Annotated in this window: 68 protein-coding genes (1 of these 68 cut by a window edge); 27 read left to right on the top strand and 41 right to left on the bottom strand. The window is 57.9% G+C overall.

What is annotated here, in order from left to right; all coding sequences use genetic code 11:
- The 3 genes in view from ACIQT8_RS23815 to ACIQT8_RS23825 are tightly spaced (at most 8 nt apart) and all read left to right on the top strand, a layout consistent with a single transcriptional unit that may run on beyond the window.
- Positions 1–559 carry the 3' portion of a hydroxyacid dehydrogenase gene (locus tag ACIQT8_RS23815; protein ID WP_400970591.1) on the top strand. Its footprint begins 476 nt before the window's first position, so the window shows 559 of its 1035 coding nt (coding positions 477–1035); its start codon lies off the left edge, out of view; its stop codon occupies positions 557–559.
- Positions 556–1341, top strand: coding sequence for a sugar phosphate isomerase/epimerase family protein (locus ACIQT8_RS23820; protein ID WP_400970594.1), 786 nt, complete (start codon positions 556–558; stop codon positions 1339–1341). The genes ACIQT8_RS23815 and ACIQT8_RS23820 overlap by 4 nt, the downstream gene beginning before the upstream one ends.
- Positions 1342–1349: 8 nt before the next feature.
- Complete coding sequence (locus ACIQT8_RS23825; protein WP_400970597.1) at positions 1350–2597, top strand: glucarate dehydratase family protein; 1248 nt, start codon at positions 1350–1352, stop codon at positions 2595–2597.
- A gap of 26 nt (positions 2598–2623) precedes the next feature.
- On the opposite strand, the gene ACIQT8_RS23830 is transcribed toward ACIQT8_RS23825, so the two are convergent.
- Positions 2624–4459 (bottom strand): ABC transporter ATP-binding protein, encoded by a 1836-nt coding sequence (locus tag ACIQT8_RS23830; RefSeq protein ID WP_400970600.1) that lies wholly within the window; start codon positions 4457–4459, stop codon positions 2624–2626.
- Positions 4460–4493: 34 nt separating this feature from the next.
- On the bottom strand, positions 4494–5690 hold the full coding sequence (locus ACIQT8_RS23835) for an aminotransferase class V-fold PLP-dependent enzyme (protein ID WP_400970603.1): 1197 nt from the start codon (positions 5688–5690) through the stop codon (positions 4494–4496).
- A 105-nt stretch (positions 5691–5795) separates the two neighbouring features.
- On the opposite strand from ACIQT8_RS23835, the gene ACIQT8_RS23840 reads away from it, so the two are divergent.
- Positions 5796–6638, top strand: coding sequence for an IclR family transcriptional regulator (locus ACIQT8_RS23840; protein WP_400970606.1), 843 nt, complete (start codon positions 5796–5798; stop codon positions 6636–6638).
- 9 nt (positions 6639–6647) lie between these two features.
- Here the strand turns inward: ACIQT8_RS23840 and ACIQT8_RS23845 are convergent, their stop codons facing one another.
- The 8 genes from ACIQT8_RS23845 to ACIQT8_RS23880 form a co-directional block, all read right to left on the bottom strand.
- Positions 6648–7145, bottom strand: coding sequence for a RidA family protein (locus ACIQT8_RS23845; RefSeq protein WP_400970609.1), 498 nt, complete (start codon positions 7143–7145; stop codon positions 6648–6650).
- Between the two features lie 33 nt (positions 7146–7178).
- Entirely contained in the window at positions 7179–8387 is a 1209-nt protein-coding gene (locus ACIQT8_RS23850; protein ID WP_138791427.1) for an amidohydrolase/deacetylase family metallohydrolase, read from the bottom strand.
- Entirely contained in the window at positions 8388–9257 is an 870-nt protein-coding gene (locus ACIQT8_RS23855) for an ABC transporter permease (RefSeq protein ID WP_400970613.1), read from the bottom strand.
- On the bottom strand, positions 9257–10198 hold the full coding sequence (locus ACIQT8_RS23860) for an ABC transporter permease (RefSeq protein WP_400970616.1): 942 nt from the start codon (positions 10196–10198) through the stop codon (positions 9257–9259). Before ACIQT8_RS23860 ends, ACIQT8_RS23855 begins: the two co-directional genes overlap by 1 nt.
- A 77-nt stretch (positions 10199–10275) precedes the next feature.
- On the bottom strand, positions 10276–11802 hold the full coding sequence (locus tag ACIQT8_RS23865) for an ABC transporter substrate-binding protein (protein WP_400970619.1): 1527 nt from the start codon (positions 11800–11802) through the stop codon (positions 10276–10278).
- A gap of 246 nt (positions 11803–12048) precedes the next feature.
- Positions 12049–12771, bottom strand: a complete 723-nt coding sequence (gene fhuF, locus ACIQT8_RS23870; protein ID WP_400970622.1) for a siderophore-iron reductase FhuF — start codon at positions 12769–12771, stop codon at positions 12049–12051.
- Between the two features lie 16 nt (positions 12772–12787).
- Positions 12788–13663 carry an ABC transporter substrate-binding protein gene (locus ACIQT8_RS23875; RefSeq protein ID WP_400970625.1) on the bottom strand — a complete coding sequence of 292 codons (876 nt, stop codon included), beginning with the start codon at positions 13661–13663 and terminating at the stop codon, positions 12788–12790.
- A complete protein-coding gene (locus tag ACIQT8_RS23880) occupies positions 13657–15891 on the bottom strand; it encodes a TonB-dependent siderophore receptor (RefSeq protein WP_400970628.1) in 2235 nt (744 codons plus the stop codon). Before ACIQT8_RS23880 ends, ACIQT8_RS23875 begins: the two co-directional genes overlap by 7 nt.
- 243 nt (positions 15892–16134) lie before the next feature.
- Between ACIQT8_RS23880 and ACIQT8_RS23885 the strand changes: the two genes are divergently transcribed.
- The 3 genes from ACIQT8_RS23885 to ACIQT8_RS23895 are packed head-to-tail and all read left to right on the top strand — an operon-like array spanning position 16135 to position 19693.
- Positions 16135–16881 (top strand): helix-turn-helix domain-containing protein, encoded by a 747-nt coding sequence (locus ACIQT8_RS23885; protein WP_138791431.1) that lies wholly within the window; start codon positions 16135–16137, stop codon positions 16879–16881.
- On the top strand, positions 16878–17708 hold the full coding sequence (locus ACIQT8_RS23890) for an ABC transporter ATP-binding protein (RefSeq protein ID WP_400970631.1): 831 nt from the start codon (positions 16878–16880) through the stop codon (positions 17706–17708). Before ACIQT8_RS23885 ends, ACIQT8_RS23890 begins: the two co-directional genes overlap by 4 nt.
- Positions 17705–19693: an iron ABC transporter permease gene (locus tag ACIQT8_RS23895; protein ID WP_400970634.1), complete on the top strand. Its 1989-nt coding sequence runs from the start codon at positions 17705–17707 to the stop codon at positions 19691–19693. Before ACIQT8_RS23890 ends, ACIQT8_RS23895 begins: the two co-directional genes overlap by 4 nt.
- A gap of 36 nt (positions 19694–19729) precedes the next feature.
- On the opposite strand, the gene ACIQT8_RS23900 is transcribed toward ACIQT8_RS23895, so the two are convergent.
- From ACIQT8_RS23900 to psrA, 10 genes are all read right to left on the bottom strand, one after another.
- Positions 19730–20221 (bottom strand): RrF2 family transcriptional regulator, encoded by a 492-nt coding sequence (locus tag ACIQT8_RS23900; protein ID WP_400970636.1) that lies wholly within the window; start codon positions 20219–20221, stop codon positions 19730–19732.
- Positions 20222–20298: 77 nt separating this feature from the next.
- On the bottom strand, positions 20299–21609 hold the full coding sequence (locus tag ACIQT8_RS23905; RefSeq protein WP_400970639.1) for an HlyD family type I secretion periplasmic adaptor subunit: 1311 nt from the start codon (positions 21607–21609) through the stop codon (positions 20299–20301).
- The gene (locus ACIQT8_RS23910) at positions 21596–23392 is read right to left on the bottom strand and encodes a type I secretion system permease/ATPase (RefSeq protein WP_400970764.1); all 1797 of its coding nucleotides are present in this window, start codon (positions 23390–23392) and stop codon (positions 21596–21598) included. The genes ACIQT8_RS23905 and ACIQT8_RS23910 overlap by 14 nt, the downstream gene beginning before the upstream one ends.
- Before the next feature lie 48 nt (positions 23393–23440).
- Complete coding sequence (locus tag ACIQT8_RS23915; RefSeq protein ID WP_400970642.1) at positions 23441–24220, bottom strand: hypothetical protein; 780 nt, start codon at positions 24218–24220, stop codon at positions 23441–23443.
- Positions 24221–24310: 90 nt separating this feature from the next.
- Positions 24311–27121 carry a TonB-dependent hemoglobin/transferrin/lactoferrin family receptor gene (locus ACIQT8_RS23920; RefSeq protein WP_400970644.1) on the bottom strand — a complete coding sequence of 937 codons (2811 nt, stop codon included), beginning with the start codon at positions 27119–27121 and terminating at the stop codon, positions 24311–24313.
- A 241-nt stretch (positions 27122–27362) separates the two neighbouring features.
- A complete protein-coding gene (locus ACIQT8_RS23925) occupies positions 27363–28358 on the bottom strand; it encodes a FecR family protein (protein WP_400970647.1) in 996 nt (331 codons plus the stop codon).
- An 82-nt stretch (positions 28359–28440) separates the two neighbouring features.
- Positions 28441–28950 (bottom strand): RNA polymerase sigma factor, encoded by a 510-nt coding sequence (locus ACIQT8_RS23930; protein ID WP_138791441.1) that lies wholly within the window; start codon positions 28948–28950, stop codon positions 28441–28443.
- 202 nt (positions 28951–29152) lie between these two features.
- Complete coding sequence (phnX, locus tag ACIQT8_RS23935) at positions 29153–29962, bottom strand: phosphonoacetaldehyde hydrolase (RefSeq protein ID WP_400970651.1); 810 nt, start codon at positions 29960–29962, stop codon at positions 29153–29155.
- Positions 29963–29972: 10 nt separating this feature from the next.
- Positions 29973–31097: a TIGR03364 family FAD-dependent oxidoreductase gene (locus tag ACIQT8_RS23940; protein WP_400970653.1), complete on the bottom strand. Its 1125-nt coding sequence runs from the start codon at positions 31095–31097 to the stop codon at positions 29973–29975.
- 98 nt (positions 31098–31195) lie between these two features.
- Positions 31196–32302 (bottom strand): iron-containing alcohol dehydrogenase PsrA, encoded by a 1107-nt coding sequence (gene psrA / locus ACIQT8_RS23945; protein WP_400970656.1) that lies wholly within the window; start codon positions 32300–32302, stop codon positions 31196–31198.
- A gap of 139 nt (positions 32303–32441) precedes the next feature.
- Between psrA and ACIQT8_RS23950 the strand changes: the two genes are divergently transcribed.
- From ACIQT8_RS23950 to ACIQT8_RS23970, 5 genes are all read left to right on the top strand, one after another.
- A complete protein-coding gene (locus ACIQT8_RS23950; RefSeq protein ID WP_400970658.1) occupies positions 32442–33302 on the top strand; it encodes a LysR substrate-binding domain-containing protein in 861 nt (286 codons plus the stop codon).
- A gap of 300 nt (positions 33303–33602) precedes the next feature.
- Complete coding sequence (phnC, locus tag ACIQT8_RS23955; RefSeq protein ID WP_400970661.1) at positions 33603–34445, top strand: phosphonate ABC transporter ATP-binding protein; 843 nt, start codon at positions 33603–33605, stop codon at positions 34443–34445.
- 26 nt (positions 34446–34471) lie between these two features.
- The gene (gene phnD, locus ACIQT8_RS23960) at positions 34472–35464 is read left to right on the top strand and encodes a phosphonate ABC transporter substrate-binding protein (protein ID WP_400970664.1); all 993 of its coding nucleotides are present in this window, start codon (positions 34472–34474) and stop codon (positions 35462–35464) included.
- Positions 35465–35525: 61 nt separating this feature from the next.
- Complete coding sequence (gene phnE / locus ACIQT8_RS23965; protein ID WP_400970667.1) at positions 35526–36338, top strand: phosphonate ABC transporter, permease protein PhnE; 813 nt, start codon at positions 35526–35528, stop codon at positions 36336–36338.
- A 234-nt stretch (positions 36339–36572) separates the two neighbouring features.
- Positions 36573–37970 carry a family 16 glycosylhydrolase gene (locus ACIQT8_RS23970; RefSeq protein WP_400970670.1) on the top strand — a complete coding sequence of 466 codons (1398 nt, stop codon included), beginning with the start codon at positions 36573–36575 and terminating at the stop codon, positions 37968–37970.
- A 45-nt stretch (positions 37971–38015) separates the two neighbouring features.
- On the opposite strand, the gene ACIQT8_RS23975 is transcribed toward ACIQT8_RS23970, so the two are convergent.
- Positions 38016–39320 carry an HlyD family type I secretion periplasmic adaptor subunit gene (locus ACIQT8_RS23975; protein ID WP_400970673.1) on the bottom strand — a complete coding sequence of 435 codons (1305 nt, stop codon included), beginning with the start codon at positions 39318–39320 and terminating at the stop codon, positions 38016–38018.
- A complete protein-coding gene (locus ACIQT8_RS23980; protein WP_400970676.1) occupies positions 39317–41059 on the bottom strand; it encodes a type I secretion system permease/ATPase in 1743 nt (580 codons plus the stop codon). Before ACIQT8_RS23980 ends, ACIQT8_RS23975 begins: the two co-directional genes overlap by 4 nt.
- A gap of 454 nt (positions 41060–41513) precedes the next feature.
- Between ACIQT8_RS23980 and ACIQT8_RS23985 the strand changes: the two genes are divergently transcribed.
- Both ACIQT8_RS23985 and ACIQT8_RS23990 read left to right on the top strand, forming a co-directional pair.
- The gene (locus ACIQT8_RS23985; RefSeq protein ID WP_400970679.1) at positions 41514–41972 is read left to right on the top strand and encodes a DUF4126 family protein; all 459 of its coding nucleotides are present in this window, start codon (positions 41514–41516) and stop codon (positions 41970–41972) included.
- The gene (locus tag ACIQT8_RS23990; RefSeq protein WP_400970682.1) at positions 41969–43333 is read left to right on the top strand and encodes an FAD-containing oxidoreductase; all 1365 of its coding nucleotides are present in this window, start codon (positions 41969–41971) and stop codon (positions 43331–43333) included. Before ACIQT8_RS23985 ends, ACIQT8_RS23990 begins: the two co-directional genes overlap by 4 nt.
- Positions 43334–43462: 129 nt before the next feature.
- Here ACIQT8_RS23990 and ACIQT8_RS23995 read toward each other — a convergent pair whose 3' ends face one another.
- On the bottom strand, positions 43463–43660 hold the full coding sequence (locus ACIQT8_RS23995; protein WP_138791453.1) for a hypothetical protein: 198 nt from the start codon (positions 43658–43660) through the stop codon (positions 43463–43465).
- A 246-nt stretch (positions 43661–43906) separates the two neighbouring features.
- On the opposite strand from ACIQT8_RS23995, the gene ACIQT8_RS24000 reads away from it, so the two are divergent.
- From ACIQT8_RS24000 to ACIQT8_RS24015, 4 genes are all read left to right on the top strand, one after another.
- Positions 43907–44746 (top strand): MetQ/NlpA family ABC transporter substrate-binding protein, encoded by an 840-nt coding sequence (locus ACIQT8_RS24000; RefSeq protein WP_400970685.1) that lies wholly within the window; start codon positions 43907–43909, stop codon positions 44744–44746.
- Positions 44747–44784: 38 nt separating this feature from the next.
- Positions 44785–45834: a biotin/lipoate A/B protein ligase family protein gene (locus tag ACIQT8_RS24005; protein WP_400970688.1), complete on the top strand. Its 1050-nt coding sequence runs from the start codon at positions 44785–44787 to the stop codon at positions 45832–45834.
- A 26-nt stretch (positions 45835–45860) separates the two neighbouring features.
- Positions 45861–46391, top strand: coding sequence for a hypothetical protein (locus ACIQT8_RS24010; protein ID WP_400970691.1), 531 nt, complete (start codon positions 45861–45863; stop codon positions 46389–46391).
- A gap of 324 nt (positions 46392–46715) precedes the next feature.
- Positions 46716–49505, top strand: a complete 2790-nt coding sequence (locus ACIQT8_RS24015) for a bifunctional aconitate hydratase 2/2-methylisocitrate dehydratase (RefSeq protein WP_138791457.1) — start codon at positions 46716–46718, stop codon at positions 49503–49505.
- Between the two features lie 102 nt (positions 49506–49607).
- Here the strand turns inward: ACIQT8_RS24015 and ACIQT8_RS24020 are convergent, their stop codons facing one another.
- The 5 genes from ACIQT8_RS24020 to ACIQT8_RS24040 all read right to left on the bottom strand — a co-directional run bounded on the left by ACIQT8_RS24020 (position 49608) and on the right by ACIQT8_RS24040 (position 55932).
- Complete coding sequence (locus ACIQT8_RS24020; protein WP_400970694.1) at positions 49608–51149, bottom strand: AMP-binding protein; 1542 nt, start codon at positions 51147–51149, stop codon at positions 49608–49610.
- 14 nt (positions 51150–51163) lie between these two features.
- The gene (locus tag ACIQT8_RS24025; protein WP_400970697.1) at positions 51164–52933 is read right to left on the bottom strand and encodes an ABC transporter permease subunit; all 1770 of its coding nucleotides are present in this window, start codon (positions 52931–52933) and stop codon (positions 51164–51166) included.
- Complete coding sequence (locus ACIQT8_RS24030) at positions 52930–54009, bottom strand: ABC transporter ATP-binding protein (protein WP_400970700.1); 1080 nt, start codon at positions 54007–54009, stop codon at positions 52930–52932. Before ACIQT8_RS24030 ends, ACIQT8_RS24025 begins: the two co-directional genes overlap by 4 nt.
- 11 nt (positions 54010–54020) lie before the next feature.
- A complete protein-coding gene (locus ACIQT8_RS24035) occupies positions 54021–55097 on the bottom strand; it encodes an ABC transporter substrate-binding protein (RefSeq protein WP_400970703.1) in 1077 nt (358 codons plus the stop codon).
- A 61-nt stretch (positions 55098–55158) separates the two neighbouring features.
- Positions 55159–55932, bottom strand: a complete 774-nt coding sequence (locus tag ACIQT8_RS24040) for an enoyl-CoA hydratase/isomerase family protein (RefSeq protein WP_400970706.1) — start codon at positions 55930–55932, stop codon at positions 55159–55161.
- A 149-nt stretch (positions 55933–56081) separates the two neighbouring features.
- Between ACIQT8_RS24040 and ACIQT8_RS24045 the strand changes: the two genes are divergently transcribed.
- Positions 56082–56906 carry an IclR family transcriptional regulator gene (locus tag ACIQT8_RS24045; protein ID WP_400970709.1) on the top strand — a complete coding sequence of 275 codons (825 nt, stop codon included), beginning with the start codon at positions 56082–56084 and terminating at the stop codon, positions 56904–56906.
- 72 nt (positions 56907–56978) lie between these two features.
- Here ACIQT8_RS24045 and speB read toward each other — a convergent pair whose 3' ends face one another.
- A complete protein-coding gene (gene speB / locus ACIQT8_RS24050) occupies positions 56979–58037 on the bottom strand; it encodes an agmatinase (protein WP_400970767.1) in 1059 nt (352 codons plus the stop codon).
- Between the two features lie 196 nt (positions 58038–58233).
- On the opposite strand from speB, the gene ACIQT8_RS24055 reads away from it, so the two are divergent.
- A complete protein-coding gene (locus ACIQT8_RS24055) occupies positions 58234–59202 on the top strand; it encodes a LysR substrate-binding domain-containing protein (RefSeq protein WP_400970712.1) in 969 nt (322 codons plus the stop codon).
- Between the two features lie 49 nt (positions 59203–59251).
- Here the strand turns inward: ACIQT8_RS24055 and ACIQT8_RS24060 are convergent, their stop codons facing one another.
- Positions 59252–61294 carry a TonB-dependent receptor domain-containing protein gene (locus ACIQT8_RS24060; protein ID WP_400970770.1) on the bottom strand — a complete coding sequence of 681 codons (2043 nt, stop codon included), beginning with the start codon at positions 61292–61294 and terminating at the stop codon, positions 59252–59254.
- Between the two features lie 214 nt (positions 61295–61508).
- On the opposite strand from ACIQT8_RS24060, the gene ACIQT8_RS24065 reads away from it, so the two are divergent.
- Positions 61509–62978: a glycosyl transferase family protein gene (locus ACIQT8_RS24065; protein WP_400970715.1), complete on the top strand. Its 1470-nt coding sequence runs from the start codon at positions 61509–61511 to the stop codon at positions 62976–62978.
- Between the two features lie 12 nt (positions 62979–62990).
- Here ACIQT8_RS24065 and ACIQT8_RS24070 read toward each other — a convergent pair whose 3' ends face one another.
- The 5 genes from ACIQT8_RS24070 to repA all read right to left on the bottom strand — a co-directional run bounded on the left by ACIQT8_RS24070 (position 62991) and on the right by repA (position 68587).
- The gene (locus ACIQT8_RS24070) at positions 62991–64196 is read right to left on the bottom strand and encodes a low temperature requirement protein A (RefSeq protein ID WP_400970718.1); all 1206 of its coding nucleotides are present in this window, start codon (positions 64194–64196) and stop codon (positions 62991–62993) included.
- A gap of 151 nt (positions 64197–64347) precedes the next feature.
- Positions 64348–64530 carry a hypothetical protein gene (locus ACIQT8_RS24075; protein ID WP_400970720.1) on the bottom strand — a complete coding sequence of 61 codons (183 nt, stop codon included), beginning with the start codon at positions 64528–64530 and terminating at the stop codon, positions 64348–64350.
- A 366-nt stretch (positions 64531–64896) separates the two neighbouring features.
- Positions 64897–66174 carry a plasmid replication protein RepC gene (gene repC / locus ACIQT8_RS24080; RefSeq protein WP_400970773.1) on the bottom strand — a complete coding sequence of 426 codons (1278 nt, stop codon included), beginning with the start codon at positions 66172–66174 and terminating at the stop codon, positions 64897–64899.
- A gap of 188 nt (positions 66175–66362) precedes the next feature.
- A complete protein-coding gene (gene repB / locus ACIQT8_RS24085) occupies positions 66363–67376 on the bottom strand; it encodes a plasmid partitioning protein RepB (protein WP_138791470.1) in 1014 nt (337 codons plus the stop codon).
- Entirely contained in the window at positions 67373–68587 is a 1215-nt protein-coding gene (gene repA / locus ACIQT8_RS24090; RefSeq protein ID WP_262527430.1) for a plasmid partitioning protein RepA, read from the bottom strand. Before repA ends, repB begins: the two co-directional genes overlap by 4 nt.
- 421 nt (positions 68588–69008) lie before the next feature.
- Here repA and ACIQT8_RS24095 point away from each other — a divergent pair, with 421 nt between their 5' ends.
- The 4 genes from ACIQT8_RS24095 to ACIQT8_RS24110 all read left to right on the top strand — a co-directional run bounded on the left by ACIQT8_RS24095 (position 69009) and on the right by ACIQT8_RS24110 (position 73793).
- Positions 69009–70382 (top strand): FAD/NAD(P)-binding protein, encoded by a 1374-nt coding sequence (locus tag ACIQT8_RS24095; RefSeq protein WP_400970725.1) that lies wholly within the window; start codon positions 69009–69011, stop codon positions 70380–70382.
- A 354-nt stretch (positions 70383–70736) separates the two neighbouring features.
- Entirely contained in the window at positions 70737–71132 is a 396-nt protein-coding gene (locus ACIQT8_RS24100; protein WP_400970728.1) for a RidA family protein, read from the top strand.
- Between the two features lie 26 nt (positions 71133–71158).
- Positions 71159–72244 carry a D-TA family PLP-dependent enzyme gene (locus ACIQT8_RS24105; RefSeq protein WP_400970731.1) on the top strand — a complete coding sequence of 362 codons (1086 nt, stop codon included), beginning with the start codon at positions 71159–71161 and terminating at the stop codon, positions 72242–72244.
- 70 nt (positions 72245–72314) lie between these two features.
- Positions 72315–73793 (top strand): M81 family metallopeptidase, encoded by a 1479-nt coding sequence (locus tag ACIQT8_RS24110; protein WP_400970734.1) that lies wholly within the window; start codon positions 72315–72317, stop codon positions 73791–73793.
- 19 nt (positions 73794–73812) lie between these two features.
- On the opposite strand, the gene ACIQT8_RS24115 is transcribed toward ACIQT8_RS24110, so the two are convergent.
- From ACIQT8_RS24115 to hutI, 6 genes are all read right to left on the bottom strand, one after another.
- Complete coding sequence (locus ACIQT8_RS24115; protein WP_400970736.1) at positions 73813–74385, bottom strand: HutD family protein; 573 nt, start codon at positions 74383–74385, stop codon at positions 73813–73815.
- A 27-nt stretch (positions 74386–74412) separates the two neighbouring features.
- The gene (locus ACIQT8_RS24120; RefSeq protein ID WP_400970776.1) at positions 74413–75429 is read right to left on the bottom strand and encodes an alpha/beta fold hydrolase; all 1017 of its coding nucleotides are present in this window, start codon (positions 75427–75429) and stop codon (positions 74413–74415) included.
- Positions 75430–75559: 130 nt separating this feature from the next.
- Entirely contained in the window at positions 75560–77233 is a 1674-nt protein-coding gene (hutU, locus tag ACIQT8_RS24125) for a urocanate hydratase (RefSeq protein WP_400970739.1), read from the bottom strand.
- Positions 77230–78045, bottom strand: a complete 816-nt coding sequence (gene hutG, locus ACIQT8_RS24130) for an N-formylglutamate deformylase (RefSeq protein WP_400970742.1) — start codon at positions 78043–78045, stop codon at positions 77230–77232. Before hutG ends, hutU begins: the two co-directional genes overlap by 4 nt.
- A gap of 1 nt (position 78046) precedes the next feature.
- Positions 78047–79582: a histidine ammonia-lyase gene (gene hutH, locus ACIQT8_RS24135; RefSeq protein WP_400970745.1), complete on the bottom strand. Its 1536-nt coding sequence runs from the start codon at positions 79580–79582 to the stop codon at positions 78047–78049.
- Positions 79579–80838, bottom strand: a complete 1260-nt coding sequence (gene hutI / locus ACIQT8_RS24140) for an imidazolonepropionase (RefSeq protein WP_400970749.1) — start codon at positions 80836–80838, stop codon at positions 79579–79581. Before hutI ends, hutH begins: the two co-directional genes overlap by 4 nt.
- 119 nt (positions 80839–80957) lie before the next feature.
- Here hutI and ACIQT8_RS24145 point away from each other — a divergent pair, with 119 nt between their 5' ends.
- Positions 80958–82304, top strand: coding sequence for a formimidoylglutamate deiminase (locus tag ACIQT8_RS24145; RefSeq protein WP_400970752.1), 1347 nt, complete (start codon positions 80958–80960; stop codon positions 82302–82304).
- 49 nt (positions 82305–82353) lie between these two features.
- Positions 82354–83097 carry a histidine utilization repressor gene (gene hutC / locus ACIQT8_RS24150; RefSeq protein WP_400970755.1) on the top strand — a complete coding sequence of 248 codons (744 nt, stop codon included), beginning with the start codon at positions 82354–82356 and terminating at the stop codon, positions 83095–83097.
- The last annotated feature ends 264 nt before the right edge of the window (positions 83098–83361 follow it).

Here is an 83361-nt window from a genome sequence, read left to right on the forward strand (position 1 = left end):
CCTCGGCACTTATGATCGCAGGATCGGCATTGTCGGCGCATCCCGCATCGGGCGGCTGGTGATCGAAATGCTTGGCCGGGGCAATTTCGAGATCGGCGTTTACGACCCCTATCTCTCCGAGGCAGACGCCTCGGCCCTGGGTGCAACGAAAATGGACCTGCATGCGCTTCTCGCCTGGTCCGACGTGGTTTCGCTGCATGCACCGATCCTGCCGGAAACCCGCCACATGATTGGCGCCCGCGAGCTTGCATTGATGGCCGACCATGCGGTCTTCATCAACACTGCGCGCGGCTGGCTCGTCGACCACGATGCATTGCTGTTGGAAGCAAAATCCGGACGGCTGCGCATCCTGATCGACACGCCGGAACCGGAGCCCCTGCCGACCGACAGTCTCTTCTACGATCTGCCCAATGTCGTTCTCACCCCACATATTGCCGGGGCACTGGGCAATGAATTGCGGGCGCTGTCCGATCTCGCCATCACGGAAATCGAGCGTTTCATCGCTGGCCTTCCACCTCTGCACCCCGTTTTCAAGCAGGATATGGAGCGCATGGCATGAAGACGTTCGACTACAGCTTTTCGACACTCGGCTGTTCCGAACTCAATCTGCACGAGGTCACTGACCTCGCCCGACACCATGGCATCGCATGTGTGGAATTGCGGACGCTGGCTGGTACGGTTGATCTGATCGCGGCACTGGAGGCTGAGTTTGGCAGCCCTGATCGGTTTGCCACTTTCCTGACCGGACGCAATCTCAGGGTGGCTGCACTCAACACATCGGTCCGATTGTTCGAAAACGGAGACCTCTCCGCCGTCGAACCATTCATCCCTTGGGCCGAGGCAGCGGGGATCGCTCATCTTCGTGTTTTCGATGGCGGCGGGCAGTTAAGCGCTCAAGACATGTCGCACGCTGAAAAGCTGCTGAGTGATTGGCAGGCAATGCGACAGTCGCGCCAACTCAGTGTCGATCTGATGATCGAGACCCACGATGCACTGGCCGATTCCAGACAGCTCTTCGCTTTTGTCGAGCGCGTGCCGACAGCGCGGATCTTGTGGGATACCCATCATACCTGGGCCAAGGGCTCCGATCTCGCAACCGTCTGGCAAAACATTGCCAAAAGCGTTGTCCATCTGCACGTCAAGGACAGCAGGCTGGATGATGCAGGAAGCCGACGCTATGTGCTGCCCGGCCACGGCAACTTTCCCATGGCGGACCTGATTTCACTGCTTCGATCAAGTGATCGACAGATACCCCTCAGTCTCGAATGGGAGCGCCATTGGCATCCCGAACTGCCACCTCTTGACGACGCGCTGACGGCAGCGCGTAGCTGGTGGCGATAGGAGTTTTTATGCGGATCGCTGAAATCCATCTCACCCCGGTTGCCATCCCTGACAAGCCTCTGCTGAACTGCAAAGGCGTCCACCAACCCCACGCCCTGAGGACTGTTATCGAGGTCGTCTGTGACGATGGCACCGTGGGTCTTGGGGAGAGCTACGGAAGCATCAAGGCACTGGACGGCCTGCGACGTGCGGCGCCTGCCATGGTCGGCCTCGACCCGTTTCACCTTCACGAATTGAAATCGCGGGTGATTGCCGCTTTGCCCGGAGGCGGTGGCATCAATGCGAAGTCAGCCGTGGCAGATCACAAGCTAACAGACGTCGTCGCATCCGCCTTCGAAGTGCCCTGCCTCGATATTCAGGGCAAGTTGCTCGGGCGGCCTGTCTCCGACCTCTTGGGCGGCACTGTTCGGACCAGCGTTCCCTTCAGCGCCTACCTGTTCTTCAAGTACGCGGCCCATATCGGCGAAGAGCCTGATGAATGGGGAGAGGTCCTGACCCCTGACCAGATGGTCGGCGAAGCGCAGAAGATGGTCGAAACATACGGTTTCCAATCACTGAAGCTGAAGGGTGGCGTGCTGCATCCCGATCTCGAAATCGAGACGATGCGGAAATTGCGAAAGGCTTTTCCCGATCACCCGTTGCGGATCGACCCAAATGGCGGCTGGACGGTTGAAACCGCCATTCACATCGCCCGCGAACTCGAGAGCGTTCTGGAATACCTTGAAGACCCTGTCATCGGCATGGACCAGATGGCAAAGGTGGCGGCGGCCACATCGCTTCCGCTTGCCACCAACATGATCGTTCTGGAGTTCGATCAGATCGCCGAGGCCTTCCGCAAAAACGCCGTGCAGATCGTCCTGTCAGATCATCATTACTGGGGTGGATTGCGCGCCTCGACCCATCTCGGCAAGATTTGCGAAACATTGGGGCTCGGAGTTTCGATGCATTCGAACTCGCATCTCGGTATCACGCTTGCCGCCATGACGCATGTGGCCGCCGCCACACCAAACCTCAGTTATGACTGCGATACACATTATCCCTGGACCGGCGTCGACGTGATCGAAGGAACACCATTCACGTTCCGGAACGGCCGTCTGCAGGTGCCGACCGAGCCTGGGCTTGGTGTCGCCCTCGACCGGAGCAAGCTCGCCAAACTCGCCGCTCTGTATGAGCAGACGGCGATGAAAGAGCGTGACGACACGGCCTACATGAAGAAGTTTGACCCGACCTATGAGCGCAAGGTGCCGCGCTGGTGACTGAACGTCAAAGACGCGGGACCTTCTCAGACCGCTACAAGATGTCCCGGAGACACCTCGCGATAGTCCAGCGGCTTGACGACATAATCGACGGAGCGAACCGGGCTTTTAATTTCGTCGTTTGCGGCGGACCGCTTTTCGCTCCGACGATCAGGGTCCGGCACCGGAACCGCAGCCATCAGTTTTTTGGTGTAGGCATGCTGCGGGTTTTCAAACACCGCAGCCCGCGGACCAATCTCGACGATCTCTCCAAGATACATCACGGCAACCCGGTGACTGACGCGTTCGACGACGGCCATGTCGTGCGAAATGGAAAGGAAGGCAAGGTTCAGGTGCTGCTGCAGGTCTAGCATCAGGTTGATGACCTGCGCCTTGATCGACACGTCGAGCGCCGACACGCTCTCATCCGCAACAATCACTTTCGGCTCCAGCGCCAAAGCCCGCGCGATGCAGATGCGCTGGCGTTGGCCACCGGAAAATTCATGCGGGAAACGCGACGCCATATCAGGCGTAAGGCCGACCTTTTCCAGGAGATCCGCAACACGGTCTTTCGCCTGTTTGGCGTTGCCCATCTTATGCTCGAGATAGGGCTCGGCAATGGCATCACCAACGCGGATGCGCGGATTGAGGCTGGCGAAGGGGTCCTGAAAAATCATCTGGATCGATTTGCGCATTTCGCGCAGACCCGATTTGTCCAGCGCCAGCACATCCTTGCCATCGGCAACGACCGAACCGCTCTGCGCATCGATGAGACGCATGATGGCCCGGCCCGTCGTTGATTTGCCGCAGCCCGACTCGCCAACCAATGATAGCGTTTCACCAGCATGGAGGTCGAACGAAACATTCTCGACGGCATGGACGCGGCCGGTCAGCTTGCCGAAAAGACCAGAGTGGATATCGAAACGTTTGGTGAGGTTCTTGACCTCCAGTACCGGGCGCAAGCTGGAGGCGACGGTATCGGCCGTCTCCACCGGCAGCTTCGATACACCGGTTGCGGTGTTGACCACTGGAAACCGCAGTGGGCGTTCGTAACCCTTCATCGATCCGAGAACCGGGACAGCAGACAGCAGGGCACGCGTGTAAGGATGCTGCCCACGGTGAAAGATGTCGGCCGTGGCGCCTGTTTCCACCTGTTCGCCGCGATACATGACGACGGTACGATCCGCGATCTCCGCGACCACACCCATATCATGGGTGATGAACAGCACCGACGTTCCCTCTTCTTCCTGTAACGTCTTGATGAGATCGAGGATCTGACCCTGGATCGTCACATCGAGAGCCGTCGTCGGTTCGTCGGCAATCAGCAGCTTCGGACGTGACGCAAGTGCCATTGCGATCATCACACGTTGACGCATGCCGCCGGAGAAGCGGTGTGGGTATTCGTCAAAACGCGACGCGGCAGAAGGGATGCGCACCTTTTCCAGCAACCGGATGGTTTCGGCCCGCGCCTCGGCCTTCGACATCGGTTTGTGGCAAAGCAGCGCCTCGGAAATCTGGTCGCCGATCGTGAAGAGCGGATTGAGCGATGTCATCGGCTCCTGAAAGATCATCGCGACATCATTGCCGCGAACGTTGCGCATCTTCTCTTCGGGAAGAGCAAGCAGATCCCGACCACCAAGCAGGATCTTGCCTTCGATACGGCTCGAATCCGCCTGGAGGAGACGCATGATCGAGAGAGAGGTCACGCTCTTGCCCGAACCGCTCTCGCCGACAATGGCGACCGTTTCGCCGGGGGCGACATCAAAGGAAACATCTCGGACGACAGGCTTCCACACGCCATCCACCAAGAACGAAGTCGTCAGGTTGCGAACGGAAAGAACGGGATCTGTCGCTGCGCTGGTTTGTGCCTGGATACCTGCCATGCTTGCTTCCTCTGTCTGTGTTTCGCTCTGATGATCAATCCGGCCAGCGAAGCGCGCCGTCGAAGCGGTGCTTGCTGCGGTTTTCGATCGGCGTCGCGATGATTTCGTTCGAGGCACGCGCCTTTTCGAGTTCTTCCGTCAGACGCCTTGCAACGATCGTTTCCTGACCAGGATGCAGATTGCATGGGTCGAGATAGAAATAGTGGTGCTCGACTTCATGGTCGCGAACGATGATCGGCGGAGTGCCACGCGCCAGCGCATCGGAAAGATCCCAGGCGGTGATATGCGCTTCCTCCGCCTTGATGATGACGCGCATGCGGTCAAGAGGATTGTTGGTGGGATCGGGTTCGATCAGCGCGGTGACACCTGGTCGACCGTCGAGTGTCTGTTTCCACAGGTTGAGGTAACTGGTTTCCCTTTCGCGAATGCCAGCATGATCCCGCTTTTCCCAGGCCTCCAGTGCCGCCATGACACCAAAGATGCTTTCCTTGCCGACCTTCATGCCGCGGCCGATGCCCATGTTCTGAAGGAAGGCATGTCGCACCAGTTCCTTGCGTCCGGCAACGATGCCCGACGTCGGGCCGCCCAGAAACTTGTGACCGGAATAAAGAGCAATATCCGCACCCTGCTCGAGGAATATTTCGAGATCGTATTCCGAAGCTCCATCGACGATCACGGGAACACCCTTGGCATGGGCGATTTCCACGAATTCCTTGAGGTTCAGCAAACCGTAATCGACAACATGATGCGAAACGACATAAACCGCTGCGGCCGTCTTTTCGGTGATCGCATGCTCCATGTGGAAACGGTGGGTCGAGGTAGCCTGTCCGACCAGCACCGGTTTGCCGCCGGCAAGGCGGATGGCCTGATCGACTGGCGCACCGTAGCTTACGACATGCCCCATCTGCACGAGAACTTCGTTTTTCTCGGGAGCGCGATCCGGCAGTTGCTCGATGGCCAGAAGGTTGTTGCCGGTAATGGCGCCCGCAACGGCGAGCGAAATGCCCGCAGAGCAGGAAGCGGTGACAAATCCTGCCTCGCCGCCCGTCAGCCGCGCGATAACGGCGCTCGCCTTGCGCTGCAGATCGTTGATTTCAACGAACTGCGGCAGGATCGACGACATCGCGGCAATTGCTTCCGGAACCACGATCGACGCGCCGAGGCTTGTCATGGTGCCGGACACATTGATCACCGGGCGAAGTCCAACTGAGGTGCGGATATCATCAGACATTGTGGTCTCCAATTTCGAATGCTTCAGACCAAGGGGCCTTGTGATTTCCCTTACTGAAGCGTATGCCATAGTTATGTAATAAGCTCGCATCTGCATACGAGGAGCGTGGAATTGGACGGCAAGACATCATCGACGGTTCACCCCATGACCAGCGCTTCCGGTGACGAAACGACAGGCGACAAGACCGCGCGCCGCTCCCGCGTGAGTGGGATTGATCGTGCTTTGCAGGTCATTGATTACCTTTACGAAACCGGCGCACCGGCTGGCGTTTACGCCATAGCCAAGGCCGTCAAGGCGCCGCTTTCGACCGTTTATGTGATCGTCGACGATCTCGTCGAAAAGACGATGTTGTCGCGCAACGCGGATGGTTCCGTGTGGCTCGGACCAAGGCTTTACCATTACGGTCTTGCTTATGCGCGGTCGCTTGATTTCATGAGTGTTGCCACGCATGAAATGCACGATCTTTGCCGCGAAGCCGACGAAACGGTCCAGCTTTGTGGCCGCGACGGCGACTACATGCTGGTGCTGGCGATGGCGGACGGCCCGAGCCATTTTCAGGTCGCATCGCGGGTCGGAACCCGAGTTCCTCTGAACTGGACTGCTTCCGGCCGCCTGCTGGCGGGGCACCTGCCGGAACAGGAGCGCGTCGAGCTGTTCAGGCGCTGCGCCAAGACCTCGCCGACGGGACGGGCGGAGATGGACCCGGAAGTCCTGTCTCAGTCTGCAGGCGCGGCCTTCCAGTCGCGTCTTTCGATCCAGGCGGGAGAGTCGGACTATGCCGTTGCATGCATTGCTTCGCCGATCTGTGATCGCGACGGCCAGTGCGTTGCCACCATCTCCATCGTCCTTCCCGAACAGAAGGCCTTTTCTGACGAAAACCACTACACGGCGCATGTGCGCGCGTCGGCGGAACGTATCGAAAAGACCATGGGCTGGCGCAACCACTGACATTCTCCTCTAGTCGCGCAGCGCGACGATTGCTTCGATCTCGACGGTGATATTTCCCGGCAAAGACCCGAAGCCCACAGCCGAGCGGGCATGCTGGCCAACCTCTTCACCGAACACGTCGTTGAAGAGATCGGAGCAGCCATTGATGACGTTGGGATGGTCGAGGAATCCCGGGACGGCATTGACCATGCCGAGCAATTTTACGACGCGCTTGACGCGGGATAGATCGCCCAGCGCATCATGCATTACCGCAAGCAGGTTGATACCGGTCAGTCGGGCATGCCTGTAGGCATCCTCGACACCGACTTCGGCGCCGACTTTGCCGACATGCAGGAAGCCGTCAGTCTCCCGCGGCCCTTGGCCGGAGAGGTAGAGCATGTTGCCTTCGATCACATGCGTGACGAAGTTGGCGATCGGCGGCGGCGGTGGCGGCAGGGTGATGCCGAGTGCGGCCAAACGCTCGTAAGGCGAGGCTGCAATTTTGGTTTTTACTGGAGAGGTGCTCACGTAAGCTCCCATTTGCGATTTTTGTTTCGCGTATCAACGATAGGAATAACCGTGGCTGTGACGAACCAGCCTGCGGGCGCGCGGGATGTAACGGCTGGCCGTGATCGCTTCGCTGCCGATGACCGAATAACGCGGTTCGAACAGCTTGCTCAGCACGGAGACATCACCGTTTGAATCCGTCGCCTCAATGTCGGAATCAATGAGATCAAAGACCGTGAAATCGGCCCGCTGACCGACAGCAAGACGATTTTCCATCGAAAGCTTGATCACGGATGCCGGGGCATGGGTGACCGCTTCCACGACCTTGTCGAAGGGCATGCCGACGGACAATAGCTTCGACATTGTCGTTGCCAGATCCCAGACCGGAAAGTTCATCGAATGGCCGTGCAGGTCGGTCGAAATCGAGAACGGCAGCAGGCCACGATTGATCGCAGCTTCCGCAACCTTGAACGAGAACGATGCGCCTCCGTGACCAATATCGAGGCGAATACCCTCACTGGCGCAGCGTTCGGCCAGATTGAACAAGTCCTCATCTTCCATGATGCTGGAGCCCGCCTTGCCGTTGAAGCAATGGGTGACGACGTCACCGGGTCCAAGGATTTCGAGCACTTCATCATAGAGTGCCGGCGGCTCGCCGACATGCACCATCATCGGGATCTTCAGGATCTTGGAGATCTTTTTGCCGAGCTTGACCGGGGTAACACCCCAGGAGCCGGTGATCACATGGCTCGCGCGAACCTTCAGCCCAACGATATGCTCGCTGTTTTCGGCGTAGCATTCGAGAATCCGATCAAGATCGATATCTCTTATGTCGCGCAGTTCAGCAACGCGATTGCAGGCCACGAGACCAATCGAACCGAGATTGAGGAACGCCTTGATGCGCTCTCTGGATGGTTCGATGATATACTCACGAAAGCCGTGGAAATTCGCTTCTCCCGCCGATCCCGCATCAACCAGCGTGGTCACGCCGCGCTCGGCACCGCATTCTGAGGGACGGATAGAGATATCGGTGCCGCCGTGCCAGATATGAACGTGCAGATCGACCCAGCCCGGAGAAATCCAGGCGCCCTTGCCGTCAACACGGGTGATGTCGTCGGTCACGGCAAGCTGAGGACCGATCTTGGCGATCTTGCCTTCACCATCGACGAGGATATCGACGACACCAGAGGGAGTGTCGGCGCCGAAGGCCATCGGCTTCACATTGGTGAGGAGAAGCGGCTTGGCCGTTTTTTCACCGGTCATTTACGGGTCCTTTCGAAGTTTTGGATCGAGCATATCGCGCAGGCCGTCACCGACCATCTGAAGCGAAAGCACGGAGAGAATGATGGCGACGCCGGGGAACAGCGTCATCCAGTCTGCCTGGCCGATATATTGGCGGCCTGCGGCAATCATGGTGCCCCAAGTGGGAATTTCGGGGCTGACACCGAGCCCAAGGAAGGAGAGCCCGGCTTCTGCCAGCATCGCGCTGGCAAAAAGGAAGGTTGCCTGCACCATGATCGGCGACAGCAGGTTGCGCAGCACATGACGCGTCATGATGTGGAAGGTGGAAATACCCAGGGCCTGTGCTGCCTCGACATAGGGCAGTTCACGAATGACGAGAGTCGAAGCACGGACGATACGGGCAAGACGCGGCGCATAGACAATCGAGAGCGCAATGATGACAGTCGTCAATGACGGACCGAGTGCTGCAACAAGGGCAATCGCCAGAAGAATATCCGGAAACGCCATCATGGCATCGATGAGACGCGCGATCGGCGTATCGAGCTTCTTGAAGAATCCGGCCAGCAGGCCGAGCGTCACCCCGATGACCGCCGAGAGCGCCACAACGGCGGCACCGACTAGGAGCGAGAGCCGACCGGCAAAGATCGTGCGGGACAGCACGTCGCGGCCGAACTCATCCGTACCAAAGAAATAGAGTTCACTCGGCGGCTTCAGCCGGTTCACGATCGAAAGTTTGGACGGGGAATAGGGCGCTATCCATGGCGCGAAAATCGCCAGCAGCACGAAGATCGTCAGAACGACAACGCCGAAAGCAACGGTCTTGCGCTTCAGGAAGCGGCGGATGAACTTGCGGCCCTCGCTTTCGGCCGGCTTGATCGCAATATCGCTCATCAGTAGCGCACCCTCGGATCGACCAACAGATAGAGCATGTCGATCGCAAAATTGATCAGGACGTAGAGCGCGGCGATCACCAGCAGCGCGCCCTGGATGACAGGGTAGTCACGACGCAGCACCGCCGAGACGACAAGATTGCCGACACCCGGCAGACCAAACACGGTCTCGGTAACGACAGCGCCAGAAATCAGCACGGCTGCTGTCAGACCGAGGACCGTCAGGATCGGGATCAGGGCGTTCTTCAGGGCGTGTTTGAGGATCACCTTGCGCTCGATCAGACCTTTGGCACGTGCAGTGCGGATGTAATCGTCACCCAGCACATCGAGCATCGAGGCGCGCGTAAAGCGCAGGATCAACGCGGAAGAGACGATACCAAGCGCGAAGGCAGGCAAGGTCAGATGATACATACGGTCAAGGAAACTGGAGCCCGGACCGCCATAACCCGAGACCGGGAACAGACCGAAACGGACAGCGAAAACCTGCATCAGAATGAGGCCCAGCCAGAAACTGGGAATGCTGGCTGCCAACATCGCAAGTGTGGTCGCCGCCTGGTCAACAAAAGACCCGCGACGATAGGCGGCATAAATTCCGATCGGCAGAGCGATCACGCCGGCGATGAGAAGCGAGAACACTGTGAGGAAGAAGGTGGGCTCGGCCCGATCAAGCAGTGCCGATGTAACCGGCATGTTCAGAAAGATCGATTGACCGAGATCGCCCCTCAACAATTGGCCAATATAATAGAGATATTGAACGCCAAGAGACCTGTCTAGGCCAAGGCTGGCGCGCAGATCGGCAATATCCTGTGATGTCGCATCGGGTCCGAGCATCACTGCTGCCGGATCACCCGGCGTCACGCGCACGATGACGAAGACGATCGTGACAACAAGGAACATCACGACGATCATGCCAGCAAGGCGCTGGAGAATGTAGCGTATCATGGGGTCTGTCCCTATGCCCGGAGGCACAATGCAAGAAGGATACCGGCGCCATCGCACCGGTATCGCATGGCGAGGCGTTACTTCTTGATGGATGCGTTCCAGAAGTAGGGCCATGGAGCCGGATCAACGCCTTCGAGCTTGCCGGATTTTGCGGCCACGGCATTGAAATCGCCGATCTTCATGTAGGGCAGTTCGTCATACATGGCCTTCTGGACATCGGCCCAGAGCGCAATGCGCTTCTGCGGGTCGACTTCCGAGGTGAAGGCATCAACCGTTGCCTTGCGGGCCGGGGTATCCCACCAGCCGGGCGAACTCGGCGACAGCGAACCGATCAGCGCCGGCTCAGGCAGGAACGGGCTGTGGGTGATATAGATGTCCCAAAGCTTGGGATCGGCACGGCGCTGCGTCAGCGTTGCCCAGTCGACAACCTGCAGATCGACGGCAAAGCCTGCGATCTTCAGATATTCGGCCGCCACCTGTGCCATCTTGTAATGGAACTCATATTGACGGCTTGTCAGGATGCGGATCGGCTCGCCAGCATAGCCAGCCTTCTTGGCGCTTTCGGCAGCACCTTCAGGATCAGCCACATTGTAGTTGCCTTCAACACCGGCATCGGTGTTCCACGCATAGGGCTTCGGATAGATATCACCGTCCAGCGCGTAGAAATCCGTGCTGCCGAAGGCAGCGGCCAGCATGTCTTCCATGCTGAGCGACTGGCGGATCGCCTTGCGGATCTCGACATTGTGGGCGACGCCTTCCTTGGTGTTGAACACGAAGACCGGATAACCGAAAGGCTTCAGAATGACCGGCTGCGATGCGCTCGATCCCTTGAGCTTGTCGAAGGATTCAACCGGAATGGAATCGACATAGTCGTATTGACCGGAAACGGCAGCTTCAACACGGGTATTGGCATCAGGCACCGGAACGAAACGGATTTCGTCGAGATACTGATGGCGGGCACCGCCATAACCGTCACTTTCGCCATCGCGCGGCTTGTAGCCATCAAAGCGCGTTAGCTGGATGTACTGGTCGGCCTTGCGTTCCTTCAGCATGTAAGGACCAGTGCCGATGAATTCCTTCATCGGCTCATCCTGCTTGTCAGACGGGATGATGATCGCGGCCGAGTTGTTGAAGGCAAAAAGCGACGTCAGCGGTGCATAAGGCTGTTTCAGCACGATCTTGACGGTTGCCGGATCGGTGGCCGTGATCGTTTCGATGAAACCGGCCACCTGCTTGCCGCGTGATGCGATCTTTGTCCAACGGGTGATCGAGGCAACAACGTCTTCCGAGGTCATGTCGCTGTTGTCGTGGAATTTGATGCCTATGCGTAGTTTGATCGTATAGGTCTTACCGTCGGCACTCACCTCGGGCAGGCTTTCCGCCAGAAGCGGCGTGACGTTCCATTTGCCGTCAAACGTATAAAGCGTTTCGAAAATATGCTGGGTAACAATGCCAACCAGATCGGCGGTGGAAGACATCGGATCGAGGGTCGGAGGTTCGCCGATGGTTGCGACGTTGATCACCCCACCCTTTTCCTGAGCCATCAGTGCGGTCGGCAGGCCAGCTAGGGCAGTACCGACAAGAAGTGCTAAAAGAGTCTTCATCTCATGCTCCCGTTATTATTTGTTCCATTATTATGTTATATAAGTCTTTATAATAGAATATCGGACGAGTTGACGCTGTCAACCGGGAAAGTGAGTTCGTCTGTAGGGGACCGTATGGGCAGCGGAAATCTTGGCTGCGGCCGTGCGAAAACAGCCCGTCTTTTCGAGAGGAGGCGAGGGATTCAATGAAAACCCATTGACGAGCGAGACCCGAAAAGCTTGTATTTCAAGGGTCGAACGGCCGAACTATTGGCCTCTTGGGCATGGACACGTCGCACAGTAATCGAGCGTTTCCAGCAGGTATCGAATGCAGCACACACGCCGCAGGCGTTTCGGCTCACCATTTTTGACGGGATAGACGATCGGCCGGAAAAGAGGATTGCGGGTCCCATCAGCAAGGGTCGGCAGGTCAAGAAAGTCGAACGCATGCGTCAAGCCAGGTGTCGGCGACTGCAGTTGGGCCTTGCACCCACGTACCGTTCCTTCAAACAGGTTGCCCGCATTGCTCCAGAGTACGTTGCGAGAGAGGCCAGAAACCTCGACAATCGCCTCAACGACCGGTGCCAGATTGTCCCTGACGAGAAAATCAAAGCGCTCTTCCGGCGAAGTCGCACGATGGAGCCTGCCAAATGACGATAGGCGTAAGCCGATAATGTCACCGTTGTCGGTCACATCGAGACCAATCCTTTCAGGCGCGAGCGACACGCACCAGTCGGCCATGATCGTGGCAGCAATCATCGGCCTGGCAACGAAGAAAAAATACCGCTTCGACCATTCGCCGGCGACAGCGATCCGGGAAGCATTCGTGCCGAAGCGACGACCGTAGTTGGAAAGTATCGCGTCGAGCCGATGCGGTTCCAGACACTCCCCAAGGGACAGGTCCTCACGCCTCTTCCGCTGAAAAAACGAGCGAGCGCCGGTTAGTTCAGCTTGCTCGAAAAGAAGGTTTAGAATGTCCGTCCGCCGCATGGGCTCTCTAGTACCTTCAGCCGAACTGGCTGGCAATTTCAACGACCAGCTTCTGCAAGGAAGCGGTCGAACCGAACGGCCAGACCTGCGTGCCAGTGACCCGGACATTGTGTTGCACGACAATGGGAAGGACCGGCCACAATGGGGCTGAACGCAGATCCTCCGGTATCGCCTCAGCGAGAATGACCAGCGTAGTCTGCCCCTCGAGTGAGGCTAGTCCCTCTAGATCGATTGTGGTGAAGCCGAAAGGCTGAGGGACGATATCAAAACCGGGAACAAATCCGATCCTCTGCATCAGCATGACGGCGGCGGAATTTGGCGCAAAGATGCGCAAACGGGGAACGCCGGGAAGCGGTTGAGCCAAGACCAGTTTTTGTCCCCCAATCTTGGCAGCGTACCGGGTTCTCAGGTCTTCAATGTCCTCGTCAAACCGTGCCAGTAAGGCAGCGGCTTCCTCCGCCCGGCCCAATGCCGCACCCGCCTGAATGACGCTGCGGTAGACGGCCGCGAGCATATCTCCATCATCCTGATCGTCGAGGAGATGTGTCGGTGCGATATCACCAAGCGCCGATGCCAGCGATGCGTGGCGAAAACGGGAAGACAGGATAAGGTCGGGCTGCAGCTTGCGAATGGCCTCAAGGCTCGGTTGCTGCCGGCGTCCGAGATCGGCAACGGCGCCGAGCTTGTCAGTATCGACGTTCACCCAGGTTCGGTAACCGGACGGCTCTGCGCAGCCGACCGGTGAAATACCAAGCGAAAGTGCAATTTCTGTCGACGTCCATTCCAGCGTAACGACGCGCGGCGGTGCGGCTGCCGAAGCCAATCGCGGCATGGCGGCCAGAGCCGCCAAGCCTGTCAGTAACGATCTTCTCCCGATCGTGGCTGCTACCATTTCACACTCACCGTGCCGACCACCGTCAATCCCTGACCGTAGTAGCACTGCGTGGTGGTGTTGCAACCGGCAACATAGGTCTTGTCGCCAAGGTTATAGCCGTTGAGCTGGAACGCGTAACGATCGTGTTCATAACGGGCGAAGGCATCCACCAGTGTATAACCCGGAACGAAAAACGAGTTTGCCGTGTCGCCAGCGGTCTTACCGACATGGCGTGCACCGACACCGAGTGTCAGCTTTCCATCCCATGCGTCCGGCATCCGTACGTCATAGCTAACAAACAGCGACTGCTGCTGCTTTGGAACCGTGTACGGCATTTTGCCGACCTGCGATGCGGTTTCGCTTCGTGTGACCTCTGGGTCCTGCCAGCTTGCGGCAGCGGTCAGATTGACACGATCCCAAAGCGTGGCGTTGGCTTCGACTTCGATGCCGCGCACCCGCACTTCATCGGTCTGGTAGTAGATGCCGGCAACGCGGTTCACGACGTTTTGCTGTGTCGCTTCAAACCCGGACAGCGTCAGGCTGAAGTCTTCACCGGGCGGCGCATATTTGACGCCAATTTCCTTCAGCTCGCCGGTCGTTGGTTTCAGTGGCGTCGCAGCCAGAGTGAGGACCGGAGCAAAAGAGGTCGAATAAAGCGCATAAGGCGTGATGCCATTGTCAAACACGTAAGCAGCACCAACCCTGCCGGTGAAGGAACTGTTGTTGCGCCTATACTGCGTGGTCGCTCCGCTGGCGATGACCGTGCTGTCGGAATCCGTATCGACGAAATCCTGACGCCCACCGGCAGTCAGACGGAAACCACCGATCTCGATCTGATCTTGAAGGTAGATGCCCGCCTGCCGTTGCGTCTGATCAAGATGCGTCGTCAGCGTCGCCGGGATCACACCGATGTTGTAAACCGGATTGAAGAGGTCGAGCGTCGGGCCGTTCCGCGAGCCCGTGTCGTTGACAAGGTTCTGCCACTGCAGATCAACACCGCCAAGCAACGTATGGCTGACAGGACCCGTATCAAACTTGTATTCGAGATTGGTATCGAGTGCTGCAGCGTTCAGCGTCGGCTGGGCATTATAGACCAGACGGGAAAGCGTGCGCTGGTTGGCAGACAGTCCGTTTCCGAACAGGTTCTGGTAGTTCACGTCGAGATACGAATACCGGAAGTTCTGTCTAAGAACCAGATCGCCGCTGAACGCGTGCTCGAGACGATATCCGACATAGGCCGTTTCCTTGTCGTAGATCGCAAGCGACGGATCGCCATCAGAGAAACTGCGCGGGATGGTCAAACCCAGACTGTTCGAATAGACGCTGCCGGCGGCCGGAATGAGCGACGGCACCTGGCCTGCATCATCCTTCATGTAGGCGCCGTAGACCGTCAGGCTGGTATCCTCGTCCGGCGACCACTTGATCGTGGGGCTGATGGCGACACGATCGTTCTTGCCGAAGTCGTTCATGGCATCGCTGTCACGCAGCACACCTTGCAGACGGTAGCTCAGACCGGATTCGGTGCCGATCGGGCCGGTCGCATCGAAACCGATCTCTTTCTGATTGAAGCTGCCGAAGCGTGTGTAGAGCTCTCCACCCGCCGTATCCTGCGGGTCTTTGCTGATCATGTTGACAACGCCGCCAACGTTCGTCTGGCCGAACAGCGCCGAACTCGGACCACGTAGAACCTCGACGCGGTTCAGGAAATATGGCTCGACACGAAAGCCCGCGTAACCGCCCGTCTGGTTGGCAATCTGCGGAACCCTCAACCCATCGAGATAGAGATCGGCAGCAAATCCGCGAACCGTAAAATAATCGGAGCGCGGGTCGTTGCCATACCGCTGGCCATTGACGTTCGAGCTATAGAGCAGGCTGTCAGCGACGGTCTGTACGGCGCGATCGGTCATGGCGCCGCGCGTGATGACAGAGATGGATTGTGGTGTTTCCGCGACCGGCGTCGATGTCTTGGTTGCCGAGGCAGAGTCCTTTGCCACGTAACCACGTTGTTCAATGCGGGCACCCTTGGCCGTGGCTTTTCCCTGTACGACGATAGGATCAAGCTGCGTGGAACCGTTAGCATCCTGCGCAAAAGCTGTAACGGCCTGAACGGACATCACGCCCAGTGCAACACCCGAGGACAGAAGCAGAAGCCGAGCGAGACGAGCAGATGGCTTACGAGTTGCAAGGCCGGTGTGTTGCATTGTACGAACCTGTGATGTGAGTGCTGCCGAGACGGGCAAAGACATCGGCGTTACCCGCCGCCTCACTTGATCCCGCCGCTTTCGGCCGCTTAAGTAGACTTTTTTTATCACCATTGTCAGGTCAAAATGGATCGAAATCGGGCCACAAATTGACCCATTTGATCCTTATCGCTTATTCTGCGCCAATCAGGCCATCTTTTCCTTTTGAAAAATTCAAAGCCTGCGTCTATTGCTCGCGCGCAGTGCCGAACATTGTCGTCATGGTATCCCGTCGCACTTGGAGACGAAATGAAACAGCCGCAAAAGGCCGTCGACCTTCAAAACGTGCCGCGCCCCGTGGCTGCCATGGCGCGTGTTTACGAAAAGAGCGTCGATTTCGGCTGGCACAGTCACCGCCGGGGCCAATTGCTGCAAATTGTCGACGGCTTCATGACCGCCCGTACGCCCGACACTTCGTTCATCATCCCGAGCGGCTATGGCCTGCTCATCACGCCGGATATTCCTCATGCGGTGCGATCGCATGGACGTGTCTCCATGCAGTCCCTTTACATCGAACCGGAGCCCGGCCTGACTTTGCGCTGGGAACCGACGCGCGTCATCTCCACTTCCGTTCTTCTGTCTGCAACGGTCGGCGCGTTTCTCGAACAACCGACGCTTTACGATGAAAATGGTCGCGGCGGACATCTGGCCGCTCTGATCCTCGAAGAGATTGCCAACGCGCAGGAGGGCCCTTTTGCGCTGCCAATGCCAAGCGACAAGCGGCTGCAGCGACTGTGCCGTGACCTCTCGGAAACACCGGCAATCGACCTCGACATCGACCATTGGGCCGACAATCTGGGCATGAGCCGCCGAACCATGACCAGAAAATTTCGTGTTGAAACCGGCATGAGTTTCGCAGAATGGCGACGCCGATTGCGCATGGCCCATGTCATGCGCAAGCAGGCCGAGGGTGTACGTCTTGATGAAGCAGCGGCCGATGTCGGTTATCGCAGCCTGTCTTCGCTGCGAAAAGCCATGCGCGAGGTTGCCGTTTGACGACCTCCGCTGTTCCCGCCCTGGAGGCGCATGGCTTGAGTGTCGCCTATGATCGGGCCTATGCCGTGCGCGATGTCGACATGCAGGCGCAACCCGGCCGCATTACCGTCATTTGCGGTGCGAACGGGTCGGGAAAAAGCACGCTTCTCAAATGTCTCGCCGGACTGGAAGAACCGACGGCCGGCAGGATCACCCTCCTCGGCCGCCCGCTTTTGGAACTGAGACGCCGCGATGTCGCCCGGCAAGTGGCCGTGATGGGACAGGCCCCAGAAATCCCGGTTGGCCTGACCGTCGAGGAACTCGTCGAGCAGGGCCGTTACCCACACCGCCCGTGGCTAGGCCGGCTCTCGGCGGATGACCGCGACATCATCGATAGTGCCATCAAGCGTGTCGACTTGCAGCAATTGCGCAAACGCCAGCTTGCGACCCTGTCTGGCGGCGAACGCCAACGTGCCTGGGTGGCCATGGCCCTGGCGCAGCAGCCACGCGTGCTTTTCCTCGATGAACCGACGAGCTTCCTCGATATTCGCCATCAGGCTGAACTGCTGACATTGCTGCGCGAACTCAACCATACGGAAGGCCTGACGATCATCGCCGTACTCCATGATCTCAATCAGGTCATGGACATTGCTGATGACGTGGTGCTGATGAAAAAGGGAGAGGTTCTGGCGATAGGGCCTGTCTCGCAGGTATTGCAGACCGATCCCCTGGAGCAGGCCTTCGGCTGCAAGGTCAATCTTGTCCCGCATCCCAAAGACGCAGACCGCACCTACTGCCTGATCGACTGGATCGATGCAGCCGGTGCGTCATACAGGCCGGCCGAATGACAAAGCCGCGGGCGCCACGCGGCTCTTCCTCTCTCGCATTGCCACTCCTCTGGCTGGCAAGCGTCGTGCTGTTGTTGCTTCTGGCGGCACTCGACATGCGTCTCGGAAGCAGGCTGATCGGCTGGAATGACATCATCGCCTTTCCAACACGCCCCGACACGCTGGTCCAGGCCATTCTGGAAACCAGCCGTGCTCCGAGAGTGGTCGCAGCGATCCTGACCGGTGCCGCCTTGGCGGCAGCGGGCTCTGTTCTGCAAAGCGTGCTTCGAAATCCCCTTGCCGCGCCGGACATTCTTTCCGTCACCAGTGGCGCCCAGTTGATGCTGGTCATATCGACACTTCTGCTGCCAGTCGCCGTGCCGTCGATCATCGCAACGACTGGCGGCGGCCTGACTGGTGCGCTGGCCTGTATCGCGCTTGCCGGTGGTTTTCGTGCCCCACCCGGCCGGCTCGCCCTCGCAGGCGTTGCCATTTCTCTCTGCTTTGCCGCACTGTCTTCCGCCATCGTGCTTCTGGCCGATGACCGTGCGTCCGGTCTCATCCTCTGGTCATCAGGCATTCTCGACCAGACGGGATGGTCAAAGATTGTGGTCGCAGCTCCAGTGATCCTCCTGTCCTGCCTGGTATTGATGACCATCGCCCGGCCGCTTGATCTGCTTGGATTGGGCGATCAGGTTTCCGCGAGCCTTGGTCTGACGCGAACGCTGACACTGTCCGGCATCTTCGCCGGCGTGCTGTTGTCTGGTGCAGCCGTGACCCTTGCCGGCCCGATTGGCTTTATCGGCCTTGCGATCCCCAACATCCTTCGTGCACTCGGCATCACGCGCCATCGCCATCATCTGCCGCTTGCCATGATCCTGGGCGCAAACACCCTGCTGTTCGCCGACGTCGTCGTGCAGTTTTTTGCCGGTAACGGCTCTATCATTCCGACCGGTGTCGTTGTTGCCTGCTTTGGCGCACCCGTCATGCTCTTCCTCTTGCGGACCACAAGGATTGGTGCGGAGCGTCGCATAGCAACACCATCGGCGTTGCATCGTCCTTCCATGCCACTGTTGATCGGTCTTCTGGCGGCAATCGCATTGAGTGGCTCAAGCCTAGCGCTGATGATCGGCGACAGCGTGTCCCTGTCGATCGCGGATATCGCCGCAAATCTCGATATTCGGGCTCCGCGCCTGCTGGTCGCCTTAGCCTGCGGCGCGTTGCTGGCGACAGCCGGTACCTTTTTACAGGCCGTAACACGCAATCCGCTTTGCGGCCCCGAAACGCTTGGCCTCACACAGGCAGCGGCCTTGTTCAGCCTTGTCGGGCTTCTTTCCGGCTTTGTACCCGGCACGTTTCTGTTTCAGTGCGTCACACTTGGCGGTGCCTTTGCAGCCATCTTTCTTCTGCGATTGTTCGGGCCAAATAATTCACCCGACCGGCTGATCCTGGCCGGGGTTGCCATAGCAGCAAGTTTCGGCGCGGCAGCAACCATCATCGTTGTCGAAGCGCGGCTGCAAACCGCAGAGGCCTTGTCGTGGCTGGCGGGTTCCACCCACGGTCGCGGCTACGCCGATGCGCTCTCACTTATGCCATGGCTCGCTTTTTTGATCACCGTGGGCATCGTCTGCAGCCGTCATCTGGACACGCTGGCGCTCGGCGATGACACGGCACGATCACTGGGCCTGCCAACGGATAAAGCGAGACGCTGGGCGATCTTTTATGCGGCTTGCGCGGTTGGTGTTGCCGTCTCCTCCATCGGTGCGGTCAGCTTTGTCGGCCTGCTCTCTCCGCACGCCGCACGCCTCCTCGCCGGCCCACGCCATGCCCGGTGCCTGCCCGTTGCCATGGTGGTCGGTGGCGTGTTGATGGTATTTGCCGATCTTATCGGACGCAGCATCATCGCCCCCCTCGAACTCCCCGCAGGCATCGTCACAGCAGTAATCGGTGCACCGATTTTCCTGATCCTGCTGCGCCCGAGAGCGCTGAGAGCTGTTTCGACATGACCCCTGTTGCCAGGCTCACGGCCATACATCGATATCTCAACGACAGATCTCATCAGGCAGACTGGTCTTGGCTGAATACGTCTTGTGGTCGCTTCCCTTTTTGCGGCGGTCCTGATGGAGAGGGCCGGGGCGGTTTTTATTGGCGAGGTCGGCGATCGAGAAGCGGTCGAGATAGGCGCGGATGACATCGTCGGCGCCCATCACGATTTTGCAGAGTTCAGCCGTCGGATCGCGACCAGTGAGATTTTCTTCTGTCCGTGCCGAAGCGATCAGTTCGGGCTGCATTCTGGCGATGACATCGCCGAGCAGGATATCGCCGGCCGGTTGGGTGAGGGCGAGACCGCCGCGTCGCCCCCGCCGGGCTTCAATGAGCCCGGCCTGAACCAGAGACGGCACGACCTGTGCAGCAAAGCTTGCTGTCGTGCCGGCTGCACGCGCCGCCTCTACCGTGCGGATCTGCCCGCCTTTGGCATTGGCGCAGGCCGCCAGAATGGCAATCGCCACTTCGGATTCGCGTTTCAGTCGCATCTTTCTTCCTCCCTTATGCGTTCGCCGCCATCACCCCCGCCTCGACATGCCACCGCCGAAATCGGCGGCCTGCACGATCACTCTTCCCGGAAAGCACGGTTGATCTGATCGGACAGCGGTTTGACCAGATAGGACAATGCGGTTCTCTCGCCCGTCGCGATAAAGGCTTCGGCGGGCATACCCGGCACCAGACTCAGATCCTGCAATTTTGTGAGTTCAGATGCCGGCACCGATAGCCGCACGAGGTAATAGGACATACCTGTGCGCTGATCCTGCGTCAGATCGGCGCCCACCCGGCTCACCTCCCCGGTCAACTCCGGCGTGGTGCGCAGATTGAAAGCGGACAAGCGCAGCATGGCTTTCTGGCCGACGACAATCTGGTCGATGTCCTGCGGCGAAATCTGTGCCTCAAGTGCCAGCTTGTCGGCATCTGGCACGATGGACATGACAACATCGGCAGGAGAAATGACGCCACCCACGGTATGGGTGCTGAGTTGATGGATCATGCCGGCCTGCGGCGCGACGATGTTGATGCGTTTCAGTTGGTCCTCGGCCGCGACCTTGCGCTCGACATATTCGCCAAGCTGCCCCTGTATCTCCCGCAGCTCGCGACCGACTTCCGTTTTCAGATCCTGATCAATCGAAATGATCTGCAGTCTGGTTTCGGAAATGCGCCCGGCGACCTGCGCCTGATAGGCGATCTTTTCACCGCGCTCGCCGCCAAAGGTGGCAGCCTGGGTTTCAAGCCCGTTAAGGCGCTGAACGGAGACGGCACCCTGCTCCCGTAGTGATCTGAGGGAGACGATTTCCTGTTCCAGAACCTCAAGACCGCGCTCATAGGCGATCTGTTGTGCCTTCAGTCCTTCGCCTTCGTGCTCATATTGCGAAATACGCTCGAGAAGCTGCGCCTTCTTGCCTTCTCTGGCATCACGGCGCGCTTCAAACAGGCGTTTTTCGCTGCGAACGGCCGCTTGCGCGTCGAGATCGTTGCCAGCGCTCAGCAGGTCCTCGGGAAAGACGATGGCGGCGAGATCATCCCGCTCTGCTTCAAGCCTGGCCATACGGGCCGACAGTTCGTTCAGGCGTTTGGTGACAATGGCAAGATTGGCCTTGGTCTGCGTTTCATCGAGACGCAGAAGGACCTGTCCCGCTTCGACCTTCTCTCCTTCGCGCACCAGAATCTCACCGACAACGCCGCCTGTCGGATGCTGGATCTTCTTGACGTAGCTATCGACGACGAAATGCCCGCTGGCGACAACCGCCCCAGCAAGATCCGTTGCCGCCGCCCAACCGCCTGCGCCGACAACCAGCGCAACGCTGACAATGACACCGGCCATCAGATGGCGCCGGATCGAACGATGGGTGGTGAGTGCTTCAGCGTTCGGCATCTGCGACGTCCTCTTGCTGCTGGTTTGCCGGCACCGGGTTTGCCACGACACGGAGCGGATTGACGGAACGGGACGTGACAGGCGCCATCGTTGCCGTGACAGGCACCGGCGCGGCCGGCTGCGGATTGCGAAGTACCTTTGACAGGATTTCGTCTCGCGGACCGAAGGCCTTCATCCGCCCGCCTTCCATCACGCCCACGAGATCGACGACACCGATGGCGCTCGGACGGTGTGCGATAACGATGGCAATGCCGTTTCTCGCCTTTACCGATTCGATGGCGCGCACAACGGCCATTTCGCCCTCGGCGTCGAGATTGGCGTTCGGCTCGTCCATCACGACAATAAAGGGGTCGTCATAGAGTGCGCGGGCAAGGCCGATCCGCTGCCTCTGGCCAGCCGAAAGCGCAGAGCCACCCTCGCCGATGCGCGTTTCATAGCCGTTTTCAAAGCGCAGGATCAGTTCGTGCGCACCAGCCATTTTCGCTGCGGCAACGATTTTTTCGGCATCGAGGTTCTCTTCGAAGCGGGCGATGTTTTCGGAAATCGTGCCATCGAAAAGTTCCACACCTTGGGAAAGATAGCCGATATGACGGCCGAGTTCTTCCACGTCCCATTGTTGCAGGCTGGCGCCATCGAAGCGGATCTTGCCCTGCGCCGGTAGCCATGCCCCGACAAGCGCACGTGCCAGCGTCGATTTGCCCGATCCGGACGCGCCGATAATGCCGACAGCATTGCCCGCCGCCACCGTGAAGCCGACACCCGCGACGGTCGCCTGCTTTTCACCGGGTGGCACAATGGCAACGTTTTCGACCCGCAACTCCTTTTCGGGCTTCGGCAGCGGCAATACATCGGCTTTTTCCGGAACTCTGACCAGAAGCTCCTGAAGCCGTGTCCAGCTTTGCCGCGCCATGATGAGCGGTTTCCAGCTTGCAATGGCGAGATCGACAGGTGCAAGGGCGCGTCCCATCATGATCGAACTGGCGATCATGACGCCACCGGATGCCTCCTGCTCGATCACGAGCCAGGCGCCGACGCCCAGAATGGCGGATTGCAGCACGATGCGCAGGGCCTTCGCCACGCCGCCGAGGTTTCCGGCGACATCGCCACTGATTCGATTGGCGTTGAGGTAATCGGCATTAGCGCGCTGCCAGCGGGCGGAAAGACGCTTCGACAGGCCCATGGCCTGAACAACCTCGGCATTGCGACGGCTAGCTTCCATCAGCGCATTGCGGTTCATGCCGTGGCGTATGGCGTCCTGCGCGGGCTTGCGGGACAGCGAATTTGTGATGATCGTCAACGAGACCAGGATGATTGCGCCCACCAGGGCAGTCACGCCGATCCAGAAATGGAAAAGGAAGCAGATGCCGAGATAGAGGGGCATCCAGGGCAGATCGAAAAGCGCGGTGGGTCCGGGACTCGAGAGAAACCCACGGACATTGTCGAGATCGCGAAGCGGCTGCAAACCGTCTCCCTGCATCCGCGACAAGAGCGGAAGGCGTATGATGGCGTCGTGCACGCGGGCGGAAAGCGCGTGGTCGACGCTGTCGCCGATCCGCAGCAGAATTCGCGCGCGAATGATGTCGAGCAGGGCCTGAAATGCATAAAGGCCCGCCGCGAGAACGGCGAGACCGACAAGCGTCGAAACGCTTCGGCTGGACAGGACGCGATCGTAGACCTGAAGCATGAAGAGAGGAGAGGTCAGGGCCAGAATGTTGACCACACCACTCATCAGGGCTATGCAAACGACCGCTGGTCTAAGGGTGGAGACCACCGCCGCAGCCATAGGCTGCGACGGCGTCTGCTGTGAGGTTCGAAACACGACAGCTATTTCTTAGACCAGTATGCTGCCGTTACCGACCAGTGTAGCGATATCCGTTCCAACATAACCGTTGACCTGGATGGTGTTCGCACCGTCGAAGATCGTCAGAACGCCCGTGCTGTCGGTGTAGTTGCTGTGGTTGAGAAGGAGATCGGTAAAGCTTGTGATACCCGTGTTTGCCGTAAGGTCGATGATATCATTGTTGCCAGTGACATCGCCGAAATCGGTGATGATATCGCTGCCCCAATTGTCGCCGAAGACAAAGGTATCGTTGCCTGCGCCACCGGTGAAGGTGTCGTTACCGGCAAAGCTGTACTGCTTGTCATTGCCGGAGGTGCCGATCTGGTTGGTGCCCTGCTCGGCAAAATATGCCTTGAAGCCGCCAAGAGAGCGAGTGCCGACCGTCTGGGAATCGGTCGTACCATAGTTCGAAGCCACATAGATTGCGGTTGCGAACGTAGTGTTGGATACGATGCCGGTCACGGTCAGTTCAGCGTTGCCAAGCGACCAATTGGAAGCTGCATCGCCCGAAAGGTTGTCACCGAAGGTCAGGCTGCTGACGGTACCGGTAAAACCGCCGGGAGGCGCGTAACCGAAATCACCCTGCATCAGGAGAGCCGACTGCGATGTACCGGAATTGCCTGCGATCCATTGGTCATAGGTTCCGCTGCTGCCTGCCGGTGCCGGGCTGAAGTCGCCGTGGCCACGATAGACCTGGTCTGTCTTCCACACGTTGTCGAGGTAGTTGAGCAGGTCAGAGCTTGCTGCAGTCTGCTGGATCGTAACAGCCATGGGATGTCTCCTTGGGTTGGCTTGTTTTCCATTGATGTCCGTCATTGACGAACCTGGGGATGCGCGCAGCGCTGGCTGCGCGCAAAACTGTCAAAATGTAAAATTGAGAGACGCCGAGAAGGTGCGGCCAGGCGCCGGAAGGGCGGAGTAACCGAGGGCCGGAACATAGGCCTTGTCGGCAACGTTTTTCACCGTGAAACGAAGCTTGGCGTTTTCGCTGATGTCATAGGACCCGTAGATATCGAAGACGGTATATTTGTCCGTGACAAAGGTGTTGGAGAGATAGCCAAATGCCGGTTTGCTATCACCAACGATATTGGCGCGTGCGCCGAGCACCAGCTTTTCATCAAAGAAGCGCAGTCCGCCATCCAGGGTAATCTTGTAGCGTGGCGGTTCGAACACCATTCCGGCGTAGGCATAATCTATTTTGCCATTATAGAGATATTCGCTGGCGTAATCGGCCTTGAGATGCGTGTAGGAGCCGCCGATATAATAACTGCCAGCATCGTAACTGCCTTCGATCTCGACACCGCGCATTCGCGTATTGCCGACAAGATTGACAAAGCTACCATAGCTGTAAGTCGCAGTCGTACCGCTACCGGTCGCAAAATCCTGACGGTTTACACGACCCATCGTGATATAGTTCTCGATATCACGCTGGAAACCAACAACCTTGAAACGCAGGCTGTCGTACTCCGTAAAGACACCGTCTTGCGTAAAATTAGCCCCGACTTCCCACGTCTCGCCGCGCTCAGCAATCAATGACGGATTGGGGGCGTAGGCACCTGGAGGCGCCATCGGATGCCCCCCACTGAACAGGCTTTCCATAACTGTCGGCGGCCGCAGGCTGCGGCTATAGCTGACGAACGGCTGGAACCACTCGAATGGCTTGACTGCGACCGTCATGCTGGGCAGCCAGGCGCCCTCAGACCGGTCGATGGAAATATCCGTGCTGTCGATTGCCGGCAGGTCCGGATTGGGCACCAACACGGTTTTCACCGTACACAATTGGCGGGTAACCGGGTCCCAGATCGAGCCGTTTGCTACGTCTCCATCAATGATGAACTGCGGAAAACCAACCGGAACTATAGTGCACGTATTCGGTTGCTTTACCGGCGTCGGTGGCTGGGAAATCCATCGCAGTGGCGAATGAACCGTAGTGGAACCGGACAGCCTGTAGTGGTCGTATCTGAGACCTGCGGTCACCGACAGCCAGTCGTCATGCTCCAAAGTGGCGCTGGTAAAACCGCTGGTGACAGTACGCGTGCCGGTCGGATTGGTGCCCTTGTACCCGAAGCTGTAGTCGATGACGTTGAAATCATCCATCATCGCGGCGCCGGTGGTGGTCGCCTTGTCGCGGAAGGCCTCAACGCCGTAATTGATCGACAAATCGCCGAAAGGTAACGAGAACAGGCTAGTATTCTCTATGCTCCCGCCCCACGTCTCCATGAGGTAGTCGACATTGTCTTCGTAGGTATTGCCCATACGCGTTGCGGAACCACGAAGCTCCTGATTGGCTAGCCTGTTGAACGACAATTGCGCCTTCAGATCGACCAGATCGCTGTCCGGGTCCCAATGGCCAGTGAGCGAGACGGTGTCGTTGATAACGGTCTGGTCCGTTGCCTGGACATCAATTTCTTCAACGCCCTCCGGCAGATAATAGCCCTGCGAGGATGTCGATCGGTGATGCAGCCAGCTTGCGGTGACCGACAGGTCGTCGAGCGGCTGCATTTCAAATTTCGCAAGACCGGAAGCCGATTCCGAACCGGTGAAGACCAGCGCATTGTTGCTGTTCAGCGTGCGCGTAAAATATTGCGCGAAATAGTCGTTAAACAGCTTCAGCTCACCGTTCTTGCCCGGATCATATTCGCCGAAGCGCTTATGGCTGGCCGCACCGAGGAAAGAGAAACTGTCCGAAAACTGCATTGCGCCGGCCGCAGATCCTTCGAAATTATGGGCGTTTGTTCCCGTACCAATATCGAGGAAGCCACCCATCGTTTCGCCGGGCTTGATCACATCGCCGGCCTCGAGCGTGCGGAAATTGACAACCCCGCCAAGCGCACCGGCACTGCCTGCACGCGCGTTACCGCTTTTCTCGATATCAATGGTGCGCAACAGGGCCGGATCGACATAAACCAGACTGCTGGAGCCATGACCGCTGCGCTGAAAATTCTGCCGGACGCCGTCGATGGAAGTGATGACACGGTTCTGGTCCTGCAGACCACGCACGTTCACCGAGATGCCGGGGTTCTGGCCCTCGGATCTATTGGCATAGACACCTGCGACATTGTCCAGCAAGTCGCGCGCATTACGCGCGCCACTGTTCTGGATGGCTTCCCGCGAAACCACGCTGACGCTTGCGGGCGCCTCATAAACCCAGTCCGGTGTACCCTGAAAACCGGACCCGGTGGCTGCATTCCGGTCGCCTCGACCAACCACGGTGATCGTATCGAGCACCGTCGAGCCATCGCCCGACGCAGCGGCGGCAGCGGCAGACCCCGCACTTTCGCCAATCACGGCGGCATTGTCGCCGCTGATGCGATAGTTGATGCCTGTGCCGCTCAGCAGTCTCGCCAGCGCTTGATCGGGCGTGAAGCTGCCGATAACGGCATTGCCGCTGACACCACGCGCCGTGCCTGCAGCCTGCGTCACCTGAAGGCCGGACTGGCGGCTGAAAGCGCTGAGCGCACCGGCAAGCGGCTGTGCTGGAATGTTGAACGCCCGCGCCACGCCACGTGTTGCAGCGGCCTCGTTTTGAGCCGTCGGTGCGCTTTGGGCAACGCTGTCCGAAACGGCACAGAGAAGCGAAATGGCTGTCGTCGTCAGTAATAGATTGTATCTAAATGTCTTGGCCGGCCGATTCATTCTGCCGGTAAGGCGGTTCATTGTCCCGAACGTCATGTCTTTTCTGTCTCTCCTGATGCGGAGGCGGTGTCGTCTTCCGCACCCTCTCGGACCTAAAGACAACGCCGCGACAGAAAATTTTCAGTTTTCACTCAAGTTTTTCCAAAAAACATGATTTTTATTTTCATGTTTTTGACTTCAGTCATTCTTCCCAACGACCGGAAACAGTGTATCCCTATGTTTCCAAAGGATTTCCGGACATGTCTCGCGCCTAGCGCGGGCTGGAAGCATTCTCAGGTCAATAACGGCTGACGACCCTCAAGGCGGACGAGACGGCGCGCACCTTGCCCCCATGCGGATCAACCAGCGCCCGTAACGCCTGGTCCGGATGGGTCAGATCATAGATACCGGTGACCTTTTCAGCCGCGAGGCCAGGGTCGGCAACCGCAATCCAGGCCGGATGATACCGCCGCAGCAACTCTATGACCGAACCGATCGATACATCCGTCACATAAAGGCGGCCTTCGCGCCATGAGCCGATATCCTCGATGCCGATCGCATCTTTCGTCATGGCGCCGGTCTTGCGATCGATGCTGACGATTTCTCCAGGAGCGAGAATATTGGTGTTGTTACCCGATGACGCCCGGACCTGCCCTTTCGCCAGGGCGACATTTGTCGTTTCAGAGGTCATCCGCACATCGAAAACGGTGCCGAGGACCTCGACCTTCACACCTTCGGCATCAACGATGAAAGGGCGTGAAAAATCCCGCTGAACATCGAAAAAGGCTTCGCCTGCAAGCAGGGTGATTTCGCGACGGCCATCGGAGAACCGGGATTTGATGGCGCTGTCGGCGGCAAGAAAAACCGTGCTGCCATCTTCCAGAGTGACCGCCCGGCTTTCGGCCGTCGTGGTGATGTGATCAGCCTGAACATGCAGCATCACCGTCGGCAGTGCGAACCAGCTCAAACAGAGTGACAGTGCACCGGCCGAGGCGGCCGCGACCCAGCGCCGCTTGTGGCCTCTGCGGGTTACGACGGGTGACGAGAGAGCGGATGCCTGATCTGAAGGAGAAGAAAGACGCCTGTACTGACCGGACGCATCGCCCAGCGCCTGCCACATCGAATTTGTTTCGCGCCACGCCAGACGATGCGCATCGGATTGCGACAACCAGATGCCGAACCGTGCGTGCAGCACCTGATCGTCAGGCTTCTGCTGCAGCAGAAGAAACCAATCTGCCGCTTCCTCCCTGACAGAGAGCGGCGGCTGCTGTGATGTGTCGCGTTCCGAGGTCATTGTCAGAAGGGCCTGTTTCAGTCCTGAATCGAGCCGTTATTGGCGATGTTTATAATCAAGACAATCGCACGAGGTTTTTTTTTCAGCTTCTTTCGTTCAGGCGGGATGTCAGTTCCGCCATGGCGCTACGCAACAGCCGATGCACGCTGCTGACCGACGTCCCGAGACGTTCGGCAATCTCTTCCATCGTGCAGCCATCGAAGCGGTGCATCTCCACCGCAATACGGCTCTGATCTGGCATTTGCGACAAAATGAACGCCACTCGCTTCACCTGATCCTCGTAAAGCATATGTTGCTCTGGGGTTTGGACGGCCTGCGGCACGCCCCAATAGGGGACGTCATCCTGCACATGACGCTTCTCAAGCGTTTTGCGCTTGCGCAGATTGAGAGCAAGGTTACGGACGATCCGGGTCAGATAGGCGCGCGGCAAAATCGCGTTTGCGGCATGCCCGGGCGTAAAGCGCACAAAGGCTTCCTGAACGATATCTTCTGCCTCTTCGCGCGAACCGGCAATCGGCGTTGCGAATTTCACCAGGTCGGCACGGTGTGCCCTGTAGATCGCATAGCGCTTATCGTCATCATGAATGCCCATTTGCCCCCGCCCCACCAGGACCAATCCGGCGAATACCTAACTATTATAGTCAAGTATTACAAGGTAAATTTATGGGCTCTGCAATCACGGATTGGTCATGGTCACGAGGCAGCAATTGCCGCTCCCACCCGCCGACGTCCCGCCTGGACCGGGCGGGACGTTGTTTGTAAAAAGCGCCGCAGCCTCCGCGCAGTCGCCCGGGTCAGAGGCCGGGACGTTCTCCGTTCTTCATGCGCTGCTCGATATCGTCGAGTACCGGCTGAAGATCGGCCACCGTATCGATGATGTAATCAGGGCGATGCTTGCGCAGGACGCCAGATGCCTTTGCACGCAGCGCTTCCTTTTCTGAAACGCTCAATGCCGCCAGTTCCTGCGGCGTCACACCAGCCTCATTGCCGCTGAGAGACAGACCGACCGTCCACGTGCCAGCCTCGCGCCCCTCATCAATTCCGACACCGGTGTCGTCGACCTTGACCACGGCGCTAGCAGGCCAAACGTCGAGATCGAGGAAGCACTTGTACATGTTCATCGGTGTCGGACGTCCATGCGGCAGATCGCCGGCGCAGACGAGATTATCCGCCTCGTAACCCTGCGCTTTCGCCAATGGGAGAACACGGGCCATGATGGAGCGGGTATAGCCGGTGGTCGAGCCGATCTTCAGGCCACGCTCACGCAGCCCCTTTGCCATGTCTGCGGCACCGGGCACGAGATCGGCATATTGATCGACAACCTCCTCGTTCAACGGCACGAAGACATCGTAGACAGCCTGAATATCGTCCCGCGTCGGCGCATGTCCGTGCTTATCCTGCCATGCGGCCTTGATGCGCGGCTGCGCCATCATCGCTTCGATATGATCCCATTTTGGTCTGCCCATTGGCTCGCGGGCCTCGGAAATCGAAACCTCTATGCCGAAGCGGGAGAACGCCTCGACGAAAACGCCCATTGGCGCGAATGAACCGAAATCGATGACCGTGCCCGCCCAATCGAACACGACTGCCTTGAGATGTGCCATGTGCCTGACCCTATGCGTAGAGAGAATTGATGACCTGCTCGCCCAGTGCGAAGCCTGTGGATGCGCCGGTGCCGCCGGTGACCATGACAAGGCGGATATTGTCGGCGGGTTCGTCGACCATGACGACCCGATCGCTTGCCGAGGCATAACTGCCGCACCAGCGGCCGATGATTTCGCGTCCCGGCAGATCGAATATCTGATCGAAGGCTTCCATGATCAGCGTATCGATGCGATCCTGCGCAAAGGGTTCCTGCGCATTGCCGTACACGTGGCTATCTCCGACGACCAGCGAACCGTCCGCCGACCTGACGGCGATCAGATGGATGCCTTCGCGGCGCATTTCGGAAAGTTCCGCATCCAGCCGGTCGCACAGCGCTTTGGCCACCGGCAGATCGGCAAACCCCTCATAGCGGCCGAAGCTCAGATCGGACATGACGGCAGCATCGAACTTGATCGGTTTGGCGGGCATCACGCGCAGCATCTGCAACGTGCAGACGCGGAGCTTGTACGGAGCAATACGATCGGGGAAGAGCGTGGAGAAGTCGTCGCCGGGGCAGACAACGCAGGCTTCCGCCTCGATCACACCACGGCTGGTCGACACAGTCGTGCCTTCGACCGCGTTAACAGCTGTACTCCAGTGGAACGTCACACCATGGCGGGCTTCAAGCCAGGCGGCAATCTTCGGGATCGCCTCGCGCGATTCAACCCTAATCTCGTGCGGGCTGTAGAGAGCGCCGCGCATGCCTTCGGCCCTGATCGACGGCACATGTTCGAGAGCCTCTGCCGCAGAAATCCGTCGGCAATCCGATCCCATATCAGTCTCCAGGAAAGCATCGAGCACCGCCTCGGCCTCCTGACGATAGGCGGGCATGACCAGGCCGCGATGCAGCACCTCAATGCCGGCCTCCTGCGCCACCTCGGCCCAGACATCCCGGGCGCGGCGGGCGCGTGCCCAGTGATCGCCCTGTTTCTGGCCGGAAATGGTGATGAAACCGAAGTTGCGGATCGAAGCCCCGATGGCCTTGGTGTTGCGCTCGATGACAACGACCTTCTTGCCTTTCTTGACGGCAGCCAAGGCCACCGAAAGACCGATGATGCCGGCGCCCACCACGGCAAGATCAAAATGTTCGCTCATGATCCTTACTTTCTCAAATTCATGCTTTGCCTGATCTGTCTACAGTCAAAGCATGACAGCACTTTTCTCGGTAACGTCGCGGGTCGAAAACCAATGTCTCAGGCGGCTGAAGCAAGCACAGCATCACGGCTGCCAATGAAATTGCGGCCGCGCTCGCCCAGCAGCGCGTCATCGATGGCCCGCAGCCAGTTTTCCCGTGTCACACCGTAATCGGTTGCCGTCGTCGAGACGCCGAGCCGGTGAAGGAACGCCTCCAGCGCATCGGCACCGGCAGAGAGATCGTCACCGAAAATGCGGCGCAAAGCAGCGTCGCAGTCGGCGTCATGGCCCATCACGCTGCGCATGATCGCCGGCAGGCTGAAGGAGCAGGCAATGCCATGCACCGTGCCGTGATGCAGCGTCAGGTAATAGGAAAGGGAATGGGCAAGCGCCGTCTTGGTGTTGGAAAACGCCAAACCGGCCGAAAGGCTTGCCCGCATCATGCGCTCGCGCAGACCGATATCACCGAGATTGTCGACCAGAAGCGGCAGAACGTCGATGATCTCCCGCGCCGCAGAAACCGCATGGCTTGCGGACACCGGGTTGGCATTGACGTTCCAGATGCTTTCAAGCGCATGCGACAGCGCGTCGAGCCCGGTGGACAGTGCAAGTGCCCGCGGCACACCCAGCGTCAGTTCCGGGTCGAGAATGGCGTATTGCGGATAATAACGCGCGTCGGCGAGTGAGTATTTCTTTTTGGCCGCCGTGTCCCAGACGGTTGCCCAGCAGGTGACCTCGCTACCGGTGCCGGCCGTTGTCGGCACGGCAATGATCGGAAGATCGAGCAATGTCTCTGCTCCCGTGTGGCCTTCCAGAAAATTCTGGACGCGGGAGAAATCACGACCACCGGCCGAGAGAACCTTGGCTGTATCGATGACCGAACCACCACCGATCGCCAGAATGACTTCTGGCGTCCGGTTGGCGGCGCCAAAGGACCGGCAGGCAGCTTTGAGGCCGTCGAAGCTGGGGTTTGGTTCGACATCCCGCACGATAACCGCCGGTTCGCCGAGCTCCAGCGAGATACGGGCAACGAGTTCGTCGAAGAACGGATGATCGTTGTAGGTCAGCAGGCAATAGGCACGGTCGCCGACGGCCTTTCTGGCCTCGGCAAGGGCGCCGGCCCCGAAGATGATCTTCACAGGATTGGAATAGGTCCAGGCACGCATCGGTCGCTCCTTGTTTCGCCGATTGAATGACCCGGCAAAGACAATAAATCCAATCCATATTTTTGTTACGATCCATTGATAGGATCTATGGATTGGAAGCCGTCTCGCATCGGTCGCGAGAGGGAGAGGAGATCTGACCATGGCCATCGTCTTTACCCATCTGAGAGCCTTCCAGGCGGTAGCCACCCATCGCGGTTTCTCGGCCGCAGCACGCGCACTTCGGGTAAGCCAGCCAACATTAACGACGCAGGTCCGCGAACTGGAGGAACGCTACGGCGTCGAACTCTTTCTGCGTCAGGGCCGCCAGATCGAGCTGACCGAGGCTGGCCGCTCGCTGCTTTCGATCAGCGCCAGACTGTTCAAGCTTCACGAAGAGGCGGAGGAGCTGCTTCTCAATTTCGGTGAACTGAAGACCGGTGCACTGAAGATTGCCGCCGTCAGCCCGTTCCATGCCACTGACATGATCGCGCGCTTCATCGAGCGTTACCCCTCCTTCAAGGTCAACATGCTTCTCGGCAATTCCGACCGGACGTTGAAACGCATCCTTGAGCTCGAAGCCGATATTGCAATCCTGGCGCATACGATCGACGACCCTCGTATCAAGACGATAACCTTCAGCACGCAGGAGATCGTCGCCTTCGTAAATGACGACCATGCCTGGTGGCAAAGGGACGAGATCGAACTGGCCGAGCTGGCGGGCGAACCCCTGATCCTCAGGGAAGAAGGCTCAACCACCCGTTATGCGCTTGAGCGCGCGGCCGAAGCCGCCAATGTTGCCCTCACGCCATTCATGGAAATCGGCAGCCGCGAGGGTGTGTGGAAAGCGGTTGAAAGGGGACTTGGGATCGGTGTCGTAGCCGACTTCGAATTCGTCCCCCACCCACGCATGAAGACATTGCGCATTTCCGGCGGCATGATCAAAACGGAATATCGGCTGGCTTTTCTGGAAGACCGAAAGACGGTGCGATCGATCAAGGCTTTTGTCGAAACCGTTCTCTAGGACGGACTCTCGCAGAAGCAGTCGGCGCAACCCATAGATTTGACCTATGGTATCGACAGATAATTTGGATTGCACCTACGGGTCACAGACGGCGTTTTGTCACGAAACTGTCATCGTGTGACCTGTAATTAAACGCCATCCGACCAGGCAATTCACAGGGTAATTGCATCCAGTCCGGATCTATACATCGATAGCCGGACGACATTGGACGATTCACATTAAATTCTGCACGACGCACAGGACTTGTTCTTTTGCGTGCGGGACAACCATGCCGAATTTTGGCTGAAGGAACAGGTAACAATGACAGCGATAACGGTCTCCAATGTCTCGAAGACTTTCGGCAAGACACGTGCTTTGGACAAGGTAAGCCTGACCGTCGAGCGCGGTGAAATGGTTGCGCTGATCGGCGCTTCGGGCTCAGGCAAAAGCACCCTCATCCGCCATATTGCCGGGCTGGAAGTGGCAGATGCTGTCGGTGGCCGCATCGACGTCCTCGGCGATCTTTGTCAGGACAGCGGGCGTCTCAACCGACGCCTGAAACGGGGCCGCGTTTCCGTCATCTTCCAGCAATTCAATCTGGTCGGCCGGCTTTCCGTGCTGACCAATGTACTGATCGGCCACCTGGGCCGCACGCCGCGCTGGCGCGGAACGCTTGGCCTCTTCAACCACGACGAAAAACGCAAGGCCCAGGCCGCGCTGGAACGGGTCGGAATTCCCCAGGTGCTTACCCAGCGGTCCTCAACGCTGTCGGGTGGCCAGCAGCAGCGCGCCGCCATTGCCCGAACGCTGGTACAGGAAGCCGAAATCCTGATTGCCGACGAGCCGATCTCCGCTCTCGACCCCTCATCTGCGCGGCGCGTCATGGATGTCCTCTCCGATATCAATTCTAGCGACGGCATCACCGTGGTCGTATCGCTGCATCAGGTGGAATATGCGCGCCGTTATTGCCCGCGCACCGTCGCGATGCGCAATGGCAAGATCGTTTATGACGGACCATCCAGCGCGCTGACGAACGAATTCCTGGCCGAGCTTTATGGCGCAGCCTCGGAAGAACTGGTCCTGCCGGATGCTCCGGCTGGCCATGCCGCTCCGGCCCTCAAGCCGGTCCTCAACAGACTGCAGGCACAGCCCCTGCCCGCCTAACCACGTTTGACGACACGGAGACTACGATGAACGCGATCCTGAAAAGCATGGCGGCGATGTCACTCGCCCTTACTCTGGGGTCTGCAGCGCATGCGGCAGAAACCATCAACTTCGGTATCATCTCGACCGAATCCCAGCAGAACCTGAAAAGCAGCTGGCTGCCCTTCCTCGATGCGATGAAGGAAAAGACCGGCCTTGAGGTGAAACCCTTCTTCGCGTCCGACTATGCCGGCATCATTGAAGGCATGCGCTTCGACAAGGTGCAGATGGCCTGGTACGGCAACAAGTCGGCCATGGAAGCCGTCGACCGCGCCGATGGCGAAGTGTTCGTTCAGAGCGTCGCCGTCACCGGTGAGCCGGGCTACTGGTCCGTGGTCATCGTGCCGAAAGAGTCTCCGATCCAGACGATCGACCAGCTCCTGACCTGCGACAAGTCGCTCAACTTCGGTCTCGGCGACGTCAACTCGACCTCCGGCTATCTCGTGCCGATGACCTTCGTGTTCTCGAAAAACAGCATCGACCCGAAGACCTGCTTCAAGAACGTCACCAACGCCAACCATGAAACAAATGCCATGGCTGTGGCCAACAAACAGGTCGACGCTGCCGCCAACAATACCGAGAACATGGCGCTTATCGAGCAGAACAATCCGAAAGCGTTCGCCAACATCCGCGAAATCTGGCGTTCGCCCCTGATCCCCGCAGATCCGATTGTCTGGCGCAAGGACCTGCCGGAAGAAGCCAAGACGAAGATCCGCGATTTCTTCCTGACCTACGGCACCGACAAGTCCAAGGGTAACGTCGAGGACGAGAAGAAAATCCTCGCCGGTCTGAAATGGTCGCCATTCCGCGCTTCCAACGACAACCAGCTTCTGCCGATCCGCGTCATGGAACTGACCAAGGCCATTGCGCAGGCTCAGGGCGACGCCAAGCTCGATGCCGCTGCAAGAGACGCAAAGATCAAGGACCTGACAGCGCAGAAGGCAAGATACGAAGCCGAGCTCGCCAGCCTCGGCAACTGACCCCGATCGACCGTGAGGCAGGCCCGATGGCCTGTCTCCTCTTCCAACGCGAGACAATTCCATGACCAAAGCGATGACGACAACAGACACTGCCGTGACCGCATCTTTGCCGAAACAACCAGGCGGAACGCGAAACGGCCTTCTCCTGCTCGCCGTTATTGCGGCATTGGCCTATAGCTGGACACCGGCGGAGATAGGCAGATGGACCTATCTGTTCACCGATGCCGGTAACATGGCTGAATATGCCAGCGGCTTCATGAAGCCCGACTTCGGTGACTGGCGATTTTACCTGGAGGAAATGGTCGTCACCGTGCAGATCGCCCTTTGGGGTACTTTTCTGGCGGTCGTCTTTTCCGTCCCGCTTGGCATCCTTTCGGCACACAACATGGCGCCGTGGTGGGTGCTGCAGCCAGTCCGTCGCCTGATGGACATGTTCCGCGCCATTCATGAAGTGGTGTTTGCGGTCCTTTTCGTGGTGGCTGTCGGTCTTGGTCCTTTCGCTGGCGTGATGGCGCTTTTCATCCACACCACGGGCACGCTCTCCAAACTGTTTTCCGAGGCCGTCGAAGCCATCGACCCTCGCCCGGTCGAGGCGATCCGCACAACCGGTGCCTCTCGCGTGCAGCAAGTGCTGTTCGGCGTCATCCCCCAGGTGCTGCCGCTATGGATTTCGCTCTCGCTTTATCGCCTGGAATCCAACATCCGCTCGGCAACCGTTCTCGGCCTCATCGGTGCCGGTGGCATCGGTCAGGTTCTGTTCGAAAACATTCGCGGTTTCTATTATCCGCAGGCCTCTGCAATGCTCATCATCATCATCGCCACCGTCAGCCTGATGGACCTTCTGTCTCAGCAGTTGCGCAAGCTCGTCCTGTAACGCCGGCCTCTGGTCCGCAGCCGTGATCGCGTAACACCCTGCCTCATAATGAAGCGTAAAATCACGCGGTTGTGCCGGAGCAATACGCCTCGTTAAACACGGCGGCAGTTTTGCGCCGCCATTCCCGTATTGGAACAGGACATCTCATTTTCGCCCTAAATCAGAAAAGCCGGACTGTTAGGTTTTCCGCAGGAGGAGTTTTGCGGAGGACCACCACGAACAGGAGGCATTGCGATGGCCCAGACAGTTTTGAATGCGCTTGGCGAGACACTCTATTACAGCGGAAGTTCCACAGGTTTCTTCTCTGCCACCAATTCCGGCCCCCAACTTTACGGTAAGGCAGGCAACGATTCCATGTGGGGTGACAGTTCCGTTGATGTGACGATGATCGGCGGTACGGGCGATGACATCTACTACCTCTATTCGGGGATCAATCGAGCGGTCGAAAATGCCGGGGAGGGCATCGACACCATCGACACATGGATGAGCTACACACTACCCGACAATTTCGAGAACCTGCGCGTCACGGGGAACGGCCGTTATGCCTTCGGCAATGACCTCGACAACATCATCACCGGTGGTTCGGGCTCGCAGACCATCGACGGTGGCGCAGGCAATGACGTGCTGATTGGTGGAGGCGGCGCTGATACCTTCATCTTCACGAAAGGCAACGGCACCGATCTCATCACCGATTTCGGCTCTGACGACACCATCCGCCTCAACGACTACGGCATCACGTCATTCGACCAGTTGATAAGCAATGCCACACAGCAAGGAAACGACCTGTGGCTTAATCTCGGAAATGGCGAAAGTGTCGTGCTGGCAAACACAACGGCCGATGAATTGCAGGCAGACCAGTTTGAACTGAGCCTCGATCGTTCGGTGCTCACGGCAACCTTCACCGATGACTTCAATTCCTTATCGCTCCGCGACGGCGAACAGGGCGTATGGGACGCCAAATACTGGTGGGCACCGGAAAAAGGTAGCACGCTCACCGGAAACGGTGAAAAGCAGTGGTACATCAATCCGTCCTATGAGCCGACATCCTCCGTTAATCCATTTTCGGTCGAGAACGGCGTTCTGACGATTACTGCAGCCGCCACACCCTCGTCGATCGAGAGTGAGGTGAACGGTTACGACTACACCTCGGGCATGCTGAATACCTATTCCTCCTTCAGCCAGACCTACGGTTACTTCGAGATCCGTGCGGACATGCCCGACGACCAGGGCGCCTGGCCCGCCTTCTGGCTGCTTCCGGCCGATGGCTCATGGCCACCGGAACTGGACGTGGTGGAAATGCGGGGCCAGAACCCCAATACGGTCATCATGTCGGCCCACACCAACGAAAGTGGCTCACAGTCTTCGATCATCAACAATGTCAGCGTGGCAAGCACGGAAGGTTTTCACACCTACGGCGTCTTGTGGGAGGAAGACCACATCACTTGGTACATCGATGATGTGGCTGTAGCGCAGATCGACACCCCGTCAGACATGCATGATCCAATGTACATGGTCGTCAATCTCGCCGTCGGCGGCATGGCCGGAACACCGTCGGCGCAAGATTTCAGCGACGGTTCGCAGATGAAGATCGATTACATCAAGGCTTATTCGATCGATGACTGGTACGTCTGAGACCGGACAGAACGTTCATGCGGCGATTTTTTCGCCGCATGGCTCCTAGTTTTCCCGAAATGCCTGGCCGATCTGATCGGTCATGGGCTTGGCAAGATAAGCAAGGACGCTTCGCTCTCCGGTCTGAACAAATCCTTCGACGGGCATTCCCTGAACCGCCTGCCGTTTACCCAATCGTTTCCACTCATCGGTCTCGATCGTTGCTCTGGCGCGGTAATATTTTTCTCCGGTCTGCCTGTCTTCCAGAAGATCGGCAGAAACCGTGGAAATTCGGGCATCGAGTTCAGGTGTATCACGGTGATTGAAGGCTGACAGGTTGAGCACCACCGCCTGCCCGGGCGCGATCTGGTCGATGTCACGCGGTGCAATTCGAAGCTCGGCCGTCAGGTGGTCATCGCTTGGAACGATCCGCAGCATCGTTTCACCCGCACTGACAACAGCCCCTGCGGAATGAACGGCCATCTGATCGACCACACCCGCCTGCGGTGCGCGGATATCGATGCGTTTCAGGTCGTCTTCAGCAGCGATCAACCGTTCGGAAAACTGGCCGATATCGCCCTGCGTCTGCCGGAGCTGTTCGGACACCTCGCTGCCATGGTCATCCTCGATCTGGATGATTTGCAGTTCGGTTTCGGTGATGCGCCCCTTCACCTGCGCGACAGAAGCGATGAAATTGCCGAGTTCGCCCGTCAGACGCGCGCTCTCGCGTTGAAGCGAATAGACCCGGGCTGCGGAAACAATACCCTGATCAAGGAGGTTTCTAAGGCTGGCGAGTTCCTTTTCCACCAGGTCGATTTCCAGACGCTTGCCCTTTTCCTGTGCAACAAGCCCTTCCGCTTCCTGCTGCAATTGGCTGATGCGTTCGCGAAGTTGCGACTTTCTCCCCTCCCGTGAGGCACGGCGGTCGTTGAAGAGGCGCTGTTCACCCAGCAGCAATCGAAAACTATCCGGATCGGAGGTCGCCAGCGTGTTACTGATGGTCAGGACCGTTGCCGCGTCCCGTTCGGCCTGCAACCTTGTTGCCACGGCAGAGAGTTCTTTCAACCGCTTGCGGATGATCGCAAGGTTGGCGCGCGCCTGCGTGCCGTCGAAACGCAGGAGAACCTGCCCCGCCTCGACACTGTCGCCGTCACGCACAAGGATTTCCTGCACCACACCTCCCTTGAGATGTTGTACCGGCTTGACCTGGGTATCAACGACGAGAGTACCGGACGCAATGATCGCACCAGCAATATTGACGGTCGCGGCGAGCCCACCAGCCACACCAACGAGAACGAAGATCGTGACAAAGACGATACGCGAGAGGCGCCGGATGCTTTTATCCATATCGAGGTCGGTCTTGCCGTTCATGATGCCATGTCCTTGCCATAGGTGACGCGAAACGCCAGCGGGCCCGGCACCGGCGCTTTCGACGGCTGAGCCAGTACGGTTTCCTTCGGCCCGAAGGCCTGGACCCGACCTTGGCCAAGCGCAAGGATATGGTCGGCAATGGACAACACATTTGGCCGATGGGCAACGACAACAGCGATACCGCCGCGCTCACGCACCGTCTCAAGCGCCCGAAGAAGTGCCGCTTCGCCCTCGGCATCGAGATTGGAATTGGGTTCGTCCAGCACGACGAGGAAAGGGTCACCGTAGAGAGCCCGCGCCAGCGCTACTCGCTGCCTCTGACCGGCGGACAAGATCACGCCGCCCTCTCCGATCCTTGTCTCAAAACCATCAGGCAGTTCGGCAACCATCTGGCGAATGCCGGCAGCCTCTGCCGCCGCGATGATGGACTGAGAGGGCGCATCAGTGTCGAAGCGGGAAATGTTGTCGGCTATCGATCCGTCTAGCAACTGCACGTCCTGCGGCAGATAGCCGATATGTCTGCCCCGCTCGGCGGGCTCCCATTGGGCCAGCGATGCCTTATCGAATTTTATCGCCTCGGCCGCTGGCGGCCAAAAACCGATCAGCGCCCGCGCCAGAGATGTCTTGCCGGAAGCACTCGGGCCCACGACACCGAGAACGGCACCGGCTGCCAGTTCAAAGGATACATTGCGAAGCAACAGGTCGCGCCGACCAGGAGCTGCGAGAGACAGGTTTTCAACCGTCAGTGTTGCTTTCGGTGCAGGCAGTTTCACCGCCCGGTCCATCTGCGGTGTTGCGGCCAGAAGTGCGGCAAGGCGTGACCAGCTCTGCCGGGCTGCAGCAAAGCTGCGCCACTGCCCGATCGAAAGCTCCACCGGCGCCAGTGCTCGGCTGACAAGGATGGAGCTTGCGATGATGATACCACCGGTTGCCTCTTCACGAATAACGAGAAACGCGCCGACCGCAAGCACGCCCGACTGCAGCATCATCCGGGCGATGCGCGAGGACGTGGTCAGGAGCGAAACGATATTGCCCGTCCTGATCTGGCTGGCGAAATAGCGGTCGCTTGCAGCAGCCCAGCGGTTTGCCAGCCGTGAGGCAAAGCCCATGGCCATGACCGCCTCACGGTTTTGCCGGGCATCGGCAGCAAAGGCGTGCCGCTGCGTGGAAAACTGCGCTGCAGCCTTTGCCGGGCGTTGGGAGAGGATTTCCGCAAGGACCGCAAAAATCACCAGAATGGCGGCGCCACAGAGGGCAGCAACACCGATCCACACGTGAAACAGGAAACAGACTGCGATATAAACCGGCATCCATGGCAGGTCGAACAGCGCCGTCGGGCCGGGACCGGACAGAAAATTCCTCACCTGATCGAGATCGCGCACCGGCTGGAGCCCGTCGCCAGCCGACGATCCATTCGCCGGCGTCGACACCAGCACGCCAAGAACACCCCGATTAAGCCGCTGGTCAATCGAGACACCGATCCGCCCGAGTAAAAGCGATCGAAGCAGTTCAAGAACGCCCTGAAACAGGAAAAGTGCCGCGGCGATGATTGCCAGGCCGATAAGGCTTGGAACACTGCGCCCCGGCAGGATGCGGTCATAGACCTGCAACATGAAAATCGGGCCGGTAAACGCCAGCAAATTGATGACCGCGCTGGTGGCGCCAAGAGAGAAAACCGATCTTCTGAGCGGTTGAAGAACTGTCTTTCTGTAGGTGTCGGATGTCAGCTTCGATTGCACGTCGCCTTTTTCCTTCCGGGCTTTGAGGTCGCAAAAAGAGCCGATCAGACACCTTTGGAAGGGTTGACCGGCTATCCTATTGTCCCGGAAGGTGACGGCTTTCCGAAGCGAAAATCTTCCACACAGGTGCCGTTGGTAAAGCCGCGCCTAAAACCGCGATGATCACTGTGCCGTATTGACGTTGACCAGGAACAGCGAAGCATTTCAAACAGGTCGATTTCATCTTTACGCCGTCTCGGAGCGTTCCGGGAGAACGCTCGAAGATAAGCCAGATATCGCCAAATAACGCCGCTTGAAACGCTCAGAAAAAGCAGCTTAAATCAACGCACAAACCGAGCCGGAAATCGCATTCTTCCAAAGCCCAAAAGTCTCGCATTCTTCAAAGACAGACACTCGGGAAGGTTTGGCATCATCTTTCTTATCATCGCCTGGAATAACCAACCTTGAGGTAAAGATGTCTTTCTTGCTTGCACTTCTGATTGGCGTGATTGCCGGACTCCGCGCCATGACGGCACCGGCCGCGATTGCATGGGCAGCCTGGCTGGGCTGGCTCGATCTCTCCGGCTCCTGGCTGGCCTTGATGGGCTCCGTCTGGGCCGTTGGTATCTTCACCATCCTCGCCGCCGTCGAACTGGTCACCGACCAATTACCCACGACGCCCAGCCGCAAGGTACCGCAGCAGTTCGGCGCACGCATTCTCATGGGTGCGCTGACAGGTGCCGCTATTGGCGTACCCTCCGGCAACTGGATTGTTGGCCTGATCGCCGGCATCGTCGGCGCCGTGATCGGCACCTATGGCGGTGCCGCTGCGCGCGGCAAACTGGCCGCCAGCTTCGGCAAGGACCCACCGGCCGCCTTTATCGAGGACGCCGTCGCCATTATCGGCGCCTACCTGATCGTTTCATCGCTATGAAGGCTTTTGACGCAATCATCATCGGGGCCGGGCAAGCCGGCCCCTCGCTTGCCGGACGTTTCAACGATGCCGGCAAGAGCGTTGCGATCATCGAGCGCAAACATGTCGGTGGCACCTGCGTCAACACCGGCTGCAAACCAACGAAGACCCTGGTCGCCAGCGCCTATGCGGCCCATCTTGCCCGCCGGGGCGCAGAATATGGTGTGGTGCTGGACAGCAAGGTGGCGATCGACATGCCGACGGTCATGCGCCGTTCGCACAAGGTCACGCTGGACAGCCGCCACGGAAACGAAAGCTGGCTTGGCAGCATGGCGAACTGCACACTGATGCGAGGTCACGCGCGTTTCGAAAGCCCCAACACCGTGCGCGTTGACGATGAGCTTCTGACCGCGCCGCAGATCTTCCTGAACGTCGGCGGTCGTGCGGCAATCCCGGATTTTCCAGGCATCGATGACGTGCCCTACATGACCAACAGCGACATCGTCATGCTGGACCGCGTGCCAAAGCATCTCGTCATTATCGGCGGCAGTTACATCGGCCTGGAGTTTGCGCAGATGTATCGTCGTTTCGGCGCCGAGGTCACCGTCATCGAGAAAGGTCCCCGCCTCGTCGCGCGAGAGGACGAGGATATATCCGAGGCCATCAGCGGCATTCTCGAGGCCGAAGGCATCGCCATTTACACCAACGCCGACGATATTCGTTTCCGCAAACATGAAGACGGTATTGCCGTTAAGACCGATAGAGATGGTGGAGACATCATCGGCTCGGACGTTCTGATCGCCGTTGGCCGCCGTCCGAACACCGACGATCTCGGTCTCGATCGGGCTGGCGTTGAGCGCGATGCGCGCGGTTACATCAAGGTCGACGATCGTCTCGCCACCAATGTCGAGGGAATCTGGGCCTTGGGCGACTGCAATGGCCGAGGCGCCTTCACGCACACGGCCTATAATGACTTCGAGATTGTCGCGGCCAACCTCTTCGACGGCGAGGACCGCAAGGTCTCCGATCGCCGGGTCGGCTATGCGCTTTATATCGACCCGCCCCTTGGCCGCATCGGGATGAGCGAGACGGAAGCGAAAAAGACCGGTCGCAAGGTTCTTGTTGGACACCAATCCATGGCCCGCGTCGGCCGCGCCGTCGAAAAAGGTGAGACCCAGGGCCTGATGAAGTTCATCGCCGATGCCGAGACAAAGGAAATTCTCGGCGCCGCCATTCTCGGCACCGGCGGCGACGAATCGATCCACGGCATTCTCGACATGATGAACGCCGGTGCGACCTACGATCAACTGCGCTGGGCAGTCCCCATCCACCCAACCGTCTCCGAATTCTGGCCAACGGTTGTCCTCAGCATGAAAGAGTAACGTCCGTCGACGGCTCGACAGTTCAGACCTGACTGCCGTAACTCACACACATCAAAAGGGCGGCCGTCGAAGACAGCCGCCCTTTTCTTTATCACGTAAATTGGGCGGCTTATGACCGCCCTGTGTTTATCAAGCTGCGCGCTCGGTGCTGAAGTGGCCGCACCAGTCCTTCGACGAAACGACAGGCCACAGACCGCGGGAATCGGCCTGCGGCTGCGAGACCGGCGGGTTGAAACGACAGAGGCCGGCGTCCGCCGATACCTTGCCGCTGTTGGCCGTGTGATCTTCGTAAAATGCACAGGCGTTGCAGGAAGGATTGCTGGACATGGGAGCTCCTTTCAAAAGCTTAAGTTGAAATTATCGATCAAGTTATTAGAATTATTCTAAACTAGAAATGCAATTCGTTGCAAGGGGCTTTGATAAAAGTCGTCAAAAGGAAGCATTATGGTCTATCGGGAGCACATCGAAGACCAACGTATCAATTGCATTCTTGACTAAAAATATCATGTTATTGTAGGCCGAAGCCGATCTATATAGACGCTACGGCTCACGCCTCCATTGAAAGTCTCACCCATGCTCGTTCATCGCCGTCCACGAAATGTTTCAACGTCGACCACGGCCTCTCGCCGGACTGTTTTGGGGATCATCGCCACGACGCTGGCGTGTGTATGGGGTGTTCCCGGCGCGACCGCTCAAGAACCCAAAACGCTGCGCATCGCCCTGGCAACAAGTATTTCGAACCAGGCGGCCGAGATCGCGGCAACCGAAGCGGAAGCTGCCGGGCTGAAGGTCGAGCTTGTTGAATTCAACGACTGGAACACACCAAACAGAGCGGTCGCAGACCGCGAGGTCGATGCCAACCTGTTCCAGCACATACCGTTCCTGGAATTTTCCAACACGAACAGCGGACAAAATCTCGTTGCGATTGCACCGGCGTTCAGCACCCCATTCGGGCTGTACTCCAAAAAGTACAAAAGCCTGCAGGATCTGCCCGACAATGCACGCATCGTTTTTTCCGGCGATGCAGTCAATACGGCGCGGTCGTTGCGTTTGCTCGAGCGGGCTGGGCTGATCGAACTCAAGCCTGATGTGGGTCATCGGGCGACATTGGAAGATGTCACTGTCTGGCACAAACCACTTCAGATCGTGCAGCTCGATGGACCGCAGATTGCCCGTGCGCTGGATGAGGTCGACGCTGGAGCGACCTACCCGACATTTGCCAAGCTGGCTGGTCTCGACCCGGCGTCCGGGCTTATTTTTGAAAACGACCCGATTTATGCATTCCAGTTCGTAACAAGACCTGAACTGAAAGACGACAAAGAGTTGCGGAAGTTTATCGACATCTACCGGAACTCGGCGGCGGTTAAGGAAAAGCTACGGTCACTCTATGGCGATCTGGTCTCGTTTCCCTGATAAACCGCGACGCATAAGCCTCTGATTGGAACACACGCATGCATGGTGAATATAAGGTACAGGGCGGCAAGCTGGTTGTCGTCGATCTCGAAAATCTGGATGGCCGCCTGTCGGACGTGCAGGTATCTGGCGACTTCTTCCTGGAGCCGGCTGAAGCACTGGACGATATCCGCACATCGCTGGAAGGGCTGCCAGTCTCTTCCAGCGTCGAAGAGATCATCGCAGCGGTCAGAGCCGGTCTACGCCCCGGTGCCGAAATGATCGGCTTCAGCGCCGAGGCCGTGGCAATCGCCGTCCGCAGAGCGCTTGGCGTAACCGGGACATGGCGAGATTATGAGTGGCAAATTCTGGAGGGGCCCGCTTTGCAGCCGGCAATTCACCTCGCCCTCGACGAAGTGCTGGCTAAGGAAGTCGCGGCGGGTCGCCGCGCTCCTTGCCTGCGGTTCTGGGAATGGGAACGCCCTGCCATCATCATCGGCGGATTTCAGTCGTTGCGAAACGAAGTGGATCTGGAAGCCGCTGCCGAATTCGGCGTGGAGACCGTCCGCCGTGTCACCGGCGGCGGTGCGATGTTTGTCGAGCCCGGCACGACCGTGACCTATTCGCTTTATGCGCCAGCGGAACTTGTCCGTGACATGAGCTTTGCGGACTCCTACGCCTTCCTTGATGACTGGGTCCTGAAAGCGCTGAACTCGCTGGGGATCGATGCGTTCTACAAGCCGCTCAACGACATTTCGAGCACCAAAGGCAAGATCGGTGGCGCGGCACAGAAGCGCTTCACCGCCGGTTCCGTGCTGCACCACGTCACCATGGCTTACGACATGGACGCCGACAAGATGGTCAAGGTTCTGCGGATCGGCAGAGAGAAGCTGAGCGACAAGGGCACCACCAGCGCCAACAAGCGTGTCGATCCTCTGCGCAGCCAGGCCGGCCTGCCACGAGAAGAAATCATCGAGCGGATGAAGGAGACGTTCCGTTCGTTGAATGGCGGAGTTGCCGGCAGCATTTCACCCGAGGAATACGCCGCTGCCGAAAAATTGGCCGCCGAAAAATTCTCGACGGATGAGTGGCTTCGTCACGTTCCGTGACAGGCTAGCCAGTCGAGGACATCGCCATGGCGCAAGACACGGCTACTTATGCTCCCACGACGGAGGACTACCTCAACCGTCGGGCAGAGCAACTTGTGCTGGAGGGCTATCGGCTGCTAGCCGATCCGATCGACGATATGCGCGACCGGTCAGCACCGGCTGCGTTGCGCTTCTATCAAGACAAACTTGGCGCCTCTGCGGGAGCGGAGGCTGCAGCCGCACTCGAGCGGTTCATGACCTCGCTAAATACCTGCGCGTTCCGCCCCCTCGTCGCTTACCGCGCCGGATCACGCTTCATCAGTCCGGACGAAGTGCTCTTGCTTGGTATCGTTGCCGGCATCCAGCATTGGGATGAGCAAATATTCCGCGTTTGCCTGACGCAACTCTGCCCCGAAACCAGCCTGATAAAAGTGGCCGCTTCGGCGGAAACCTTTGCTGCCACACTTCGCAATCTCGGTGTGGTTCTGGCACCCCTGCCCTTGAGCCTGAGAGCACGCATCACACGCCAGTCGGAAACCGGCCTCCGCGCGTCCCGAGCGACCAAAACACTCCATTAAATCGGAAAATTCGCACTCGTATGCCTTGTGAGCCAGAGGCTGATGCGGCCGAAATCAGCCACCAACACACCATGATTTGTGAGATTTTGAAGGTCGAACGAGAAAAATCGACCGATTCAATCGTTCCAATGGTCCGGGCCGACCACCGGCTGTTTTCAACCGTTGAATGTTGAATGAAAAGCACTACTTTTTTACTGAAGTGCGACATCTTGTCAGTCGGCCTTGGGTGACGTATTCGAGACCCATAGGAACCCGAGCCGATGAACAAAACGGTTTGATGGCGCCGCATTTCGACGCCATATACATCATGAAGTTGGGATTGCGATGAACCTTTACCTGGACTACCTGGCTGAAATCAAAAGCAGAGAAACGCAAGGGCTTGCTCCCAAGCCGATTGATGACGGCGCGCTCACCAGCGAAATCATTACGCTGATCAAGGACGCCGGCAGCGAGCACCGGTCCGATGCTCTCAAGTTCTTCATTTACAACACCCTGCCCGGCACCACGAGTGCGGCTGGCGTCAAGGCAGCGTTCCTGAAAGAAATCATTCTCGGCGAGACGGTTGTTCCCGAAATCACGCCGACATTTGCGCTGGAACTTCTGTCGCACATGAAGGGTGGCCCTTCGGTCGAAGTCCTGCTCGACATCGCGCTCGGCAACGACGCTGCGATTGCCAAGCAGGCTGGTGACGTACTGAAGACCCAGGTCTTTCTGTATGACGCCGACATGTTCCGCCTGCGTGATGCCTTCAAGGCTGGCAATGCCATTGCGACGGACGTTCTGGAAAGCTACGCCAAGGCCGAGTTCTTCACCAAGCTTCCCGATGTCGAAGACGAGATCAAGGTCGTTACCTTCATCGCTGCAGAAGGCGATATCTCCACCGACCTTCTCTCCCCCGGCAACCAGGCGCATTCGCGTTCGGACCGCCAGCTCCACGGCCAGTGTATGATCACGCCGGAAGCGCAGGCGGAAATCGTCGCGCTGCAGAAGCAGCATCCGGACAAGCGCGTGATGATGATCGCCGAAAAAGGCACCATGGGCGTTGGTTCGTCGCGTATGTCGGGCGTCAACAACGTGGCGCTGTGGACCGGCAAGCAGGCCAGCCCCTACGTTCCTTTCGTCAACTTTGCCCCTGTCGTCGCAGGCACCAACGGCATTTCGCCGATCTTCGCGACCACCGTCGACGTGACGGGCGGTATCGGCATCAACCTGAAGAACTGGGTCAAGAAGACCGGTGAAGACGGCAAGCCGATCCTCAACAATGACGGCAACCCGATCCTTGAGCAGAAATTCTCGGTCGAGACCGGCACTGTCCTGAAGATCGACGCGAAGAACAAGAAGCTTCGCGACGAGACCGGCAATGAGCTGGTCGATGTTGCCGCTGCTTTCACGCCGCAGAAAATGGAATTCATGAAGGCCGGCAGCTCCTACGCCATCGTCTTCGGCAAGAAGCTCCAGACATTTGCCGCGCAAACTCTTGGCATCGAGGCGACGCCTGTCTTCGCTCCGAACAAGGAAATCGCGATCGAAGGCCAGGGCCTGACCGCAGTTGAAAAGATCTTCAACCGCAACGCCGTCGGCGTTACGCCGGGCAAGGTTCTGCACGCCGGTTCCGACGTTCGCGTCAAGGTCAACATCGTTGGCTCGCAGGACACGACCGGTCTGATGACCGCGCAGGAACTCGAGGCCATGGCGGCGACCGTCATTTCGCCACTCGTGGATGGTGCCTATCAGTCCGGTTGCCATACGGCATCGGTCTGGGACAAGAAGGCACAGGCCAACATTCCGAAGCTCATGTCCTTCATGAACAACTTCGGCGTGATCACCGCGCGCGACCCGAAGGGCGTCTATCATTCGATGACGGACGTGATCCACAAGGTGCTGAACGACATCACCGTGGATGACTGGGCAATCATCATCGGCGGCGACAGCCATACCCGCATGTCCAAGGGCGTCGCCTTCGGTGCGGACTCCGGCACCGTCGCACTGGCGCTCGCCACCGGCGAAGCAACCATGCCGATCCCGCAGTCGGTCAAGGTGACCTTCAAGGGCACGATGCAGCCGTACATGGACTTCCGCGATGTGGTTCACGCAACCCAGGCGCAGATGCTCAAGCAGCACGGCGACAACGTGTTCCAGGGCCGTATCATCGAAGTGCACATCGGCACGCTTCTCGCTGACCAGGCCTTTACCTTCACCGACTGGACGGCCGAAATGAAGGCCAAGGCTTCGATCTGCATCTCGCAGGACGAAACCCTGATCGAGTCGCTGGAAATCGCCAAGTCGCGCATCCAGATCATGATCGACAAGGGCATGGACAATGCCGGCAAGACCCTGCAGGGCCTGATCGACAAGGCTGACCAACGCATTGCCGAGATCCGTTCGGGTGAAAAGCCCGCACTGACGCCGGATGCCAATGCGAAATATTTCGCCGAAGTCGTTGTCGATCTCGACGTGATTGACGAGCCGATGATCGCCGACCCCGATGTCAACAACGTCGATGTGTCGCGTCGCTACACCCACGATACGATCCGCCCGGTGTCCTACTACGGTGGCACCAAGAAGGTGGACCTCGGCTTCGTTGGTTCGTGCATGGTGCACAAGGGCGACATGAAGATCGTCGCGCAGATGCTGAAGAACATCGAAAAGGCTGAAGGCAAGGTCGAGTTCAAGGCACCGCTCGTTGTCGCAGCGCCGACCTACAACATCATCGATGAGTTGAAGGCTGAAGGCGATTGGGAAATCCTGCAGAAGTACTCCGGCTTTGAGTTCGATGACCTGAAGCCGAAGACGTCCAACCGTACCGAATACGAGAACATCCTTTATCTCGAGCGTCCGGGCTGCAACCTCTGCATGGGCAACCAGGAAAAGGCTGAAAAGGGCGATACCGTTCTGGCAACCTCGACCCGTCTCTTCCAGGGACGTGTTGTGGAAGATACCGCCGAAAAGAAGGGTGAGTCGCTGCTGGCCTCGACCCCGGTCGTGGTGCTGTCGGCAATTCTCGGTCGCACCCCGAGCATCGAAGAATATCGCTCGGCTGTCGACGGCATCGATCTGACGAAGTTCGCACCGCCGAAGACCACACCGATCGATTCCCTGTCGGTTCACTACTAAGATTTCGATCTCAAAAAATAGTGCGGCCCGCGAAGACAATCTCTTCGCGGGCCGTTTTGTTTCAAAGCCAGATTTTAGAGGCGATAAAGCGGCGCTGAAGGGTCAGGACGCCATGGGTAGTGACAGGCGATCCCAGCACCTATCAATCCCTGACGGCAGCCTGTGCTTCATGATGCGTTGACTGGGCGTGCGTTCGAACTCATCGACAACGGCGATGTAACGCGGGTTCTGGTAGGTGGCCAGGCGTTCACCGAGCCAGACGGAAAGCTCTGACGGAACGATGACGCTGCCGGCCTTCGGTTTGACGAAGAGCTTGATGTCCTGTTCGCCGATTTCGGCTTTAACGCCGATCATCGCACAATCTTCTACCGAAGGGTGAGAGGAAACGACATGCTCCACCTCCCAGGCAGAAACGTTCTCTCCCTTGCAGCGCACGCTATCCGTCAGACGGCCGTGGAACCAGAGATTGCCATCCGCATCGAAGGAGCCTGAATCGCCGGTATGGAGGCTGCCGTTTTTCAGCGCCTTGTCGGTCGCTTCCTGATTGTGCAGATACCCTTTGAACAAGGCGCCATCGAGAGATGTACGAACGACGATTTCTCCCTTTTCTCCAACCGGAACCGGCTGGCCGTTCTCATCCAGAATGTCGACAGTAAACCACGGCATGGCCCGACCGACAGCACCGACAACGCCATTGTCATTGCAGGTTGTGATGCTCGATGCCTCGGTCATGCCGTAGCATTCGCGCATCTCGACACCAAAACGTTCGCTGAAAAGCGGCCACACATCCTTTGGGCAACCTCCACCCCAGGCGATCCGAACCGGATGTTTCCTGTCCGACACGGTCTCCGGCTGTTTGAGCAGGATCTGCGGGATACCGCCGAGATAATGTATGTGGGTCGCGCCATAGGTCCGCACCTGATCCCAGAAGCGGCTGGCCGAGAAACGATCGACCATGGCGAGCTGGATATCGTCAATGACTGGCAGCACGATGAGTTGTGCTCCGCCAATATGATAGAGCGGCTCCCAGACGAAGAACACATCGCCGGCCTTCGCCAGCGACAGTGTCCGCACCGCCTCGCCCGCCAGACGGATCATGCCGTGCGTGACCATCACCCCCTTGGGACGTCCGGTCGTACCTGAGGTATACATGATTGCAAAAAGATCGCTGGCTTGAGGTGTTGGTTCGTCAAAACGCACCTGTGCTGCCAGGATCGTCTCAAGCGCAGGGGATGGCTCTTCACCACCGGCTACAATGATGTTTGAGGTATCGATCGTCACCCCGCTCTCATTGACGGTATCCAGCAGGTCCGCGTCGCAAACGACAGTACCCGGCTCACAATGCTCCAGAATGTATTTCAGGCCCTCGCCACGAAGCTGGGCATTGACCGGCACCCAGACGACACCGGCTTTGGCAAGCCCGAAGAGGACCGCAAGTGAAAACCGGGAATTGCGCATCATGACAGCGACGCGATCGCCATGTTGCAATCCGCGTCGGCGCAATTCGGCAGCGAAGCTGTCCGACATGCTATCGAGCAGGCCAAAGGTGATCGGCGCGCCGTTGAACCGGGCAAACACCTGGTCAGGAACCCTGTCGGCCTTTGTCTTGAAGCTTCCAAGGAAGTCTTTGATCGTAACGGTCATGGAAAGAACTCTGTTTATGCTTGGGAAGAACGGCGGAGACGTTCCGCCGCCAGGAGAAGTGTCGTCACGACGATGAAGACGACAACGGAGACCGCAGCCAATGTCGGGTTGAGCTGAAGGATCATGTCATCCCACATCTGCTTGGGCAGGGTGGTCTTGACGCCGCCACTGACGAAGATCGCAACCGTCAGTTCATCAAACGATGTGATGAAGGCGAACAGGAACGCCGCCGTCAGGCCGCTCTTTATGAGTGGCACCGTGACGAAGCGTAATGCCTGGAACTTGTTCGCACCCAGTGTGGCCGCGGCCTGATCGAGGCGCCAGTCGTAACTTTTCAGCACGGCGGCAATCGCGACAAAAGCAAAAGGTAGCGCCAGCACGGTGTGGCCTATCACCAGACCGAGGTCTGTCGCGACCAACCCCATTTGCGCAAACAGATAAAAGAGGCCCACAGCGATAACGATGCGCGGTACGATCATCGGCGCGAGAAAGAAGGCAAAGATCAGACCGCGCCACCGCGAGTTGGAGCGGGCAAGCGCCAGCGCGGCAAAGCCGCCGATCGCGGTCGCGGCCACGGCCGTGGCAAAGGCCACGCCGAAAGAGCGCACCGTGGCAGAGACCCACAGATCCGATGAGAAATAGGCGCGGAACCAGTCGAGGCCGTATCCCGGCGGCGGGAACTCCAGAAACTGCGAGCTGGTAAAACCGATCGGCAGCACGACAAGCGTCGGCAACATCAGGAAAGCAAACATCAGCGCGCAATAGAAGCCCAGCATGCGAGAGGAGATGGCCTCTCCCAAAACCCTTGTGACGCTGGTGCTGAAGGTGCTGCAGGCCCGTGCCAGCACATCCAGAACCGCCAGGCCAAAACCGCGCAGCACACCCTTGTTTCCGGTCTTGTTATCCGAAGGTTCACCGGACAGGCTGGAGAGGCCGAAGACCCGATCATACAACCAGCATGTGACGAGTGCTGCAGCCAGCATCAGCGCGGCCAGGGCACCGGCAAAGGCCCAGTTCAGGATTTCCTGCACCTGCACGATGATGAGTTGCGCCAGCATGGTCTGCTGTCGACCACCCAGCAAAGCGGGCACGATGAAGAAGCCGAGCGAGGATATGAAGGTCAACAGGCCGGCTGCGGCGGCACCGGGCAACGATAACGGGAAATAGACGAGCCAGAAGCCTTTTGCCGGTGTCGCACCCAGTGTTCCCGACGCCTGTGTGAGCCGGCGATCGATCCCCGTCATCACCGGCAGCATGGTCAAAACGGCAAGCGGCGTCATCGCATGGACCATGCCGACCATCACGCCGAACTCATTGTGCAACAGCTCGAGCGGCTGGCTGAGAAGGCCGAGTTTCAGACCAATCTGGTTGACGACGCCGGTGCGTCCAAGAACGATCACCCAGGCGAAGCTTTTGACGAGATAGCTCGTCCAGAACGGCACCATGACAAGCAGGATCATCGTGCCGCGGCGATAATCTGGAAGACGTGCAAGCCAGTAAGCCAGCGGATAACCGAGAAGCAGCGCAAACAGCGTCGTCAGCGCAGCGATACGAAAGGTAATCAGCAGCACACGGAAATAAACGTCCGTGTCGAAAATGCGCGAATAATGCATCATCGTCACGGCACCGGTATCGGCATTTTCGAGACTGAGCCCCATCAGCCGCGCGACAGGCACCAGAAAGAAGATGACGAGGAAGGCAAGCCCCGGTGCGGCCAGCCAGAGCGGTCCGAACCGGAAGCGGTGGGACGGTGCGGACAGTGGTTGTGAAACGACAGCGGTCATGGCGTCACCAGTACGGCTGCTTCCGGCTTCCAGCTCAACGTGATGTTCTCGCCGAGTTTCGGCAGCGGTTTGCCCGGCAGAAGCCGCACGGTCACACGCTCCTCCGTCTCAGCGTCAACCAGCAGCCTTGTTTCCGATCCGGCATAAACGATCTCCGCCACCTGCCCCTTGATGGCATTTTCGCTTTCGCCACCAAGTTCCAGATGTTCGGGTCGCACGACCAGTGCCATTTCAACGTCGTTCGAGAGGTTTTTCCCGTCGATCAGCAGACGTCTGTTTCGTGTTGCGAGATGAACCGCACCATTGGCACCGCGCTCGATGCGGCCACGGAAGATATTGGAAATACCGATGAAATCTGCTGCAAAGGCCGTCTGCGGCCGGGCGTAGATTTCATGGGGCGGGCCGATCTGCTCGACGCGGGCATGATTCATCAGGCAGATGCGGTCTGACATGGCCAGCGCCTCTTCCTGGTCATGCGTGACGTAGATGATTGTCGCACCGGTCTTGCGGTGCAGATCCTTGATTTCGAACTGCATGTGCTCACGCAGTTTCTTGTCGAGAGCGCCGAGCGGTTCATCCATCAAAATGATGGCTGGCTTGTAAACAAAGCAGCGCGCCAGGGCGACGCGCTGTTGTTGGCCGCCGGAGAGTTCACGCGGAAAACGGCTGGCCAGATGATCGAGCTGAACCATCGAAAGCGCGTCAGCCACCTGCCTTGCCGTATCGGCGCGGCTGAGCCCCCGCATCTTCAGCGGAAAGCCGATATTTTCAGCCACCGTCAGATGCGGGAACAAAGCGTAATGCTGAAACACCAGGCCGATGTCGCGTTTGTGCACCGGCGTCTGGGTTTCATCCCGGCCATCGATGAAAAGCCGCCCCTGATTGGGGGTAACCAATCCGCTGATCATCTGCAGCAGGGTTGTCTTGCCGGAGCCGGAAGGCCCGAGAAGCGTCAGAAACTCACCCGGTTCGACCGCAAGATGCGTGGGTTTGAGCGCAACGGCGTTACCGTAGTTTTTTGCCAGTCCATCGACGAGAAGCTTTGGCTGGCTGGCTTGATCGGGCTTCGCAAGCATGGGCGTCCTCCTTACTCGAGAATCCAGGCGTTGAACCGCTCGGCCATGTCCGACCGGTTGGCGCTCCACCAGTCTTCGCGTGCGATGGTCATGAGTTTGAGGTTCGCGTCCGAGGTCGGCAGCGTTTCGGCACGTTGCGCGGGAATGCTTTCATAGGCCTTCAGGTTGGTCGGGCCATAGGCAAGGAACTCGGTGAAGAGAGCCTGCTGTTTAGGGTCGGCGCAGAACTTCACAAACTGTCGGGCAATCTCGGCACGTGGTGAACCCTTCGGAATTCCCCAGCCTTCTATCGAAAATAGGCCCTGGTTCCAGACAATCTTGACCGGTGCTCCACCATCGATCACGGCTTGAGCGCGCGCATTCCACAGCGCGATCATGTCCACCTCTCCACTCTGGATAAGCTGGCTCGACTGCGCGCCGCCAGTCCACCACACGTCGACATGCGGTTTGATCTTCTCAAGGCTGGCATAGGCACGCTCGACATCGAGCGGATAAAGCTTGTCGAGCGGCACGCCATCGGCGAGCAAGGCTTGCTCCAGGGTATCAATGGGGTTTTTGCGCAGGGCGCGACGGCCGGGAAATTTTTCGACGTTCCAGAAATCAGCCCAGGTCGTCGGTGCCTTTGCCGCGTCGAATTTGTCGGTGCGATAGGCCATGATCGTCGAATAGACGTCGATACCGAGCCAAACGGGCGTCAGGGCATCCGGCATCAGACCCGGCGCGTCCGCGTCTGTCAGATTGATCGGTTCGAGCAAATCGCGTTTTTCAAGAATGTCACGCGCCGAAAGCGTCAGCGTGCACACGTCCCAGCTATAGGACTTGGTCTCGACCATGGCTCGAAACTGTGCGGTTGGCTCGGCATCGCGGGCAACGTTGATGACCTTGATACCTGTTGCCTTTTCGAATGGATCATAAAACGCCTTGCGGTAACCCGGGCTGTAAGGACCGCCGGGGTCGGCAACGGTCAGTTGCTCGTTTGCCCATGCCGTCCTCGTCAGGATGGTGGGAGCGGCCAGCGCCACACCGAGGCCGCCTCCGATTTTCAGGAGTTTGCGGCGATCAATCATTACACGTCTATCGTTTGTCATTGTTTTTTCCCTCTGGTTTGTGATGTGTTGCGCCGCCTCCCGAGACGGCCTGACCGTCCTGTCAGCCAGCCTTTCGGGCAGCCACTTCGGAAAGGAACAGCTCCATCATCCGCGCCGGTTCACCGGACGCGTAAGCCTCCCGCTGGATGCGGACGCCTGCCTCGAGGCAATCGCGGAAACCCGCCTCTGTCATTTCCCTGAAGCGCTGTTTGTCGAGACGCATGGCGACGGGCGGTTTCGCAGCCAGTTCGCGGGCAAGTATCAGAGCTTCTTCCATGACACGGTCCTGCGGTACGATACGGTTGATGATGCCGATCGAATGGCACTCGTCCGATGCCATCAGGCGTCCGCTCAGCGTAAGGTCGATGGTGCGGGCGAGGCCAATGATCTCGCGCATGATCCAAGGACCCGTGGTGCTGGCGATACCGGAGTTGATTTCCGGCTGGCCCATGCGAACACCCGGATGACCAATACGGAAGTCACAAAGAAGAGCGACCTGGAAGGCCGAACCGGCAGCCACGCCGTTCAACGCTGCAATCAAAGGCTTGGACAACGACCGCATGGCCTCATAGAGGCGCTCCCACTCCCCCACCCATTCCTTGCCACGCTCGGCATCGAAGGTTTTCGTCTCGTTCAGGTCCTGGCCGGCGCTGAACGCCCGGTTGCCTGCGCCGGTGAGAATGATGGCGCGAATAGCCTCATCCTTCTCGAACGCCTCGAACGCCTCAACGAGTTGCTTTCGCATCGCGCTGTGCCAGGCATTCAGAATCTGCGGGCGGTTTAGAGTAATGACGCCGACCTCGCCGTGCCGTGCCGTCAGGATGAAGCGATCCATGGTTCTCTCCTCTTTTCGATTTCATAACTATTGCATTGCGATAACTAATATGTCATAGTGTGTTCACAGATATTTTTTATGTCAAGCTACATTTCCGCTGCGCGATAACTCTGCTATCGCTATGCGTGAAGAGACGTGGGCGGGGGCAAATGGCGCGCAAGGCAGGCAAATCGACGGAGAATGAGACCGACGCATCCAGCGAAGATCGCGATCCGTTGCTGGTACAGTCAGTCGAAAAGGCATTCAGGGTTCTCAGCGCTTTCGATGGCACGCGCCCAAACCTCAGCCTGTCTCAGATCGCCGATGAAGCCGGGCTCGACATGAGTGCGGCGCAGCGCTTTACACACACGCTGACAAAGCTCGGTTATCTCAGCAAGAATGCCGATACGAGGCGGTTCGAACTGACGGTGAAGTCACTGGATTTTGGCTATCACTACACCCGGGCCAGCAGCCTTGTGGAACGAGGCATGCCATACCTCCTGCATCTCAGCAAAGAGACCGAGGAAACGGTCAATCTTACCGTTCTCGACGATACGGATATCGTTTTCGTGTCGCGCTTCATGAGCAGGCACGTCCTGAACAACGACGTCATTACCGGGACGCGGCTGCCCGCCTATTGTACTGCGCCGGGCATTGCAATTCTCGCGTCGCTGCCAGGCGATGAAGCCAGCGCCATACTGGATCGATCCCCCCTGCACCCCTACACGCCACACACGACCTGGCAGCCGGATGCGTTGCGGGAAAAACTGCAGAAGTCAGCGATAAAGGGCTATGCGACAGCGTTTGAAGAGTATTTCTACGGAGATCTGTCGGTCGCCGCGCCCGTTCTGGATGCCAATGGCCGACCCTATGGCGCCATCAACATCGCGGTTTCGCGGAGCCGCTATACGCCGGAAGAAGCCGAGCAGCGCTTTTCCGCGCTGGTAACGGCTGCCGCCAGGTCTATTTCGATGGCTGGCGGCGCCCGAAGATAGAGCAGGCCTAAGCGAAAGAAGCCATGCACCACGCAATCGCAGCGCATGGCCAATCGATCTGCCGGTGCTCTCTTAGCGCTCGCCGTTCACGAATGGGCTAAAGACCATCAGGCTCAGGATTTCAAACAGAACCTGCGCCCCGGCATGGGCGGTGTTGGTTGTTGCGTCATATTGTGGCGCGACCTCCACGACATCGCCACCAACCAGATTGATCCCCTTGAGACCACGGACCAGTTCCAGCACCTCGCGGCTGGTCAAACCACCGATTTCCGGCGTGCCGGTACCGGGAGCAAATGCCGGGTCCAGGCTGTCGATATCAAAGGACAGGTAGGTCGGGCCATCGCCGATCACCGCTTTTGCCTTCTCGATAATGGCTGGAATGCCAAGCCCGGTAACCTCTTCGGCATGGATCACCGTCATGCCGGACTCGTAGGAAAACTCCCATAGATATTCCGCCGCACCACGAATACCGATCTGGATCACACGCGTTGGGTCGAGCACACCATCGAGTACGGCGTTGCGGAACGGTCCACCGTGATGGAACTTCGTTAGATCGTAAGCCCCACCGGTATCGCAATGCGCGTCGATGTGGATCATGCCGACAGGGCGATTTTTTCCCACGGCGCGAAGAATGGGGTGGGTGATCGAGTGGTCTCCTCCGACGGAAAGCGGTACGACACCGGCAGAAACGATCTGGTCGACGCGTTTTTCGATATCCTCATGGCTCAATTCCAGACGATAACGGCTTCGGAACGGCACATCGCCAATATCCGCAACGCGCAGTTCATGAACGGGAGCGCAACCAAGTACGTGATTATAGGGTCCGATGCGTTCGATGGAGCGCAGTGCGCGTGGCCCGAAGCGGGAGCCGGGCCGGTTGGTAACACCGAGATCCATCGGCACACCGAGCAGGGCCACCTGGAGATCGCCGAAATCAGGCGTTTCAGCATCGACGGATAGATGTGGGGCCGTCAGAAATGTCGGGATGCCGGAATAAGGTGCAAGGCGCGTACCGCCTTCATTGAAAATCTTGTCGGCAACCTTTCGAAACTCCGGGTCAAACAGATCTCCGCCATGACCCTGCCCGTACTTCGAACGCAGTTCTTCCAGTTTCTTGTCGTCAAACGCCATATCTGCCTCACAGAGTTGGAAAGGGGTGACGAAAACAAAGCACACCCGTCTACGGCCGACATCGGCACGCAGCTTTTTCATCCCCTTCATTCTTATTGACGACAACTATGGACGATTGGGATTGGAAATCAATTGACATTGTTATAGCGTTTTATGTGAGAAATTCTCACATGAATATGCCGTGGAGTGCACCCCTTTGCCCAGCCGTCTGCCACCGCTGAACCCTTTGCGCGCGTTCGAAGCCGCTGCCCGGCGAGGCTCAGTGTCCGCCGCCGCCCGGGAGCTGAACGTGACGCACGGCGCGATCAGCCACCAGATCCGGGCTTTGGAACAGTCGTTCGATACGCCTCTGTTCGAGCGCAACGGCAAGCGCCTGAAACTCACGCCACAAGGCGCGCTGCTTCTGCCGGCTGTGACCAGCGCGTTTGACGGGATCGCGGCGGCAACGGCGGCAATGACAAGGCCGGCAACAAGCGGCGAGCTGACCGTGACATGTGTGGCGGCACTCCTGTCCTTCTGGCTGATACCGCGCATGGACCGGTTTACCGAACAGTTCCCCGGTGTGACCCTGCGGTTGATTGCATCGAACGATGCAGCGTCGCCCTTCTCCCCGGATGTCGACGTCTCGATCCTTTATGGCGACGGTAACTGGGGTGACTGCTGGACGCGCCTATGGAGCCGCTTTTCGCTTTTTCCCGTTGCCGGCCCCACACTTCTCAACATGCAGCCGTTGCGTTCCATCCGCGATCTGCAGAACCACGTGCTACTGCATTGTGACGACGGTCGTGAATGGAATACCTGGCTCGCAGCGGCCGACACCCGCGATCTGCCGCGTGGTCGCCAGCACTTCATGGGAGATGCCCGTCTTGCAACGGAGGCGGTGTTGCACAATCAGGGTGTCGCCCTCGGTGACTCGATCACGGCGGGCGACCTCATTGCAAAAGGCGAACTCGTCGCACCGTTCGATCTCGCAGTGCCCGCAAACCATGCGCTTTACGTGGCATGCCGCTCAGACAAACGTGCAGCACCGATCGTCCAGGCTTTCATCGACTGGCTGTTTGCAACGATCGAAAGCGATATGCCGCATGAGCCCCTCACCTCCGCACGCACCATCCTGAGACAGCGCCAGCCTCGTTCGAGGGTAGAAGACGATTCCTCAATATAAAAGAGGCGCCTTGCGGCGCCTCCTCGATCTCTTTCCTGTGTAGAGCCGGTTAGAACCGGGCTGTCATACTGACCCAGAAGCGACGACCTTCCATGACGGTGTTGAAATCGTCGGTGCCGACATCCTTGTCGAAGACGTTATAGATCGCTGCATTGAAATCGACGTTTTCAGCCACGGCATATTTCGCGCCGATATCGAGGGTGGTGTAGGCGTCGTATTTACGCGCCGCCTTGCCGTTGATCGTGACGGCCGTGCCATTGGTGCCGATACGCGGCCCCGCGTTGATCTCCGATCCATGGTAGTTGACCGATGCCCATGCTTCCAGTCCGTCGATCGGCGTTACCCAGTCGCCTCTGAGGTTGGCCATATGCTCAGGCGTACGGGCCAGCGGCAGACCTTCATAGTCACCGGTCTTCTGTTCCGAATGCGTGTAGGTGTAGCTGCCACGGAAGGTCAGTTCCTGTGTCGCATACCAGGTCGCGGTCAACTCGACACCCTGGATCACCGCATCATCGATGTTGTAGTTGTACCAGAGGCGGTAGTTCGGATCTTCGCTCCAGCGCACCGGATTGCCGCTGGAATCGAGTACCAGGGCATTGGAAATCTTGTCCTTGAAGTCCGTGTAGAAATAGGTCGCACCGAGCGCCACATCGCCGTTGTCCCAGAGCGCTGCCAGCTCGTAGCTCGTGCTCTTTTCCGCTTCCAGATTGGGATCGCCAATGATAACGCCGCAAGTGCCGGTTGGGCCATAGGTGCAGCCGCCGCCGCCCGTGGTGTAGGCGTAACCGGGCGCTACCTGGCGGATTTCGGGTGCACGGAAGCCAGTGGAAACACCACCCTTGATGGTCAGATCCTGGGTCGCGCTCCAGACACCGTAAATACGCGGGCTGAAATGGTTGCCGTATTTTTCGTGGTTATCGAGACGCAGACCGCCGGTCAGGGCAAAGCTGTCAATGATGCGCCATTCGTCCTCGACGAAAAGCGCCCATTGCGTCGCGGAAAATGTTTCATCCAGACCGGTACGGCGACCTGGATTCTGGTCGGTGAGCTGTGCTTCGAAATATTGTCCGCCAGTGACCAGCGTGTGACCGCCAAACAGTTCAAACGGCGTTGTGAACTTGCCGTCGATAACGGTGTTGCGGATTTCCGGAGAACGCGGGTTTTCGGTAACCCGGCCAGTTCGGACATTGCGCGTGAAATTGGTGCGTTCGGCCCATTCCTGCTGGATCGAGAATTCCGAGGTGGTTGGGCCCCACCGGCCGGTGTGCGACAACGACCAATGGTCACGCGTGTTGATGTTGTAGGTGCTGTTCGCATCCGTCGCGGCAAGGGATTCCCCCGGCTCTGCGTCGCGACGCAGACGTGTCTTGCCAGCTTCGAGGTAAATGTCGTGGTCCTCATTCGGCGTCAACGTCAGCCGGCCGTTGAAATCAAACTCCTTGGCACCCGTCGTGCCGTTCAGGATACGATCCTCACTGCGTTTGAAACCGCGACCCCAGACCTGCAGGCCGAGCACGTCCTTGAGGATCGGCCCGTTTGCATACCAGGAAACCTGACCGCTATTGCCGAAGCGTGAATGCTGCTGTGCCGTTCCTTCGGTCGTCACGGAGCCGGACCAGACATCGCCAACCTTGCGGGTGATGATGTTGATGACGCCGCCCATGGCATCCGAACCATAAAGCGAAGACATCGGGCCGCGAACGACCTCGATACGCTCGATGGCCGAGACCGGCGGTATGAAGCTCTGCTCGAAACCGGAATTGCCGTTTGTACGGGCATCACGCGTGCTTTGGCGTCTTCCATCCACCAGGATCAGCGTGTAGGCACCTGGCAGGCCGCGAATGAAAATGTCTTTTTCATTGGCGATGCCGGTGACGGCCACGCCCTGCACCTCGCGCAGCGCATCGGTCAGATCACGGTAAGATCCCTTCTCCAGATCTTCGCGCGTCACCACCGTAATGCTGGCAGGCGCGTCCTTGACGTTCTGTTCGAAACCCGCAGCCGTTACGACGATCTGCTGGAGTACGGTGTTGTTTTCGGTTGCCTGCTGGGCGAAAGCCGGAACGGCCAGACCCAACGCAGTGCCCGCCATGCCAACAGTGATGACGGCTCGCGTAACTTTTCCAGCCCCGAAATGGCTGCAGCGCTTCACTTCCATGTTATGCCCCCGCATTTAACTTGAGAATTTACCCCCACTTATTTAGGAGCAGTGACAGGCACAACGGCTTTGTTTTCGAACAATTCTAAATTCTGGAAATTGCAAAATGGGGGCTTCGCCAGCCAGCGGTGGGGCGAAATATCGACGAATGGCAACCAAGAAGCGAAATGAAGACGAGGCATCGGCTGCGAAGCCTGACAAGCTCGGACAGTTGAAGCTGCTGATCGCGTTTGACGCGCTGCTGCGTGAAGGCAGTGTCAGCCGCGCGGCGGCTGGCATGGGCCTGCCGACCTCTTCGATGAGCCGGATTTTGCAGCAGCTTCGCGAAAAATATGACGACCAGCTTTTCCTTCGCACCGGGCAAGGCCTTCTGCCAACACCCTTTGCCGAAGAAATGCGACTGCGCATTCGTTCCCTGGCGGCGGAGGCTGAAAATCTCATCGATTACAGCAAGGATCGGCCTGACCCGGCCAATCTGGCAAAAACCACCGGATGGGAGCGACCGTTGCTGATGAAGGCGCCGCCCCTGGCCGTGCGCCCCAGCCTTCTGCTTGAGGGGCAGCCCACGCCCGAGCACATTGCCACCCGTCTTGCCAACATCGGTCACAATGCCGGCCCACAGCAGCGATTGGCGAAATATATCGCGACGTCCTCGATGGGCATCGGCAACAGCCGACCACTCAGTCAAACCGAAGCGATGGATGCTCTTTCCATTATTCTCGATGGCGATGCAGATCCCATACAGATCGGCGCCCTGCTGGCGACAATGCATTATCGCGGTGGAACAGCAGCGGAGCTTGCCGGTTTCATCGAGGCCATGTGGGAGCATATGAACAGGGGCCAGAACACGCCAGGATCGGTCGATCTGGACTGGCCCGTTTATATTTCACCCAAGCACCGGGACGCACCGTGGTTTCTGCATGCTGCCCGCCTGGTTGCCATGGCAGGCTACAGTGTGCTTCTGCACGGACACATGGGCCAGGGCGACAACAGCGGCAAGCTGGAGATCGCTGCAGAAACAAGCGGCATTCCGATTTGCCAATCCCTGGCGCAGGCGGCCGAAGCAACTGCATCGCACGGCTTAGCCTATCTTCCCATCGGCGGTATCTCGCCACAGTTCCAGAGCCTGCTTGGATTGCATGGGCTGCTGGAGATGCGACTGCCCCTGAACACTGTGGTCCATCTGCTCAACCCGTTGCGCGCCCGAAACGTGATCATCGGCGTTGCGCGCCCGTCCTATCAGGAACTGCACCGCGATACGGCCAAACTGCTGAAGATGGATAACCTCGCAGTTCTCGGCAACACCCGGGACTTTGCACAATTCACGCCCTTCCGCAGCACCCGGATTTTTGGCCTCTCGCGAGGCGAAGATATCGAGGCTTTCATTCCCGGCCGCGACATGCCGCCTGCGGAAATGCCGACCATGTTCACGACCTTCGAATATTGGCGTGCCGTCTGGACGGGAGCTGCACGCGATGAACGAGCTGAAGCGACCATCATTTCTACGGCAGCGGTTGCCCTGATGCTGGTAAACGACATGACCATGTCGTTCGATGATGCCTTCGCACGCAGTCTCAATCTCTGGCAGGAACGGTCACGCAGCGTCGCCCACGTCTGACTTGGATTTACCTCAGGCGTTGGCGGTACTTTTCTGCAGCGCCAGATATTCCCAGATCGCGACCATCAACAGCACCACCGTGCTTGCCAGTTGCAAAACATAAAGGGGCAGGCCCTCAAGCGGCAGAAGCAGGCACAGGATCGCAACCCCGACGAAATGCGAGACGGGCCGCTGATATGCGGCAGCAATTTTCACGCCGATATTGCCAGCGAGAAACAGGATGGGGCCGCCGAGAATGGCTATCGCTTCGCGGAGCGTCGCACCCTCGTGGCTGTGAGAGAGGCTGAAATCCTCACCCACCGCAGTGACTATAATGCCTGCGACAATGGGCAGATGACCATAGTTGAAAAGGTTATGGACAATCTTGGCCTTCTCATCTGCATGCTCGGCCTTGCTTGATGCCTTTTGCTGTCCATGGTGAAAATAGATCCACCACATGGCCACCGTACTGATGAACGCCGAACAGAAGACCACGAACGTCATGCCGGAGTTCATGTAGGACGTCGCCGTTCGACCGGTTGTCAGGATCGTTTCTCCCAGGCAGATGATGACAAACAGCGCACAACGTTCTGCGAGATGCTCTCCCGACAGATGCAGCCTGTCCTCATCGCTCGAGGGAATTCCAGGAACGACATAACGGCAGACGGGACCGGCATATTCGATGGCGAGTGCGACGCCCCAGAAAAGAAGCCGTCCTGTGAGATCTGAGAAACCACCGGCAATCCAGAAGAGGCTGGAGATGACGAGCCAGACCGTGACACGTGCGAAGACAAGAAAGGATTGCCTATCCTCGTCCCTGAAAACGTAAAGGGCAAAAAGGCTTCGGCCAATCTGTAGTGCGCTGTAAATGAGAGCAAATGCCGGGCCCTGCTCTGCAAATGCTTCAGGAAGCGCGATGGCCAGCAAGACGCCGCCAAACATCAGGACAAAAAGAAGAAGCCGAACCTGCTCGACTTCCGTGTTCAGGAGATTGGTGATCCAGGTCGTGTGAATCCAGAGCCACCACAAAGACAGGATAAGGATGGCTGCCTCAAGGAGAGCGGTGGGACCAAAATCTTCCGCCAGCGCATGCGATAGCTGGATCAATGCAAAAACGAAAACCAGATCGAAGAAGAGTTCCGGGAAGGTCGCCTTTTCCGCTTCATGCCCTTCCTGTTTGATCCAGCTTTTGGAAAGACGTTTGTTTTCGGACGGCTGTGGTTCGGTCCCAGCGGTCATGTTGCCCCCATATACATTGGCCATTCACGTGCGAGGAAAAAAGCGGGCCGCGTGGCTATTCAAGATCGACCATTGAAAACAATACGGCACTGAGGCGGTTCGCATATGTCCTTCGACCTTCCGCCACCGTCCCAGATTAACGGGAGGCCGTTCAACGGGATTGTGCGTTTTGCACTTCTGGCACCACCGAGACGATGCTCTCCGCTTTCGCTGTCAGGTAACTCGTCCTGCCCAGCCTTTTTCTCAAAAGACGTTCAATGGCCTGCGGTCGCGGTGAGGCGGTCTCCGCCATGTAAAGCGCCACTGCCAGTTCCATATCGTCGGGAAAGGTCATCAATTCTGTTCCGTTGGCAACACCGGACAGAAACGCGCAATTCGGTTTTAGGTTTCATCGTTCCCGTTCAGCAAACCAGCAGCGTTATCCCTGTGATCTGTATGCTCAAGCATCCGATAGGTTGTGCATCGATAAAAAAAGAGCATATTTCAAGTTATTGAAACTTCTTATGGAAAATCCAAAACGAAAGCGAAATCGCACTTAACTTTCTTTACATCACATTAACCATAGGAGCCCATTTGGCTGTGTATTCAACCCACAGCCCGCCTGTCTGGAAACGAATCTTTCAGAAATCTTTGTCGGCGTCAGAGTACCTCCATAAGCTCGTTTTCGCAACTGAATGGGTCCCTTGCCCGTTCCCTTGCTCTATTGCCGCACGGCTCCTGCTCCAGCGTCGCTGCGGTTACGCAGTTGGGCCATCAGCATCGCATTAAGGTCGAAACTGCCGTCACGCGCCTTCTGTGTCAGATTACGCAGGTATCCGCCAAGAGAGCTGATCTGCTCGGCCTTCTGCAACAGGCATGCCAGGACTGCCGCCGTTGCGTGACGACCAAGAATGGCAACCGCATCCTGATAAGCGGACGGGCTGATATTGAACATGGTTTTGACCACTGATGTCGCAACCTCGAGGTCTCGCCATCCTGTCACTCGGGAAGCTGGGGCATAGAGGGCAATGTCTGGGCAAGCTTTCAAAACCAAAACAATATCAGGAACAAAAAATTGCTTTAGAAGAACAGGCTTTGACTGTGGGTGATCGGGTTTTGCGTTGTTGGTGTCGGCAACCTGTACAGGCGTGGCTTGTGGTGCAGTGGGCACAACGGTGCTGGTTTGATCGAAAATGTCCGCTTCAGATATAGATTCGGATTCTGAATTCTTTATGTGACGCTCATTTTGGCTGTCATTGCCGCTTATTTTTTCCGATTTTGCAATATTTTCCAGATAGTTGGCGATCTCTGCACGGAGAGAAGCCAAAACATCGGCGATTTTCGCGAGATCAGCGGCTTTCGGGTTACGACCAAGGGAGTTTGCCGCGGCAGAATAACGGTCCAGGAACTCGGTTGCCGTGTTCACCTGGCCATTGACCGAAATCATTTCGCAGAATTTCTGGATATCACGACGGAACAGGCTGATCTTCTCACGAAGACGCTGAAGATCGAGACGCTCGCCGATGATCTTTTCGGCCATCTCCTCGATCTCTGCTTTGCGGGCAAGAAGTGGTGCGAGCGAAAAACCATAGGCTTCGCTGATTTCACCACCCCTCGCCTTACGGGCGTATCGTTTTCCGTTCGGACTGTCCTTGCGAATGATAAGGCCGGCTTCCACCAGAGCGGAGAGATGCCGACGCAGAGTTTGTTCGGCCATGCCATGCGCACGCAAAGACAATTGCGCATTGGATGGAAACACCACGAGATCGGCGTCACCAGCTAGTTCGGATTTGGGATAAAAGCTCAAAAGCGCGTTCAGTACCGCCAAGGAACGATCGGTCACGCCAAGCAATGGGCGTGCTTCACAGACCGAGCGATAGAGCTTCCACTTATCGGTGGCCGGAGTTGATTTTATCTTTTGTGCGGCAAATTGGGTTGCGAGAATGCCAAACGACATTGTTCGCCGCCCAAAAGGCGTCGTTACGCATGTGCTGTCCATGTCTTTCACCTTTCACAAGGCAAAAGAAAATCGCTCACCGAAAAATTTCGATGCCAAGACTCTTGACTATGATTCGCGGAAATGAGATTCTTTGGGTGCTTAAATCAAAGAAAGGGCTTCCGCGCGGCAACGTTCGGGGGCTTTTTTCTTTTGGGCTCTAGTCTCCTGTTAGTCGTTGACGTTACAAATCACTGCTTCGACTGATGTTCAGCAAACAGTGTTTGAAGATGTTCCAGAACGAAGTCTGCGAATTCAGGGGCTTCCTTCCGGTCGATCGAGATTTCAACCTTGCGATCGCTCTCGATGATTTTCGCCAGTCTGCTGCCGGTGTCGGAAGACCATACGCCAGCCTTTTTTGCCTGCGCCTTAGGCTTCAGGAAATCGAGAAGCGACTTGAAACGGTCTTCAGAGGCAAGGGCAGCAACGTTTGGTTCCCGGACATAAGCGCGGGCAGCTTCTTTCACCTGCGAGGATGAAAGCTGTTCGGCAAGATCCATCCAGTTACGGCGGCCAACACTGGGAGCCGGGCCGATGAGATCGATCAGGTCTTCCGGAATACGACCGACAACGGACAGCATGTTGGAAAGATCGCTCTTGTAGAGAGACATTGCCGCCATGATCGTGTCGCGAGAGAACCGTATCTGCAGCTTCTGGGCGAAACGGGCCTTCTCGATATAGGTGAGATCGCGACGCTCGTTGTTTTCCTGACCCTGGGCGACGACGAGCTGTTCATCGGTCAGATCGCGAACGACGGCTCTGACAGGAATGTTGAGTGCAGAGATGGCGCGCAGACGGCGATGACCGAAAGCAACCTGATAACGACCGGGATATTCAGGGTGTGGACGGACGAGAATAGGAACCTGCTGGCCCTGTTCACGAATGGCTTCCACCAGACCGGCATCATCTTCTGGAGACGACGGCATTCTGTCCGGAATAAAGGAAGGATCAATGTCGGCCGGATCAAGCGAAACGATCGTCAAACCTTCGGCAAGACGCTTTTCGATTTCTTCGGCGCGCTTGCTGCGTTCGTTTACTTCATTCAGCGACTGGCCAATCATGCCGACAGGCGAACCGAGAACATCATTGACGAGTTCCGGAGAGCCGAGGATCGGTCTGATACGGGGACGAGCGCGTTCTTGTGCCGGCTCATTGTTTTCGGCATTCGGCGAACCGAGATTGGCGAAGATCTGTTTCCTGCTCATGCTGCCCTACCCCATGCTTTCTTGATAAGTCCTTCAATCTCGGCATTGACGCTGTTCATGGCATCCAATGCGCGATCGTAAGTGGACCGGGTGAACTGGGTACGTTCTACTTCGAAAAGAGTTTGGTTCGTCAAACCGGCGTCGGAAACGGCGGTGCTTTTCAGCATTGGATGGTTGAGAACGTTGTCTCCGAAAATCGAACGGAGAAATGCGACCATCTGGTTTTGCGGTCCGTCGCTCGGTTCAAAACGGGTCACCAGATAACGCATCCAGTTGTAATCGGATTGTGCGCCAGCTCTGCCGATTTCGGCCAGGAGATCGCCAGTCATTGCCAGAAACTGGTTCATCGACATGACATCCAGCATTTGCGGGTGAACGGTGACGAGAACGGAAGTAGCTGCAGTGAGTGCAGAAAGCGTGAGATAACCGAGCTGCGGCGGGCAATCGATCACCACGACATCGTAGAAATTCTGCGCCTGCGCAATGGCCTGTCCGATGCGAGCAAAGAACAGCGTATCGCCGGGAGCGCGGCGCATGAGGGCGCGCGGCGTGTCATGTTCAAACTCCATCAGTTCCAGATTGCCGGGAACGATGTGCAGATCGGGAATATATGTGCCGCGAACGATCTCCGCGATGGGGCGACGTTCGTCGTCGTAGCGGATAGCACCGTATAACGTCTCGTTCGGGCCGACATCGATTTCCGGCTGATGACCGAAAAGAGCCGAAAGACTGGCCTGCGGATCGAGATCGATCGCGAGGACACGGTAACCACGCAGTGCCAGATATTGGGAGAGATGAGCGGAGGTGGTCGTCTTGCCGGAGCCACCTTTGAAGTTCATGACCGCGATGACCTGCAGCTCTTCGCCTTCACGGCGGTGCGGCAGATAACGGCGCGTTCCACGAGCGCCCTGGTCAAGAAACTTTCGGATGTTCTGAATGTCATCGACGGAGTAGGAGCGGCGGCCGTTTGCCTGCGCGGCGTCGAGGCCGGGAAGCTCCGCTGCAATCTGACGCAGATAGGCTTCGCCAATACCGATGAGCTTGGCTGTCTCTGCGGGAGAGAAATGCCGCATGCTCTTTTCAGTGTGCGGCGAAAAGGTATTTGCATTGTGCGCCTGCAATTGGGCTGACAACGCAGCCGAATGCTGTTGTATAAGCCCCGTGAGATCGGGAGCCCTTGCAGCAAGTTTTGAGTCGGCGCTCTGTGTCATAGCTCTTCTTTCGCTCGATGGTGCAGTTGCGGTTTTTTCCGAAAAAGACGGTTTTTTCCGCAGCTGAAATATAAGCGCCGATTCTCTTTTGGGCGCAATAGGCTTTTTTTTAGATTCAGAACGCACGCTAAGGCCTTGGCGAAGAATCAAATTTTCGATTTTCACCGCGACGCTGTTAGCCGCGGCTAACCGGCTAAAAGATTTCTCGAAGATTCAAGGATTCTCTGGTCCTTGCAGCTGTTCAGCGCGAAGTTAGCCGCGGCTAACAGCGCCCGGAATCTCTCTGAATCTCTGCTGTGGAAAGTCGTCGTTGAATTGACGGGTGGACTTGGGACGGGTTTTAATCTCTACTCGCTGACTAGAGTATGCCCGGAATGCGTCATAGGCGTGTTTCTGGGCTGCGTCGCATGAGGAGGTATAGATGTCGTACGACGTTGCCGTGGTCGGGACGGGGTTCTCGGCTATCTCTGTAACCATACAGCTGCTGTCGTCCCTGCCCGCTGACGCTTCCATTGCCATCGTTGGAGATGACACGGACTTCGGGCGCGGAACGGCTTACCGGACAGAGTTACCGTTCCATCGACTGAACGTTCCGGCCGGCCGAATGAGTCTGTTTCCAGAGCGCCCTGATGATTTCCTGAACTGGCTTGCCGAGAAAGGGATTGGCAACGATCCACTGGCATTCGCGTCACGCGGTGACTACGGGCTTTATCTGAGAGACCGGCTGGCGTCTCTCCTGAGAGGCCGCGACCAACGGGTGCGGGTCGACTTCGTGCGCGCGAAAGCGTCGGCATGTCGCCCTGACGGAGCGGACAGTTTCTCATTCCGGCTTGAGAATGGTGAGACGATGACGGCGAAGAACGTCATTCTCTGTCTCGGTCTTGGCGCGGCGAGTTTGCCGGTAGAAACAAGCAATGGCCAGCCAGCGAATATTGTTAGTCACTGCTGGTCTCCAGGCTGGTTGTCCCGTGTGCGCTCTGGCGACCGCATCTGTATTCTCGGGTCTGGACTGACGATGATTGATCAAGTGATGACTCTGCGCGGGAGGGGGCATCGAGGCCCCATCAATGTTTTGTCACGCCGCGGGCTTGCGCCGCATCCCCACTTGAATCCGCCACTGGCACCAAAAGAGCCGTTGTTGCCTGACGAAACGACAGAGATCAGCGCGTTATTGGCAAGGTTGCGTCGGCAGGTGCGGAGCGGACAACCCTGGCGTAGTGTGATGGATGGGCTGCGTCCGAAAACGCAGGCGCTCTGGCAGCGCCTGACACCCACGCAACGTAGCCGCTTCCTGCGGCACGCATTGCCCTGGTGGAACATTCACCGGCACCGGATTGCACCAGAAGTTCATCAGGTATTTGCGCGCCTTCGTGACGAAGGTGTCGTGAAAATTCACGCGGGTTATCTGCGGTCATTCGCACAAAGCGAAGACGGCGTGGCTGTGGGGTATCGCCGTAGGCATACGCAGGATGTGATATCCCTGGAGGTTGACTGGGTGGTCAACTGTACCGGTATGGAGCGCGCGGGCATCGGCCACTCACCGCTTCTTCAGATGATGAAGAATGACGACGTGATCACGCTCGATGCACTGGGACTCGGGGTCGAGGTGGATGGGGAGTCGCGTCTATTGATGCCAAACGGCGACGCATGGGGCGGGCTTTTCGCTGCCGGTGCTTTGACGGCCGGCCGCTTCTGGGAAATTACCGCGGTCCCGGATATTCGCGTTCAGGCGCAAAAGATTGCGCAAACAGTTGCAAATCGGGTCGAGGCGAGCATCGCTGGGGGCGCGGCATAGAAATCGTAATAGTCTTGGGTTGATGTCCCGAGACAAAGTCCTGTTACGGACATAGCACATGATTGCATTGCCGTTATTTGAGTATGAAGTTAGCCGCGGCTAACTCGCCGCTAACGCCTCTCACGCACATCACTCTCCCCCCGGAATTTGGTGTATCCAGTATCGGCTACGCCTTCCCGTGCGCAGACGCGCGCTGTCCGATGATCTCTCGCTATTGACGTGCTGGAATAGCGCGACCATCGGCACAGCACTCCCGAAGTCTAAATAATTTACATAATTTGTGGCGCGCACTGCTGAAATGCGATACAAATCACGAAATATCCTGTTTTCTATGAAAATTGTTTGCGAGGGCCGATGTCAGAACACAAATTGATCCGTTTCGAAACCGCGGATAGCCAGGCAGGCGGGCAGCGCCGCCCTTTTGCGAAAGCCGTTCGCGCAGGTGATTTTGTGTATGTATCCGGTCAGGTGCCCACTGTTGACGGTGAAGTGGTGACGGGTGGCATTGTCGCACAGACGGAGCAGGTCGTGGCTAACATCAAGGATGTACTGGCGCTGGCCGATTGCACGCTCGCTGACGTTGTCAAAGTCAATGTCTGGCTCGACGATGCCAGAGACTTCTCCAGCTTCAACGCTGTCTTTCAGAAGCACTTTATTGATCACCCTCCGGCGCGTTCCACCGTGCAGTCACCTCTCATGGTGGATGCGAAAGTTGAAATGGACGTGATTGCCTACAAGCCTCTGGCTTAAATGCCGAAACTCTGCGGAACTCCGTTATGACATATCCATGGCCCGTTCAGGGAACGCCACTCGCGCAAGTCGCAACGCCAATGCCTGTCATCGACGAGGATCGGCTTGCTGCCAACATCCTCCGGGCTCAGGACTATCTGAGCGGCCACGGCAAGAGTTTCCGCCCGCATATCAAGACACACAAGATCCCGGCGATTGCGCGTCAGCAGGTCGAGGCCGGTGCCATCGGGATCAATTGTCAGAAAGTGACTGAGGCAGAAGTTTTCGCCGAGGCAGGCTTTGATGATATACTTATAACCTATAACATTATGGGCGCTGAGAAGCTGGCACGGCTGAAAGCGCTGAACGCAGCGATCGGCAAGCTTTGCGTCGTCGCCGATAGTGCTCATACGGTTGCCGGTCTAGCCGCGACATTCGAAGCTTCCAGGCCGCTCTGCGTGCTTGTGGAATGCGATACGGGTGGAAAGCGATGCGGTGTACAGACGCCGGAAGCGGCTGTTGCATTGGCAGAAATGATTGCTGCGGCGCCCGGACTGACTTTCAAAGGTATCCTGACATACCCGGCACCGGGCGGCGCGGAAAAAGTCGAGGACTTCATTGTCCGCACAATGGCTCTGCTTGCAGAAAAAGGCATGGACTGCCCGGTTCGATCCAGTGGCGGCTCGCCAGATTTCTTCTCAGCCCATCTCGTGCCCTCAGCCACCGAACACCGTGCTGGCACCTATGTCTACAACGACCGCAGCATGGTGCGTGCAGGCCACTGCACTGTGGACGATCTTGCCATGTGTGTCCTGGCGACGGTGGTATCTCGACCGACGCCGGACCGTGCCGTTCTCGATGCGGGCTCCAAAGCACTCACATCGGATCTGCTTGGCTTCAGTGACTACGGCCTGATCGAAGGCTACGACGCGGCGCGTATCATCTCCCTTTCCGAAGAGCATGCCGTTGTCGATCTTTCAGCTTGCGATATGAAGCCGGAGATCGGCGATGTGGTGAAGGTCACACCCAATCATACCTGCGTTGTCAGCAATCTTTTCGACAGGATGGTTTTTCATCGAGGCGGAATTGTCACCCGTGTCGAAGACGTCGCCGCGCGCGGAACAGTTTGGTAATTTACCCGGCTAAATAAAATGGCGGGACACTCGCGCCATTTTCACGAAATCGTATTGAGAAGTCCAAATCATGCGCATCTTCACGGCATCGCTCGCAACAGAAACCAATACGTTTTCTCCGGTTCCGACCGATATGGATGCGTTCAAGGCCGCCTTTTATGCAGGCCCGGGTGAGCACCCTGAAACACCGACCCTCTGCTCATCGCCTGTCCCGATCCTGCGTCGCAGAGGCAGGGCGGAAGGTTTTACGGTAATTGAGGGGACGTCCTGCTGGGCCGAACCTGCGGGTCTGATACAGCGCAAGACTTACGAGACCTTGCGCGATACGATCCTTGCAGAGCTTCGCGCCGCCATGCCTGTCGATGCCGTCGTCCTCGGCCTGCATGGTGCCATGGTTGCGCAAGGTTATGACGATCCTGAGGGAGATTTACTCTCGCGAATTCGCTCTATGGTCGGAGAGGGTGTCCTGATTGCCGCGGAATTTGACCCGCACAGTCATCTCACCGCCATGCGTGTCGAAAATCTCGATATCATGGCAACCTTCCTCGAATTTCCGCATACGGATTTCGAGGAACGAGGAGAACACGTCGTTGAACTGGCACTGCGTACGCTTCGCGGCGAGATCAGACCGGTCATCTCGACGTTCGATTGCCGTATGATCACCATCTATCCGACCAGCCGCGAGCCGATGCGGTCTTACGTCGATCGTTTGAAGGCGATGGAAGGCAAGGACGGCATTCTCTCCATTTCAGTTATTCACGGGTTCATGGCTGGTGATGTGCCTGACATGGGAACACGAATCATCGTCGTCAGTGATGGCGACAAGGCCAAGGGCGATGCACTGGCTGAAAAACTCGGCCATGAACTCTATCGCATGCGCAAGCAGACCGCGATGCCGATGCTCGAAACAGAGGCCGGGCTGGACAAGGTGCTGGAAATTCTGCGCGCAAGGCCGGACATGCCGGTTGTCGTTTCGGACATCTGGGATAACCCTGGTGGCGGTGTTGCCGGCGACGCGACCTATATCCTGCGACGTATGGTCGAGCGCGGCATGGATAACATCGGTGTTGCGACGATCTGGGACCCGATTGCAGTGTCATTTTGCCATGCGGCGGGCGAGGGGGCCGAGATCGATCTTCGTATCGGTGGAAAATCCAGTCCCCAGGGCGGAGATCCACTCGATTTCCGCGTCAGAGTCGTTCGCACCGCTGAAGCAGGATGGCAGAGTTTTAGAAACAGCCGCGTGACGCTTGGTCGTGCCGCGGTCGTCAGACCGGTTGGCACAGATATCGACATCATTTTGATCACCAGCCGGACGCAAACTTATGAGCCGGATATCTTTTCCAATCTGGGCGTCGATTTTGCAAAGAAGAATGCGTTGCTGGTGAAATCCACCAACCACTTCCATGCGGGGTTTGCACCGGTCGCCTCGGAGATCGTCTATATTGCCGCCCCGACCTCCTATCCGACCGATCCGTCCAAAACAGACTACCGCAAGGCCAGTCTTGAACTTTGGCCACGGATTGCCGATCCGCTCGGATTGGACTGAGAGTGCTTTTGATCCGAAGTCAGAGACGGATGAGCTCGATGAGGAAATAGCTGCCTTCCGGTTTGTCAGGGCGAACAGAGATGCTCAGCCCGGCCTCCAGCATAAGCGCATCCATGTCTTTCAGATGGTGGACGGCACCGGCACCCGAGACCGTGACTGGCCCAACGGCAAGAAGAAGCGTTTGCGTTGCCGTTGTCTCGGCAGAAGACAATGGGCCGACATGTCTGTGAACGCGGTGACGCCATGTGTCGCGTCGTGTCATGACATTGAGATCGACAATCGCTCCGTCAGGTAGGGTGGCGTGGACGCGAACATCTGCCGGAAAGGGCAGGGGCGGGCTGGCCTTTGTCAGTAAAACGGGATTGTCGTTCTCGATCGCAAGTGCCATGCCGTTTCCCTGCAGAATGGACAGAGTACGGTCTATCCCGGGGAAAATCGAAAAGGGTCCATCGTTCGCGACAGTCGCCATGCTGATGCGCCACTCGAATGTTTCAACAGAGGCATCAGCCGGGAATATGGCGATTTCCACGGTCTCACCACCACCGTTTTTCCACGGCATGCGTTTGTAGTCACGGGCGTGCAACGATTTCATCGAGGTCTCCGGCAAGCTATCGCTTCGTCAGCGTTTGCGGTCATTGGCAATACGTTTTTCAATCTCTCTGCGAGATGCGTTAAGGTCGACCCTTCGCCCGCTTAACTTTTCAATTGCTGCGATCGCGAGGTCGGCGGCAACGTAATCCGATTTATGGCCAAGGTTTTTCACGACAACCAATATCGATCCGGCGATGTCTCTGGCGAGATGTCGGGCGTGTATTTCGGCAGAAACGATCTGGTCCGCATCACCAGTTATTATGATCGTTGGAGCCCTGATTGCGGGATACTGTCGCGAAGCGGTCCGCGCCCAGTCGCTCAAGGCTGAAATTTCCCGCGCATTGTGTCTGAAGGCGTTTGGTCGAAGCGCGTTGAGCGCGCGTGTTTCTCTGATGTAATTCGGAGGAGGTGTATTGGGTGCAAACACCCCGCGTATCGCCTGGTTTATGGCCAGAATGCCAAGTGGCGGTGCGACCACGGTGCTGAACAGTGACCCAAAGACAGGCGCGCTGGCAGCCGAGTAATACCAGGCAATGCCACTGTCCCAGGGATAAAGCGCTGGTGACAGGAAGAGGAGCCCCGACACCATCTCCGGATGACGGATAACAAGCGCTGCGGCGATGGCGCCTCCAAATGAGTGACCAACGATAATGGCACGCGAGATCCCGCGCTTGCGCATCAGTTCAGCGATTGCATCCGCCTGGCCATCCGGCCGAATTGTGTCTTCCCCACCCGCGTCGGAACCGCCATGACCGGGCCGGTCAACGAATAGCAGCCGTGATCTGCCTTTTAGTTTTGAAAGAAACGCGAAGACCGGATCGTAAAGGCTGGTGCTGGCGCCATGAATAAAGACGATCGCGGGAAGATCGGCGTCTGGCCCTGGCTCGACCAGAAAACTGTTGAGCTTGTAGCCACCGACGTCGATCCGCACTGGTCGATCATCCCTGGTCTCCGAAGCCATGCCCACCCCATGCCAGACAGTAAGGACGATGCCCGTGATGAAAAGGGCAATGAACCTGCGAGGCCGGCGGGATAAATCTTCCATTGCCGCCGACCAAATCGTCATACCCGCCCCGAACGCTCTTCACGAAATTCGACGATCGTAACCAGAACTTCGACCATCTATCAGGAATACGGCGGCAAACCGGCAAAAGTTTCACCGCCGTCTTTGGTTTTTAGTTCCCCAGAATGCCGGGCAGGCGAAGACCCTGTTCTTTCGCGCAGTCGATCGCGATGTCGTAACCGGCATCGGCGTGGCGCATCACGCCGGTCGCCGGGTCGTTCCACAGAACCCGCTCGATGCGACGGGAAGCGTCACCGCTGCCATCGCAGCAAATGACCATGCCTGAATGTTGCGAAAAGCCCATGCCGACACCGCCGCCGTGGTGCAATGATACCCAGGTGGCGCCGGATGCCGTGTTGAGCAGCGCATTCAGAAGCGGCCAGTCGGACACGGCATCTGATCCATCCTTCATGGCTTCCGTTTCGCGATTCGGGGACGCGACCGATCCACTGTCGAGGTGGTCACGACCGATGACGATCGGCGCTTTCAATTCGCCATTCTTCACCATCTCATTGAAGGCGAGGCCGAGACGATGACGATCGCCGAGACCAACCCAGCAAATGCGCGCCGGAAGACCCTGGAAAGCGATGCGTTCGCGCGCCATGTCCAGCCAGTTGTGCAGGTGCTTGTTATCAGGCAACAGCTCCTTCACCTTCGCATCGGTCTTGTAGATATCCTCCGGGTCACCGGAGAGGGCAGCCCAACGGAACGGGCCGATACCGCGGCAAAACAGCGGGCGGATATAGGCCGGAACAAAACCCGGAAAGGCGAAAGCATTTTCAAGGCCCTCGTCTTTGGCCACCTGACGAATGTTGTTGCCGTAGTCCAGGGTGGGAACGCCTGCGTTCCAGAAATCCACCATCGCCTGAACGTGTACTTTCATCGATGCGCGGGCGGCAGCTTCAACGGCCTTGGGATCGCTTTCCTGTTTGGCGCGCCATTCGGCAACGGTCCATCCAGCAGGCAGATAACCATGGATCGGATCGTGAGCCGAAGTCTGGTCGGTGACGATATCAGGGCGAATGCCCCGTCGTACGAGCTCAGGGAAGACGTCCGCCGCATTGCCGATCAGGCCAACGGACTTTGCCTCGCCGGCTTTCGTCCACTGGTCGATCAGCGCCAATGCTTCGTCCAGCGTGTGAGCCTTCGCATCGACGTAACGGGTGCGAAGCCTGAAGTCGACGCGGGTTTCGTCGCATTCGACGGCAAGGCAGCAGGCGCCGGCCATGACTGCAGCGAGTGGCTGGGCACCGCCCATGCCACCGAGACCGCCGGTCAAAATCCATTTGCCCTTGAGGTTGCCGTCATAATGTTGGCGCCCGGCTTCGACAAAGGTCTCGTAAGTTCCCTGCACGATGCCCTGCGTACCGATATAGATCCACGAACCGGCTGTCATCTGGCCGTACATGGCAAGACCCTTTTTATCCAGTTCGTTGAAATGGTCCCATGTCGCCCAGTGCGGCACGAGATTGGAATTGGCGATCAGAACACGCGGTGCATCCTTGTGGGTGCGGAACACACCGACAGGTTTGCCCGATTGCACCACCAGCGTCTCATCTTCGTTGAGGTCCTTCAGGGTCGCGACGATCCGATCGAAATCGTCCCATGTGCGCGCTGCGCGACCAATGCCGCCATAGACCACCAGTTCATGCGGACGCTCGGCCACATCGGGATCGAGATTGTTCATCAGCATGCGAAGCGGAGCTTCGGTCATCCAGCTTTTTGCGTTGAGTTCGGTGCCCTGCGGCGCGCGGACATCGCGGATATTGTGGCGCGGATTGTTCATGCTGTTTCCCCTTGTGGTTTCATCTCGAACGCAGCTTTTTCGATGCGCGTCAGAATGGCTTTGAGATGGGCACGAAGACGCCCGGCTTTCTGCTCGTCATAAGCAAAAGGCGGCTCTTCTTTTTGCAGGTGTGTGGATTGGGCGAGCTCCATCTGAATGGCATGCGCTCCAGTTTCCGGTCTGCCATAATGGCGCGTCGTCCAGCCGCCTTTGAAACGGCCGTTCAGGATGCTGGTGTAACCTTCCGCCGTGTCTGTGACGTCAACAGCGATCTTCTCGATTGCGGGATCGCAGGTCTTGCCCATGTCCGTGCCGATATTGAAATCCGGCAGCTTGCCCTCGAACAGAAACGGAATATGCGATCGGATCGAATGGCAATCGTAAAGGATGGCAACACCATGCAGGGCTTTCACACGCTCAATCTCGGCAGCAAGTGCGGAATGATAGGGCAGGTGGAATGTCTCCAGCCGATAAGCGATATCGGTTTCATCCGGTTCTTCTCCCGAAGTCCAGATGGATTTCCCGTCGAAATCCGTCTCTGGGATAAGGCCGGTGGTGTTCTGGCCGGGATAGAGGCTGGTACCGGACGGATCGCGGTTTGCGTCGATGACATATCGGTGGAATGTTGCCCGAACCGTCGTCGCCTCCGGCAACAGACCCGCATAAAGCTCATGAATATGCCAATCGGTGTCCGCGAGGATGCGTCCATTGTCATTCAAGCGGTTCCAGATCGGTGCCGGCACGTCGGTACCGGTGTGGGGAAACGCTAAAATGACGGGTGAATTGCCACGTTGCAGCTCAAAGACAGGCATCTCAAACCTCCAGTTTTGGCAAGATGTTGGTCGAGATTGCTGAAACGAGTGCGCCCGTTGCAATCAATTCAGCCCCTGTCTTTAGCTCCGGTGCCATGAAGCGATCGTCTTCCAAGGATGGAATTTCGGCGCGAAGCACGTCGATCGCCTTCTGCAATTCGGGGCTCGTTTTCAGCGGGCCGCGCAGTTCGACACCCTGTACTGCCGACAGTGCCTCGATGCCGAGAATGGCAAAGAGGTTTTCGGTCATCGCCAGAAGACGACGTGCGCCGTGGCAGGCCATGGAAACATGGTCTTCCTGGTTGGCGGAGGTTGGCGTCGAATCGACCGAGGCCGGATGCGACATCTGTTTGTTTTCGCTCATCAGCGCTGCTGATGTGACTTCCGCGATCATCAGGCCTGAGTTCAAGCCGGGCTTTTTCGAAAGGAAGGCCGGTAGGCCGTAAGACAGTGAGGGATCGACCAATAGTGCGATGCGTCGTTGAGCGATTGCACCGATTTCGCAAATTGCCAACGCGATCTGGTCGGCGGCAAAGGCCACCGGCTCCGCATGGAAGTTTCCGCCTGAGACGACAGAATTATCGGAGAGCACCAAGGGATTGTCCGTCACGGCATTGGCTTCGATCTCGAGCGTTCGGGCGACCTGACGCAGAAGGTCCAGGCAGGCGCCGTCGACCTGTGGTTGGCAACGAATGCAATAGGGGTCCTGTACGCGCTCATCACCCTCAATATGACTGACGCGAATTTCGGAGCCTTCAAGAAGCTGGCGCAGGGCAGCACCAGCATCGATCTGACCTTTATGGCCGCGCAGGGTGTGAATATCCGGATGGAAAGGCGCGGACGAACCCATGGCCGCGTCGGTGGAAAGCGCACCGGTGATCAACGCGGCCTGTGCTGCCCGATGCGCCCTGAAAAGGCCGGCAAGGGCGAGCGCCGTGGACGTCTGCGTGCCGTTGATCAGTGCAAGGCCTTCTTTTGCGGCGAGAACGACCGGTTGAAGCGCGGCTTTCGCCAGCGCCTCTGCTGCAGGCAAAAGTGCGCCCTGATAAAAGGCCTCGCCTTCTCCCATCATGACCGCTGCCATATGAGCAAGCGGCGCCAGATCGCCGGATGCGCCAACCGAACCTTTTTCCGGAATGGCGGGAATGACGCCCTTATCGAGCATCCCTTCAATCAGGCGGACAAGCTCCAGCCGCACGCCGGATGCGCCACGGCCGAGCGAAATGAGCTTCAAGGCCATGATCAGGCGAACGACGTTTTCCGGCAATGGCGCGCCGACGCCGCAGCAATGCGAGAGGATGAGATTGCGCTGCAGGGTGGCAACGTCGGCAGCATCGATCTTGATCGACGCGAGTTTGCCGAAGCCGGTGTTGATCCCATAGACCGGGGCGTTGCCGGCTGCGATTTCGGCAATACGCCGCGCAGCCTTTCCAATGCCGGCATCAAACGAGCGGTCAAGTCTGGCGGCGCCGTTGTTCCAGTAGATGTTGGCGAGATCGGCAAGCGGCACCGAGCCTGGATGAAGTGTGATCGTCATGGGGAAACCGTCTCTCCCTTGAAAATGCGGCTATGAAGCGGGTTAAAACCGATGCGGTATACAAGCTCGCTTGGGCGCTCGATGTCCCAGATTGCCAGGTCCGCAGACTTGCCAACCTCCAGCGTGCCGGTTTCTGAGGTGAGGCCAAGTGCTTTTGCGGCTGTGCGGGTCGTGGCGGTCAGGCATTCTTCCACGGTCAGACGGAAGAGTGTCGCGCCCATGTTCATCGTCAACAATAGAGAGGTCAGCGGTGAGGTGCCGGGATTGCAATCGGTGGCCAGCGCGATGTCGCAACCCGCATCACGCAATGCCTGAACAGGGGGCGCCTGTTTTTCACGCAATGCATAAAACGCACCTGGAAGAAGAACGGCAACCGTTCCCGCCTCGGCCAGTGCGTTCGCGCCTTTCTCATCCAGATACTCCAGATGATCGGCGGAAAGAGCGCCAAAAGAAGCGGCCAGCTCGGAACCACCGAGATTGGAAAGCTGTTCGGCATGGAGTTTGATGGGCAGACCGAGCTGTTTTGCCTTGTCGAACACGCGGCGCATGTCTTCCACGGAGAAGGCGATGCCCTCGCAAAAACCGTCGACGGCATCGACCAGGCCTTCGGCATGGGCCTGTTCAAGCCCGGGCAGAACGACATCATTGATGTAATCTGCGTTTCGACCCTTGTATTCTGTGGGCGTCGCGTGGGCGGCAAGATAGCTGGTAAGGATGCGGATCGGGCGAAGTGTCTGCAGTTTGCGTGCCACACGCAGCATTTTCAGTTCGGTCTCGATATTGAGGCCGTAACCCGACTTGATTTCGATGGTCGAAACGCCTTCGGAAAGCAACGTATCGAGACGGGGCAGGGCCTGCGCCACCAGTGCATCTTCTGAAAGTGTGCGCGTATCCCGCACGGAAGAGACGATGCCGCCGCCCGCCTTGGCGATTTCCTCGTAGGTGGCGCCATTCAAACGCATCTCGAATTCCATGGCGCGATTGCCGCCGAAAACCAAATGGGTGTGGCAGTCGATCAGTGCGGGAGTGATCCAGCGTCCCTGGCAATCGATCGTCTTACTTATGTCGGCGAGGTCGGCGGGCAAGGCGGCTTCCGGGCCGACAAAGACGATACGTCCGTTTCGAACGGCAATCGCTCCGTTTTCGATGATTCCCAGGCCGGTCAGTGATGGGTCGAGGGTCGCGAGCCGAGCGTTACGCCACACCTTTTCGGACAAAAGCGAGGTTGTTTCGTTCGAAGATTTGTTCCCGGGCATCTGTTTTCGCCTTTCTTTTATTATCTAAATGTATATACATAATAGTCGACTTGGCAAGCTGGAAAAATCCTCGTTATGGATCGTCCTGCTCTGCACGAACCGAGAGGGGAGACATCGAGGTGACGGCAATTCACGCGGAATCGGCGCTGCTGCCGAACGGTTGGGCACACGACGTCCGTATCGTTTTTCAGGATGGGCTTATCGCCTCGATAGAGGTGGGGTCGTCACCGCGCCCACAGGACGATTGTCATTCGGTCGTGGTTCCCGCCATGCCCAATCTCCATAGTCACGCTTTCCAGCGCGCAATGGCCGGGCTGGCCGAAATTCGTGGGCCATCGGACGACAGTTTCTGGAGCTGGCGCACTGTCATGTACAAGTTCGCCCTCAGTATGAGCCCGGACCAGGTGGAGGCCGTTGCCGCCCAACTCTATATGGAGATGCTGGAAGCCGGTTTTGGCCGGGTTGGCGAGTTTCATTATCTGCACAATGACCGCGATGGCTCGCATTACGATAACGTGGCTGAAATGGCCGAGCGGATCGGTGCGGCGGCATCCGAAACCGGTATCGGCTTGACCTTGCTGCCAGTGTTTTACGCGCATTCCGGTTTTGGTGGGTTGCCGCCGATCGACGGGCAAAGACGCTTCATCCATTCGCTCGACAGCTATCAGCGCCTGATGCAGGGCGCCGAACGGGTTGTAAAGGCCTTGCCTGGTGCGGTGTTGGGGATTGCACCGCACAGTCTGCGCGCCGTGACCGGCGAAGAGTTGACAGCGATTGAACCGCTGGCAAAAGGCGGTCCCATTCATATTCATGTCGCCGAACAGGTGAAGGAAGTTCAGGATAGTTTGGCATTCTCTGGCGCGCGGCCTGTGGAGTGGCTTCTGGCCAACGCTGCTGTGGATGCTCGCTGGTGCCTAATCCATGCCACCCATATGACGGAGACGGAAACGCACGGCGTGGCGAAAAGCGGTGCTATCGCCGGTCTTTGCCCCATCACTGAGGCAAATCTGGGAGACGGCACATTTTCCGCTCAGCATTTCCTCGCCGCAGCAGGGCGTTTTGGTGTCGGCTCGGATTCCAATATCCTCATTTCGGTCGCCGAGGAGTTGCGGATGCTGGAATATTCGCAGCGGCTCTCGCTGCGGGCGCGCAACGTCATCGCGGAGCCTGGTTCATCGACGGGTCAGAGGCTTTTTGGATCCTCACTGGAAGGTGGTAGTATCGCATTGGGTGCGGCCGCCAAGATCAATGTTGGCGCGAGTGCCGATGTCGTGGCGCTTGATATGTCCGATGTCCCCTATATCGCCAGCCAGCAAGTGCTGGATCAATGGATATTTGCCAGCGGCGTTCGGGTCGGTTCGGTCTGGGTCCGCGGCAAAGAACTGGTGCAATCGGGTCGGCATATCCGTCGTGACGCAATCACCCGCCGCTTCCACAAGGTCATGGCTGATCTGGTGAATAGCTGATATGCGCTCTGTCGAACGGGTTGAGGCGTCGTAGAAAGGCATTCCGGTCGTGGCGAAAACATCGGTCAAAGAAGCGACCTTGCATCAACGCATTCTGGGCGAGATCGAAGGGCGCATCGTTTCCGGAGAATGGCCGCCGGGCCACAGGCTGCCGTTCGAAGTCGAGCTTGCAGCGCACTATGATTGCTCCCGAATGACCGTCAACAAGGTTATGACACAGCTTGCCAAGGCTGGTTTGATCGAGCGTCGCAAGAAATCAGGCAGTTTTGTCAGGCAGCCCCAGGTTCAGTCCGCCGTTCTTGAGATTCATGATATCCGCGCCGAGGTCGAATCTCTGGGACTGGATTATCGCTTCACGGTGCTGCGTTGTGTTCGGCGCAAAGCCAAACCAGAAGACCTGGTGCATCTGGATGCCGATCCCGGCAATGAGTTCCTGGATATTGCCTGCATTCATTTCGCCGGCACCCATGAATTCTGTGTCGAACAGCGGTTGATCAATCTGAAGGCCGTGCCGGATGCGGCAAACGCTGACTTCCATGAGGTCGCTCCGGGGCCTTGGCTCCTACAACATGTTCCATGGAGCACTGCCGAACATCGCATCTGTGCCGTCTCCGCATCGAGAGAAATCTCCCGCATATTGGGTGTGCAGGAAAGACAGGCTTGCCTGGTGGTTGAGCGCCGCACGTGGAGTAAGGCGGGTCCCGTGACCTATGTTCGTTTCACCTATCCCGGCGACGCACATGCGTTTGTCGCACGTTTCAGCCCGTCGACGGATCTGGATTCGGGACTGTGAGGCGGTGTTTCTGACGTCGTGTTGACGGTGCTGACGGCTTGTGTCGCCTGGGTTTTGCCGTGGTTTTGGGCGTCTTGCGGGGGTGTTCTGATGGTCTGCTGCGGGGCCGGATTTGGCGTGGCAGGATTTTGTTAATTTGTGCTACGAAATGGAGATACAGTAGCCTTATCAATAGCTTGTTTGATTTTTTGTATTTTTGAAAATTGGTATGTTGACTTGTTTGATGGGGTGGGTTTATAAGTCCGCTCACTGAACGAGGGCGGC

Source organism: Agrobacterium sp. NPDC090273 (genome assembly GCF_044772305.1).
In the GTDB taxonomy this organism is placed as follows: domain Bacteria; phylum Pseudomonadota; class Alphaproteobacteria; order Rhizobiales; family Rhizobiaceae; genus Agrobacterium.

What these genes read in the sequence shown, in the direction of transcription:
- ACIQT8_RS23820 (WP_400970594.1), top strand. Translation starts at nt 556, where the DNA reads ATGAAGACGTTCGACTACAGCTTTTCGACACTCGGCTGTTCCGAACTC.
- ACIQT8_RS23825 (WP_400970597.1), top strand. Translation starts at nt 1,350, where the DNA reads ATGCGGATCGCTGAAATCCATCTCACCCCGGTTGCCATCCCTGACAAG.
- ACIQT8_RS23830 (WP_400970600.1), bottom strand. Translation starts at nt 4,459, where the DNA reads ATGGCAGGTATCCAGGCACAAACCAGCGCAGCGACAGATCCCGTTCTT.
- ACIQT8_RS23835 (WP_400970603.1), bottom strand. Translation starts at nt 5,690, where the DNA reads ATGTCTGATGATATCCGCACCTCAGTTGGACTTCGCCCGGTGATCAAT.
- ACIQT8_RS23850 (WP_138791427.1), bottom strand. Translation starts at nt 8,387, where the DNA reads ATGACCGGTGAAAAAACGGCCAAGCCGCTTCTCCTCACCAATGTGAAG.
- ACIQT8_RS23855 (WP_400970613.1), bottom strand. Translation starts at nt 9,257, where the DNA reads ATGAGCGATATTGCGATCAAGCCGGCCGAAAGCGAGGGCCGCAAGTTC.
- ACIQT8_RS23860 (WP_400970616.1), bottom strand. Translation starts at nt 10,198, where the DNA reads ATGATACGCTACATTCTCCAGCGCCTTGCTGGCATGATCGTCGTGATG.
- ACIQT8_RS23865 (WP_400970619.1), bottom strand. Translation starts at nt 11,802, where the DNA reads ATGAAGACTCTTTTAGCACTTCTTGTCGGTACTGCCCTAGCTGGCCTG.
- fhuF (WP_400970622.1), bottom strand. Translation starts at nt 12,771, where the DNA reads ATGCGGCGGACGGACATTCTAAACCTTCTTTTCGAGCAAGCTGAACTA.
- ACIQT8_RS23875 (WP_400970625.1), bottom strand. Translation starts at nt 13,663, where the DNA reads ATGGTAGCAGCCACGATCGGGAGAAGATCGTTACTGACAGGCTTGGCG.
- ACIQT8_RS23880 (WP_400970628.1), bottom strand. Translation starts at nt 15,891, where the DNA reads ATGTCTTTGCCCGTCTCGGCAGCACTCACATCACAGGTTCGTACAATG.
- ACIQT8_RS23885 (WP_138791431.1), top strand. Translation starts at nt 16,135, where the DNA reads ATGAAACAGCCGCAAAAGGCCGTCGACCTTCAAAACGTGCCGCGCCCC.
- ACIQT8_RS23895 (WP_400970634.1), top strand. Translation starts at nt 17,705, where the DNA reads ATGACAAAGCCGCGGGCGCCACGCGGCTCTTCCTCTCTCGCATTGCCA.
- ACIQT8_RS23900 (WP_400970636.1), bottom strand. Translation starts at nt 20,221, where the DNA reads ATGCGACTGAAACGCGAATCCGAAGTGGCGATTGCCATTCTGGCGGCC.
- ACIQT8_RS23905 (WP_400970639.1), bottom strand. Translation starts at nt 21,609, where the DNA reads ATGCCGAACGCTGAAGCACTCACCACCCATCGTTCGATCCGGCGCCAT.
- ACIQT8_RS23910 (WP_400970764.1), bottom strand. Translation starts at nt 23,392, where the DNA reads ATGGCTGCGGCGGTGGTCTCCACCCTTAGACCAGCGGTCGTTTGCATA.
- ACIQT8_RS23915 (WP_400970642.1), bottom strand. Translation starts at nt 24,220, where the DNA reads ATGGCTGTTACGATCCAGCAGACTGCAGCAAGCTCTGACCTGCTCAAC.
- ACIQT8_RS23920 (WP_400970644.1), bottom strand. Translation starts at nt 27,121, where the DNA reads ATGACGTTCGGGACAATGAACCGCCTTACCGGCAGAATGAATCGGCCG.
- ACIQT8_RS23925 (WP_400970647.1), bottom strand. Translation starts at nt 28,358, where the DNA reads ATGACCTCGGAACGCGACACATCACAGCAGCCGCCGCTCTCTGTCAGG.
- ACIQT8_RS23930 (WP_138791441.1), bottom strand. Translation starts at nt 28,950, where the DNA reads ATGGGCATTCATGATGACGATAAGCGCTATGCGATCTACAGGGCACAC.
- phnX (WP_400970651.1), bottom strand. Translation starts at nt 29,962, where the DNA reads ATGGCACATCTCAAGGCAGTCGTGTTCGATTGGGCGGGCACGGTCATC.
- ACIQT8_RS23940 (WP_400970653.1), bottom strand. Translation starts at nt 31,097, where the DNA reads ATGAGCGAACATTTTGATCTTGCCGTGGTGGGCGCCGGCATCATCGGT.
- psrA (WP_400970656.1), bottom strand. Translation starts at nt 32,302, where the DNA reads ATGCGTGCCTGGACCTATTCCAATCCTGTGAAGATCATCTTCGGGGCC.
- ACIQT8_RS23950 (WP_400970658.1), top strand. Translation starts at nt 32,442, where the DNA reads ATGGCCATCGTCTTTACCCATCTGAGAGCCTTCCAGGCGGTAGCCACC.
- phnC (WP_400970661.1), top strand. Translation starts at nt 33,603, where the DNA reads ATGACAGCGATAACGGTCTCCAATGTCTCGAAGACTTTCGGCAAGACA.
- phnD (WP_400970664.1), top strand. Translation starts at nt 34,472, where the DNA reads ATGAACGCGATCCTGAAAAGCATGGCGGCGATGTCACTCGCCCTTACT.
- phnE (WP_400970667.1), top strand. Translation starts at nt 35,526, where the DNA reads ATGACCAAAGCGATGACGACAACAGACACTGCCGTGACCGCATCTTTG.
- ACIQT8_RS23970 (WP_400970670.1), top strand. Translation starts at nt 36,573, where the DNA reads ATGGCCCAGACAGTTTTGAATGCGCTTGGCGAGACACTCTATTACAGC.
- ACIQT8_RS23975 (WP_400970673.1), bottom strand. Translation starts at nt 39,320, where the DNA reads ATGAACGGCAAGACCGACCTCGATATGGATAAAAGCATCCGGCGCCTC.
- ACIQT8_RS23985 (WP_400970679.1), top strand. Translation starts at nt 41,514, where the DNA reads ATGTCTTTCTTGCTTGCACTTCTGATTGGCGTGATTGCCGGACTCCGC.
- ACIQT8_RS23990 (WP_400970682.1), top strand. Translation starts at nt 41,969, where the DNA reads ATGAAGGCTTTTGACGCAATCATCATCGGGGCCGGGCAAGCCGGCCCC.
- ACIQT8_RS23995 (WP_138791453.1), bottom strand. Translation starts at nt 43,660, where the DNA reads ATGTCCAGCAATCCTTCCTGCAACGCCTGTGCATTTTACGAAGATCAC.
- ACIQT8_RS24000 (WP_400970685.1), top strand. Translation starts at nt 43,907, where the DNA reads ATGCTCGTTCATCGCCGTCCACGAAATGTTTCAACGTCGACCACGGCC.
- ACIQT8_RS24005 (WP_400970688.1), top strand. Translation starts at nt 44,785, where the DNA reads ATGCATGGTGAATATAAGGTACAGGGCGGCAAGCTGGTTGTCGTCGAT.
- ACIQT8_RS24010 (WP_400970691.1), top strand. Translation starts at nt 45,861, where the DNA reads ATGGCGCAAGACACGGCTACTTATGCTCCCACGACGGAGGACTACCTC.
- ACIQT8_RS24015 (WP_138791457.1), top strand. Translation starts at nt 46,716, where the DNA reads ATGAACCTTTACCTGGACTACCTGGCTGAAATCAAAAGCAGAGAAACG.
- ACIQT8_RS24020 (WP_400970694.1), bottom strand. Translation starts at nt 51,149, where the DNA reads ATGACCGTTACGATCAAAGACTTCCTTGGAAGCTTCAAGACAAAGGCC.
- ACIQT8_RS24025 (WP_400970697.1), bottom strand. Translation starts at nt 52,933, where the DNA reads ATGACCGCTGTCGTTTCACAACCACTGTCCGCACCGTCCCACCGCTTC.
- ACIQT8_RS24030 (WP_400970700.1), bottom strand. Translation starts at nt 54,009, where the DNA reads ATGCTTGCGAAGCCCGATCAAGCCAGCCAGCCAAAGCTTCTCGTCGAT.
- ACIQT8_RS24035 (WP_400970703.1), bottom strand. Translation starts at nt 55,097, where the DNA reads ATGACAAACGATAGACGTGTAATGATTGATCGCCGCAAACTCCTGAAA.
- ACIQT8_RS24040 (WP_400970706.1), bottom strand. Translation starts at nt 55,932, where the DNA reads ATGGATCGCTTCATCCTGACGGCACGGCACGGCGAGGTCGGCGTCATT.
- ACIQT8_RS24045 (WP_400970709.1), top strand. Translation starts at nt 56,082, where the DNA reads ATGGCGCGCAAGGCAGGCAAATCGACGGAGAATGAGACCGACGCATCC.
- speB (WP_400970767.1), bottom strand. Translation starts at nt 58,037, where the DNA reads ATGGCGTTTGACGACAAGAAACTGGAAGAACTGCGTTCGAAGTACGGG.
- ACIQT8_RS24060 (WP_400970770.1), bottom strand. Translation starts at nt 61,294, where the DNA reads ATGGCGGGCACTGCGTTGGGTCTGGCCGTTCCGGCTTTCGCCCAGCAG.
- ACIQT8_RS24065 (WP_400970715.1), top strand. Translation starts at nt 61,509, where the DNA reads ATGGCAACCAAGAAGCGAAATGAAGACGAGGCATCGGCTGCGAAGCCT.
- ACIQT8_RS24070 (WP_400970718.1), bottom strand. Translation starts at nt 64,196, where the DNA reads ATGACCGCTGGGACCGAACCACAGCCGTCCGAAAACAAACGTCTTTCC.
- ACIQT8_RS24075 (WP_400970720.1), bottom strand. Translation starts at nt 64,530, where the DNA reads ATGACCTTTCCCGACGATATGGAACTGGCAGTGGCGCTTTACATGGCG.
- repC (WP_400970773.1), bottom strand. Translation starts at nt 66,174, where the DNA reads ATGGACAGCACATGCGTAACGACGCCTTTTGGGCGGCGAACAATGTCG.
- repB (WP_138791470.1), bottom strand. Translation starts at nt 67,376, where the DNA reads ATGAGCAGGAAACAGATCTTCGCCAATCTCGGTTCGCCGAATGCCGAA.
- repA (WP_262527430.1), bottom strand. Translation starts at nt 68,587, where the DNA reads ATGACACAGAGCGCCGACTCAAAACTTGCTGCAAGGGCTCCCGATCTC.
- ACIQT8_RS24095 (WP_400970725.1), top strand. Translation starts at nt 69,009, where the DNA reads ATGTCGTACGACGTTGCCGTGGTCGGGACGGGGTTCTCGGCTATCTCT.
- ACIQT8_RS24100 (WP_400970728.1), top strand. Translation starts at nt 70,737, where the DNA reads ATGTCAGAACACAAATTGATCCGTTTCGAAACCGCGGATAGCCAGGCA.
- ACIQT8_RS24105 (WP_400970731.1), top strand. Translation starts at nt 71,159, where the DNA reads ATGACATATCCATGGCCCGTTCAGGGAACGCCACTCGCGCAAGTCGCA.
- ACIQT8_RS24110 (WP_400970734.1), top strand. Translation starts at nt 72,315, where the DNA reads ATGCGCATCTTCACGGCATCGCTCGCAACAGAAACCAATACGTTTTCT.
- ACIQT8_RS24115 (WP_400970736.1), bottom strand. Translation starts at nt 74,385, where the DNA reads ATGAAATCGTTGCACGCCCGTGACTACAAACGCATGCCGTGGAAAAAC.
- ACIQT8_RS24120 (WP_400970776.1), bottom strand. Translation starts at nt 75,429, where the DNA reads ATGGAAGATTTATCCCGCCGGCCTCGCAGGTTCATTGCCCTTTTCATC.
- hutU (WP_400970739.1), bottom strand. Translation starts at nt 77,233, where the DNA reads ATGAACAATCCGCGCCACAATATCCGCGATGTCCGCGCGCCGCAGGGC.
- hutG (WP_400970742.1), bottom strand. Translation starts at nt 78,045, where the DNA reads ATGCCTGTCTTTGAGCTGCAACGTGGCAATTCACCCGTCATTTTAGCG.
- hutH (WP_400970745.1), bottom strand. Translation starts at nt 79,582, where the DNA reads ATGACGATCACACTTCATCCAGGCTCGGTGCCGCTTGCCGATCTCGCC.
- hutI (WP_400970749.1), bottom strand. Translation starts at nt 80,838, where the DNA reads ATGCCCGGGAACAAATCTTCGAACGAAACAACCTCGCTTTTGTCCGAA.